We start from the raw sequence: 115,343 nt of genomic DNA, 5'->3' as shown, positions 1-115,343 counted from the left end.
ACTCAATATACAGTTGTTGTTCTTACTGTATATCTGGAAGTTATAGGCATCTATCGCCCAGGAGTTATCTATAATCACATCGGGTGCGGCACCCGGTTTCATCTTATAAGGGACCGCCTGCATGGAGTAGTTCATGTCTCCCTGAGCATAGCCATAGATACGGTTGTAAATCTCAATCCTCTTCAAAGCCTCCTTATCCGCCATTTGTGCATTATATCCGGGATCCGGATCGTTACCTTCGGGTAAGGTATCGGCAGAGCGGGTCAACAGTTTTTGATTGAAGGAAGCCACTCCCTTACCAATCATATTATCTTTGGCATACGGATCGGCAGAAGGAAAAATACGGTAATGCTGTACGTTATCATAGTTGATCGCATAATAACCTGCTTCCATATAGACTCCTATCAGTGAAAGCATCTCCTCCTTCTGTTCCGGAGTGGACTGAGTGGCAATCACATAAAAATCCCTTTTATAGAACTTCAACATACGGAACAGAGATATCGGATATTTACCGGAGATAACATCATCGATATTCAAAATGACCGTCATATAAATCTTCGGATTCTTGATGTCGGCATTAAGTTCCGTCTCAGGATCTTTCATCTTGTCATAGTCCACAATGGTCTTCTTCCCTATTTCCCAGGAAGAAGGAATGTTGTTGAACAAGCGGGATGTAATATCTTTCACTTCCGCATCGTTAGTTCCCATACGTATCAGGACCACGTCCTTCTTATCTGCCGCATAGTCCTCATCCGTCCCCGGAACATCATCAATGACATCCCTAACGCATCCCCCGAAAAGAATACTTGAGAACAGAAGTATCATATATATCATTTTTGTTTTCATCATAATCTTTTTTTAATGGTTCGTTTTACCAGTTATTATAGTCTATCCACACTGTAGTGGTTTTGTGTACATCCACAGTGGTATTGTAAGCTGTTCCGGCACTGCTCGGCAAAGAATGAATCACCGCCGCTCCCCAACTCGTAAACCAAGCTCCTCCACGCTGTAAGACCATTCCATCGGTTATCTCGATGGCTACAACACCGGCCGACGCACCGGTTGTCCGGGCAGTAATGGCGCATTGCTGCTCGTAATTGAGCAGATTCTGGTTAAACTGCAAGTCGTTGTCATAGTCACAGAAAGGATTATCCGTACCCGGAGTTCCCGCCACATGATCATAGAGAATATCATACCATGCAGGCGAAATCATAGTAACAGCATCGATCATCCCCTCTGCATTCATAGCCTTGCTACCCCGGAAAAGCGTTTCAGGATACCACTTCCAGCAATAACTCATCTCGGCATCGGTAATGGTACGAGTCACCTCACGGGTCATTTCCGCCAACTGATATGTAATGGACTTACCCCAACGATACTCACCCTTTAAAACCGGAGTCGCTCCCAAATCAAATCCCACGCTCTTTTCGTATGCATGCTCAATGGTACTCTCTGTCTCCGGCAAACCCGGCGCAAAGTCAATCAGTTTGAGATTCAACTGTGAACTTTGGTCGTCACGGATATTAATCTTCGTATAAGCATTGTTTCGCAATCCCCATATCAATGCCCAAAGTTCATACATCGGTGCATTATTCAAAGATACCAATGAATGGTCGAGCCTGTTGGAAAAACCATTTCCACCCGAACTATAAACAGCAAGCATATTATCTCCATTGGTCGGTGCGTAAATACGCAGATTATAAGCATCAATGGTCCATTCGCGATCAACCATCCCATCATACCTTTTATCATCCCGCGGGAGATACTCCCTGATATCAGCCGTATAGGGTAATAGCGTCTCATATCCGGTCATGTGATATTTATAATCACTGGTATATACATAATACCGATTGCTGATATAGATCTTCTTCATAGCATGCAAAGCCCGTTCGGTAACTTCCGGAGCCGAAGGATCATCCGTCGGTCCGGGAGAGCCCAACATGCTACGGGTGTGAGGATTGAGACCACCCGTTCCGCAAAGCTTCTTCAAAACATCCGGATCGTTTGCGTCATAATAGGCATAGCGCTGTTCACGCGGAAAGCTGACTTTATAATATCCCTTATCTACATAAAGCCCGAAAAGTTTAAGCATTTGCGCCTTCAAATCTTCACCCTTACCGTCTTTGGCAATTAAGATGACTCCCTGACGATTGTGACGGATGTCCTGTATCATCTCAGGACTGTAAGTACCTGCTATGAAATCGGCAACACTGCCTACAATTGTCAGATCGTTCAAAGAATCTTTTGCCATGGTTTCCAAGGTTTCCACCTTGTCTGTCCCCGGTAAATCATTAAAAGCCACCATCTTGTCATAGTGGTTCACGGTTTGCAGTTGATCTGCAACTTTCTTTGTTTCCGCACTCATTCCATTAAGCCAGATCAGATAGCTGCCCGACCTGGAAGCTACATCGACCTCATCCGTATTAGTACCGGTTGCAGCCGATAAGTCTTCTGCGCTGATCGGTTCATCCGTATCGCAGGAGTAAAATGCAAGCAAAACAAATAGAAAAATGAATAAAGTTTTCATATTCATATATGTTTAAAAGTGAGACAATATGCCACATTTACCGGCTGAAATGTGACGGGTTTAGTTACTTCGTCTATAAAAAGAGAACGTATAGCAAAAAGAATAGGTTCAACCCGATATCATTCGAGCTTAAAATACAGTCTATCAAATGGAAGCAATCTATGCCCGGAACCCCTATAAACACTGCAATGTAGAAAGTTATTAGAACTTTCTAATTATTTCATTTTAATAATCCTGACCGGACGGAAGATTTCTGTTGATTAACGACACGAAATAAAACGCCCAATACATTGATAGAAATCATCAGACAGAAAGTCATCCCATATTGAGTAAAGTTTTTTAGGAAGAGACCGGAATAAATCTCTCACTTAACGAAGTTTATCAGTCCTGCAGCTAAACTAATAATCCTCAGACGGGTTATACCAACAGTATTCACCTATTAATAATGTATCATGGACAATAGTATTTTAATCAATAACGTTCAAATTTTCGATGGAAGCAGCGAACAGACCGGCCGGGGAAATGTGCTGGTGGTAAACAGCCGGATTAAAACCGTTTCAGAAAGTCCGATCCCTACGGACGGAATTCCCAATGTTACCATTCTTGACGGAAAGGGAAAATTCCTGATACCCGGACTAATCGACGCACACTGGCATGCTTATATGTCATGCAATACGATGATGGATCTGCTTACTGCAGACACCGCTTATACGCAGTTCAAAGCCGGACAAGAAGCTCGAGCTACCCTACTCCGCGGCTTCACAACCATCCGGGATGCAGGTGGTCCGGTCTTCGGGCTTAAACGGGCCATCGACGAAGGAATCCTTTCCGGACCACGCATTTATCCCAGTGGCTCTCTTATCTCCCAGACAGGAGGGCATGGAGATTTCCGGGCGGTATATGACGAACCCCGTCCCTTTGACTGTTGCGGACTGACGCATACCGAAAAGATGGGAGCTGCCATTATCGCCGACGGAATAGACGCCGTGACCGTCGCCGCACGCAATAATCTCCGCCTGGGAGCCAGCCAGATTAAATTGATGACAGGCGGCGGGGTAGCTTCCTTGTATGATCGGTTGGAAGATACACAGTTCTTCGAGGAAGAGATTCATGCTGCCGTTAAAGCGGCGGAAGATGCAGGAACATACGTAATGGTGCATGTCTATGTGCCCAGAGCTATTCAACGAGCTATCCATGCAGGTGTAAAAAGCATTGAGCACGGCCATCTGATTGACGAACCCACCATGCAGCTGATCGCAGAGAAAGAGATATGGCTCAGTATGCAACCCTTCACTTTAGGAGATAATCAATTCCCGACAAAAGAACAACAGGAGAAGCATGCCTTGGTAGTTCAAGGTACGGACCAAACCTATCAACTGGCAAAGAAATACAACGTCAAGCTGGCATGGGGAACAGATTTACTGTTCAATCCTGCCAACACGAAGAATCAGAATCAGGGAATCCTTAAATTAAGACAATGGTTCAGTAACTTTGAAATTCTCAAGATGGTAACACATGATAATGCGGAATTGCTGGCTCTGTCCGGTGCACGAAATCCCTATCCCGGGAAATTGGGTGTTATAGAAGAAGATGCCTGGGCAGACTTAATTCTGGTAGATGGAGACGTACTGAAAGACATTACCCTATTGGGAGATCCGGAAAAGAATTTCATAATGATCATGAAAGGAGGAGAAATATACAAGAATAGAGTCTGACAACCCTGCTCTTCGCAAATGTCACTTTATAGAGACAGTTGATACATCATACGATAAGGGCCCTGAAAGATCATACTTCCAGAGCCCTTGCGGTTTCTACTCTTACTACTCAACCACCATGATACGGTCGTTCAGCCCCACTTTCGTATTCTCCTCCACAAAAATCTCTTTCACCACCCCATCGGCCACCGAACGAATTTCGTTTTCCATCTTCATGGCAACCAGTACGCACAGCGGATCACCCTTCTTCACTTCATCTCCCTTCCTGACGTAAGTTTTCAGGATAACGCCCGGCATGGGAGCTACAACTACCTGACGCCCTACGGCATCTGCTCCGCTACGGGCATTATGTATCTTCTCGAGTTCTCCTTTCAGCTCGATCTGATAAAGTTCCCCCTTATTCATAATGGTATAAGAGGAATGGGAAGTCGGAGATATCTGTACTCCGTGCGAATGATGATTGATGATAATGGAATAGATAGAGTCACCCCCTACGTTGTAGTCCACATCATACACTTTCCCGTTAACAGCCACTTTCTTCACCGGCCCGTCTTCCAGAATCTCCACTTTATACTCGCTGTCGGGCACATCCTGTATTTTGGCATAATAAGTTGCTAATATTGTTGTCATAAGCATTCTGAGTTTAATAGTTATTGGCAGTCATTTGCAACTTGCCGTAATATTTCCAAAGCGAATCTCCTACTACCGGAAGCGTAGTGGCGCGTGAAGCAGCCTCTTTCTCTTCTTCGTAATGTTTCAGCGCAGCAGCAATCACCGCTACTGTCGGATCGGTATTCTGCCTGCGTTTCAGGTCTTCCTTATCGAAGCGCGTATCGATAAAGGTAGTATCGTACTCTCCTTTCAGGAAAGCCGCATTCTTCAACACACGCTGATGGAAAGGAATCGTAGTCTTGATACCCAGAATCTTATATTCGCGCAACGCACGGGCCATGTTCGAAATAGCCGAATCACGATTACGTCCCCAACAACAGAGCTTTGCAATCATCGGATCATAATGCAGCGAAACCTCAAATCCCGCATAAGCCGCACTGTCCAAACGGACATTACGTCCTTCGGGAGCTTCACGAACGGTTATCACCCCGGGCGAAGGCATGAAGTTATTCTCGGGATCTTCGGCATAAATGCGACATTCAATGGCAGCTCCCCGGAACTCGACATCTTCTTGCCTGTAAGGCAGACGATTGCCGGCAGCTACCAGTATCATGTCGCGTACCAGATCGACCCCGGTACACTCTTCCGTCACCGGATGTTCCACCTGCAGGCGAGTATTCATTTCCAGAAAATAAAAATTCTGGTCTTTATCCATCATGAACTCCAGCGTTCCGGCACTGTAATAATTAATCCGCTTACAGGCCTCCACTGCAACCTTCAGCATCTTGGCACGTGTTTCGGGCTTCACAAAAGGAGAAGGCGATTCTTCAATTACTTTCTGATTGCGTCGCTGAATGGAACATTCCCGTTCATAAAGATGAATTACATTTCCATATTTATCTCCCAGTATCTGTACTTCGATGTGATGGGGATTCTCGATATATTTTTCAATATAAACAGCATCGTTGCCAAACGACGTTCCGGCTTCAGACTGTGAAAGGCGCAATGCCGTCTCCATTTCTTCTTCACTGCGTACCAGACGCATACCTTTTCCACCACCCCCGGCCAGTGCTTTCAGCATGATGGGATAGCCTACTTCGGCAGCCACCTTTTTGGCTTCGGCAATGCCTTTCATCGGATCTTCCGTGCCCGGTACGATCGGTAAACCGGCTTCACGCATAATCCGGCGGGCCTCAGTCTTGATACCCATTCGGGCAATAATATCGGCACTCGGACCAATAAAGATTACCCCTTCTTCCTCACAACGACGGGCGAAGTCCGCATTCTCAGACAGAAAGCCATATCCCGGATGGATGGCAGCTCCTGTCTTTTTGGCTATTTGCAGAATCTTTTCCGGTTTCAGATAAGACGTATCTTCCGGAGAATCGGAAATACAATAAGCCTCTTCGGCATAACGCACATGCAAGGCACCCCGATCTACCCGGGTGTAGATAGCCACTGTGGCAATATTCATTACCCGGCAGGTACGGAAAATACGCATGGCTATTTCGCCACGATTCGCAACTAATATCTTTTTTATCATACGATGTTCTCCTCTGCTTTAAAGTGGAAGATTTGAATGTTTCTTAGGCGGATTAGACTGCCGCTTGTTGGCAAGCATCTCAAAACTGCGTATCAGGCGCATACGGGTTATGGCCGGATCGATCACCTCGTCCACGTAGCCCAACTCGGCAGCCCGGTAGGGGTTGGCAAACTTGCTGCGATAGTCATCCTGCAACTCTTTACGCCTGGCTTCGGTGTCGGCAGCTTTGTCAATCTCTTTATGGAAAAGAATGTTCACCGCTCCATCGGGGCCCATCACGGCTATTTCGGCAGTGGGATAAGCCAGATTCACATCTCCCCTGATGTGCTTGGAACTCATTACATCATAAGCTCCGCCATAAGCTTTACGGGCAATCACCGTAACCTTCGGCACCGTAGCTTCACAATAGGCATAAAGCAACTTGGCACCGTTGCGGATGATGCCGCCATACTCCTGATCTACCCCCGGAAGGAATCCCGGTACATCTACCAGTGTGAGCAATGGAATATTGAACGCATCGCAGAAACGGACAAAACGGGCTGCCTTAACAGAGGCATTGATATCGAGCGTTCCGGCCAATGCCAACGGCTGATTGGCCACCACCCCTATCGTCTTCCCGTTCAGGCGAATATAACCGATAACGATGTTACGGGCAAACTCTTCCTGCAATTCAAAGAAACTGTTATCGTCCGCCACTGCACGGATCATCTCTTTCATATCATACGGCTGATTAGGATTGGTAGGCACCAGATCCGACAGTTCGGGCGTAAGCCTCGTCGGAGAATCGGTAGTAGCAACAAACGGAGGCTCTTCCATATTATTTCCGGGCAGATAAGAAATCAGTTCACGAATGTAATTGATGCATTCAATATCATTTTCGGCAGAGAGGTGTGCCACCCCCGACTTCATGGTATGGACATCCGCCCCTCCCAGATCTTCTTTGCTGACTTCTTCCTGTGTCACGCTCTTCACCACATCGGGACCGGTGATAAACATATAACCGGAATTTTTCACCATCAGGATAAAATCGGTCAATGCAGGCGAATAGACCGCCCCACCCGCACACGGACCCATGATGGCACTGATCTGAGGGATGACACCGGAAGCCAAAGAATTACGCAGGAATATCTCCGCATAACCGGCCAGCGAACGGACTCCCTCCTGAATACGGGCTCCTCCCGAATCGTTCAGCCCGATGATGGGTGCTCCCATCTGCATAGCCATATCCATCACCTTACAAATCTTCTTGGCATACGTTTCGGACAATGCACCGCCAAAAACGGTGAAGTCCTGAGCAAAAACATACACAAGCCGTTTGCCGATCATACCATATCCGGTTACAACTCCATCACCGGATATTTTCTGTTTCTCCATACCGAAATCCGTACAACGATGGGTCACCAGTTTATCGAGTTCAATAAACGATCCTTTCTCCAGAAGCAGGTCGATACGTTCACGTGCCGTCAATTTTCCGACAGAATGTTGTTTCTCGATACGGGCGTCTCCACCACCTTTTTCGGCTTGCCTGTTCAACTCTTCCAGGCGATTGATAAGCTCTTTCATAGGCTATTATTTTAAAGTATATGTAAAATTAGCATGTAAAAAAGAGAACAGATGTAATCCAAGTTACAATTGCTTGTTTATTTTCACCCTCTTTCCCGAAGAAAATGAAAAGTTTGGAATCCTGACTTTATTAAGATAACAATTATTTGCTTAAAAATGTTAGCGTGCATGTCCTATAACATTATTTTGAGTATGAGTCAACAAAGTCCCCCTCTCAGACGTTTAATCTCGCAAATAGTTTATGTAAAAACCTAGACCAAAATGAAAATGAGAACAATCAAACATTTTTTAGCAGCATGCTTCCTGCTTGTATTTGCCACAAGCATACATGCACAAGAGCAGGGAACAAAAACTTATCTTCCCAAGTTCGCCATCAAAACCAATGCCCTCTACTGGGCCACCAGTACTCCGAACCTGGGATTTGAAGTAGCCTTGGCGAAAAAACTCACTCTTGATGTATCGGGCAACTACAATCCCTGGAAATTTTCCAAAGACAGACAGATCAAGCACTGGCTGGTACAACCTGAACTCCGCTACTGGCTTTGCGAACGTTTCAACGGTAGTTTTTTCGGTCTCCATGGCCATTATGCCGATGTTAACATGAGCAATCTCGACATCTTCGGGTTGGGCAACTACCGCTATGACGGCAAGATCTATGGTGCAGGTATCTCTTACGGCTACCATTGGATACTGAAAAACCGCTGGAGTATGGAAGCCACTATCGGTGCAGGATATGCCCGCCTGGACTATGACAAATACGCATGTGGCAAGTGTGGTGAAAAGCTGGGGCACAACAACAAGAATTATTTCGGACCGACCAAAGTCGGACTCAGCATCATTTATACCATCAAGTAAACGTCCCGCATTCACCGGAACCAATTATAAAAAACTAAACCAACAGTAACAATGAAAAGAAAAATCATATACTTCCTCTTGGCCCTCGCAGTAGTAATGCCGGCCAGTGCCCAGAAATTTTTTAAAGATGCCATCAGTCTATCCGATGTTTCATTATGGCAACAGGGCAATTCGCTTTATGTAGACATGAAGATCGATATGAAAAATCTGACAGTCAGTCCCGAACGTATGCTCACACTTACTCCGCTCCTGACAGACGGACAGCACAACGTAGCGCTGGAAGAGATCATCATCAACGGCAAACGCCGTCAGAAGGCTTATTTGCGCGGATTAGCCATCAGCCGCGAACTACCTGCAGGAATCGTAATTCCTTATAATAAAAGAGAAGTGCTCAACTATGCCCAGGTGATCCCTTACGAACCCTGGATGGCAAATGCTTCATTGAATCTGGTAGAAAATCTATGCGGCTGCGGCAACAACGAAGAGATGCTTGCTCAGGAGCTGATAACAAACGACGTTTCTACCGAAGCGAAACGCCTGAGTGCCATGATACCGGTAGTTGCTTATATTCAGCCGACTGTGGAGGTGGTGAAAAACCGTAGCGAACAGTATGAAGCTCACCTCGACTTTCCTGTCAGCAAAGCTGTGATCCAGCCGGAATTCATGAATAACCACAAAGAGCTGATGAACATTCATGCTATGTTCGACAAGATTCAGAATGACAAGAACCTGACAGTAACAGGAATCAGTATCGAAGGATTCGCTTCACCGGAGGGTCCGTTGAAATTCAACGAACAACTGTCGCAGAAACGTGCCGAAGCTCTGAAGAATTATCTGACTACCAACGAAAAAGTTCCCGGCAAACTTTACAAAGTAACTTTTGGTGGTGAAAATTGGGACGGATTGGTACAAGCATTGGAAAAATCGTCCATGAAGGATAAAGATAAATTTATCAGTATCATCAAGAATACGACTGACGATGCGCGCCGCAAACAGGAAATCATGCGCGTGGACGGCGGTGCTCCTTATCGCACAATGCTGAAAGAGATTTATCCGGGACTCCGCAAAGTGAACTGCAAGATAGACTACACCGTAGCCAACTTCGATGTAGAACAAGGACGGGTGGTGATAAAAGTCAACCCGAAATATCTGAGTCTGAACGAGATGTATCAGGTAGCCAACAGTTATCCGAAAGGAAGCAACGATTTTGTGAATGTATTCGACATTGCCGTACGCATGTATCCGAACGATGAAGTAGCCAACCTGAATGCCGCAGCCGTATCACTGACCAAGAAAGATCTGGAAAACGCAATCAAATATATGGATAAAGCCAACCATCAAACAGCAGAATTCATCAACAACGTAGGTGTATACAACTTCCTCAATGGAGATGTACAACGCGCCATCGCTGCCTTCAACCAAGCTGCCCAGATGGGTAACGAGGCCGCTAAAGCCAACCTACAGCAACTGCAACAGATCTTGAATATGAAGAAAAAATAAATCCCCGGTATTGGGGTGTAGCCATCCGATAAAAAGGGTGTAGCTATCCGGACCAAAGGGTGTAGCCTTTCCATGCGGAGGGCTACACCTTTTTTTATTTAACGCTATACAGCAAAAAAATAATTATTTCATCCGTCAAAACAGGTTCCGGTTTTGTTATATCAATATCTTAACTTAAACATCAACTATTAAAAACAGACAATTATGACACTGATCCTTGCCATCGTTCCGGTATTGCTCTTGATTGTATTAATGGCATTTTTTAAAATGCCGGGTGACAAAAGTAGCGTCATCTCCCTGATAGTAACTATACTGATAGCTCTTTTCGGATTCCATTATGCGGTAGATAACTTGGTATTTTCATTCGTATACGGTGCACTGAAAGCGGTTTCTCCCATCCTGATTATCATCCTGATGGCTATCTTCAGCTACAATGTATTGCTGAAAACAGAGAAGATGGAGATTATCAAACAACAATTCTCTTCCATCTCTACCGATAAAAGTATCCAGGTACTGCTCCTTACCTGGGGTTTCGGAGGGTTACTTGAAGCCATGGCAGGTTTTGGTACAGCTGTTGCCATCCCCGCCGCTATCCTGATCAGCCTGGGATTCAAACCCATCTTTTCAGCCACCGTCAGCTTGATAGCCAATAGTGTGGCTACGGCTTTCGGTGCCATAGGTACACCGGTACTGGTACTTGCCAAAGAAACCAATCTGGATGTACAGGTGCTGAGTACGAACGTCGTACTGCAACTTTCTGTACTAATGTTCCTGATACCGTTGGTACTACTCTTCCTGACCGACCCAAAAATAAAATCATTACCCAAAAACCTATTTCTGGCACTGCTGGTAGGCGCTGTATCTTTAGGTAGCCAGTACGTTGCGGCCCGATATATGGGAGCCGAATCACCGGCTATCATCGGCAGCATCTTGTCTATCGTCGTTATCGTCATTTATGGCAAACTGACTGCCCCAAAAAAAGAGAAAGCGCAGCAGAACGCACTGAAAGGGAAAGATATCCTGAATGCCTGGAGCATCTATCTGCTCATTTTACTGTTGATCATACTCACCAGCCCGCTTTTTCCGGGCCTCCGAAGTACGCTCGAAAACAATTGGGTGACACGCATCAGCCTCCCCATCAATGACTCCACCGTGAATTATACCATCGCCTGGCTGACACATGCAGGAGTGTTGCTTTTTGTAGGCACATTTGTAGGCGGTCTGATACAGGGAGCTAAAGTGAAAGAACTGTTCATTGTATTATGGAACACTGTAAAGCAGTTGAGAAAAACATTCGTTACCGTTATCTGCCTCGTAGGTCTATCCACTATCATGGATACGGCAGGCATGATTTCCGTGATTGCCACTGCACTCGCCACAGCTACCGGAAGCCTCTACCCTCTCTTTGCTCCGGTTATCGGTTGTTTGGGTACCTTCATCACCGGAAGTGATACCTCCTCGAACATCCTTTTCGGAAAGCTGCAAGCCAGCGTAGCAGGGCATATCAATGTCAGTCCCGACTGGCTATCGGCCGCCAATACGGTAGGTGCGACAGGAGGTAAAATCATCTCTCCTCAAAGTATTGCTATCGCCACATCAGCAGGCAACCAGCAAGGTAAGGAGGGAGAGATCCTGAAAGCAGCCATTCCTTATGCACTGGCTTATGTAGTCATAACGGGAATCATTGTGTATATATTCAGTTAACCATTAACGATATTGATAAAAAAGGTGTGTCGCAACTCTTATTCACCGTAGAGTTATGACACACCTTTCGTCTATTATATTAATCTATCTGATTTTTCAGAAACAGTTCATATAAAATCAGTTGACTATGATTTCTTATTTCAGATTCGTATTTGCATTCGTTTCTTTTTCAGGAATAGAATACAAATAATATATACTATTGGGCACAAACTTCGTTCCATCGGGGAAGCTGGTGAACCAATGACCTTCCGGATGATATTTTTTATAAGTACCGTTCTGTTGCCAGCAATCATATTCTTTGGCAGCTTCATCTTCGGTCAAAGCGACACGTACCACAGGACGTTGTGTACGGAGAACATCAGTAATGCCAAATCCTTCACCCCAAAGTTCACGGCGACGTTCCATCAGAATTTCATCAATCACCTGCTCCTGTTTTTTTCCGGTAAGATCATAATCGGCCAGTCCGCGGGCGTTTCTCAAAGTATTGAGCGGTTTTACGGCTTCGCCCAATTGACCTTTACGCGCCAAGGCTTCGGCAGCTATCAAATACATTTCGGCAGAACGCATGATGACAATATCGCCCGTCTGGTCGGAACGGATGCGGAACTTGCGGTATCCCAGATAACCTTCACGCATCCACTGGAACAATTCCAGACGGATATCACCTTCGGTAAAGGTGTCCTTGAAATGCGGATCGGCCATAAAACTATTGTATGAATCGGGTTCTACCACATCCAGATAATAGAAGTTATAGCTGGCATCGGACTGGCTGACAGATTGCGGATGTCCCCAGATCCACTCGGTATTCGATATATCGTTGAAGCCCATATAGTTTTTGGCATCCGTCATCAGAGTGTAACCTTTGGCAGCTTCCAATGCGGCTTTGGCGGCTTCGTCCCACTGTCCGGTAAGCAGATAAGTACGGGCCAGAAGTCCGTTTACCACATCGGTGTTAGGTTTGTATTTCGACTTGTCATTCGGACGTACATAACCGTCAAGAAGTCCTTTGGCACGGTTGAGGTCATTGATGATCTGTGTATAGATCTCTTCGAGCGTTGCCTTTCCTTTAGGTTTGGTATTCGGATTGGTCGGTTCGGTATACAACGGTACACAAAGAGCATTCTTATCTTTCAGATAGGTGAACTGATAATGCTGTGCCAAATGAAGATAACAGAAAGCACGTACGGCAAGTGCCTGTCCCTGGGCATGCCGGAACTCAAGTGTATCATCATCTCCGGTAGCTTGAATAGAAATGGCCGTATTACAGTTGTCAATGGTCTTATACATCAGATACCAGGCGAAAGTGGTACGTCCGTCGGAAGGCATCACCACGTCATTGAACTGATAAGAAGAATTAAACCCATACATAGGGCGCGAAACCACGTCGTCGGCCATCATGTCGTCCAGGCACATCAAAGCACGATAGCCGATGTTGGCATAAGTGGTACCATATTCGAATAGATTGTACCACGCACCGTTAAAGATGCGTTCGGCATTCGAAGGTACAGGTACGAGGCCGGAATCTACGGCATCTGTCGGCTTATTGTCGAGGAAGTCGCTGCTGCAACTCCCCAGGAACAAAAGGAAGAAGAGAAGGAGAAAGGAAAACTTACCTTTAGGGATCTTATCTCCGGAGGTATCACTCACGGAAGCCTCTCTCCCACCCTCTGTCCGAAGAAGAGGAGAAGAAGAGATATGTCTGTTATTGTTAAATCGTATTGTTCTCATATCATCTGTTATTTTATACTTTACTATATCTGTTATATGTGATTTATGCATGATTAAACCGGGGCGGAGCATACGATTGCAACAGCCCTTTTCCGGGGATTAAAGCCTTAGAACGAAACATTGATTCCTCCGGAAATGGAACGCATGGCCGGATAACGGTAATACGTCAGTCCACTGATATCCTGTTCGGGGTCGAGTCCCTGATTCTTCGAAACGGTAAGCAGATTATCGGCCTGCACAAACAATTGCAGGCTGTTCAGGCTGATCTTCTTTATCATCGGTTGCGGGAAGTTATACGATAGTGTGATATTCTTCATCCGCAGGAACGAGTTATTAAACAGGTTACGCGTCGAATTTGCATTCCAACTGTTCGATACGGTTTTCAGTGCCGGTACATCAGTATATCGATTCTCCGGTGTCCAACGGTTCAGAATTTCTGTCGACCAGGCACGTCCGGTAGAACTTCCGTTATGCCATAGCATAGTTACGTCACGGTCCACGATATAATTTCCGATACTATAGGCAAAAATTGTCGATAGTTCAAAACCCTTATACGAGAAAGCGGTATTAAATCCCCCGTACACTTTGGGTAAGGATGATTTGCCGGTATAGTAATAATCCGCCTGGGCATAGTCATTGGTAGTCGTACGCCCGGTGATCTTGTTATTGGCATCCTTCACATTTTTGTACCACAACGGATCACCGTTTTCCGGATCAACTCCCGCCCATTTCTTCATGTAAAAATCATAAACAGAACGTCCCACAGCCAGTTTATGAACTCCGCTCACAGGCATATCTTTCAATGGAAGGTCGGTCACGACATTCTTATAATGTGTCAGGTTAAGCCCCAATCGCCACATAAAGTCCCGGGTATGGATTAAGGTACCTTTCAGATCGATTTCAACACCGGTATTCTTCAGTTCGCCTACATTCTCGTCTACTGAATTATAACCGAGCGAGGGGGCCAGCGGACGGGAATAGAGCAAATCTTTCGAACGCCGCTGGAAGAAATCGAATGAACCGGAGAATCGGTTGTTGAACAACGAGAAGTCTATGCCGGCATTGAAGTTCAGGTTGGTTTCCCATTTCAGTTTTGGTGTAGCCAGACGATCGGATACCAACGCATTCTCTCCATTATTGCTCACCACCGAATAAAGTCCGCTGCTGGCATAATACGTTCCCAGGTTATCGTTACCCTGCGCACCATAACTGACCTTCAAAGTCAGGGCAGAAAGCCAGTCGCTCGCAGCTACCATGAAATCTTCACGGTCGATACGCCAGGAAGCACCGACGGACCAGAAATTACCCCAACGGGTTTCGGGAGCAAAACGGGAAGACCCGTCCCGCCGATACGAACCCGAGAAGAAATATTTGCTTTGATAGTCATATTGGGCATTTAGGAAATATCCCACCAACGAGTAATCTACGCGGTATCCTGTCCCTCCGGTTACCAACGAACCGACAGCCAGTTCGGGAAAATCAGGCAATGCCATGTTCGAACGGGATGCTCGCAGCACATCGTAACGGTAGGAATAGGCTTCTTGTCCGGCCAGCAGATTGAAATGATGCTCTCCGAGGGTTTTGTCATAAGTCAGGATATTATTCCAGGTCCACGAGAAAGTACGGTCGTTTTCACGGCTCGATGAACCTCCGGTGTTAACAGCCGGCCCTATTTTAGGATTGGTATAGTCGAGTGAATTATAGTTGATCAGGTCAAAGTTGAAACTGGTCTTAAACTTCAGCCCTTCGATAAAGGTAACTTCAAGGAAAGTACGTCCTGAAAATTCATCTTTCATACGTTCCGACTTATCATTGGGCAATGTGGCCGGAAGGTTCCAGTTAGCCATCGAACCGGACGGACGGTAAGAACCGAAATCATACATCCGCTGTCCTTCGGAATCCAGTTTATAGGTTCCATCTTCGTTCATCTGATAGATGGGATAGAATCCGTTCATCAAACGGCCGGCATTGATGACATTACTTGTTTTCGTATCCGATGATACGGGATAATTCTGCAAAGAGTGGGCAAAACTCATGTTCACTCCTCCCCGAAGCCACTTGGTCATCTGGCTTGTCACGTTCGAACGGAGATTAAAGCGTTCATAACCGGACTCCAACGCAATACCTTTATCATTCAGGTATCCGGCAGAGAAGTAGTATTGATTGGTTTTGCCGCCTCCTGAAACATTCAGTCCCAGTTCCGTACGAAGTGCCTGCTGCTCCATGGCATCCTGCCAGTCGAAGTTCCAGAGCGGAACGGCCCCATCCGCCAATTTTCCATCCGTACCTACCGGCTGAGGATATTTAGAGCCATAAGGATTGGGGCCGGCCCCCATCAGTTTTCCTACCAAGTCTTTAGAAGCTTTGATAGCTGCTGTCTGAGGAGTATAATTCTTTGTATCCAGTGCATATTGGTTACGCAAAGCCTCCCAATAAAGTTCGAAATACTGATCGGTGCCGATCCGGTCGTAATCACGTACCGCACGATTGGAACCACCGAAGCTGGCTTTCACGTTCACTGTAGTCTTCGAATCGCTTTGTCCCTGCTTGGTGGTGATAATAATCACACCGTTGGCTCCGCGCGAACCGTACAAAGCAGCTGAGGCCGCATCTTTCAGAACGGTCATCGATGCGATATCTTCGGGGTTGATAGAGTTCACACTACCGTCATAGGGCACACCGTCCACTACATAGAGAGGTGCACTGGATGCATTGATGGATCCGATACCGCGAATACGGATTGTGGCATCGGTACCCGGCTGACCGCTTGCGGCACTTGCCTGCAGACCGGCTACGGTTCCTTCAAGGGCACGTGATACGCTCGAGGTTTGTAACTTCGCTATCTCGTCACCTTTAACGGTAGAGGCGGCACCGGTGAAACTATATTTCTTGGCAGTGGCATAGGCTACTACCATTACTTCTTCCAATTGCTTACTGTCGGGCACCAGCTCGACATTGATCACTGAGCGTCCTCCCACTTTATGTTCCACAGATTTCAGTCCGATAAAACTGAATACCAGCGTACCATCGGACGGAACATTGATGGAATACTTGCCGTCAATACCGGTAATAGTACCGACGCCGGTTCCTTTCACTAATACCGACACACCGGGCAACGGGTCTCCTTCGGACACAACAGTGCCCGAAACACGTATGTCATTCATTGTTCCGGCACGTAATGCAACAACCGAAACGACAAAGAGCAACGTAAATAATAGACGTAAATTGGTCTTCATACCTTAAGTTTAGTTATGTTTAAATTAGAATCTTTTGTTTAACACACAATCCGGCAGATTGTTGTTAAAAGCCTTGAAATTGTTATCTTATTCTTGAAGGTGTGTCAAAAGCCACCTACATTTTTTAATTAATTTTCACGGATCATTTCCTGCTGCAAAAGTAGAGTATGGGGATTGTTCTTGAAATCCCCTTTATAAGGGATTCTTATACCGTCTTTGTGGTAGAGGAGAGGGCCCTGCTTACAAACCGATGCTATCCCTTGGTCATTCCGTAGATTCTTTGTAGCTTTGCCGCCGTCCGATGACCCGATATCACCATACGGCTTATGAAAAAAGAAAGGTACATATCACATTCGTTTATCCGCTTCCGCCAGTGGAGCCGGAAGGCTTATGCCATATTTGCCACTCTGGGTTTGTGTGTCACCATCGGACAGTTGAGAAAGAACATCACCGAATGTGCGTTGTGCAAGCAGCAAACTCCGCATACGACCGGACTTGATCCGCAACGGGAAACAGAAGATTCCGTTCCGGAAGAAGATTGGGAGAACCTCACGTTATCTCCCGAACCATTGCTCTTGCTTCTTACTCAACTCCAATCATCCAAATATTCTTATGCCGGTGCCGCACAGTCAACTGTTGTGACATCCGCCTCACACATTACACCTAAAGAGGTTGCCTCCCATCCCGATGGGACCGGCAACCTCTTTTTTAATATCCCCACCCTATGACTATCGAAGAAATAAAAAACCAAGTATTACAAGGAACGGCTATCAGCCGAGAGCAGGCCGAATGGCTGGCGCTCTATCCCCGTAAAGAAGAGTTGTATGATGCCGCACACGACATCACCACCGCCTGCGCTTCGCAGGAGTTCGACATGTGTTCCATCATCAATGCCCGCTCAGGGCGGTGTCCGGAAAATTGTAAATGGTGCGCCCAGTCATCTCACTACAAGACCAAGGCCGATGTATACGATCTGGTGAGCGCGGATGAGTGCCTGCGACAAGCAAAATACAACGAAGCACAAGGGGTCAACCGCTTTTCATTGGTGACCAGTGGACGCAAACCTTCTCCCAAAAACATGAAAGAGCTCTGTGTAGCGGCCCGGCGGATGCGTCGTCATTCGTCTATCCGGTTGTGCGCTTCGCTCGGACTGTTGGACGAAGAAGAGTTGCAGGCATTGTATGATGCCGGAGTGACCCGGTACCACTGTAACCTCGAAACGGCTCCTTCCCACTTCGACTCGCTCTGTACCACGCATACACAGGAACAAAAGCTGAAAACCTTGCATGCCGCACGACGAGTAGGGATGGACCTCTGCTGCGGAGGCATCATCGGCATGGGCGAAACTGTGGAACAACGGATCGAATTTGCCTTCACACTCCGCGATCTCAACATCCAATCCATCCCGATCAACTTGCTGCAACCCATACCCGGCACTCCGCTCGAGCATCAGTCTCCTCTCAGTGAAGAAGAGATACTGACCACAGTGGCTCTTTTCCGGTTCATTAACCCTGCGGCTTACCTACGCTTTGCCGGAGGACGCTCGCAACTGACACCAGAGGCCGTCCGGAAATCCCTCTATATCGGCATCAACTCCGCCATCGTAGGCGATCTGCTGACAACACTCGGCTCCAAGGTATCGGACGACAAAGAGATGATTCTCTCGGAAGGATATCACTTTGCCGACTCACAATTTGACCGCGAACATTTGTGGCATCCGTATACTTCAACTTCGAATCCGCTCCCGGTATATAAGGTGAAACGGGCTGACGGTGCCACCATCACGCTGGAAAGCGGACAGACACTGATCGAAGGAATGTCATCGTGGTGGTGTGCGGTGCACGGATACAATCACCCGATATTAAACCAGGCTGTACAAGATCAACTCAGCCGGATGTCGCATGTCATGTTCGGCGGACTGACGCACGATCCGGCTATCGAACTGGGCAAACTGTTGCTTCCGCTGGTCCCGCCCTCTATGCAAAAGATATTCTATGCCGATTCCGGCTCCGTAGCTGTCGAAGTTGCACTGAAGATGGCCGTACAATACTGGTATGCAGCCGGAAAACCGGAGAAAAATAATTTCGTCACCATCCGTAACGGTTACCACGGAGATACCTGGAATGCCATGTCGGTATGCGATCCTGTAACGGGGATGCACAGTATCTTTGGTTCGGCACTTCCCATCCGCCACTTCCTCCCTGCTCCCTCCTCCCGGTTCGGAGATGAATGGAATCCGGAAGACATCCGTCCGTTGGAGTATCTGCTGGAGAAACATGCCGATGAACTGGCAGCTTTCATCCTCGAACCCATTGTACAAGGTGCGGGAGGCATGCGTTTCTACCATCCGGAATATTTAAAAGAAGCTGCGCGCCTCTGCCACCGGTATGGGGTACTGTTGATCTTCGATGAAATAGCAACCGGATTCGGACGTACCGGAAAACTCTTCGCCTGGGAACATGCCGGAGTAGAGCCGGACATCATGTGCATCGGCAAAGCATTGACAGGTGGATACATGACCTTATCGGCAGTACTGACCACCAATGAAGTGGCAGACTGCATCTCCAACCATGCACCGGGAGCATTCATGCACGGGCCTACGTTTATGGGAAACCCGTTAGCATGTGCCGTAGCCTGCGCATCGGTACGGTTACTTCTAACTTCCGGCTGGCAAGAAAACGTAAAACGAATAGAAGCTCAACTGAACCGTGAATTAGCTCCGGCACGTGAGCTCCCTCAGGTAGCGGACGTCCGTGTACTGGGTGCCATCGGAGTGATCGAGATGAAAGAACCGGTGAATATGGCATACCTGCAACGCCGTTTTGTGGAGGAAGGCATCTGGCTCCGTCCGTTTGGCAAACTGATCTATGTAATGCCTCCGTTTATCATTACGCCCGAACAGTTGACCAAACTCACGGAAGGGATGATAAGGATCATAAGTAACGGCCTTCCCGGTTCCCAAACGAAATAGAGGCGAATCAAACTTCACCACAGAGTAACAAGAGTCTCACAGAGTTTCAATCTCTTGTTTATAAGATATTAAGAGAAAATAATCTCTGTGAAACTCTGTGCTACTCTGTGGTGAATCAAACTCAAAAACATTACAAATATGAATAAAAACCAAGAAACGGAAAGAGGTGAACTCACCCGTTTCCTTGACGAGCTGCAACTCCTTAAAAAGAAAGATAACTTCCGCACCCTTCCTACCCTGGTACATCAGGGCAAAGAGGTAATCATCGGGGGAGAACGGATGCTAAACCTTTCGTCAAATGATTATCTGGGGTTGGCTAACGACAGTGGACTGTTAAAAGCTTTCTGGCAGACAGTGAAGCCGGAAGAAATTAAGTTCTCTTCCTCTTCTTCCCGCCTGCTTACCGGCAATTTTGCCGCATACGATGAACTGGAAGCTACCTTGTCTTCCTTATTTGGAACAGAAGCGGCACTGGTATTCAATTGCGGATATCATGCTAATACCGGAATCCTACCTGCCGTATGCGACACAAAAACACTGATTCTGGCCGACAAGTTGATACATGCCAGCCTAATAGACGGCATTCGGCTATCAGATGCCAAATGTATCCGCTACCGGCACAACGAATACAGCCAGTTGGAAAGACTAGTAGAGACTTACCACAAAGAATATGAACAGATTATTATCGTTACCGAAAGTATTTTCAGTATGGATGGTGACGAAGCAGACTTACCCCGGTTGGTCAAACTGAAACGCAAGTATCCGAACGTATTGCTTTACTTAGACGAAGCCCATGCTGTCGGTGTCCGGGGAACCGGCGGACTGGGATGTGCCGAAGCATACGGATGCATATCGGATATCGACTTTTTGGTGGGCACTTTCGGAAAGGCACTGGCTTCCTCTGGGGCATATATCGTGTGCAGGCAGGTGATACGGGACTATCTGATAAATAAAATGCGTCCCTTTATCTTCACCACTGCACTCCCGCCTGTCACCCTGCAATGGACCTCATTTGTACTGCGCCATCTGGCGGAATATCAGGAGAAGAGGGAACACCTGGCAGCCATCAGCAGCAACTTGCGGACCGGCCTCCAGGAGAAAGGATACTTTTCTGCCTCGGCCAGCCAAATCGTACCCATGATCGCGGGTGAAAGTTCTTCCGCCGTCCGTATGGCAGAAGAGCTGCAACGCAAAGGATTTTATGCGTTGCCTGTCCGTCCGCCTACGGTACCGGAAGGAACTTCCCGTATCCGTTTTTCATTAACGGCAGACGTAACGGAAGAAGAAGTGAAAAGAGTGATAGCAACAATACGGCCTGTATCATCAAAGTAATAAACTTATGAAACTGAAAAGACTATATCCACCCCAAAAATCTGTAAACTCCCTTCACTCTGAGACAGGAACCGGATGTGAAGTCGCCGGATGCCCTCCCCTCCGAAAAGAGGCTCTCCTCTTCTTTGCCGGATGGGGAATGGATGAAACTCCCTTCATGCACAATCTCCCCCCAAATAAAGATCTGATAATCTGCTATGATTACCGTTCTCTCGATTTTGACAGCACATTGCTCTCCACGTATGACGGGATCTATGTTGTTGCCTGGTCCATGGGGGTATGGGCAGCTTCCCAAGTGTTACCGGACAGCAACCTCCCCCTCAAGCAAAGCATTGCCATCAACGGGACACCTTTCCCTATCGATGATATGCGGGGAATTCCTCCCGCCATATTTGAAGGTACACTCAATAATCTCAATGAAGCGACCCTACAGAAGTTCCGCCGGCGAATGTGCGGATCGGGAAGTGCCTTTCAGGCTTTCCTGGAAATAGCTCCCCAACGACCGGTAGAAGAATTGAAAGAAGAACTGGTGGCCATCGGCAGACAATACAGCGAACTGCCCCCATCCACCTTTGTCTGGAATAAGGCAATCATCGGAGAATCCGATCATATCTTCCCACCGAAGAACCAGGAACAGGCCTGGCAAAAATATTGCAATGAAATTCAGCGATATGACGGAGCACATTATGACGAAAAGATATTGAAAGAAAATCTCGCTCCTGCTGCTGCTTCCTCCAAACTACTGATCGCCCAACGCTTCACGAAAGCAATCGGCACCTATCCGCACGAAGCCCGGGTACAACAACAAATCGCCCGGAAAATGTGCAGTTTGTTGCAGCAACACCTCCCTGCGCACTCCCTCCGCCGTGTTGTAGAGTTCGGCTGCGGGACGGGTACTTATTCGCGTCTGCTACTCCGTTCGTTCCGCCCGGAACACTTGCTGCTGAACGACCTTTGCGAAGAGATGCGCCATAGCTGCAGAGATATCCTGAACGAGCGGGTCTCCTTCTTGCCCGGAGATGCCGAAGCACTTGACTTCCCGCACGGAACGGAACTGATCACTTCCTGTTCCGTCCTGCAATGGTTCGAACATCCCGATGCTTTTTTCCGGAAATGTGAAAACATCCTGAATGCGCAGGGATACATTGCCTTCAGTACTTTCGGAAAAGAAAACATGAAGGAGATTCGCCAACTGACCGGACAGGGACTCGCCTACCGTTCGAGAGAAGAGCTGACTGCCTCGCTCTCGGCACTATACGACATTGTGCACACGGAGGAAGAAGTCATCTCACTGAATTTCAACAATCCGATGGAGGTGCTTTATCATCTGAAGCAGACCGGAGTAACAGGTACTTGTAACCAAAGCTGGACCCGGAGCAAACTGAACCTCTTCTGTCAGGAATACGAACGTCTGTTCAGTCCCGGCAAAGGTTCTGTTTCACTGACCTACCACCCCATCTATATAATAGCAAAAAAGAGATAAGAAAAACGACCTGCGGGTCTCAAACAAAAGAAGTATGAAAAAGAATGTGTATTTTATCAGCGGCATCGATACAGATGCAGGCAAGAGTTATGCCACAGGATTCCTGGCACGCGAACTGAACCGGAAAGGGCAACGCACCATTACTCAGAAATTTATCCAGACAGGCAATACAGGCCACTCGGAAGACATCGACCTGCACCGCCGCATCATGGGCATCGCCCCCACTGATGACGACCGGGAAGGACTGACCATGCCCGAAATCTTCTCTTACCCCTGTTCTCCACACCTCGCTTCACGCATAGACGGACGTCCCATCGACTTTGACAAAATAGAACGTGCTACAGAAGAGTTGAGCCGCCGTTACGACGTTGTCCTGCTCGAGGGAGCCGGAGGCCTGATGGTGCCGCTTACCGACGAATTGCTCACGATTGACTATATTGCGCAGAAGGAATACCCGCTGTTGTTTGTCACTTCCGGCAAACTGGGCAGTATCAACCACACATTGCTCAGCCTGGAAGCCATTAAAAACCGGGGGATCAAACTGGATACCGTTCTCTACAACCTCTACCCGACGGTAGAGGACCGGACGATACAGGAGGATACACAACTCTTCATCCAACGGTATCTGAAGAAAGATTTTCCGGAGACTAAATTCTGCATGGTACCGGAATTATAAAAAGTCTACAGGGAACATCAGAAACCACTATAGATGATACAGATTAGCGCAGATTAAGTGCCCTGTTTAAATTTTCCTTGAATAAATTTACAGGAATTTTATTGACCTGTTTTGAGTTTTTTCTCGGTCTATTTCCCCGTTTTTACCCGTCACATAGCCCGCTATGCTCCTTGCAAAAACCGGAAAACATCCCTGAAAACAAATCTCAAGCAAAATTAAAACAGGCTCTAAAAGAGTGAACGACCGATTGTCAGCACAAACTACCTGCGGTAATCTGTATAATCTATGGTGAAAAAGCCTCTTGAAACATCTTCTGAAACCGTTCTTTTAGCTGAACTTTTTACCTATGACAAGCGTTTATAACCATGACATTAGGTTTTAGACACATCAGGTTAAATAGAAGTTTTCAGTATGAGTTTCAACATTGTAAAAAACGACAAGAAGCGTGTCATCATCGTAGGTGGTGGCTTCGGCGGTCTTAAATTGGCCAACAAGCTAAAAAAGTCTGGTTTCCAGGTTGTTTTAGTCGATAAGAACAATTATCACCAGTTTCCTCCCCTTATTTATCAAGTCGCTTCAGCCGGACTTGAACCCAGTTCCATCTCTTTCCCGTTCCGGAAGATTTTTCAGAAACGAAAGGACTTTTACTTCCGTATGGCAGAAGTACGGGCCATCTTCCCCGAGAAAAAGATGATTCAGACTTCCATCGGTAAAGCAGAATACGACTACCTGGTACTGGCAGCCGGCACCACCTCCAACTTCTTCGGCAACGAGCACATTGAAGAAGAGGCCATGCCTATGAAAACCGTTTCGGAAGCCATGGGACTGAGAAATGCCCTACTGGCAAACTTTGAACGGTCGATCACTTGCAGTACGGAACGTGAACGGCAGGAGTTGCTCAATGTCGTTGTTGTAGGCGGAGGGGCCACCGGAGTGGAAATAGCCGGAGTGCTTTCGGAAATGAAGAAGTTCGTACTGCCCAACGATTATCCGGATATGCCCAGCAGCCTGATGCACATCTACCTGATTGAAGCGGGCGATCGTCTCCTGGCGGGAATGTCCGAAGATTCATCCCGCCATGCCGAACAGTTTCTGCGTGAAATGGGAGTCAACATCCTGCTGAACAAGCGGGTGACGGATTACAAAGATCATAAAGTGATGTTGGAAGACGGTACAGAGATAGCGACACGTACGTTTATCTGGGTGAGCGGCGTGGCAGCCATCACTTTCGGCAATATAGACGGAGAATTACTGGGACGCGGAAGAAGAATCAAAGTAGACGAATTCAACCGTGTACAGGGAACAGACACTATTTTTGCCATCGGGGACCAATGTATTCAGACTACGGACAAGAACTATCCTAACGGACACCCGCAACTGGCACAAGTGGCCATCCAACAAGGCGAACTGCTTGCCAAGAACCTGCAAAGACTACAGAAAGGCAAGCCGATGCAGCCGTTCCATTACCGGAACCTGGGATCGATGGCAACCGTAGGGCGCAATCGCGCCGTGGCAGAGTTCAGTAGTTTCAAAACCGCCGGATGGCTGGCTTGGGTGATGTGGCTGGTCGTCCATTTACGTTCGATCCTGGGAGTACGCAACAAAGCAAACGTCCTACTGAACTGGGTATGGAATTACTTTACTTACGACCAGTCTCTGCGCATGATTGTCTATGCAAAGAAGGCGAAAGAGGTGCGTGACCGGGAAGAACTGGAAGCGAAAACGCATTGGGGAGAAGAAACCCAGACGCAACAACCCAACGGCTAAAGTTCACCACAAAAGGCACTGAGGATGTCATAGTTCACCACTGATTACACGGATTTACAAGATAGATTTTTAATCTACTGATAACCAATAATATTTATCTGTATAATCTGTGGTGAACTATGGCACCCTCATGCACTCTGTGCCGAATGCGACTTATTTTATTCCGGAATCTTACTCATACCGCAATGACCGTGCCGGTTTGCCTACGATAATCTTCACCGTCTGGCAGGCTACCGTCACAAACGAAATCAACAGCATCAACACTACCGGAACTGCAAAGAACCATATCTTCAGATCGGTACGGAAAGCATAATGACTCAACCAGGCATTCATACTGAACCAGGCAACGGGCAACGCAATGATTACCGCTATCAGGATCAATTGGAAAAAGCCTTTACCCAGCTGATAGAACAGATTCCAACGGGTAGCTCCCAATACTTTCCGGATACCCATCTCCTTGGTACGGGTAGTGCAGGAGAACATCACCAATACCCACAATCCCAGACATGAGATGAAGATGGCCAGTCCGGTGAAACAACCGATCATGACACCAAACACCTCGTCCTGACGATACTGATGATCGAAGAATTGATCGAGAAAGAAGAAGTCATAGCTGGAATCCTCGAAATAGCGATGCCAGATCTCCTCCACCTGCGAAACCAATTCCTTCGGGTCGCCGGACTTCATCACAATGGAGATGTAGCGTTGCGGCAGCCAACCGATCTTATCTTTGTGGATCAGCATAATCGGGGTATAATTCTTGTTGAGTGCCTGCTGATGGTAGTCCTTCACCACTCCGATAATCTGCATCGAAGCATCGGTACATTCCACCTCTATCTCCTCGCCGAGAGCCTCTTCGTTAGAGGCGATTCCCAGGTTACGGACAGCAGACTCGTTGACCACCAACTTATTCACATCGTCTCCATAATCTTCGGAGAATCCGCGCCCTGCCACCAATTGCAGTCCATAAGCATCAATATAATCCGGGTCGCATACCAACATTTCATAAAGGCGATTCTGCTTCAAAGCATCACTCTTTCGCCTGTTAGACAAGAAGGTAGCCACCTCTTCGCCCGGCACGGCACCCGAGAAGGTAACTTTGTCTACCAAAGGCAGGCGGGCAATGGCCTTCTTCATGGCTTCGAGTTTCGTGTTCATGCCTTCGGTCCGTCCGGGAAATTTGACAACCAGAGTCTGGTCCGTCTTCACTCCCAGCGACTGATTGCGCATGAAGTTCAACTGCGCAAACACAATCAATGTGCCGCAGAGCAGAATCATAGATGCCGTGTACTGAACGACTACCAATACTTTGCGAGTGCCTTCGCCCGACTTGCTGTTCAGGAACTTTCCCTTCAGCAACGTAATCGGTTTCCGGTTGAGAAGCGCCAATGCAGGATAGTAACCGGAGAGGAAAATTCCCCCTACAAATACGATTAAAAGCAAAAGCCACCAGTATCCCGTCAGCCAAACGGAGAAAGTTACCGTACGGCTTACCAACTGATTGAAGTATGGCAAGATCAACTCGATCAGTCCCACTGCCAGTACCAATGCAACCAGGTTCATGACCAAGGCCTCAAACAAGAATTGAGATACAAGCTGCTTGCGGAAAGCTCCTATTACCCGGCGCACTCCTACCTCCTTGGCACGTTCCATCGAGCGGGCCACAGTCAGGTTGATATAATTGATCCAGGCAATAGCCAAAATGGCAATTGCAGCAAAGATCAGGGCGATCATGGCCGTACGGTTTCCCTTGATTTCGGCCTCGTAACCAACTTGCGGTTTAAGATGAATATCGGCAAGCGGTGTCAGTGACACACCCCATATTTTATTTTTCAGCGCCTCGTCCGTCTTATACTTCTCCGACATTGCCGGAAACGCCTTTTCTATCTCTTCCTTCCTTTCGGGCGAATCGAGCAGCACATAAGTATAAACCTCGTGCTTGTACCAATAGTCATGCAGATATTGCCCGAGTGACTTATAGGAAATCAGGAAATTATAATGGATATGCGAATTGGAAGGCATCTCTTTCATCACCCCTGTCACTTCGCAAACCACCTTGTCATACGGTCCCGTAAAGATAAGTATCTTTCCGATGGGGTCTTCGTCCTGAAAATACTTCCGGGCAATACGTTCGGTGATGACCACCTGGCGGGGCATGGAAAGGCAAGTGGCCTTATCTCCTTTCACCAGCTCGAAATCGAACAGGCGGAAGAAACCGGGATCGGCATAAGCTATCTGGTTTTCGCGCAAAGTCAGTTCACCGTACTTCACTATCTGCTCGGGCTGATACAAGGAAACCACCCGCGTATAGTCTTCAATTCCGGCCAGATTCTCTTTCATGGCCGAACCATAACCAAACGAACTGCTGGCCCAATAGTCGGTCTGTACTTCGCCTTCATAGAAAGTGCTTTCCACACGGAAAATGCGTTCGTACTTCTCGTGCATCTTGTCGAAACTGAACTCAAAAGTGACATAAGTCAATATCAGCAAGGCAGATGCCATGCCGACTGCCAATCCGAAAACATTGATGAAACTGAATCCTTTCCGTTTCATCAGGTTACGATAGGCACTATTCCAATAATTCCCTATCATACGCTCTCTGTATTAGTCCCGGAAGTTTCGTCCAGCGGACGGTTGATATTCTCGGCTACGATCTTCCCATCGAGCAGGCGGATAATCCGGTGGGCATAAGTCGCATCACGCTGCGAGTGAGTAACGATGATGATGGTAGTCCCCTGACGGTTCAGTTCCCGTAGTAGCTCCATCACTTCCACACCGTTTACCGAGTCGAGGTTTCCGGTCGGTTCATCGGCAAGCAACAATTTACAGTCCGTCACCACGGCACGGGCTATGGCGACGCGCTGTTGTTGTCCACCGGAAAGCTGTTGCGGAAAATGATTGGCACGGTGCAACAAATTTACTTTCTCAAGTACCTGTTTCACCTTTTCTTTCCGTATGGCAGGTTTCATGCCCAGATATACCAGAGGAAGCTCCACATTCTCGTATACGGTCAGTTCGTCAATCAGGTTGAAACTCTGGAAAATAAATCCCAGATTTCCCTTACGCAGAGCCGTCAGTTGGTTCTCGTTCATCTTATCCACCTGTTTGCCTTCGAAGAAGTAAGAGCCGGAAGTGGGTGAATCGAGTGTACCCAGGATATTCAGCAGAGTAGACTTGCCACACCCGGAAGGGCCCATGATAGCTACAAATTCTCCCCGCTCCACTTGCATAGTCACTTCATTCAACGCTTTGGTCTGCACCTCCTCGGTGGTGAAGAGCATAGACAGTTTTTCTGTTTTAATCATAATCGTTATATATTATATTAGTTATTCATATTTTAAAATGCGCATAGGTTTCTGGCGGATGGTACGCCATACCTGTTGGAGCACAGTGAGAAAGGCTATCAGCATCAGCAGTACAAAAGTGGCTGCATATATCCACCAGGACAGCGAAATGTGGAAAGCGTACGTTTCCAGCCAAGCATTCATCAGCACTGCCGATACAGGAATACCGATTGCAGATGCCAATACGGTAAGCAACAACAGTTCTTTGGTCAGGACAAAGAACAGGCTGGTTTTATTTGCGCCGAGCACTTTGCGGATACCCACCTCCTTCAAACGTGACAAGGTGGAAAACAGGGTTACAATCCACAATCCAAGGCAAGCAACAAATACGGCAAGCAATGAGGCGCTGGCAAATATCCAGCCAAAATTACGATCGGATTTGTATAGGAATTCATTAAAATCATTCAAAAAGAAATAAGAAAATAAAGAAGTCGGGAAGTATTCACGATACATCTGTTCAATTTCCGTCAAGACGCCGGCATCCCCCTTTCCTTTCAGACAGACAGAAATATAAGGCGTTGCAATAAAAGGAACACGCTCTTTCAAAAAGAAAATGATAGGCTTGTAAGCCACGGCAAGCGATTGCTGGTGGTAGTTCTCCACCACTCCTATTATCTCAAGCGGGTCACTAACCACTTCCATTTTAAGTTGTTGCCCCAACGCCGCTTCTGCCGATTCGTAGCCCAACAGCCTGACAGCTTCTTCGTTAAGCACCACCCGGTTAAGATCGCCACCATAATCTTCGGAAAAACTTCGTCCGCAAATCATACGAGGCATATAGGCAGACAAATAGTCGTAGTCTACAGAAAACATCTGTATCAATTTTACTTGTGAGGGATCGCTTCCATACGGCCGATTGGTAAAATAGTTGGCAACTTCCACACCGGGAACAGCTCCCGAAACTGTCACGTGACTTACATCCGCCCGTTGCTTCAAACGTTTGGTGAAACTCTCCATGCGCAGCGACAGTCCCTCGGTGAACGAAGGATATTTAATGACCAGAATGCGGGTATTCAGATCCGATTCGGCCTCACGCTGCATGTAACGGACCTGTTGAAACACAGTAAACGTACCTGCAATCAGAACAAAAGAAGCCAGGAACTGAACAACAATCAACGCCTTTCTGATCCGGTTGCCTCTCTTTCCGTGCAACAGTTTACCGCGCATAATCTCCGACGGACGGATAGTGACCATCAGCCAGGAAGGATAAAGCCCTACAACCAACGTACCGATGATAACCACTCCGGCTACAATCCCCCAAAAAGCGGGTTGCATAAGTATGTCTGTCCCGAAGTTTTGCCCTGCCCAGCGATAGACAAGGGGTAAGAGGAGTTCCAGCCAGCCGAAAGCTATCAACGTAGCCAGCAAGTTCATGAAACCGGACTCAAGAAGTCCCTGAATAATAATCTGACGGCGCGAAGCACCAAAAGCTTTACGGAGTCCGAACTCCCGTCCACGCTCCAAAAAGCGGGCTACGGTCAGGTTCAAGGCATTTGCCCAACCTATCAGCAGCAGAATGGCGGACATTACGAACAAAATAAGAACCGCCGTCCGGCTTCCTTTCACCTCTTTCTCGTATGCTTTTTGCGGAGTAAGGTGAATATCTTTCAACGAGATCAGTTCTACAGCCCAGGTTTTATGTTTCAGTGCATCAGTCTTGTACTTGTCGGATATGTCACGGAAAGCCTGTTCAATTTCTCCCGGAGTCTTTCCGGGCATCAGGCGGACGTAAGTATATACACCGTGAATGTACCAGATGTCCTGCCGTTCCTTGGGAATCGTATTGTAGGAAAGCAGGAAATCGTAATGCAGGTGCGAACGGACAGGCATATCGGCAATAATGCCCGTTACTTCAAAGTTTTGCTGTGATGAAGAGGTACTGAAGGTCAGTATCTTGCCTATCGGGTCTTCTTCACCAAAATAGCGGCTTGCAGCGCTTTCAGTCAGTACCACCGTATTAGGGCGTACCAGTTGCCCGGTCTTTTCTCCTTTAACTATAGGGAAGTTGAATATTTCGAAAAAGGCAGGCTCGGTATAGCAGTAATGTTCCTCGGCAAATCTCCTGTCGAAGTAATTCACCACCTGCTCGCGATCCTGAGCCGTAACACGGACGTACTTCTCAATTCCCGCTATTTCCCTGTTCATGGCAGGAGCATGCCCATAAGCCGTAGTCGCCCAATTATCCGTCAGCATCTCGCCCTCATACAGTCTGCTTTCAACACGATACACACGGTCGGTATCATGAAATGAATCATAACTTAACTCCGACCAGACATAAAGCATAATAAGAAGTGCCGCTGCAATGCAGACCGACAACCCTGTTATGTTTATCAGCGTCAGAGACTTTTTAACCCGCTGGCTTCGTATCACTTGCGAAATGTAGTTCATAGTATTCGGTTCTTATTTCAATATAAGTTTCTCGTTATCCCCAAACAATTCATATCCGGATACAATCACCCGGTCGCCCGGTTTCAATCCCTCAGTCACTTCATAATATTGCGGATTCTGCCGTCCGATCCGGATGGGACGGCGCGTGGCAAATTTACCACTTTCGTCAACAACATACATCCAGCGGCCCCCGGTTATTTGAAAGAATCCTCCACGAGGTACAAGAATGGCCTGGGCAGGATCTCCCAACTGAAGATTGATGTGATACGTCTGCCCGGCACGGATGTTTTCGGGACGTCCGGCAGTAAACTGAAGGTCGGTACGGAATTGTCCCTCTTTTACTTCCGGATAGGGTTTGGTCACTTCAAGTTTATAGTTGCCTCCGTCACGGGTGAAATCCGCCGGAAGTCCGGGAACCACCCGTTCCACATAATGCTCATCGATCTGTGCCTGCACTTTCAGATCGGGTGTAATGATCTGTCCGATATGCTCGCCGGCAGCAATGGACTGGCCGATCTGGGCATCGAGATTGCCCACCTGTCCATCGATGGGAGCTTTTACCTTCAGGTTTTCCACCCGCTCGCGTACCAGGGCGAGGCTGCGCTTCATATTACGGATGTTTTCATCGAGACTATGAACCTGACTCTCCCTGAAAAAATTGTCCTGACGGATGCGTTCGTCAATGACTTCCAGTTGTGCCCTTGCCGCTTCGTACTCTTCGGCAGCCAGCCGAAACTCCTCTTCCGCTATCAGCTGCTCTTTGATAAGGCGGCTGTATTGCTCGTAACGCCGTTGTTTCACTGCCAGTTCCTTATTCAGGCCGATGCGTTCCTGTTTCAGCCGCAGATGTTCCTGCTCCATGCTGATGCGGGTATTGCGCAACTCGTTCTCCTGATAGGCCAGATCGGCTTCGCTCTGCATGATTCCGATGTTCAGGAGCGGATTGCTGAGACGAAGAATCACATCGCCTGCCTTGACGATGGCTCCTTCTTCTTTCAGGCGCTCTTCCACACGGCCTCCTTCTATCGCATCCATATAAATGATGCGGTTGGGCATCACTTGTCCGATAACCCGGATGTAATCACTGAACTCTCCCCGGGTAACTGTAGCAATGGTCAGCCGGTCTTTTTCCACATTCATAGAAGAGGAAGTGTCTCTGAAAATAAAGTAAAAAACAAGTCCCACCAATACCACGGCTCCGGCGACGGCATAATAATGCTTCCGCTTCATTCCGGGCTTGCGTTCGATCATTGTATCCATAGATAATTATTGCTTTATATATAATTCACGTTTGTTTATAAGGTCATATCATCGGGCCGTAGAGAAACGGTGTACGAGTTGTACAACTGGTACATGACGAGTTGAGCAACTGGTATACGACGAGTTGTACAACTCGTCCATCACTCTTCACCGGGCAACGTACAGAAGCTCCCCGTGCGATAATAGGTTTCCATCTTCAAAGTCATATCTACCTGCAAGCGTACCCGCGCCAACTCGGCTTTGGAGGAGATGAAGCGATTGCGGGCCTCCATCAACTGAAAGACGGAGATAAGCCCCTCTTCCCATTTCCGTTCGGATTCTTTCAGTACCAGCTCTTCGGCTCTGAACTGCTGCAACACTTGCCGGAATTCATCATAACCGGAACGGAGAGAAAGAACCGTTTGCTCCACCTCCGTATAGAGTTGTTGCTTTTGCAGTTCTTCCTCGTTCCGGAGGCGGAATATATTCAACTTGTGTTTGCGCAGGGTGGTCAGTCGTTCCAGCCCGCTCAGCAGAGGGATGGAAATACCGATACCGATATACTTGCCTAAATTGTCGTTCAACTGTTTGGTAGAAAAACCATCGAGGTAACGGGAAGCCATTGAAAAGCGGGCAAAGACGGTTGGCGAAAATTTACCTCCTGCCATGGCATACTCCTTACGGGCTGCACGTTGCCTGAGTTCCATCATCCGCATCGAAGGCATCGCCACCAGAGATTGCGTATAGAGTTCTTCCGTTTGTGGCAGCGGATAGGCCGAAAGAAGTTCGTAGTTGATAGTATCTTGTACGGCCAGCGTATCCTCGGCATGCAGATTCAATAGCTGCTTCAAGCGGAGCAATGCCAGACGACAACCATTCTGACGGGCCTGATAGCGGTAAATATCACCTTCGCGACGGGCTTTGACTTCCTGCAAATCAGAAACCGACTTCAATCCCAACTCGACGAAGGCCTCGGTCTGTTTGAGATAACGCTCGCTAAGGCGGCTCTGCTCTAAAGCCAGATCGAGCATCCGCTCTTCAAGCAGAAGTTTATAATAGGCATCCGTCACCTGACAGGCCAGTTCGTTACGGCGTTCTTTCAAAGCCCACTCACTCCGGTTGCGGTTCATCTTCTCAAAACGTACCCGATTGATACGGGTGAAACCCTCAAAGAGCGAAAGGGTCATGTCCAGCCCGACGGTTCCTTCATCAAAGGTATCGTTGGTATATCCGTTGGTATTCGGGTCGATGGAACGCCCGAAGTTACGTCCGGCTTCGGCCGATACACTGACACGGGGCAGGAAACTCGCCACAGAAGAGATGTAATCCATCCGGGCTTCTTTGATATCTATCCCGCTATTCCGTAAAGACGGATTCTGTTTCCATGCAATACGGATACATTCGTCGAGCGACCTCTCTGCTTGTGCAAACAAGAGAGTTGAAAAAAGAAGAAAGGTACAAAATGATATAAAATGTTTCATGTCAATCTAATATGCAAACGCTGTGCCAAAAGTAACAATCAACTTATAATCAGATAGATACAATTCAACCATATACAATAGTGTCCAATATCTGGACGCCACCGTGTACAGATATTGGACACTTGACGATTGTTTCCCACTGGAATACTTTCTGATACTTCTCCGGCATAAATTCTCAATCCGAAAACGTCTAAATATTGGACACTCTCTTGCAGGGAGTTACAAAAACAAATATCTTTACCACGAACTTAAAAAAGGAAGCGAATCAAAAGGAGATGCTATGAACACAGGAACCATTCTGATTGTAGACGATAACAAAGGAGTATTGGCCTCACTCGAACTTCTGCTCGAAAACTACTTCAGCAAGATACTGACAGCTTCGAATCCAAATCAGATCACCGCCCTGCTGACAACGCACCGCATCGATGTAGTCATCCTGGACATGAACTTCTCGGCGGGTATCAACAATGGCAACGAGGGACTTTACTGGTTGGGGCACATCCGGCAGATGGCTCCCACCCTACCCGTAGTGATGCTGACAGCTTACGGAGATGTGGAACTTGCCGTTAAAGCACTTAAAAACGGTGCAGCCGACTTCCTGCTGAAACCATGGGACAACCAGACCCTGATCGACAAGGTGACGGAAGCCTACCGTAGCCGCAAAGCTCCGGAACATACTGCAAAAGTTGACAGGGCTGAGGGATTCGAAATGCTGGTGGGGCGTTCGCCTGCCATGTTGCAACTGATGAAAGTGGTATCGAAAGTGGCACGCACGGACGCCAACATCCTGATAACGGGAGAAAACGGAACAGGCAAAGAAATACTGGCACGGGAGATACACCGCCTCTCACCTCGTGGCGCACGTCCGATGCTGAACGTAGATATGGGGGCCATCAGCGAGTCGCTGTTCGAAAGTGAACTGTTCGGACACGAACGGGGAGCTTTCACCGATGCCCACGAAAGCCGTCCCGGAAAGTTCGAAGCGGCCAACGGCAGTTCACTGTTCATGGACGAACTGGGCAACCTCCCTCTCCCACTCCAAACCAAGCTCCTCACCGTATTGCAAAGCCGGAATGTGACTCGTCTGGGCAGTAACAAAGTGATTCCGGTCGATATCCGCCTGATTTCGGCAACGAACAAAGATATACCGGAAATGGTGAAGCAGGGCATGTTTCGCGAAGACCTGTTCTACCGCATCAACACCATTCATCTGGAACTGCCTCCCCTACGTGAACGGGGAGATGATATCCTACTCTTTATCGACTGCTTCTTACGTAAATTCACCTCTAAATATCAACGGCAGGAAATACGGATACACGAGCAGACTGTCGAAAAATTACGCAGTTATCATTGGCCGGGCAATATAAGGGAGTTGCAGCACACCATCGAAAAAGCGGTCATCTTGTGTGAAGGCAGCGTAATCCGCCCCAAAGATATCTTGGTGAAACAGACCTGGCAACCGCAGGCAACCGCCACTGTCCCCAATCTGGAAGAGGTGGAGCGGAGGGCCATCGAAACTGCCATCCTGCAAAACAACGGTAACCTGACTGCCGCAGCCGAACAATTGGGAGTGAGCCGGCAAACATTATACAATAAACTCAAACGATTCAAACTCTGACCCTAATGATATTCAGTCAACGCATCTATTTCATCATACTGTTTCACGTATTGCTGATACTGGTCACAGCAGGCACCGGACTATGGTTGGTCGTGTCACATACGGGATACATCATCGGCGGTATACTGCTGCTCTGTTCGCTGTTCCAGATCGGTGCATTGACCCGGCAGTTGAATACGTTTAACCGGAAAATCAGACTGTTCTTCGACGCCGTGCAGGATAAGGATAATATGCTCTACTTTCCGGAGGCAAATGTCGGCAAAGAGCAGGCACAGCTGAACCGCTCCCTCAACCGGCTTAACGACCTCCTTGCCCGCACCAAAGGCGAAAGTCACAAACAAGAACATTTCTATCAATCACTGCTCGAGGAGGTGCCTAGCGGCGTGCTTGCCTGGGACGACTCAGGTAGAATCATTATTGCCAACAGTGCCGCTTTCTCGCTGCTGAAATGCAACCGTCTCTATACCGAAACCCAATTGGCACAACTGCTGAATGCAACCGGTATCCGCAAGAGTCTCAGCATATCGGAGAAAAAGATGATTCTGGACGGCGAAACCATCACCATCTTGTCCATCAAAGACATCGGCGACGAATTGAGCGATAAGGAGAACGAATCATGGAGCAAACTGACGCATGTGCTGACGCATGAAATCATGAATACCATCGCACCGATCCTTTCACTCTCACAAACCTTGTCCGAACGTCCGGATATCAACGAAAAATCGGCCCGCGGACTACGGATTATACAGGCTCAGAGCGAACGGCTGATGGAGTTTACGGAGTCATTCCGGCATCTGTCCTATCTCCCCCATCCGGAAAAAAGGCGCTTCGCATTGACCGAGATGCTCCGCAATCTTGAAGAATTGCTGCAAAGCGACTTTCGGGAACGCGGCATCCGGTTCATGCTGCAATGCGTGCCGGACCCGATAGAAACAGATGGTGATCCCAATCAACTGTCACAAGTCTTTCTTAATCTGCTGAAAAATGCGATGCAGGCACTCGAGGGACAGGCGGACGGAAGAATCATTCTCCGTGTACGGCGGGCAGACCGTCTGCAGGTCGAGATAGAAGACAATGGCCCCGGCATACCGGAAGAGATACGGGAACAGATCTTCATTCCGTTCTTCACAACGAAAACGGAAGGAAGCGGAATCGGGCTCAGTCTTTGCAAACAGATCATCCGGCAACATGACGGACACTTATCCATCCGGGAAAGCCGTCCGGGACAAACTATTTTCAGTCTCGATCTGCCTTAGGAGCGAAACATTTTAATTGGTGTAATGTTATAAATAGAGAGGAATCTCTATTCTCCTTTTTATTTATTATGAAAGAAAAATATTGGAAATATTCTCTGATTATTATCATTATCGGACTGGGCATTATCTTGTTCCGGCAAATCACTCCCTTCCTCGGCGGATTACTGGGGGCACTCACTATCTACATCCTTGTACGCAAACAGATGATCTATCTCGGTGCACGAATGAAACGAAGCTTCGCAGCACTGCTGATCACAGGAGAAGCCATTCTGTGCTTCCTGGTTCCCATCTCGCTGATTGTATGGATGCTGGTCAATAAATTGCAGGATATCAACCTGGATCCCCAGGCCATCATTACCCCTGTCGAAGAGTTAGCGGGAATCATTAAAGCAAAAACAGGATATGATGTGCTGGGCAGTGACACACTTTCATTCATCGTCTCCCTGCTTCCCAAGATAGGGCAGGCAGTGATGGGAGGCATCAGCAGTTTTGCCGTCAACCTGTTTGTATTGGTCTTCGTACTGTACTTCATGTTGATAGGAGGAACTAAAATGGAAGCCTACATCGACGACATCCTGCCTTTCAACGAAAAGAATACCCGGGAGGTAACCCATGAAATCAATATGATTGTCCGTTCCAATGCCATTGGCATTCCCTTGCTTGCAGTCATTCAGGGAGGGGTAGCCCTGATCGGTTATTTCATCTTCGGAGCACCGAATGCCTGGCTGATAGGAGTGCTGACCTGCTTCGCCACAATCATCCCGATGGTGGGGACAGCCTTGGTATGGTTTCCGGTAGCCGCCTATCTTGCACTGACCGGCGAGTGGGCAAACGCCATCGGACTGGCGGCTTACGGTGGAATTGTCGTCTCGCAATGTGATAACCTGATACGGTTTATCCTCCAGAAGAAAATGGCAGACACCCATCCGCTAATAACCATCTTCGGCGTAGTCATCGGATTATCCTTGTTCGGATTCATGGGAGTCATCTTCGGACCGCTTGTGCTGTCGCTGTTCTTGTTGTTTGTCGATATGTTTAAAAAAGAATATCTGGACAATAAGAAATAAGAGGGATACAAATCGACGAATCTCTGAAAAAATTATGTACTTTTGTGACATAAAAATCTTGTAAGAGTAAATGGAAGCATTCACATTCAATACAACTGAACTGATACTACTGTCGGCTACAGGTGTTCTTTTAATCATTCAACTTATCTACTATCTCGGACTGTACAACCGTATACACACCCACAACCTCGCTGTCGGAAAAGACGAAGTACACTTCGGACGGGAACTGCCTCCCCTATCTGTGGTGATCTGTGCACGAAACGAATCGGAAAACCTACGCCGCAACCTGCCCACGATCTTGAAACAGGATTATCCGGACTTTGAAGTAATCGTCATTAATGATGGCTCCACAGACGAAAGCGAAGACTTGCTATCGGCATTGGAGGAAGAATATCCCAACCTGTATCACAGTTTTACTCCGGACAGTGCCCGGTACATCAGCCGGAAAAAACTGGCATTGACACTGGGAATCAAAGCCAGCAAACACGACTGGCTGGTATTCACAGAAGCCGATTGTGCTCCGGTCAGCAACCAATGGCTCCGGCGAATGGCGCGTAATTTCACATCGAGTACAGACATCGTACTGGGATATAGCGGCTACGAACGAGGAAAAGGCTGGCTGCACAAGCGGGCATCTTTCGACTCGCTTTTCACCTCGCTCCGCTATCTGGGATTTGCCCTGGCAGGTAAACCGTATATGGGTATCGGACGCAATCTGGCCTACCGGAAGGAGTTGTTCTTCAAAGTCAAGGGATTCTCTACCCATCTGAATATGCAGCGCGGAGAAGACGATCTGTTCATCAACCAGGTTGCCAATGAAAACAACACCCGGGTAGAGACCTCACCGGATGCCGTGATACGGATGCAACCCGTGGAACGCTATAAGGACTGGAAAGAAGAAAAGGTGAGCTACATGGCAACTTCCCGGTTCTATAAAGGCTCGCAACGCTGGCTCCTGGGATTGGAAACCGGTACGCGACTGCTGTTTTATGCCGCTTGCCTGGTGGGGATTGTATTCGGTATCCTCAGCTTCCACTGGTTGGTTGTCGGGTTATCCCTGTTACTGTGGTTCGTCCGCTATTCGGTACAAGCCTACGTCATCAACAAAACAGCCGGTGAGATGGGTGACAACCGTTCTTACTACTTTACGCTGCCGGTTTTTGACATAATCCGTCCGTTACAGACCTTGAAGTTGAAGCTTTACCGCCTCTATCGCGGAAAAGGTGATTTCATGCGCAGATAACCCCATTACTCGTATCGCATGGAGTCGGCCGGATTAATTTTGGTTATCAGGTAAGAAGGTCCGACCAACATCAGTACAGAAGTCAATAAGGTGCCGGCATTGATCAGGAGGAAAAGCCAGATATTCATAGAGACCGGCACCATACTTACATAGTAGGTTTCGGGGTCGAGCTTGAACAGTCCGAACTGTGACTGCAAAATACAGAAAACGATACCGATTGCATTGCCCCACAACATCCCCTTGCCAATCAGGAAGACAGAAAACCACAGGAATACTTTACGGATAGTGAAATCATTTGCTCCCAATGCCTTCAAGATGCCGATCATCTGTGTACGTTCAAGGATGATGATCAGTAACCCGGAAATCATGGTGAAACCGGCTACGCCGACCATCAGAATCAGAATCACCCATACATTCAGGTCGAGCAGATCGAGCCAGGCAAATATCTGGGGATTCATCTGCTCTATGCTTTGAACATAATAAGTACCTCCGTAGATATCTTGCTTATTATCCGTATCGGTAGCAATCCGATAGGTGATATCTTCCAGCTTATCATAATCACGCACCTGCAATTCCGCCCCGCTCACCTGACCGGGAGCCCAGTTATTCAAACGGTTCACCAGATACAGATCGGTCAGCAGAAAGAGATTATCATATTCGGAAAAGTTTGTCTGATAGATGCCTTTCACCGTCAGCCGGCGGGCACGCACGTCTTTCTGAATGAAGTAGGTATAGATTTTATCTCCCAACTTCAATTTCAGCCTGTCGGCTATTGCTTTCGATATCACTACCTGATTGGTAGAGGCCGTATCACTGAAAGCCGGGATCTCTCCTTCTATCAGATGATCACGGAAAAAGGCGGGATCAAACTCCGGGCCGACTCCCTTGAGCACCATCCCCTGAAAAGCATCGTCCGTCTTAATCATTCCCGGCTTCGTGGAGTACCGCTGCACATGCTTTACCTCGGGAAGGGCAGAAAGTGCGACCATCATACTGTCATTCACCACAACCGGGTGAGTCTCGTAAGAACCTACCGCATCGAAATTACTGATCTGGATATGCGAACCGAATCCGATTACTTTATTGCGTACTTCACTCTTGAATCCAATCACAACGGATACGGCAATGATCATCACCGCCAGACCGATGGCAATACCAATCATGGCAATCACAACGGCAGGACGGGAAACTTGTTTTCCACCATCCGTATCACGATAAATCCGACGGGCAAGAAAATAAGAAAGCCTCAATTTCCCCTTCGCTCCGGAAGAGGAAACTGAATTGCTTTGATTATGTGGATGAGTGAACGACATGTACAGGTATTATTCTGTTCTTCCCGGATAAGCCTCCAATGCCTTTTGCAAAACAAAGAGTGCACGGGTCAAGTCCTCTTTCTTGAGCACATAGGCAATGCGGACTTCATTTTTTCCGGAACCCGGAGTAGTATAAAAACCGGAAGCAGGAGCCATAAACACAGTCTGCCCTTCGTACTCGAACTCAGACAGACACCATGCACAAAACTTATCCGAATCATCGACCGGTAGTTTGGCTACTGTATAGAAAGCACCCATAGGAATAGGAGAATACACACCCGGTATACGGTTCAGTCCGTCAATCAGGCATTTACGGCGCTCTACGTATTCATCATAGGTTTCACGCGAGTATTCTTCGGGAGCATCTAACGAAGCCTCAGCAGCAATCTGCCCGATCAAAGGGGGACTCAGACGTGCCTGACAGAACTTCATTACAGCATCACGCACCTCTTTGTTCTTCGTGATCAGGGCACCGATACGGATACCACATTCGGAATAACGCTTGGATACGGAGTCTATCAGCACTACATTATTTTCAATTCCTTCCAGATGGCAGGCCGAAATATAAGGTGAACCGGTATAGATAAACTCACGGTAGACTTCGTCGGAGAAAAGGAAAAGATCGTATTTCTTCACCAGATCACGAATCTGGTTCATCTCACGGCGGGTATACAGGTAACCGGTCGGATTGTTCGGATTACAAATCAAGATCCCCTTGGTACGCTCGTTAATCAGTTCTTCGAACTTCTCTACTTTCGGAAGTGAAAACCCTTCTTCGATTGTCGTGGCAATGGTACGTATCTTAGCTCCCGCCGAAATGGCAAAAGCCATATAGTTGGCGTATGCCGGCTCGGGAACTATGATTTCATCTCCCGGATTGAGGCACGACATGAATGAGAAAAGCACCGCCTCGGAGCCACCGGTAGTAATGATAATATCATCTGCCGTCAGGTTGATATTGAACTTTTCGTAATATCCTACTAATTTCTCGCGATAGCTACGATAACCGGCACTGGGGCTGTACTCGAGCACCTTGCGGTCGATGTTGCGTATCGCGTCAATCGCGGCCTGAGGAGTGGGCAGGTCTGGCTGTCCGATATTCAGGTGAAATACATGGATTCCCCGCTGTTTGGCAGCATCTGCCAGGGGAGCCAGCTTTCTGATAGGAGATGCAGGCATCTCTGTTCCGCGAATCGATATGGTTGGCATAATCTTTAATTATATAATGGTCAATTAATAAATATGAGCGGCAAATGTACATAATAAATCGGACACAAAGACATAAAAACTTTAAAAACCTTATCAAGGTTAAAAACGTTATGATAATCTCAACGGAAAACGATACATTTGTATAACTACAAACCTAAAACGATAACATAATGACCATAAACCTAATCACATTTGCATCGATTCTGCATAAGCAGGTAACTATACGTAGTTCGCACGAAGCCGTACTTAGTGAACTGGAAAAATATTTCACCGTGAAGTTTGTCGATTACCGGGACATCCACCAGTTGACAAAAGATGATTTCAGCATCATCTTCATAGCTACCGGAGGGGTAGAAAGATTGGTCATGCAATGCTTTGAATCGCTCCCCCGCCCTGCCATTATTCTGGCCGACGGAATGCAAAACTCCTTGGCGGCGGCGCTTGAAATCTCTTCCTGGTTGCGCGGCCGGGGCATGAAGAGTGAGATCCTCCACGGGGACTTTATGAGTATCGTCCAGAGAATACAGGTACTATATACCAATTTCAAGGCGCAGCGTTCGTTGGTAGGACTCCGCATCGGGGTGATCGGCACTCCCTCTTCCTGGTTGATTGCAAGCAATGTGGACTACCTGCTCGCAAAACGACGTTGGGGGATCGAGTATCTGGACATCCCGTTGGAACGGATTTATGATGTATATGACCGGATTAAGGATAACGAAGTCGGCGCTTCGTGTGCCGCTGTGGCTTCACAGGCACTGGCTTGCCGCGAAGGCACTCCCGAAGATATGATTAAAGCCATGCGTCTCTATCGGGCCATTAAGCGAATCTGTAAAGAAGAAAAACTAAGTGCAGTGACAGTGAGCTGCTTCAAACTGATAGAGCGTACAGGCACTACAGGCTGTCTTGCCCTTGCCATGTTGAACGACGAAGGGATCATTGCCGGATGTGAAGGCGACTTACAATCCGTATTTACATTATTAGTGGCTAAAGCACTGACCGGGAAAGTGGGTTTCATGGCAAATCCTTCGATGATAAACGCCCGTAACAACGAAATTATATTGGCCCATTGCACAATCGGAATGAAACAGACCGAACGTTACATCATTCGTAATCACTTTGAAACAGAAAGCGGCATCGGTATTCAAGGACTGCTACCGGAAGGAGATGTCACCATTGTGAAATGTGGTGGCGAATGCCTGGACGAATATTACCTGTCTACCGGAACTCTGACCGAAAACACCAATTACATCAATATGTGCCGTACACAAGTACGTGTAAAGATGAATACACCGGCCGACTATTTCCTGAAAAACCCACTGGGTAATCACCATATCCTGTTACAAGGCAATTATGAAAACTCCCTGAATGAATTCCTAATGGCAAACTCTTGTAAACGTACAGAATAGCCACACAGAGACTGAACGGGTCAGAAACTTTTTCTGATTCGTTCGGCCCTATTAATATATACAATGAAAAACACACTCGATATATGAAAAGAATCTCCCTGTTCGTGCTATTTATCTGCACGATCTTTTCCTGCCTTTCTGCACAAACCGACAAAGAGAATGAACGTATCAAGCAGAACTACATCCGGTCTATAATCGGGATGGATGAAGAGAAACAACCCTATTTACAATTATTGTCGAAGATTCCTCCCGAAAAAGAGGTTTCCGACCAGAACGTTATCGAACTACAACAACTTTATCCCATCCGACAGGAGGAGATACATCGCCTGATCAGCACGATCCGGGGAGACGGTTCATGGCCGGATATTAATTACGCTGACACAAAACGCTCGGGATGGGAACCGAAACAACATGCCGAACGAATACTGAAACTGACCAAATACTATGCCCGTGAACAAGAGAACGTATCTGCACAGGAGATTTCCGCAGTAGTCAGCATCATCCATCAGGCTATGAAGTACTGGTTCGTCCAAAAGCCGGTCTGCAAAAACTGGTGGTACAATCAGATAGGTATTCCCCGCACCTTGGGTCCGGCCTTCCTCCTTTTCGAAACCGAAATGACGGAGAAAGAAAAACAAGAGGCCATCCGGGTGATGGAACAATCACAGTTTGGCATGACCGGACAAAATAAAGTATGGCTGGCAGGCAACGTACTGATCCGGGGATTACTTCTGAACGATACCGAACTGATAAAGGAAGCACGGGAAAATATATGCTCGGAAATCGTACTGGGACAGAAAGAGGGGATTCAACCGGACTGGAGTTTTCATCAGCACGGTCCCCAGCAACAGTTCGGCAATTACGGACTCTCTTTTCTCTGTAATATGAGTTTTTACTCCGAACTATTTGCCGGTACGCCGCTGGCATTCGACCGTCGGCAGCAGGATATTCTCGTATCTCTGCTCCTGAAAGGGTACCAATGGATTGTATGGAGAGGGTACTGGGATGTGAACGGACTGAACCGACAACTCTTCCATAGTGCTGACATTCATAAATCATTCAATTTACTTTTCGCAGCCTGTTCTTTGATGAAAGGAAGCAATGATCAACAAGCGCGGGAGATAAAAGAGTTGATTGCACGCAACTTCCTCCATCCGGATACGAACAATGAGTTTACCGGAAACAAGTTCTTCGGAGATTCGGACCTCACCATCCACCGCACCCCCCATTGGATGGCATCCGTACGCATGGCATCCGACAGGGTGATCGGGACGGAGCTGGTAAATGAAGATAACCTGAAAGGCTATTATATGGCAGACGGAGCTATCTATACATACATTCGTGGTGATGAATACCACAATATTTTTCCTTTCTGGGACTGGCGGCGGATACCCGGTATTACAACCTACGAAAGTGACGCTCCTATTCCAACAGAAAGCGGAGCGGATTCACGCAATCAAACCAATCTCGTAGGCGGAACAACGGATGGGAAACATGGAATCACAGCCATGCACCTGAACCGTAACGGACTGTCTGCAAACAAAGTATGGATATTTACCGATGAATTTATCCTGTGCCTGGGCAGCAATATCCACACAGACAGCACAGCCACACTGATCACCTCCATCGACCAGCGTTTTAAGAAAGGAGAAGTATGGTCGGAAGGAAACCGCCGGTATTTTCATGATAACACCGGATATATCCTCCTGCAAGACGAACTTTGTCCGGTACAAACAGAAAAGAAGAAAGGACAATGGCATGACTTTATGGGAATGTATGCTCCAAAAATGCTGGAAAGTAATATCTTCTCTATTTACATAAAACATTCGCCCGGAGCCCCTGCCAGCTATCGGTACCTACTTCTTCCGGGCTCTACTCAGGAGAAGACAGCCACATTCGATACTTCGAGGATACAGATCTTGCGAAATGATGAAGAGGCACAGGTGGCTTTTACCGGTGGAATGTATTACATTGCCGCCTGGCAGACTGCAACCATCAGACTGTCCGGCAATAAAGAGATATGTATAAAAACACCGGGAACCTATCTGTATCGTGCAGACGGAGCCCCGGTGTCCCAAGCTGTTTTCCCGAAAAAAGGCATACAATAAAGCCTTCTTACAGTCTATTTTTTATTTTCCGGTAATTCGTAATAACGCACCCAGTCTACCTCCATCTGTACGGGAAGTTCAGTGTCGTCTATCTCGCCTGCCCATCCTCCGAGTATCTGGTTGAGCAAGAGGAAGAACGGAACGTCAAAAGGCCATTGCACAGAACCTTCTTCTTGAATACGGGGATAACTGAAGGTCAGGGAATCGTTGATAAACATATCTATTTTGTCCGGTGTCCATTCCATGCCGAACACATTAAATTCATGCGGATTATAGGACGCAGTGGTGTAATAATCCGGATCTGTTTTATGCCCTAATACCTTAATATATTCCGTATGCATGGTGTGGTAGACAAATGTATCCTTATTCAGCTGCTCCATAATATCGATCTCTCCACATTTAGGCCATGCCCCGTATGTGGTCGAATCGGTTGGTTTTAACCAGATGGCAGGCCAGGAACCTTTAGCACTGCCCAATTTGGCACATACTTCAAAGCGCCCGTACAAAAAATCTTTTTTGCCCAAAGTCTCCACACAGCCGGCCATATAGCGGATCGTGTCATTCGGATCGTTATTGGGCAAAGCACGCAAGACGAGCTTGCCGTCTTTTACAAAGGTGACAAAGTTATTATCCCGACAGAAAGGGTGCCAGGGAGAGAATACCCATTTTTCGGGATCGGGTGCACCGTCTTTATCGAACTCGTCCTGCCAGGTAAGTTTCCAGTCTATATCACTTTTATAAAGTTTACGGACAGGAGTGTCTTTACAAGAGGACAATGATATGCCGGCAAATACAAAGAAAGCAAACGGCAAAGCTAACAATAAGTTTTTGTGTTTCATGATATATTGGTTTAAAGTGGCATCTCTATCCATTTCCCCCCGTGCCATTCGGTCACTGTTTCAAAGCCTGCTTTCTGCAACGCGGCTAATGCCTCGGGACGTCCGCTATTGATCCGTTCGGGATAATGCGAATCACTGTTCACCTGTACACGAACTCCCAACTCCTTCAGCAACGGGAAATACCGTTCGTTCGGGAAGAAAGTATTCAAATGATGCAAAGCTTTTGTATTGATCTCTACAATATATCCTTTGGCTGCAACAGCGGAGAAATAGTCGTGTATCAATGCATCGTACCAAGACTCGTCCAACAGACCGGGGCGGTAACAGGCTGCATTGTGATGCATCTTATCGGCGTGTCCCAGAATATCAAAGCCTCCCAGTTCGACCATTCGTAGCAGACGGTCATAATACAGATGAATCACACGGTCGAGGTCACCGCCGAAATGCTGATCGACGATATCCCGGAACACCTCTGCACATACATCGATATCCACTACTTCATCCCGGTCATTGTAAAGCAGATGTACCGAACCGATACGGTAGTCGAGCGGCAACTCTTGGAAACGCCGGACGGAAGGATTACTGTCTTCGTTCAGGTAATCTATTTCCAGCCCGACAGCCAGTTCGATTTCCGAAGCATATTTCTCTTTCATCCGGGTAAATTCATCCAGATAGTCGTCCATACGATCCCATTCCATCGTCCAATGAGTCGGAAACGGCAGAGGGGCATGCGAAGAAATACCATAGGACGTAAATCCCCGGCTGATGGCAAAACGGATAAAATCCTCCATGCCGGCACGGCCGTCACAATAGAGGGTATGACTATGATAATTGGTCAGGTTCATGATTCTATTTCGCTAAGTTCAAGCCAACGCATGGTTTTCTCGTCTATCAGATCGTTTACCTCGGGCAATCGCTTCGATTTTTCCGTCAGTTCGTCTACCGAAAGCGTACCACTGCAGAGCAGTTCTTCTATCTGTAGTTTCTCTGTTTCCAGCTCGGCTATTTCCTTTTCCAGTTGTTCGAATTCCCGTTTCTCTTTGAAACTCATCTTGCGCTTCTCGTTCAGGCGGACACGGGCTGTTTTTTCTTCCTGTGGTTTCTCCGCCTCCTTTTCCTTTTGGGATTTGGCTTCTTTCCAGTCACGATAATCGCTGTAATTACCGGGAAAGTCACGAATATCTCCCTGTCCGTTGAATACCAACAGGTGGTCGACCACTTTATCCATAAAGTAGCGGTCGTGCGAAACGACAATGACACATCCCTTGAAGTTCTGCAAATATTCCTCCAACACATTCAAGGTAATAATATCGAGATCATTCGTCGGCTCGTCAAGTACCAGGAAGTTCGGGTTACGCATCAGCACGGTACAGAGATAAAGTCGACGGCGTTCTCCCCCACTCAATTTGTATACATAACTATGTTGAGTTTCGGGAGTAAATAAGAAGTGTTGCAGAAACTGGGAAGCCGTTAGCTTCTTGCCGTTACCCAACTCAATGACCTCGGCGATATCCTGCACAACGTCAATGACTTTCATCTGCTCGTCAAACTGTAATCCGTCCTGCGAATAGTATCCGAAACGTACGGTCTCTCCAATATCCAGTGTACCACTGTCAGGCTGCACCTGTCCCATCAATATTTTTATAAAAGTAGACTTCCCCGTACCGTTATTCCCCACAATTCCCATCTTTTCATAACGGGCGAAGATGTAAGAGAAATCTTCCAATATCTTCAGGTCACCAAAGCTCTTATAGAGATGATCAGCCTCGAATATCTTGCTGCCAATATAAGAAGCTTTCACTTCCAGCTTCACATTGTCATTGTTAAATCGTTGTTTGGCAACTTTCTCCAGTTCATAAAAAGCATCTTCGCGATACCGGGCTTTGTGTCCGCGTGCCTGAGGCATACGACGCATCCAGTCCAACTCGGTACGATATAAATTGTTCGCACGCTCTATCTCGACCGATTTCGCTTCGATGCGTTCCTGGCGTTTCTCCAGATAATAACTGTAATTTCCTTTGTATTGATAAACCTGGCGGTTGTCTATCTCGATGATTTCGGAACAGACACGGTCGAGAAAGTAACGGTCATGCGTCACCATCAGCAGACTGAGGTTCGTACGGCGAAGATACTCTTCCAGCCATTCGGTCATGTTGAGATCCAGATGGTTGGTAGGCTCGTCCAAAATCAGCAAATCCGGTTCGGTAATCAAAGCATTGGCCAAAGCTACCCTCTTAAGCTGTCCTCCGGAGAGATGCTTCACCTGTTGGTCAAAGTTCCGTATCTTGAGTTGCGAAAGTATCTGTTTAGCCTTCTGTTCATACTCCCAGGCCTTTTCATGGTCCATACGTACCAGCAGGTCATCCAGTCCCGGATGTCCTTCGGTTTCCATGCACCGTTCGTACTCCTTTATCAACTCCACGGTACTGTTACCATGGTGAAAGCAGGCTTCCAACACGGTCAATTCTTCAGGATATTGCGGATCTTGTTCCAAATAATCAACCCGGAGGTCACGGCGGAACACAATATTGCCGCTATCATATCCCTCCTTTCCGGAGAGTATATTTAATAAGGTGGTTTTACCCGTACCGTTTTTAGCGATCAAGCCGATACGCTGGCCTTCGGCAATACCGAAGGAAATATTTTCGAAAAGAACCAAATCGCCAAAAGATTTGGTAAGATTATCTACTTGTAAATAAGGGGTCATAATAATCGAATGTGATAATAGGTGGTTAGTGTATCAGCGCCTGCTTATATGCCTCTGCCACTTCGCAGGTTTCTCCGGCTCTCACCCGGCTCCACAGCAATTTCATCGGATCAATCAACTGTTCCGAACCTTCATACCGCAACACCGGCACTTCACGGTTACCGTCAACCAGCGTCATCCATTCCATACCCTCCACTTCATTAGCCAGAATCGTACAGATGGCGATACCGAACGCCAGCCAGGGTTCTTTTTTCTTAGGAGAGAGAACGCCACTGTCAATCACATCCTGTATCTTTTGCAGGTCTTCTTCCAGTCCCTGAAAGTCTTTTTTCAATTGCGTTTTCACCGTATCTGTCACCCACTCGTAGGCTTCGTTCACCTGATAAATCTCAGAAAGGCGAATAGGAATGATTTCCGCAGGATACTTTTGCCCGTCTTTACGGATCTCAAGGCTGGATATAATCTTTTCCGCCTCATCCACATGTTCTCCTTTCGGTACGGTAAACGAACATTCGAAAGCAACATTGTCAATGCCTGTCACCCAGAGATGGCTGGTGTAATAGATACCTTCTTCCTCAAACATCTCCTTGCTGTAGGCACATTCCAGATGTCCCACCTTCACCAGGGAGGCCGAAGGGTTTTCTTTCAGTTCCTGACGGACGGAATCCTTTCCATAATTCATACCGCCAGGTGCGGCAGCATCTTCTTTATAGGCTGATATACGGAAATTACCCGTCCAATGTTCGGGATTATAAAAAAGGAAGGAGCCTTCGCCGTCTTCAAATTCGCTCCAGTCTGACGGATATATCATTGAGAACCATGTCCCCGGGGAGATAAATTTCTTGCCTTGTATCATATTGCTTTCTGAATGTTGATAACCTTACAAAAGTAACAATCCCATCGCTGATATGCAAAAAATAGCATAAAAAAACAGCCGATTCTCACGAACCGGCTGTTCCAATCATCATCTATGAATGAAGACAGCTTTTTAGCGTCCTCAATATTTTCTGAATTCCAACCGGGCATAGTCCGACTGAAGAACCAATTTGTTACTGTTCAGCTTCTCTACGGCAAAGTCCTGTACCCGGCCATCCATGCCGAAAACTTTCATCTGTTCCGCCGTAGCGTCGAGTACTTGTATGTGCATGGAGTCGTTCTCGTAGACATATTTTCCATAGAACTCACTATTACCCAACTTCCTCAAGTGGATGATATCCATCTGAAAACTGAAATAAGTGTCCAGTGGAGTATCGATATTACCATCTTTATATTCTATACGTTGCATCTGCCACATTCCATCCAGATAGCGATGCCCGAATTTCTTTCCACACGACGTGAAACCCATCAGGACGACAAACAACAATAGGATTCCTTTTTTCATTTCTTCTTACCAATTAAACCTGTTTTACGAATGGTGAGCATACCTCCCCAACTTTCTCCTAACATATTGCCACCGTCTACCGCACCGGCCAGCGTGAAACTCCATCCCCGAATCTGTTCGGGTTTATAAGTCACTTCTAACAACCCGTTCTGGTTTCTTCTGATATTCCGGTACGGACTACCGTAAGTTCCCCAATGCTTAGCAACACTTACCAGAATGCGGTAATCTATCTCTGAGGTAGGACTGCCATTCAAACCGATATGGAATCCTTTCACACGGTTACTCTCAAAAGCCAGGTTTCCATCCTTATTATATATAGGTGAGGTAACCAACGGATTACCAATACCCTGTCCCCAATGTTCCCAACCGGCATACTGCGAATTATTATAATAATTATCAGCTCCGGTAAACGAATGATCAATGGCCGGAGTAGCAAAGTAATGGAAAGCTCCCGATTGGTGTTTCGTATACAAAAACTCTCCGACAATCGTTTTCACAAAAGGATTCTCCGGCAACGTCACCTCTAATCCGGCCAGACAATCTCTCCACATACCATAAGTCAGTGTCATTCCCGAGCGGTCTTCAAAAAAGTGCTCCCAGTAAGCCTTTATTTTCCAGGTCGGAAAATGATATCCCACAGCGGCACTGTAACTTCCGACGTGATTTCCCAGAATATTGATCTGGTCGCTCTCCGAAGCTCCACTGTCTCCGTTGCTTGGAAAGAAAATACGGAAAAAGTCTTTCCAACTGTCCGGTGTACGCAATACCGTCCCGTCCGGATAATAGCAATCGCCTCCAAACTGAGCTGCCATCTCGATACCCAATTCCACCGAAACAGGTGACTTCTGCAAATTCTCCACCTTCAGGAAAGCTGCTTTCGAATGAAACAGAGTCTCTTTCGTATATTTAGAACGCCCGGCAGTGAAACGCTCTTGGAACTTTTCATCCGTAAACATCCCATAAGCCACGTGTCCCTTGATATGCAACCAGTTTTTGGTCCACGGAAAAGGAATATACTCGGGTATAGAAACCCGAACTTGCGGAATAGGACGGGCATTGGTAGAAAAAGTCATACTACCGGAGCTCAACTGATCATTTTTCATTTCGTTGCCACGCTCCTTACTGCCGACACTTATTTCCATCCCCCGATAACGCAAATCCACATAAGCCTGTTGGATGAAGAATTTAGAAGTGAAGCGACTTGCACCCACCATTTCCAACCCAAAGGCATAAGAGAACTTTTTATCCTTCTCCAAATCCCGAAAGATACCTGCATCCAAATAAGCATTGTTTTTTCGAATAGACGAAAGCCCGTGCTTATTTGCCACGAGCCAAAAAGGCGTGTTGTGCCCACCACTTACGGTTGCACTGGTTTCAATCTTATAGTTTAGGCCTTTGTCAAATTGCGCCTGCACAGCCGCAGGAGCCATCAGCATCAAACAGCTGAATATGAAATAGTTTCTTCGTTTCATTCTAACGTGTGTTTGGAATACATCCAAATATTGAACGGCAAAAGTACAACAAAGACATGAAACTAATCTATATATTAGAGTTTTATTAGGATTATTTAGCTACGAACCGTACGAATCGTTTTTTAAGTAAGTCCCCGCCTTCGTTTTACTTTGGCGTCTCCAGATCACTTTCCTATCGGCTGTATCTTCCGGCGTACATCTTTCGAAATCTCCAGGAACATATAGTTCAGCTTGCCGGAATGAATGCCTTTCTCGTTTTCCTTATACTTCTTATTGGCATATTGTTTCGACTTCTCAAAGGTGAGCAGGGACATTTGATTCTGTGACTTGCCTACCATAGTGGAGTCCAGTTGTTCATCAGGGAAGAAGTCGTCCAGATCGACATCACCTATCATCGTTGTTTCCAGAAAATTCATATCCTTATGTGAATTGTCGGTGTAGTATCCCACAAACATGTGACCGGGAGTACGTACCAGAATCGGTTCGATATTGATGGCACGGAGCAAGGAAGCAAACAGGACACTGCCGTCCACACAGTTGATCTGTGATGACTCCAATGCGTCATCAAACGTACGTACACGCTGAGAATAAACCACATTGCTGGACAGACTGGTGTTGGACACCGAACTGTAACGGAATTTACGTTTCTGCAAAACATTCCATAATGCATATACCTGTTTATCCACAGCTCCGGGAGCCGGATTCTGATAGCCCAGGAAGCGATTGACTATCCGTGTGTTCAATGCTTCGCGAAGCAACTGGTCGATCATCGGATTCTCTTCGTTGACATATGCGGCAAAGAAAATCCCCGTATCGTGAAATTTTGTGCCATTAGTCACATACCCCAACAGACACTCGTTGACACTCCGTACAGAAAAAGTGCGTACACGCTGTCCCAGATCTTCCCCATTCATCTCTACCGTAACGGCCACACTGATGGGTTCCGCCTGGTTATTGTTTTTCAACGCTTCGTAGTTCCAAATGATATCGGGATAAATGGTATATTCCGTACGAGGCTTATTGAGCACGAACTCCGACACCGAACGTGAAAAGAATGGTGTTTCCGCAACATCGATCCGCACACGGCTATAAGCCGAACGTGATTTTACTTTTATGGCAATGCACGACTTGGGGTTACCCAGATATATGGAGTCGGCCGGTTGAATGACCTGGGCATCGGTCGTAGCCACCGAGAGAATGGCAGAAGGAAAAATATTTCCTCCCAGCTCGTCAGTTATCTCAAAGCCGGAAGTTGCGGAAGAGAACTTGAACACAGACACTCCTATAGCTATAAAGAACAAAGCGACAACCGTCCAAAGCACCTCACGTTTGCGTTGCTTGAAATCTATCTTAATCATTTTGATATTTCAATTTATTGACATAACAAAGATACAACATTTTTGTTGATAAAGTGTCTCCCGAACCTCGGGATTGTTGGTTTGAAAGCAAAGCCCCGTTGGTTTTAAACCCAAAGGGCATTGGTTTAAAAGGTAGGTCCGGTCGGTTTAGAACCAACGGAATCATGCCTACAGAGGGTTGCAGACGGGATGGAAATGTAATCGAATCGTAATACGTGTTTCATCCCCTCGTAACAAAAAGCCTCCATCTTTGCAAAAGAAAAGAAATAAAGTTTAACTTTGTAGTATTACATTAACAAAGAATACAATGAACGATTACCGTATTTTAGTGGTCGACGATGAAGAAGACCTCTGTGAGATTCTGAAGTTCAATCTTGAGAACGAAGGGTATGAAGTAGATACTGCCAACTCTGCGGAAGAGGCCCTGAAAATGAATATCAGCAGCTATCACCTGCTGTTATTGGATGTCATGATGGGGGAAATTTCCGGATTCAAAATGGCCAATCTGCTGAAAAAGGATAAAAAGACAGCGCAGGTTCCCATTATATTCATCACTGCCAAAGATACGGAAAATGACACCGTCACCGGATTCAACCTGGGAGCGGACGACTATATTTCAAAGCCCTTCTCCCTGCGTGAGGTCATTGCCCGTGTAAAGGCCGTGCTCCGGCGTACTGCTACCTCCGATACGGAAAAAGCACCCGAACAACTTTGCTACCAGTCTCTGGTGATCGATATTACCAAAAAGAAAGTAAGCATCGACGGCGAAGAAGTACCCCTGACCAAGAAAGAGTTCGAAATCCTCTTCCTGCTGTTACAAAACAAGGGACGCGTCTTCTCGCGCGAAGATATTCTGAGCCGGATCTGGAGCGACGAAGTCTATGTACTGGACCGCACCATAGACGTCAACATCACCCGGTTACGGAAAAAGATCGGTACCTACGGTAAACGTATCGTCACCCGCCTGGGATACGGTTATTGCTTCGAAACGGAATAGAGGCGAATCGGACCTCACCACAGAGTAGCACAGAGTTCCACAAAGATTATTTTCTCTTAATATCCTATAAACAAGAGATTAAAACCCTGTGAGACTCCTGTTACTCTGTGGTGAATCAAAACTCAAAAACATTACATATATGAACCTACCTGTCACCCAAAAGCACTTTCTCTCTTTCAGCCGGAAGTTATTCCTTTCGGTCATTTCCCTGTTCCTGGTGTTTGCCGCCTGCTTCATGGCCTATCAGTATCAGAGGGAGAAAGAGTATAAAGTAGAGTTACTGAATATACAGTTACAGGATTGCAATAATCTGCTGTACGAGAAGTTGTACGATCACCCACAGGATATGACTGAGGTGATCTCCGATTACCTGCAACATAACGTATTGAAAGATTTGCGCATCACTGTAGTAAACCTCGATGGGAAAGTGCTTTTCGACAGTCAGGAACAGAATGTGGAGCAGTTGGGCAATCATCTCGACCGGGAAGAGGTACAAAAGGCCTTGTACAATGGGGTCGGCTTCGATGTACGCCGCACCTCCGAAACAACCGGAGTCCCCTACTTCTACTCCGCCACCTTATATAAGGACTACATCATCCGCTCGGCTCTGCCCTACAGTGTCAGCCTGATCAATAACCTGAAAGCGGACCCGCATTACATCTGGTTCACCGTTATCGTCACCCTGTTGCTGATGATCATCTTCTATAAGTTTACCAACAAGCTGGGCACTTCCATCAGCCAGCTCCGCGAATTCGCTATGCGTGCCGACCGCAATGAACCTATCGAAATGGCGATGCAGTCGGCCTTCCCCCACAATGAACTGGGTGAGATTTCGCAACACATCATTCAGATATACAAACGTCTCCACGAAACGAAAGAGGCACTCTACATCGAGAGGGAGAAGCTGATCACACACCTGCAGATTTCGCATGAAGGGCTGGGAGTATTCAATAAAGACAAAAAAGAGATCCTGGTCAACAACTTGTTTACCCAATACAGCAATCTGATATCGGACTCAAACCTGGAAACGGCAGAAGAGGTATTCAATATCAGCGAGCTCAAAGAGATAACGGACTTCATCAACAAAGCTCCCAAACGTCCCGTCGGCAAGGAGGAGAAACGAATGTCCATCACTATCAATAAAAACGGGAAAACTTTTATCGTGGAGTGCATCATCTTCCAGGATATGAGCTTTGAGATCAGCATCAACGACGTCACTCAGGAAGAAGAGCAGATCCGCCTGAAACGGCAACTGACACAAAACATCGCGCATGAATTGAAAACTCCGGTCAGCAGTATCCAGGGTTACCTGGAGACCATTGTCAACAACGAAAACCTCCCGAAGGAAAAGATGAATGTGTTCCTTGAACGCTGTTATGCACAGAGTAACCGCCTGAGCCGATTATTGCGTGACATCTCCGTACTGACGCGTATGGACGAGGCCGCCAACATGATCGACATGGAAAAGATGGACATCAGTGTCCTGGTGACCAACATCGTGAACGAGGTATCCCTGGAACTGGAAGAGAAACACATCACGGTGGTCAATTCACTGAAGAAAGAGATTCAGATACGGGGCAACTACTCGCTGCTCTACTCCATCTTCCGCAACCTGATGGACAATGCCATCGCTTACGCCGGAAACAATATCCAAATCCACATCAACTGTTTCCGCGAAGACGAGAAGTTCTACTACTTCAGCTTTGCCGACACAGGCGTCGGAGTGTCGCCCGAACACCTGAACCGTCTTTTCGAACGCTTTTACCGAGTGGACAAAGGGCGCTCTCGCAAACTGGGAGGCACGGGGTTAGGACTGGCCATTGTCAAGAATGCCGTTATCCTCCACGGCGGAAACATATCGGCCAAAAACAACCAGGGAGGCGGTCTGGAGTTTGTATTCACCCTGGCTAAGGAGAGGTAGAGCCATCACCAGACCTTCTTTTTAAACCACCTGGTATCCAGATTCCCCAGTCCGGAATTTCCGGTAAGGTTGTCAAGAGCCACCTGTACGGCCTCCTTTTCAGCAGTATGACGTCCGGACAGGGTGTCACTGCTTAGCCAGAAAGCCTTGAGGAAGCGGAGCCGCGCATCTACCTCTTTCTTCCGGGCTTTTCCGGCAAACGGGGCAAGCGGATAGGCACGCACCCAATCTTTATTCCGGTTGTCCATCACCAGGCTTTCCAACTGTGCTATCGTATACTTTCCCACAAGAGCATCCGTATACTTCCGGAAACGGCTATATACACCGGAAGATTCCGTAACAGCCTTGGAAGCCGCGAAAACTTTTTCGTAACGTTCGCGTCCCAGTGCATTGTAGGCTTTCCAAAACCATGCCGTATCCACCACTCCCACCGAGATCTCCAAAGGTGACAAGAGTGTATAAGGCGTGATTCTTGCCTCATCCACATCATCATAACACTCCCTTGTGTAAGCATAAAACAAATTTGCCGCACAGGTCAGGCCTTTCCATCCGATAGCCTCTTCTACCATCTCCAGCCAACGGGGAGAATACACGGCCATCTCCACCAGGCGCTTCGGAGTGATACCCGCCCGTTCGACGAGCATCTTCAACCAGTCCGGCGTATCTGTCGGCGAAGGAGCGCAATGTAACATCAGATGACAGAACATACCTGTACGGCTTTCTCCGGTATCGTAGTACCATTTATCGAGCCGTATGAATTTCTCCTTACCCATCAGACTCAACAAGCGGATCATTAGTTCGGCTCCGGTCACCCCGTCCAGCTTCCGAGCCAACGAAGTGACATCGGTACAGGCTTCTCCCCTTTCCAGCTCGATGTCGAGGATACGTTCCGTTACTTTTTCCAATACTTTCTTGAAACGGCTGAAATCATAATCCCGGCAATCGGTATACAGCCGTTTCTCCTTTTGGTCTTTCTTATAGAAAAAGTCCACAGCCTCTTCTATCAACACAGGCGACAGGGGACGATCCATCAGTTCGACCATCAGTGTATCTTCGGACAGAAGCCCCATCTGACAGGCTCTCCCGAAGTCGACAGCACGAATAGGGAACTCAAGCGGATAGGGCTCTTCCTTATAGGATAAGAAATTACACAAACGATAGAGTTCGTAACGTATCTTGAAATCGGCCGTAAATTCATCATCGGTCAGTAAACGTTTCGGGTGCTTCAGCCAGCAGTCTATCCAATAACAATGAACAAGCACGACACGATGATCACTGGTGGAACCAAACCACTCGCGCACGCTATACAGGAAGGTGATATTCCGGGGAGTAAGCAAGGGCAAAAGATGGAGCAGGATGTAATGTGAAAACTTCAGATACACCTCCTGGTCCCGATAGTCCCACTCCAAAGCCCAGAGAATTTCACTCAGGGCATAGGGATGTTCCAGATGTTCCAATGCCTGTTCGTACTCCACCAAAGGTATTTTTCCGTATAATTTATCGAGTAACGTCCCGAAACCTTTACGCCAGACACTAGTCCGTGAATGGGATGCCATCAGGCACATTTCCAGTAGAAGCGAATAATCCTTCACTTCCGTCTCATAAAAATGTATCCATACATCGGCAAACGGATAGCGCCCTATCGCCGTTGGTGAATCCGAGTCGTGTTTCGCACTTTCAAATTGATCCCTGAACCGGTGTACCTCCCCCCAAGGATCACTATAAGTCAGATCACCATGAATGGCGATCTGATATTGTAGTTTGTCAAAAAGCTCTAATACTTTTCCTGACTGTATTCCCCTAAAGATTGCCTCTGTAGTAGGTTGTCCTTTTTTATTCTCCATGTTCAATTTGCTTGTTGTGTGTCTGACGTTTTCATGACTAAGTACAAATATAGAATAAAAATACTATCTTTGTCCCATATCAAAACAAAAGATTATGATGAACAATGTAAAATACCTTTCATTTGCCTTGATACTGGCATTCAGTGCCTGTAAAAGCGGTTCCGCCTCTAGTCAGGAGCCTTCCGAAAAGCAAGATACGGTTAAAATTTTCAATTTACCCCAGATACCTGTAGTACTGAATACCGTAGAACAACGTACGGACTATATGGTAAAACACTATTGGGATCGTTTCGACTTCTCGGACACCACCTACATCAATCAGGCCGAAGTGCCCGAACAGGCTTGGGTAGACTATTGTGACCTGTTGGAACATGTGCCCTTGCCTGTGGCACAAACTGCCATGAAAGAAACTTTCAACCGGGCGGAGAAGAACCGGAAGATGCTTCATTTCTTTGAGGAACTGGCCGATAAATATCTGTACGATCCCAACTCGCCTATGCGCAACGAAGAATTCTATATCCCGGTACTGGAAGCCCTGATTGCCTCTCCCGCACTGGACGAAACGGCGAAGATACGTCCGCAGGCACGGTTGGAGCTGGCACAGAAGAACCGGTTAGGCACTAAGGCACTCAACTTCACCTACACATTGGATTCGGGCGTCAAGGGTACGCTTTATCAGTTCCCTGCGGAATACACACTGCTGTTTATCAACAATCCGGGTTGCCATGCGTGCGCGGAGATGATAGAGGGGTTAAAGGCTTCTCCGGTCATCAACGGATTCACAGCCGCCAAGAAACTGAAAGTCCTGTCCATCTATCCGGATGAAGAATTGGATGAATGGAAAAAGCACCGCAACGACTTTGCGAAAGAATGGACCAACGGATATGATAAAGAACTGGTCATCAAAAACAAAAACCTGTATGACCTGAGAGCCATTCCCACTCTTTATTTACTGGATAAGAACAAAACCGTATTGCTGAAAGACGCCACCCTGCAAAAGGTAGAGCAGTATCTGGCAGAACGCGGCTGAACAAGCATACCGAAGCGGGGCATTTCACTCCAAAGACATACGGAAGGTCGGGTTATCATTTTGACAGAATGATAATCCGACCTCTCTATTTTCCGTTCTTTCGGGCCGATACACGGCAAGGTTCTGAAAAACGCTCCCTATTCGATTGCCCGTTCATCCATTCGACAGTAATTACCTCCTTTTATCCACCGGAAGAAAGCTACCTGGAAATGTTCCGTCCATAAAGCAGTTTTTTAGAGACAAACCCGCTCTTTCCGACACTCCCCGAACGATCATATCCGGTAAGCAACCGGAACAAAACCCGGAGCTATAAGTCCCGGTTTTCATGACAATATATGTAATGGAGCATAACATATAGAGATATTTGAAAAAGAAGTAAACCTTTTTGGAAAATGCTTACTTCTTTCGGAGCAAATGTACCCGTCTTTTGGAGTGAACGCCTGCTTCTTTTCTGCAAAAGCCCGGCTCTTCACCACTCAAAACCCGGCTTTCGGGGCAGAAAAGCCGGGCTTTCCTCCGTTTTTTCTTCCGGTTCACCGGTTTTAGAGAAAGAGTGTGTCAGCCCAAAGAGCGATTATCCGTCATTCTGACATCATTATCGCCCGGGGTCAAGACAAATGACACCGACTGTTTACGTTATTCCGATCACCTGCCCGATGCTGTTCCGTCCGCTCTGCGATGCACAAAGAATAATCACAAATTAGTATGCTATTTCTAATATTCTTTTTATCTTTGCAGTGCATTGGTTTGTATTCTCCGTGTTCCGGGGATGCAATTAAAAGGGAATCAGGTGCAAATCCTGAACAGTCCCGCTGCTGTAAGTTTCACATCAGATTGTTGTAAGCAACCACCACTTGCCACTGGGAAACGTTTCCTGGGAAGGCGCTTATCAACAGAAACGAGTCAGAAGACCTGCCTGTGCATCTTTTTCATTGCTTTCGAGGAAAAAGCGTTGAGTCTAATGAGCCGGAACTATTCCATCCGTCATTTTATTCATCACTCTGATTCAGAGAAAGTAAGTTATGATAATAAACTCTGCCAAGTTTATTTAGTGTGTCCGGCCGAAGTGAGTTCGTCCGGACATTTTAACAACAAAAAACAAAGATGAATATACTCAGATTACCTAAGCTATTATACTCCTGTGTTGCTTTCTGTTGCTGCCAGGCTCTTACCGTTTCGCTTTCCGCCCAGCAGCAGAAAGTAGATACTGCCCGTACTTATTCAATCCCCGAAGTAACCGTTGCCGAAGCATACCACACCCGCGAAGTGAGAGCCATGGCTCCCACTCAGGTGTTCTCTAAAGAAGAACTCAAAAGCCTCAACGTATTGCAAGTGTCGGATGCCGTGAAACACTTTGCCGGAGTTACGGTGAAAGACTACGGCGGCATCGGCGGACTGAAAACCGTTTCATTGCGGAGTCTCGGAGCCGAGCATACCGCCGTGGGATATGACGGAATAACGATCAGCGACTGCCAGACGGGGCAAATAGACATCGGACGTTTCTCACTGGACAATGTAGACCGCCTGTCACTCAGCAACGGACAAAGCGACAACATCTTTCAGCCCGCAAGGTTTTTCGCTTCCGCCGGGATACTGAACATACAGACACTGACACCGCAATTCAAAGACAACCGGCGTACCAACCTGAGTGCCTCGTTCAAAACGGGTTCGTGGGGACTGGTCAATCCGTCTCTCCTGCTCGAACAGAAACTGAGCCGTAAATGGGTGCTCTCCGCCAACGGCGAATGGATGTCGGCCGATGGTCATTATCCTTTCACATTGCATTATGGCGAGGACAATGACCTGACCTCCCGTGAGAAACGGAAAAACACGGAAGTGAAAAACCTCCGTGCCGAAGCGGGATTGTTCGGCAACTTCTCGGATACGGAACAATGGCGGCTAAAGGCCTATTACTATCAGTCGTCCCGCGGACTGCCCAATGCCACGACTTACTATTACGACTACTCTTCACAGCATCTCTGGGATAAGAATGTCTTCGTGCAAAGCCAATACAAAAAAGAATTCAGCCGCCAATGGGTCTTCCAGACTTCGGCCAAATGGAACTGGAGCTACCAACGTTATCTCGACCCCGACTATAAAGGTTCGGAAGGCAAAACGGAGAACAGTTATTACCAGCAAGAGTATTACCTCTCGGCTTCGGCGCTCTACCGGGTGCTCAGCAACCTCTCTTTTTCGCTTTCGACAGACGCGAGCATCAACCGGCTGAACGCGAACCTGAAAGATTTCGCATATCCTACCCGTTATTCGTGGCTGACGGCTTTTGCCGGAAAATACGTTAACGACTGGTTGACGGCATCCGCCTCGGTACTGGCAACGGTCATCAACGAAGAGGTGCGCCAAGGCAGCGCCGCAGCCAACCGGCGGAAACTCTCTCCGTACGTCAGCGCGTCGTTCAAGCCCTTTGCCAGCGAAGAGTTCCGCATCCGCCTGTTCTATAAAGACATCTTCCGGTTGCCCAGCTTCAACGACCTGTACTACGGGCAGGTGGGCAACACGAACCTGAAACCGGAAAGCACCACACAATACAACCTGGGACTGACGTACAGCCGATCGATCAATGAACTGATCCCCTACGTATCCGTCACGGCAGATGCTTATTATAATAAGGTGAAAGACAAAATCATCGCCATCCCCACCAAGAACCTCTTTATATGGAGCATGGTGAACCTCGGCAAAGTGGACATCAAGGGAATAGACATTGCCGGAAACATCAGCCTGCAACCCTGGGAGAAACTACGGGTGAACCTTTCGGGGAACTACACTTATCAGCGTGCACTGGATATGACCGAACCGGGAGGGAAAACCTACAAGCAACAAATCGCCTATACTCCCCGTGTATCCGGATCGGGACAAGCCGGCATCGAGACTCCGTGGGTGAACCTCTCCTACTCGTTCCTCTTTTCGGGCAAGCGCTATATGCTGGGACAGAACCTTCGCGAAAACCGGCTGGACAGTTACAGCGACCACAGTGTATCCGTCAGCCGCGATCTGCGTATCCGTAACGTAAACACATCCCTGACAGTGGAAGTGCTGAACTTACTGGACAAGAATTACGAGATAGTGAAGAACTTCCCCATGCCGGGACGCTCGGTGAGAGTGACGATGAAAGTAAGATACTAAAGATACTCCAGACATTGAATCAGTAATTATCAAAAGAATCAGCAATATGAAAACAACTTCATTCAATAACGGCAGAAGCAATTCCTCTTCCCTCTTTCGGAGAGGTATCGGAGGCGTGTCCTTCTTTTTCCTCCTCTTCCTGCTTCTCTTCGCCTCGTGCGATGACCTGGAAGACACGGATACCCCTTCGGGTGGCGACGACGGTATGCCCGCCGAAACCGGAACAGCCGAACTCTACATCCTCAGCGAAGGACTCTTCAACCTGAACAACAGCTCGCTGGCTTTGTATTCCTTCAAGAACAATCAGCTGAACACCGACTACTTCCGCAGCATCAACCGACGCGGCCTGGGGGATACCGCCAATGACATGGGCATTTATGGAAGCAAACTCTATATCGTGGTCAATGTATCGAGCCAGATAGAAGTGGTCGACCTGCAAAGCGGCAAGTCTGTCAAGCAGATACCCATGCTGTCAGAAAACGGAAGTTCCCGGCAACCCCGCAACATCGCTTTCGACGGAGGCAAGGCATACGTGTGTTCCTTCGACGGAACAGTGGCGCGAATAGATACTGCCTCTCTTTCCATCGACGCACTGACCCGGGCGGGCAGAAACCCTGACGGCATCTGCGTGCAGAACGGAAAGCTGTATGTTTCCAATTCCGGAGGACTGGACTGGGAAGGCATCGGGGTAGACCGCACGGTCTCTGTGATCGACATCCCTTCTTTCACTGAAATCAAGAAGATAGAAGTAGGTCCCAATCCAGGAGATATACAGGCCGGGCCGGATGGCAGCGTCTATGTAGCCACGCACGGCGAAAACATAGAGGCGGGTGACTATCACTTCGTACAAATAGACGGTCATACCGATCAAGTGGTACGGACTTTCGACGAAAAGGTGTTGAGCTTCACCATTCACGACAACATGGCCTATCTGTATAACTACGACTACCGCACCCAAGATTCTCAAATCAAAGTCTTCAATCTGAAAGCCGGAAAGACAGAGCGGGAAAACTTCATCACAGACGACACCACGATACGCACTCCTTACAGCATCAGTGTCAACCCTTACAGTGGAAACGTCTACATCACCGACGCTTACGACTATAAGGTGAAAGGAGATGTGTTATGCTTTAGTCCGCAGGGACAACTTATATTTAAGCTGCCCAATGTGGGAATCAACTCCAATACCGTCCTGTTCCGGAACAAAGCCTCCCAAGGCAATCCCGATGAAAATCTCGCAGACCCGGAAGCAGGCGCTTTCGCCAATAAAGTATTGGAGTATAATCCGGCGCCATCACAATATATGAATACCTCTTATACTGCTTACGAAGAGGGATTCACCGGTATTCAAGTGTTGGCACGCGCCACCAAACTGCTGCAGGACCGCACCACCTGTCTCTTCACGCTCGGAGGATTCGGAGGTAACATTACCGTGGGATTCGACCATACCATCCCCAACGTCCCCGGTGAATATGACTTCAAGATATACGGCAACGCCTACTATGATATGTATGGCACTCTGCTGGATAAACCCGGAGGAAACTCCGAACCGGGAATCGTGCTTGTATCCAAAGACACGAATGGCAACGGATTGCCGGATGATGAGTGGTACGAATTGGCAGGAAGCGAATATAACTCGCCTGCCACCATCCGCAACTACGAAATCACTTACTACCGTCCCACTCCGGCAGACGGGGATGTGAAGTGGAAAGACAATCAAGGCAAAGAGGGATACATCTACCGGAACACGTATCACACCCAGGGTTCTTATTATCCGGCATGGATGCCGGCTGAAATCACATTCCGCGGAAGCCGCCTGGCGGACAACTCCATCAACGAGCCGCGTCCGGGCATGCCCGAGCATTGGGTAGGCTACTGTTATGCCTGGGGATATGCCGACAACCATCCGAACAATACGGAATATTCTCAATTCAAGATAGACTGGGCGGTAGATAAAGACGGAAAACCGGTTCATCTGGACGGCATCGACTTCGTGAAGATTTATACAGCGGTCAACCAGAACTGCGGTTGGCTGGGTGAAGCCTCTACGGAGATACAGGCGGTGGAAGATTTACACTACAAGAAATAATTATCTCACTTATTTATATATTTAATTTTTGTAACATGAAAAAAATAAATGCTTTAATTACTAAAATGTGCTTTATTGCACTTTGTGCTTTGCCAATAATCATCTCTTCATGTAATGACGATGATGATAAATATTATTATCCTACGAATTTCGAAAATCTGAGTCTTCCCAATGACACTATCATTGCTAAAGGTGAAGATTTAACTTTAAAGCCTACCCTAAACCTAATTAACCCTAAAATCTATTCTTGGAAAATAGATGGCAAAGAGGTATCCAATGAGGTTAACTACACTTTCAGCACTTCGGTTGGAGGAAAACACGAGATCATTTTCGAAGCACAAGACTCTAAAGGGAACACGGATAAAGCCCAAATAACAGTAGATGTTTTCGCATATTACGGTGGTTTCTATGTGATTAACGAAGGATGGGCAGGTCACGATCCAGCCTCCGTAAATTATTATAAAGATGGAAAATGGAACTTTAACATTGTTGAATCACTTGGCCAAACAGGAACTGTTGGAGTCATTCAAGATTCATACATGTATATCGTAGCTAAAGATGCTCCATATCTAACCCAAATCGAGCTGGCTAACTTCAACATCACCAAACAATTAAGTACAGAAATAGAAGAACAATTAGACTACGGACAAGCAAACAGTTTCTGTACAATTAATGAAACTACAGGTATATTGACCGCAAGCAGAGGTGCCTATAAAATTAATTTAAATCCATTATCTATCGGCAATATGCTCCCACAACTCAATAGCGAGTCAGCCAACGGAAATGGCTGTAAAGACATCTTAAAGTCAGGCGATTATGTATTCGTAAATAATATGGATACAATAAAGATCTACAAATCTTCCGACCTCTCTTTCGTAAAAAAACTAACCGCTTTAATGAAAACGGGATTCGCGCAGACAAAAGATGGAAATATCTGGGCCGCCAACGGCCAATCGTTAATAAAAATCGATCCTAAAACGTTAGACGAAACCACTGTTGAGCTACCTGATAATATAAATGTGTTTTATAATCAATGGGCATATACTCCTACAGGATTATGTGCATCTACAACAGAAAATGCATTGTATATAGTTAATACTACTGTCGTGCCAGGTGCTTATGGCGATAGTTACTATGGAAAAAACATCTACAAATACAACACGGAAAGCAAAATTGCTCAAGAATTTTTCAAAGCCCCTTCCAAAATACAATCAATATATGGTGCAGGCATACAAGTGAATCCTCAAAATGGAGATGTCTATCTTATTTACACTGAGGATGGCTATGGTACGCATTATTTAAATACTAATATTTATGTGGCTGATGGTCAATCCGGAACACAAAAGCAAATAATTGACTATACAGGTAAATATTGGTTTCCTTCAAGCATAGTTTTTAAATAATTAATACAAATATGGGGTTGTATCAACGTTTTGACACAACCCCTTTTATTTTTTAATACTGCACCGGTGGTGTACTCCAGCTACCGGACAGCGTCAGGTTATCGGTTCCAAGCAAAGGAAGATTCACCGGAACGGTAACCGTTATATTGCCAATCAATAATCTAACGGTTCCATTCAACACAGGACCGAGCACAGGAATTCCTCCCAAGATACCATCCAGGTTAGCAATATTCTTCAACTGTACAGAGAGTGTCAGCGAATGGTTTCCGTCGCTCTGCTGTGCATACGATTTCAGCCCCAGGCTGACAAACGAATAGTTCGAACGATATCGGTAATTCGTATTGACTGTTGCCTGTATCGGATCTGTGATATTCACAAACACTCCGTTCAGTAACAACGGACCGTCAATCACGTCATCCACCAATAGTCCGGAGATCAGTCCGGGTTTGGCAACATGAATCTCCCGCACATCATATAGGCCATGAAAACCTCTGATCAGAATATCTTTCTCACTATTTGTCGTACCGGGTGTAGGTGTGAATCCATACCGGAAACGATGATTGCCCGTATAGAAATCCTTTACATTCAGGTCTAAGTCCATAGTCTTCGGGAAATTGTTTATAGTCACTAAAGCATAAGCAGCATCACTGCCCCGCCAGGGATTCAGTAAATCGCCCAACGCTCCCAATGCACCGTTCTGCGTGGCATTACCGGAAAGAGTCAGCCCTATCTGATTGACCAGCCCTTGCAAAAGTTGTGCATACAGTGCATCCACGACCGGTTCTACCAATGCTGCCACCACCAGATTGACTGCGGCATCGAGTCCGCCAACAACGTCATAGACAAGATTACCAACCGGCCCCAAGTTCATTGCCGTTTTCAGTAACCCGGGCAAAATGCCTTGTACCGTCGTCCGGATTATATTCTTATACCCTACTTGCGTCACAATATTATTGGTCAGAGAATTCAAAGCGGTTTGTGCATCCACAAACACTCTTCGCAAATTCAGCATACTGATAATACGCTGCAACAGTACATAAGGTTGAGCAGAGGTATCCGAGAAAGATACATTGGCCAGATAAAATTCCGAAGTGTCGGTAAACTCGGCACCGGGTAACACGATCCGGGCATTCGCACGCGTTGTCCGGTAGTTCGTCAGCACATCCGCATAGTTGGTTCCTCCGCCCGAAACGGGAATCGGAAACTGTGTTTTCTCTACATTGGCCAGAAATACAGCTGTATATTGTCCTTTCGGAAGCGTATCTTTCAAGGCCGCCATCGGCCAGGAAGGAGCGGCATCCGTAGTATTCAGCACCACCTTTTCTTTCACAAACTCACCTGTCGACTTATAAATGACGTAACGCAGGTGGCGAACCCGTGAATCAGTCCCGGTGACGGGTGTACGGGTATCGCCTCCTCCGTATCCGGCTGAGAAGGTTACTTCAAAATATCCGTCGGGCAAGTCCGAAGGCTTACCTTCCGGAGGAAGTTGCCCGGGAACTTCACCGGGCACTTCGACCAGTTCTTTCTCACATCCCGTCAGGAAGAGAGAAATAAAAAGGCTCATCATTATTATCACTTTCGTTTTCATCTCCGGTTCTTTTTGCTTTCAGTTTCTATTGAAGGCCATCCCAGGCATTGTCATCCAGATTGATGTTTCCTGCCAAAGTGAAACCTATATTGATATTCGCATAACTTCCGGTCACTTTCACCCAATGATTAGGAGTAAAGATAATCCGGTTTCCCGAAACCACACCCGGAGTATCCGGCAGTTTCACCGTATAACGTTCGGTGAAGATTCCATAGGACACATCCAGATAGAACAGAGTCTTTCTACTATCCGGAATAGCCAGTAGAAACTGGTTGAAGCTGACTTTTCCCGAAACCGGTGCCTGAGTAGCCAACGTCTTCGTACCGCCGTCACCGGCTGTTTGCCATGTCAGTGCCGTCCCATCCGTTGCACGGGTAGCCGTCACAAGTTGCTCGGCTATCAATGTCATAGAGTTGACATACGCAGGAACATTGGTCACTTCAAGTGTAAAACCGCTAACCAGCCTTTTCAGCGTACCCGTCACATAGTTGATCTGTGAAGGTTTAAAAATGGGACCAACCAACGTTGTACCCCGGTAACCGTTTCCGAAACACGAGAAGAACTCCGGAACTACCGTCGGATTGACCGGTTGCAAATACAAATTAGCCAACGTAGCCGGATTACCTGTCGAACCGATATTAAACCGCTTCGTTGCACCTCCGCCACTGGCAAAATCATAATCACTCCGATTATATCCGATCACCAACAACTGATAGGTAGAGGCTGCTGAAAGAGTAAGCATCGTGACTACTGCCGGAAACGAATTGACATCCAATTGTCGGGCTGCGCTATATTCCGGAACGAAATTAGCTGCATCGTTGGACGATGCCTCATCCGTTTTCCGAAACGGCAGAATCAGTATCCTGTTGACAGAAAGAGCTGCATCTCCCGGCGCACGACTCATGACCCCGTCCCGCTTTATTTCAAAACGGACCGAAACCCCTTCTTCCAAGGGGAGTTCGGCAACATCATCTGTTGAGCAGCTGCCCAACAAGAGCGTTGCCAGAAATCCCGTCAGAAGGATAGTTATATAGCCTGCCTTTCTCATAGCCATACCATGATTCTGTTTTTGAGTTACTTTTACTGAATTACCAAGTTATGTATCAATTCCCATGCCGGACTGATAGTGATCACAATATTCTGATCGGTCAGCAAATCTACCGGAGCATCATCGTCACCCGGGTTACCCGGTGTTCCGCCATCCACACTGCCCGTAGCACCTTTCACACCCAATGAATAAAAATGATTGGCCATCAGATTGAACTGTGTTGCTCCCGAACTGTTAGTATCACTCACAGTCCACTCCTTGATAGCTACACCACTTGCGTCATAAAGTCCCAAAGTCATGCTCACGCCACTAACCGGTATATAGAAAGAACCTCCCAATTGCGAATTAGGTACTTTTACCACTCCCTGACCAGAAAGATCGTTACCTACATACACACCGTTGGAAACAGCCTGCCCGGAAAGATCCATGTCTATTATATTATAAGGAGTAGGCGCTGTATTGATCCCCACACCATTAGTCAGGTTCACCTGTTGGTTGGAGTTGCTGACCTTCAGACGCAGATACTTCACGGTACTTCCGTTTAGCACTTGAGGAACATTCTTGAAGTATCCCAGCACACCGGCCACCTTACGGGTCATCTCAATGCTGACACGAGTTCCTCCCTGGGCCATCACTTCCGCATCGGCCGAACCCGCAAAGATTTCCGATTCATCGCCCGAGTTCACAATAGAAGCAAGCATATCCGTATAATTGGTATTGCCGGAAGTGGGTGTAGTCACAGAGAAGCGGTCAGTTGCATCACGTCCTACGGCCAGAAACTTATATACGCCGACAGGAAGTTTATCCGCATCGGGAACAGCGAAACGTTTAAAGGTAGTACCATCGGTCCAGCCGGTGATATCATAAGTCTTTTGATGCAGATAGGTCGAGCCGTTCTGCACAAAAGCATAAACACTGACACGAGTGACATGCTGTGTGGCCTCCTGGCTATACACCGGCATCCGGGTTCCAATTCCGTCTGTCAGACCATTAACCGCAGACAGCTCAAATGTAATTGCAGCATTTTCAGGATTCACTTCGGGTGAAGAATCATCTTCGCTGGAACAAGCAGCAAACACAAATAAGCTTGCTGCCACCAGAAACATTAATTTTTTCATAATAGCAAAGTTTAGTTTAATAAATAGATAAGAGAAAAAGTGATCAGAAAATATCCAGGCGATGTATCGTGATCCATTCTCCACGGATGAACATCTTGATTTCCCAGATTCCTTCTGATGTATTGTAGTCTATAGAAACAGCAGTTATTTCATTACGCCGCATATCCATCTCCATCACCGGCAATTTCAGATATGGAGTTTCTGATGCACGTGTACCACCGGTATAGAAAGTCAAAGTTAATTTGGAATGTCCCTCTGCCGAAGTAGGAGCAAGCAATGTCTCCAGGACACTGGTGAACGGCACATTTTTGTCAACTTGAGTGCTTCCGGAATAGTTGAGGCCGGCATCCGTCGACTGATAAACATGACTTACATTCTGTTCAATGCGTGTTATCTCAGACGGGAAATTTGAACAGAGCAGTAACAACTTTCCCTTCGTGCGTTCCAGTGTCAATTCTTCTGTCTGATAATCGGGAGAGAAATGCAAGTCCCCGCTTGTCACATAAATATCCGTATGTTCCTTCCCATCCTGATGCAAGATACCGGCGGGATAGTCCGTGGTCAGATTTCCCCATACGGCCAATTTGTAGTCACCGTCGGGTACGCCCGGAAAAGTAAGGGTGTATTCCTTTTCTTCACCTTCCGTAGAGACGACCGCCGACTCTCTGATCAATGCTCCGGTAGATGCATCGTACAAGGCGTAATAGAGAGTTCCCGCATAAGTCCGGAAAGGCAGATTTTCGTCTACCTGGCTCAACTGTGGAAACTGCGATATATTCAAATAGTTCTTGTCCTTAACAGATACCCTAACCGAGTAAGGTTGTTCTACCGGACATTCGTCTCCGCAAGAGGAAGCAAGTACCATGCCAACTACCATGCAGAAGATCTGTATTACTCTTCTATTCATAATCTCTAAAGTTTAAATATAAAACAATTCGTTCAATCACTCAGAAATCAGTATCCTAAAACCGAGATACTTTCCCTATGGTAGTTTTGTAAGCGAGGCACCGTTGCTCCGCATAAGTCAAATATCAACAGAAAGATTATGCATTTGTTTTGCCATGAATCATTATTATCTGTTAAAGTTATATCCCGTCATCCAATTGTTTAAATGATTCATAAATAAACAAGAGGAGAAAACAAAGTTTATCCTCTAAATGTTGTAGAATAAAACAAGATTTAAAAGTAAGAAGATTATAACTGAAAATTATGAACTGATAGATAATGAAGAAAAACATCAATATGAATTTCATGTTGAAGGTTATGTTCCCCGGATAGAATACATAAAATCCTTAAATGGCGAGATCTATCTGACACATACCGAAGTACCGGCCGCCTTGGGAGGACACGGAATAGGTTCACAACTTGCAGAGAAAGTTCTCACTGACATTGAACGGCAGGGATTGCGCCTGGTTCCTCTCTGTCCGTTCGTTGCGGGATATATACATAAGCATCCGGAATGGAAGCGTATTGTACTTCGTGGTATTCACATTCAATAATATAAAAACAGTTATGGGAAAACAAATAGAATACAGCAATGGCGAACTGACCATTGTATGGCAACCGGAACTCTGCCGGCATGCCGGAATCTGCGTAAAGACACTGCCTAACGTATATCACCCGAAAGAACGTCCGTGGATAAAGATGGAGAATGCTACCACGGAAGAACTGATTGCCCAAATCAAAATGTGTCCGTCGGGAGCGTTGAGTTATAAACTAAAGAAATAAGATAAATCGCCGGAAACATCTTTCAAACGATATTCCCGGCGACTTTTATATTTCCTCTCCGTCCACAAACTGCGGTTATAAGATTTAGTCTGCTCTCCTGATCACTCTAAACTCACATTGATCAGTCCCTAAAAGTCCTGTTCCATCTACTCCCTCTGCCACTCCAATAAAACCGGTATTAATGTCGGAGCAATAAAAAGAAACGGTAGCCTCACCTTTTTCGTCAGTCACTACGGACGGAGCCCATAGCAATGTATTGCGGGCATCAGGTACAGGCAACTGCATATCTATTTCATCCGGTTGGTAAAACTCACGCTTACCGTAATACCCTTTCACTCGCCACATATTATTCATACGGAGCAGTTCCTCTTCGGTAAATTCAGTAGCATGATAAACCACGGAATGTGCATCGACCACACTAAAATAGACTCCCCCACCTTTTGAGTCCCCATAATATTTATACTTGGCTATCCTATAAGTTTCTCCGTCAACCGGTTGTTTCCTTCCCTTAGCCGGACATCCACCTTCTCCCACCAGTGCATGATGTCCCTGATAATCCGGATTATAATTCAATAAAAGCCCACACGAAGTACAAACATAGACACTATTCAGATTCATTTGAGCCAAACTATCCAGACGTCCCATAAGCTTATCTCTGAACGGCTTACGAGCCTTGCGGGCAATGACCACTTCATCCAGCAGAATGGTACTGTCACCACTCACGACCGGTGCATCGTAAATCTCCTCTTTGGGTCTCTGTGTACAATTTATCAGCGAGCAGTCAAAAGACTTCTTTCTCCGTATGCTATCGATGGCAGGGAAGTAATCCTGAATCTCCAATTCAGGTTTAAACTCTTTCGACAACATGGGTTTCAGATACACATACCCGCCACGAAGTGTCTTCATCAAATCAGTATCGACCGTAAAACGCCCCAAGGAATCCGTCATCAGATAGGTGGAATTTCCTTCGGCGCCCGAAACCTGAATAAGTTGTTTAGCACCTCCCGTTCCTTTACTTTTCTTCTTACTGCCCAAGGTCTGAATTCCCGTTACATCATCCCTCAAAAACATCTCGCCATGACGGACCGCTCCGTTAAGTTCCCAGACGTATCGCCTCCACCCCTGAGTCAGCAACAACAGATCCATTGCCTGCATACGATCAGCATTCTTCTCGTCAAAGTAATAAGCCGGCCGGCAGACAGCACCACGTATCTGTGATGACAAATAACAATAAGCCAGCATGTTCACCCGGTCATCCGGATTGCTGTATGCTTTGTCAAACACACTGATACCCAAATCGGCTTTCACAGGCTGTCCATTATCATCTGTCACTTTTACTTTCAATGTAGCTTTTTCCCGAAGAACATAGCTCTCTTTCTCCGTTACAATATCAATATGAAGCTTCTTTTCCGGATGCACATATACCAACCTTTCCGCCACAGGCTGCATAGCCGCATTGAACAAGGTAAACTCCGCTATGCCCTGATAAGGAAACTCCGAAAGAGGTATCTTCATTTTCAAACGATCTTTCAGCAACCCTTTTGCCACACAGCAGACGGTTCCTCGTATCTGTCCCACCAGATATACCTCCTGATCGGACAATCCTTCCGTTTGGGAAATAAGGAATTCAAGCTGTTTCCCGTCCCGCCCGGATAACCGGAGCCCCATCCCCTGCCGATAGATTTCAGGTAAAGCATAACTATACCCGTTCGCCAGCTCTATCCGGTATTCTTTGCCGGAGGAAGGAGTAAAAGGTATGACTCCCATCCCATCGTGGCTACTTTTAAAAGACAAAACAGGAATTTCATCCTGATACAATGTTCCTTCCACATCGACCGGACATCCTCCGCTGCCCGTCGCTTTAAACGCCAAACGGAACGGTAAACCTGAAACCAGATTTCCTCCTTCGGGAAAAAGATTGAACCGGAACTCACCCGGCTTCTCTCGATGCTCCGGCAAAGAATCAAGAGCGATATTCCTGACTATCCTGATTTTACGTTCCGGAGATATTCCGGTCGTATCATTATAATATGAGTGGCGGGTATAGGTTCCCAACCGATAATTGCCCTCCGATAATTTTGTATCTATATATACATGGCCCTCAGCAATCCCCTTCTCTATGGGATACTTTTCGGCCCAAACCACACTATCCTTATCATTAAGCATCTGCAAGTAGAGCGTTTCGCTTTGTTCCGACAGCGCGAACGATTTGGCATCCAATTGATAGGCCTTAAACCATAAATCTTCTCCCGTTTCATATATATCTTTGCCGGTCTGCAAATAGATGAGTTCAGAGGGATGCCCGGACAAACGTTGACTGACAGACATAAACAAAGTATCTATGCTGTTTTGAGCAACGGTTGTCATACCACCCCCAATAACGATCGCCAATAATAGGATACGCTTTATCATTGCATTTTCTTCATAATATCACATTCATTCACGGAATACGCAGATGTCACTTGCCACGTCATCACAAAGTCCGGATGCAGCAAATAGCGGATCATGAACTTCTTCTTATGTTCCGTACGGTATTCTTCCGCCGGAAACTCCCCGTGTTCACATACCTGGAACGGCATGATGCGAAGATGCTCCCTAAAATCGACCTCTGAAGTATCCATACACTTAAACATCACTTCTTTTGCTGACCAATGTAAAAGTAAAGACCAGGTATCTTCTCCCTGATATTCAGAAATCAACTCGTCCGGACGCATATATTTATGAGCGACCTTGTGCACCCGCTGCCCGTATTGCTCGATATCGATTCCCACTTCGGACACGGGACTCAGTATAACTGCGACATAGCCGCGAGTGTGAGAAATGCTGATGAAATAAGAAGAATCCGCCAAATGGGGTTTGCCACTGGGAGCATATTCAATTGTCTTTTCCTCCCCCAGCAACTGATATAGCAATACACGTACGGAAAGCCATTCCAATTTACGATGAGGTGAAGAAAAGAGCGTCAACTGTTGCTCATATCTTTCCGGATCGGGCAACAGTGCCAAAAGTTCTTCCGGGGACTCTTCTGTTTTCCAGATTCCCCACTGATAAGCAATTTCTTTATATTCCCGTAACAAAGCCATGGCAAAAGCTGATATCAGGAAGCTTCTTCCTCTGTGGAAGGCTCGTTAACGGTAAACTTCACTTTCAGGATTCTCCGGCTATCCATAGCCAGCACTTCAAATTCGTATCGATGATAGAGAACCTTCTCATGGAGTGCCGGAAATTCTCCCTTTATCTCGAGCAACAGTCCGGCCAGTGTATCGGCATCTCCATCTACTTTGTCAAAATCATCTTCGTCGACCTTCGTAATCTTATAAAAATCGGTCAACTGCGTTTTAGCCTCAAACACCCAGGTATGATCGTTAATCACCGTATAGGTACGCTCTTCATCATCATATTCATCATGAATCTCCCCAACGATCTCTTCAATGATATCCTCCATTGTCACAATTCCCGATGTACCCCCGAATTCATCCACAACAATGGCAATATGAATCTTATTTGCCTGAAAATCACGTAAAAGATCATCGATCATTTTAGTTTCCGGCACAAAATACGCCGGACGGATCAGTGACTGCCAACGGAAATTGTCACCCTTATTAAGGTGGGGCAACAAATCCTTGATATAAAGTACCCCCTTGATATTATCACGTGTGCCCGAATAGATGGGGATACGGGAATATGCATTGTCGATAATACATTGAATTACATCTTTAAAAGGAGTACGTATATCAAGATCGACCACGTCGAGGCGGGAAGTCATAACCTCCTTGGCTGTTTCGCCACCAAAACGAATGATGCCTTCCAGTATATTATTTTCTTCCGTAAGTTCGGCCTTGTCGGTCAGTTCAAGGGCATGAGAAAGTTCGTCAACCGATATATTGTGATTCTTTTTGGCAAAATGTTTATTCAAGAAAGCCGTAGAATGTACTAACACAGCAGAGATAGGAGCAAATACTTTACGCAACACATAGATGACCGGAGCGGAGAAACGGCAGAAAGCCAATGTCTTCTGGGCCGAATAGATCTTAGGCATAATCTCTCCGAAAAGCAACAAGAGGAAAGTCAGGATAACAGTCAGTATCAAAAACTCTGCAAGAGGCGAATGAAAGACAAAGACATTCATGAAGAAGAAGTTACAGAGCATGATAATGGTAACATTCACAAAGTTGTTTGTGATAAGAATGGTTGCCAACAAACGTTCGGAGTCTGCGAGCAGATTGCTGATTTTCCCATCAGAAGGATGATTGCCTTCTTCTATATCATTCAGATCGGAAGGCGAAAGTGAGAAGAAAGCGATTTCGGATGCCGAAGCAAAGCCCGAGGCGAGCAGGAGCAAACCTGCCAGAATAATGGCTATTATTGCCGATAATGAAGGTGTGTTTACGGATATTCCGTTAAAAATTTCTGCCAATTGGCATAAATAAGCGTCTGGGTCCAAAATATTGGTTTTAAGTTAATAATAAGTAGCTACATGCAAATCATGTGCCACAAGTTGTCAGCTAAAAGTTATCACTACAAGTTAAGGTTAGATGCCGGATGGCAATTCTAACTCTTAACTTGTAGCCATTAACCATTAAAACGGCAGGTCATCCGCCGAATTATCTTGCGAAGACACCGGTTGCTGCGGTTGTTGCGATTGAGGTCTCACGGGAGCAGCAGCCTGCTGCTGTGCCGGAGCATACGATCCCGAACCGGTACCTTTCGGAGTGAGCATTTCCATATTATCCACAAAAATCTCGGTAACATAGCGTTTAGCCCCATTCTGGTCATCATAAGAACGGGTTCTTATTTTCCCCTCCACATAGAGCTTATCACCTTTATGTACATACTTTTCGGCAGTTTCTGCCAGTCCACGCCAAAGGACAAGATTGTGCCATTCGGTCCGTTCGGGCACTTGTGTACCATTCGACAAAGTATATGCGCGGTCGGTCGTAGCCAAAGGAAAACTGGCTACAGCAATACCTGTATCCAAATATCTCACTTCAGGGTCTTTTCCGACATTTCCTATCAATATCACTTTATTTACTGACATATTCTCAGAATTTTATGTTTCTAAATACCGAATTTCGTTGCCAAAATTAAATAGAATAACAATAGAATGCAAGAATTGTTACAACTTTTATAAAGCTCTATAAGTTTTATTGCGCACTTTTCTCAAAATGGTTTGCAATTCAAAAAGCTTGGCTGGATTCTTCTCTGCAAGATTCTCCTGTTCATAATCTTTAGTCATGTCATACAATTGCGGAATGCTCAGATTACCCGTTTCTATTTTAGGTGCCCAGGTTATCATGTGAGGACCGTCGTTAGGTTCAATGTATTTCCAGTCCTTGGTACGTACTGACAGTGTGTGGTTAGAGGCTTGCTCAATCACCCAAGGACGGTCGGTAGAATCCGTTCCCAGCCAGTTGCCCAGACGGTCAAAACTATCGGGAGCCGCTCCTTTGGGAACCCTTGCATCAACCAAGGAAGCTAAAGAGGCCAGCCAGTCGATTTGTGAAACCAATACATCCGACACCTGCGGCTGAGTAATTTTCTTAGGCCAGCGCACAATGGCGGGAATACGGGTTCCACCTTCGAAAGCACTATATTTGTTGCCACGCAGCGGACCTGCCGGACTGTGCCCGTTGAGCAGCTCCTCTGCACGATCCTGATAACCATCATCCACAACAGGACCGTTATCACTGGAAAGAATAATCAATGTGTTTTCAGAAAGCCCCAGCTTGTCAAGTGTTTCCAGGATTTGCCCTACACTCCAGTCGAACTGTACAATGGCATCTCCGCGCAACCCCATCGGATTCTTACCACGGAAACGCTCGTGTGGAAAGCGTGGAACGTGCACATCGTTCGTTGCAAAATACATAAAAAACGGTTCATCCTTATGTTCGCGAATAAAGTTGATGGCATGTGTAGTGATCGAGTCGGCAATATTTTCATCTTTCCATAAAGCCTTGCCTCCCCCTTTCATATAACCGATGCGGCCGATTCCGTTTACGATAGCCATATCATGTCCATGACTGTGTTTCTGGTTATACAACAGCTCCGGATGATCTTTCCCTAAAGGTTCTCCTTCAAAAGGTTTGCGGTAGCTGACTTCGATAGGGGCACTCGGGTCATAGTTTGCCACTTTTCCGTTTTCAATAAATACACAGGGCACACGGTCGGCAGTAGCAGCCATAATGTATGAATAGTCAAATCCCAAATCCCCCAATGCAGCGGGAAGTGGAGCATTCCAGTCTTGCTCTCCGCTTTTATCTCCCAGTCCCAAATGCCATTTACCGAGAGCAGCAGTCACATAACCGGAATTTTTAAACATATCGGCCATCGTGTAATCTTCCGGACGGATAATCATTCCGGCATTTCCGGCTGCTACATCCGTTCCCGGACGACGCCAGGCATATTCTCCCGTAAGCATGGAGTAACGTGAAGGAGTACTGGTAGCCGCAGTAGCATGCGCATTAGTAAAGCGAATACCTTCGGATGCCAAACGGTTAACATTAGGAGTTTGTACATTTTTAGCTCCATAACATTCCAGATCGCCATATCCCAAATCATCTGCATAGATAAACACCACATTCGGCAGTTGTCGGTCATTCACCTTCTGTTTGTTTTTTCCTCCTTTTTGTCCACTTGCGGCCATCAGGCAAGCTACGGGAGAAAGACAGGCTAATAGTAAGTAAGGTCGTTTCATAATTTTAGATATTTATAATTCAACAAAATATATTCAGTTTCTATTTCAATCGATGTATTTCTCTATAAAGGCATGCACCAATTTTGAGACGGCATATTGTTCCAGCTCTTCAGCCTTTATTTTTTGATAAGCAGTAAACGAATGACTATCTTCCGGAAGATCTACTATATAAAAATTGGCATAAATCACCCGGTGGGAAAGCACGTGTTTCACGTCCCGGCAAACCGAACGGACTACCGGAAGTTCCTTGGGGGCAAACAATGCCTTTAACTCGGGCAGTGCCAAAAATTCCTCCTCCGAAACAGCAACCGGAGTTTCAATCAACGGAAGCTCGAACAGATTTCTCCAAATATCATTTCCCGTCCTTTTATTTATGAAAGTATGCACGCCCATGCGTACATATATATAATTGAAATAACGATTGGTCGTTTTTATTTTGTGCTGCTTGACCGGAAGCTCCGCCACTGTCCCCTTTGCCAGCGCCGCACAACTGTCAGCCAATGGACAAAACATGCAGTTGGGAGTTTGAGGAGAACATTGGATCGCTCCGAAGTCCATAATAGCCTGATTGTATAATGCGGGGTTCTTTCTATCCAGCAATTCATCCGCCACAGCCGCAAACAATTTTTTCCCTTCTGTAGAATCAATCGGAGTATCGATGCCCAGATAACGCGACAGCACTCGATATACATTTCCATCGACCACCGCATAAGGCATGTTATATGCAAAAGAACAAATGGCAGCGGCTGTATACTCCCCTACCCCTTTGAGGGCGCGCACCTCAGGATAAGTTTTCGGAAACACCCCATTCATGCTCTTGGCGGCGGCATGCAAATTACGGGCACGCGAATAATAGCCCAGTCCCTGCCAATACTTCATCACTTCGTCTTCATCCGCCTCGGCCAAAGTGGCAACATCGGGAAAACGTTTCATAAAGCGGACGAAATAATCGTACCCCTGCACCACACGCGTTTGCTGAAGAATGATTTCCGATATCCATATTACATACGGATCTGCCGAATCCCTCCAGGGAAGTTCACGTTTATATTCCTTGTACCAATTCTCTATTGCATTGCTGAAATTCCGGTTCATGCTTTTTGGACGGATTCTACTTTTTGTTAACTTTATCCTTGCACAAAAGTAGTCATTTTCGTTTAATTACGAACTAAGAAAGCTTAATGAAGCGACTTTTTTAGAAAATTGTTCGGGATATATTTTTTTGGGAGACTAAAAAGCTATATATTTGCAGTCCAAAAAATTAGAAAGAACATAGTAATAATATTTTTTTTAAGGAAAAATGACTAAAGCAGATATTGTAAACGAAATTGCAAAGAACACCGGTGTTGACAAAGTAACAGTACTTACAACAGTTGAGGCATTTATGGATGCAGTGAAAGATTCTTTGTCTAAGGACGAGAATGTTTACCTCCGTGGATTTGGTAGCTTCGTCGTAAAGAAAAGAGCTCAAAAAACCGCTCGTAATATTTCTAAGAATACGACTATCATCATTCCGGAACACAACATTCCGGCGTTCAAACCAGCTAAGACATTCACCCTTTCGGTAAAGAAATAATAAACAAGAGTATTAACCCATAAAATTTTGAAGCTATGCCAAGCGGAAAGAAGAAAAAAAGACATAAAATGTCTACGCACAAGCGTAAAAAAAGACTAAGAAAGAACAGACATAAAAGCAAAAAGTAATTTTTAGTCTGAATCTGGACAGAAATAAAGAACAAACTTGTGAAGCTATGTCTTTCGAGTTTGTTCTTTGTTTAAATGCCCGATTGAATGAACAAACCCATTGAGTTATTCGTTCATTTTTTACAAAATTAAATAATATAGGAAATAGAGGTGACAAGCGAACTAGTAGTAGACGTACAGCCCAAAGAAGTATCCATCGCCCTACTTGAGGACAAGAGTCTGGTGGAACTTCAAAGCGAAGGAAGAAATATTTCTTTTTCGGTGGGCAATATGTATTTAGGCCGTGTCAAGAAATTGATGCCCGGACTGAATGCTTGCTTCGTGGATGTCGGTTATGAGAAAGATGCTTTCCTTCATTATTTAGACCTGGGTCCTCAATTTAACTCACTCGAAAAGTACGTAAAGCAGACTTTAAGCGACAAAAAAAAGCTTAATCCCATTTCGAAAGCAACCCTGCTTCCCGACCTTGACAAGGATGGCACTGTAGCCAATACATTAAAGGTAGGACAAGAAGTAGTGGTGCAAATCGTAAAGGAACCTATCTCTACCAAGGGACCACGCCTGACTTCCGAAATCTCGTTTGCAGGAAGATATCTGGTACTGATTCCTTTTAATGATAAGGTTTCCGTTTCTCAAAAAATTAAATCGAGCGAAGAACGTGCGCGCCTGAAACAGTTACTGATGAGTATCAAACCGAAAAACTTCGGAGTGATCGTACGCACAGTGGCAGAAGGCAAACGTGTTGCCGAACTCGACGGAGAGCTTAAAGTATTGCTGAAGCACTGGGAAGAAAGTATCACCAAGGTACAAAAGGCTACAAAGTTTCCTACACTGATTTATGAGGAAACCAGCCGTGCCGTAGCCTTGTTACGCGACCTTTTCAATCCCTCGTTCGAAAATATCTACGTCAACAACGAAGCGGTATTCAACGAAATCAGGGATTATGTGACACTGATTGCCCCCGAACGGGCAGGCATTGTCAAATTATACAAAGGTCAGCTTCCCATTTATGACAATTTTGGTATCACCAAACAGATTAAATCGTCTTTTGGTAAAACAGTATCCTACAAGAGTGGTGCCTACCTGATTATTGAGCACACTGAGGCGCTTCACGTAGTAGACGTGAACAGCGGTAACCGCACCAAGAATGCCAACGGACAGGAAGGTAATGCACTCGAAGTTAACCTGGGAGCTGCCGATGAGTTGGCACGCCAGTTAAGACTAAGGGATATGGGTGGTATCATTGTGGTGGATTTCATCGACATGAATGAAGCCGAAAATCGTCAGAAGCTTTACGAACGTATGTGTGCCAATATGCAAAAAGACAGGGCGCGTCACAACATTCTGCCCTTAAGCAAATTCGGACTGATGCAAATTACACGCCAACGGGTTCGCCCGGCCATGGACGTGAACACTACAGAAACCTGTCCGACTTGCTTTGGTAAAGGCACCATCAAATCGTCCATCCTCTTTACGGACACACTGGAGAGTAAAATTGATTATCTGGTCAATAAACTGAAGATAAAGAAATTCTCACTGCACATCCACCCGTATGTGGCTGCTTATTTGAATCAGGGACTTATGTCGCTGAAACGCAAATGGCAGATGAAATACGGATTTGGTATTAAAATTATTCCGAGTCAGAAACTCGCTTTTCTTGAATACGTATTCTACGATTCACATGGAGAAGAGATTGATATGAAGGAAGAATTTGAGATTAAATAAAAAGAAAGGCGGCTTGCAATCAAGTCGCCTTTCTTTTTATTTCCCACCACCGACTAACTCAAAACTGGTGCAGTTGAAAGAATCTCTTCATGAACAACAGATATAATATACTCAACAGCAATATGCTTCCTGCCAAATATACATATCCGTACTCCCGTAATACCAGGTATCCCGCCACAACTACGCCCTGCACCACCATATAGGTCAATGATACCGCGACATGAGGTATCTTCAGTTCATTAGCCATTATCTGATACAAATGTTTCCGGTGAGGCAAACCAATATTTTCATGCAACATCAATCGATGGACAATAGTCAGCACACTATCTACTCCATATACTGCCAGAAGCACAATCCAACTAAAATCTTCCGTATCGATTATCAGCTTACCGATTAAAAACAGAATAATAAAAGCAATACTGACCGACCCCACATCACCGGCAAAGCATTTTGCCCTCTTACGGAAATTAAAGAAATTAAAAACCAGCACCGCACACAGCATGGTATAAATCAAACCCGGTTCAACGAACGAAACAACCCAATGATTGATAAACGCCAAAGATCCAAGTACAACCAGCGAATATCCCCCCGTGATGCCATTAATTCCATCCATAAAATTATAGGCATTGATAATCCCCGTACATGCGATCAAAGCCACAACTACAGTCCACCAGGGAAGAGTAAACAACTCCCACTGATAGAACATCAAGCCCATCGCCGTAAAATGAAAAACAAGACGAAGTCCTTGTGATATGGAGCGGATATCATCTACAAAGCTGATCACCGTCACCAGAGTGAGAGCCAACATAAACCAAGGGTACTCAAACTGATTTGTCAGAAAATAAGCCAATGCACCCAAGTAGAAGATAATTCCTCCACCCCGCAGTGTAATCCGGGTATGCGAACTCCGTTCATTCGGTTTGTCGATAATATTATATTTATCGGCAATATGAAAATAAAAAAGTTCTGCCAGAAATAGCAGAACTAAGATTATCAGATAGTACATAAACTATTCGTTCTTTTTAATGAAATAAAACAAGAATTGAAGTCCTAAAAAGGCGAAAAAAATCCCTATTAGAATTCCTATAATCCAAAGAAAAATTTCCATTTAGAGCACCTCCTTATTCTATCCGAAAATTTTTCAGAACATTCATAGGCTTCCATCCAAGCTCCCGCATTGCCTTTTCATTACTAAAAGTCAAAGAGTGCGTGATCTTACGAAGTTTTAAACTGTTTATTGGAGCCTTTTCCCCGAAACAATCACCAAAAACGGCCATACTCTTAGCAAACCAATAAGGAATAGACAAAGGTAACTTCTTATTCAATTGTTTGCATATCACCATCTCCAGTTCACGAAAACTCGGCTGGTAACTGTCACAAACATTATATATCCCTCCCTTTTCAATCAATAGAGGAACAAGATTAGCTATATCCTGAACCATCAAAACGCTCTTTTGAGCTTTTCCTCCGGCAATACTCAAATACTTACCACTCTTAATCCCATGGATCATTGCTCCCAGATTTCCCGGAGGATTAGGACCGGCAATTAAAGAAGGACGAAGTATACTTAATTTCACATTATGCATGGCACACCATTCTTCCAGATATTTCTCCGCCTTGATCTTACTCAGAGCATAAGGAGTTGTTCCATTCAAAGGATATTCTTCCGTGATATTCTCACCCGAATCACAACCATAAACAGCAACAGTACTAATAAAAATGAATGACTTCGGAATGCCACTTTGTTCCAAAGCAGTACACAAATTCTTAGTCCCTTGAAGGTTCACATCAAAAAAAAGTCGTTTCTCTGCCTCCGTCTTAGGCAGAGAGTGTGCTTTTCCTGCAACATGCAATATAACATCATATTTTCCGGCCAACTTAGGAATCTCTGCTGCTAAATTCACTATATAATCATCCTGAGAAGTTAGTCCTATAGTTTCTACTGAATACTTTTTCTTCAATAATGGAAGTACATTATACCCCAAGAAGCCAGAAGCACCTGTAAAAAGAAGATTCATTCTATCTATCATTACTTTCTAATATATTGTTGCTTCACTGTTATATTTATTATACTTCTTTCTTTATCAAAGAACCAACCCCATTTATTTAAATAATAAATAGCAGCCTTTACATGTATCCACAATAAACGTAAACTTTTATGAGATCCTTTCTCAAAATGGTGAGTTATAGTTACTTGAGGATAATACATCGTTTTGTATTTCCGATAAATACGCCTATTCAGATCTGTATCTTCTCCATACATAAAAATACCTTCATCAAACACTCCAATTCCTTCTATCACAGATTTCCGAAGAAACATAAAACAGCCTGATAAATAAGGAATATTCATTTCTCTATCATAATCTGCAAACTTCATTTCAAAATTATAGTCAATTCTGTTTTTGATGCTTTTAATAGGAAGAAACATACGAACTATCCAATCTTTTGGCGTAGGAAGAAGCTTACATAAATATTGCAATTCCCCATTAGGATAAATAACCTTAGGCATTACATTTCCCACATCCAGCTTACCCTCCATGTAATCATATAACTTCTCCAAAGTCCCTTCCTCAAATGATATATCTGGGTTTAGTATTAAATGATATTTTCCCATCTTTTCAGGATCTCTCAATATAACATTATGTCCGGCTCCAAAGCCATTATTCGAGTTCATAAAAATATACTCTACCCGAGGATCATAAGAAATATCTTTTAAATAATCTGTGGGAGAATTATCAATAATATATAACCGTACTTCCAACTTTGTATTCAAAAAGCTATTGATAGCTTTCAATAAAACAGAATCAGGATTCTTATATGTAACAATAGTAGCAGTTATTTCATACATCTCATTCCAAGTTTTAACAGGTGTTTTGCAATAGAAAAAAGAAAAAAGAGAGGCAGACAAGGGAAAAGCCACCAACGAAGCTTACAAGCATGAAAGTATAATTTCATTTCTCCTTTCCTCATAGCCCATTGATTACCACTTAGCCCCCCCTTAGATAGCTGTGGTCTCCCTAAGGATGTCAATGGTAAATCAATATAATATATATTCATTTTATTTGCTATTCTAAGACAAAGGTCATGATCCTCAGTATATCTCATAGTTTCATTAAATCTCTCTCCGATACATTTACAAACAGCCAAACAAGAAGTATTAAAATAGTTACGAATTAAAAAATGTCTAAACTTCAAAATTTTACATTTTGGCATGATTTTTTTTTCTTCAGGCAAGCTATTCTCAGTGTATTTATGAGCAATACAAGAAACATCCTTATAACCATGCTTCAATTCGTTCAAAACTTCTAATTTGGACGGATGCCACACATCATCAGCATCCAAAAAAGCAATAAAATCTCCGGTTGCCTTGTCCCACCCTAAATTTCGAGCAACAGAAACTCCACTATTCTTTGGTAAAGAATATATTTTCACGATATTATTCCCTTGATAATTTTCAATTAAGACATCTAACGTGTTATCTTTACTGCAATCATTTACAATGATAATTTCCCATGGCAAAGTAGTTTGCTTCAAACAAGAATCAACTGCTCTTGTCACTGTATTACTCCCATTATACACGGGAATAACTACAGAAAATTTTAAAATATCCGACATTGATAAATTAACGTTCTATACGTTTTAATGAAAAGTTAGTTCCTAAGTAATAGTGAAGAAATAGTTGAAATAAAAAAACAAGATTAATATTGAAATCCACAAAAACAGATAAAATGAGATTATGTGTAAGAACAACGGTCATAAACATCCATTTAGCATTGCTCTCCTTTCTAAATTTCAGATAAACATAAAAAACAAAACACCCATAAAGAAAATAAAATACTAACGCTCCTAAATAGCCAAAAGCACTGAGATACTGAGGGTGCATAGTCATCACATTCAAATTATCATTAACCAAATCTGTAGCGACTCCTATATTGTTAGGTAACAGTTTTTCTCTTATAAAAGATGGAAATAAATTTCCAAAAGCAATCAACGGTAAGAAGTTTAAATCAGGATATAAATATAAATTATGATTCAAATTATTCAAAGGACTAGTTACATAGACATATACCCATATAAAGCCACTGGGTAGAAAAGATGGATAGTCATCTGAAATACCAGCTATGTTTTCCATAGCATCTTTTCCAGAGCGTAAATCTCCCAATAAACCAAATAACACTATGACAATGATACCAATAGCTACAGATCGAAATATTTTTGTAATTTGAATCTTATTGCAATACAAATAAATAAGCCCCATTTGTAATATCATGCTCATCAGAACTTGTCTTGTTAACAACAAAATAGGCCAGCATAAACATAAAAAATAAAATATCAAATATTTCTTCTTTTTATGTACCATATATTTATAAAAAATAATATTCGATATTGTTATAATTATTGCATTGAGTAATCCATGCAGACTAGGAATTCCCCATTCTGTATAAAAGGATTCAACTCCAGCAAAAGATAATATAGGCAATGAACGAAAAACAAGAATTTCAACAAAAGAAAACAATATCCAACATTTTAAAAGTTTTTTCAGTTTAACATCTAACTTTCCGGATAATATTAAGGAGTACTCTTTTCTGTTTTTTAGATAAAAGGATAAAAAAAACGGTAAAGAAAAAACAGTGATAGATAATAATATGAAAATACCTGTTTCTTGTTTCAAATTTTCCAAAACCAAAGCATAATGGTGACTATAAAGCCACAGAACCATTACCCAAACAGAAGAAAAGAAAAACGCCGGATTTTTCATTAAAAATTCGATTCCATTTTCGATTTCATACGTGACATTTTATTAAATAGTTCAATAGGGAGAGCACTGATTAGCAATTTCTTAACAAAATATTTAATTACCTGATAAATATTACAAAGAGGCGATAATAACAAATCCATAAAAGTGCCTTTCCGGTAAGAAATGAGTAATTTTTCCAGACTAGTTTTAATAACATCATGACTAACTCCACCCAATAAAACCTTTGCTATTACTATATTAGCATGAATATACTGTCCCCTCTTTATGAAATCAAATATAATATCATGATCTGCCGTCAGTTTATAACGCACATCAAAATAAGGATGCAATTTTCTACGTATGAATACCGTCTGATGACAAACTGAATTCAAATTTATATTAATGCCTGAGACCCTTTGTTTAAAGATAAAATTCCGCTTACCCGAGAATAAATTTACATCTCCATATATAAGTTCAGTTTCTTCATCTTTCATGTAAATAGCTATTTCAGAAAGAACATGATTATTATAGAAGCAATCTCCACTATTCATAAAAATGACCCAATCCCCCTTAGCAACCGACAGTGCCTTATTCATAGCATCAAATATTCCCTTATCAGATTCACTGACCCAATATGAAATAGCATTTTCATATTTTCTGATTACTTCAACAGTTCCATCTGTACTTCCCCCGTCAATAACAATATATTCAAAATCAGCTGTGTCCTGCTCAACAACACTTAATATTGTTTTCTCAATAAGATTAACCGCATTATAAGATATGGTTACGATAGAAATCAAAGGTAAAAAATATTCCATACAATATTAAAATTTACCAATAACAAGCACCTTCCACTTTTTTTGCTACTACAGGCGTTTCATCTTCAGAAGGTCTAATCCAATATTCATTCATCAAAGATTTATATTCATCCCGCATATCCCATCTCTTTCCACGAATTCCAAACAATAATTGCAGTCCTCCTCCTAGATGAATTGCTTTCTTACCTGTTCTTTTCACATGAGCAGCCAATGGAAAACCGTAAGCTCCACAACCTATTAAGCAAATATCATAATCTACTTTATCTATTTCTTTTTTCATATATTCCAAAGCTTCAAACCAATCATTATAATTAGAATTTCCACCTAAAGATTGCACTGCTTTCAATACTTTCAAATTGAAAACAGGAAGAATGGAGTCATTACGAAATAATTTTTCACGTTTGTAGTGATATTGTTGCCATATACTATCTGCAAATGGGTGAACAACAAGCACATTCTTTCCAGTAAGAATCCTTGTCCATGGTTTATCTGCCCACCACGGCTCCAACAGACTTAAACCAACCTTATAAGTATTACGAAGTTCCTTTTGAAAATAAAGTTCTTCTGCTCTCCAAGAGCCTAATATATCTACCAGAGCACAATCTTCAATCATCATTTTGGCAAACTTAGTTAGAGAAGCTTCAGAAATAGGAAAGAATCCACTATATATCATCATGTTATTTTTCACATAAGATTCCCACCACCAAGCAGGTGTCCTATGTTTTATAAAAGATAGATAAGAATTTCGATATTGGCTAACCCCTAAATAATTCGCCATAGCATTTAACTCTGTACCTCCTAAACGAGCTATCATACAAGGGTTATCATTCGATAATAAGTTAAAAATTCGCTCGGAAACAATATCTGGATTAGTCTCATAACTCAAGCAATGCTCACCAAAATTATTTCTACACTTTGTATAGAGCTTACGGATAGTTTTCAGTAATAGAATTGAGTACTTATTCATTATTTTTTCATTTTTTTCAAATAAAGTCTTAACAACACATAGTAATATCCTTTCAACGAAACATATAGACGTTCAAATTCCACCTCCTTTCTTAACCCTAATTTATTTACACATATTTCTTGCGGATGCATTAGTGGAAGAATAGATTTGCCAGAATAGTTTTTTTCTCTATAATCAACCGTTACAGTATGCGTGGCATTTTCTCCTAAGCCAAGATTTTGTATCATATTTATATTAGGTACAATAGAATAAATTCTATTCATATATAGAATTATGGAAAGTTGATAATCCCATGTATCTATAAGATTATATTTCATCATTTTATAAACTAAACTCCAATACCTTCTAACTTTCTTTTCATCATAATATTCATTTACTATTTTCTCAAATTTAGAAAAAGGTATATTTCTTATATCAAACTGATATAACTTCCACGTTCTTCTCCAAGTAGCCCATCCCCACACATGATTAATAGGCGAAAAAAAATAAGAATCGTCACTTACTCTATCTCCATAAAGATTATTACGCCCAGAAATAAACCCAACCTGCTCAGTATCCCTGTATTTCTCTAATAGCTCCTCACAATAAGAAAAGAAATCGGAATGAGGCAATACATCATCTTCTAATATAATACCTTCTTCCTCCTGATCAAAAAACCAGGTAATAGCTTCACTAACGGCTTTTCCACAACCCAAATTTTCATTACGGAACAATGTTTTGACTTCACAATTCCAATCTATTTGTTTAATTACAGAACGAGTTTTTTCACATTTTTCATTTTCATCTGTTCTATTCTTACGAGGACCATCCGCAGCTACATACAGACGAGGAGGACGGGCTTGCCGAATTGTTTCAAATACACGAACAGTAGTATCTGGACGATTAAAGACTAAAAAAAGTACAGCAGTTTTCATGACAATTCACGATATTTTAATTCTTTTCTACTAAGTACAATCCCCTTATTCCACAAAAACAAACATAAACGACTTTTGAGACTCATATTAAATGGATATATTGGGAATTTATCATTCCAAGATGTTCTTTTCAAATATTCAAAAAAGAAAGATTTCAAAGGATGATCGCATGTTTTGAGCCAAGGTTTATTAGGAGATGAAAAATGAAGAATAGTAGGATCGCACAATGCTCCTTCTATTTCAAACAAGTACTCTTCTCGTAAAGCTAATTCCTTTGTATAAAATGCATCTAACATATTATATTTAAAAGGTAAAATTTTAGTCGTTTGAATCAAAACACTATTTAAAGCATCTTGATCCCAAAACATTAAACGCTCAGGATATTGCTCTATAAACTTTAACAACTTATTAGAAATATGAAATTCACGCCAATATGCCAAATTAACCAATAGAACGCCTGCATTAAAATACCCTTGTCGAATATCGTATTTCAAGCGATTATAAGTTCGAATATCATCTGTGCCTCCATCGTACACAGCTCCTAATGAATGGGTTGAAATATCTGTATCCCATAAACGTTTGATATTCTTGCAAACAACTAAATCACAATCTAGATACAAAACTTTATTTAAACTCTTAGGCAAAATATCCGGCATCAGAATTCTAAAATAAGTGGCTAAGCTAACATGATCTCCTTCACGTAGAGGACATTTATTCAAAAGATACTCATCTACATTATAAAATATTATTTTTTGTCTATACTTATCCACTATTTTTTTTAACATTTCTCGATTGAAGATCGATAAGTTAGTTGTCAATATATGAAATAGAATTACTTCATTTACATTATTCACACAAACAGAAGTTATAGTTACTCCACATTGAGCGACATAACTATTATCTATACAATGCACTATATCCATAATTACTAAATTCCAGATTTAATTATACATACAAGTTTTCCCCTCTCCACCATATATTTAAATAATCTTCGTACTATCTTCTTATTATTTATAAGACATTCAACACTCTCAAAAACTTGATTCAATGCTGATAGTAAAACTTGTTCAATATACCTTTTAACATTATATACTGCCATAGCCAATGTACTCATACTTCACAATCTATTTCTTTTTACAATAGATAAAACAAGTTTAAATTCTCTTATACGGAAAAAACAACTAAATATAAAATATGAAATAGGCCCAATAAGAATACCTATAAAAAGCTGAATCCATGGATTAGTAAATAAATGCATAAAAATATAAGTACATCCTCCCATGCCTAAAGATAACATTAAGAGAGGAAGTACCGACTTTATCTGTTGAAAATACCCTGTCAATACAACTTTCTTTGCAAAGTATATTATAATAATGACATCTAAAAGATTATACAATAAAACGCCTAAGCAAAGTATTTTTATTCCAAATGGAATTGTTGTCACTAAAATTCCTATAGCCAATATTTTTTTTATGATCTCAGCTTTCAAAAAATAATCAGCACGCCCTTTTACGTTTAATATTTGATTATTAATAACCATCATGGGATACCACATATAGGCAATACAAAGAATAGAAAGCAAATCTGACATGGGCAACCATTTCTCTGTCAATAATACAAGAACCAAGGGTTTTGCCAATACTGACAGGCCAACCATTAATGGAAAAATGATGTAACAAGATATACGAAGATACTGAATAAAAGATCTATTTAATTGTTCATCATCACCTTGCATTTCACATTGCACCGGGTAAATAACCCTAGTAATAATGCCCACAATATTTATTGAAGGAAACTGTGCTAAAGAATAAGCACGATTATAATATCCAACATCTGTAGCCGAATATTTCCGACCAATAACCAAGCTATATAAATTAATATAAACAGTATGCAATAAACCAGATAAAAGAAGTTTTGATCCAAATGAAAACAAAGTTTTAAAAGAATTCCACGAGAATACAAATGATGGCATCCATTTAGTGCAAATCCACAGCAACAACGTATCTAATAAATTATTTAATAATGCTTGTATCACCAATGCCCATACGCCAAATCCTTTATATGCCAATACAACTCCTACTACTCCACTAAACAGGACTGCAAGCAACGAGGCTTTAGCTTGTGTTTTAAAGTCAAGTTTCACAGTAAGCTTCGCACGCTGAACGATAGAAAATCCTGATATTATTAAATTTAGTCCAATCCATTTTGTAATAACCTCCAACTGCGATTCTTCATAGAAATCTGCAATAAGTGGAGCAGTTAAAAACAGAATGCCATAAACAATAACAGCTATAGCAAGATTGAAATAAAACGCTGTAGAATAATCTATATCCGTCCTATCTTTTTTCTGAATCAATGCACTCGAAAAACCACTATCTATAAAAGTCTGTGCTATAGCGAGGAATATCCCCAACATAGCTATCAATCCATATTCAGAAGGAGAAACCAAACGGGCAATAATAATACCAAGAATAAACTGAACACCTTGAACAGAGAATCGTTCTACAGCGCTCCACACCATACCTTTAACGGCTTGATGTTTTAAAGACTCACTCATCTATTTTCTGCTCAAAATATGCAATCGTTTTCTTCAGTCCTTCTTCAAGCTTTATTTGAGGTTCCCACCCTGCCAGCTTTTCTTTTGCCAGACTTATATCCGGTTTGCGCTGTTTAGGATCATCACTTGGCAACGGACAAAAAACAATTTTAGATTTTGAATTAGTTAAGTCTATTACTTTTTGAGCTAATTCAAGCATCGTAAATTCACTTGGATTACCTGTATTGACCGGACCGATAAAACTATCATTCGTAGCCATCATCCGGGTCATTGCTTCAATCAAATCATCCACATATTGAAAACTACGGGTCTGGCTACCATTACCGTAAATTGTAATATCCTGATTCCTTAAAGCCTGAACAATAAAGTTAGACACCACACGCCCGTCATTCGGGTTCATTCGAGGACCATAGGTATTAAAAATACGAATAATCTTTATACGTACCCCATTCTGACGATGATAATCCATGAATAAGGTTTCCGAAGCACGTTTACCTTCATCATAGCAAGAGCGGATGCCGATAGGATTCACATTTCCCCAATAAGCCTCAACCTGTGGATGAATGGAAGGATCGCCATAAACTTCACTTGTAGAAGCTTGAAGAATCTTAGCCCTCGTACGTTTAGCCAATCCTAACATATTCATGGCACCATAAATAGAAGTCTTCATGGTCTTAATCGGGTTATATTGATAGTGGGGAGGAGAAGCCGGACAAGCCAAATTATAAATTTCATCCACTTCCGCATAATAAGGAGTAGTCACGTCATGGCGGACTAACTCAAAATTATGATTATCCAGAAGATGACGAATATTGTCTTTACTCCCTGTAAAATAATTATCTAAACAGATAACATCATTACCCTCATTGAGCAAACGCTCACAAAGATGGGAACCTATGAATCCGGCACCACCCGTTACTAAAATTCGTTTCATCAAAGTTTTTTATTTTTGTCCGATACGAGAATATGTAAAACCTAACTCTTTCAACTCTTCACCATCATAAATGTTACGACCATCCACTACAACAAAATTCTTCATCGCTTTACGGATGATTGCCCAACTTGGCATGCGGAACTGTTTCCACTCCGTCATCAAGGCAATGGCATCAGCATCTATCACAGCCTCATACATGTCTTTGCAATAAATTACCTGCTTGCCGATACGGCGTTCCGTTTCTTCCATTGCAACCGGATCAAAAACTTTCACGATAGCACCAGCCTGCAACAGTTTTTCAATAACAACTAACGCCGGGGCCTCACGCATATCATCAGTTTCAGGCTTAAACGACAATCCCCACATAGCAACAGTTTTGTCCTGCAGGTTTCCTCCAAAAGCATTCAGCAATTTATCAAAGACAATGCTTTTTTGCTTTTCATTCACTGCCTCAACCGCTTCAATCACCTGCATATGGTAACCATTCTGAATACCGGTATGAACCAATGCTTTTACGTCTTTCGGAAAGCAAGATCCCCCATAGCCGCATCCGGCATAGAGGAAACGACTTCCAATACGGGAATCCGCCCCCATGCCCTTGCGAACATTGTCAACATTAGCGCCAACACGTTCACAAAGGTTAGCTATATCATTCATGAAACTGATACGTGTGGCAAGCATAGCATTGGCAGCATATTTTGTCATTTCAGCAGAAGCAACATCCATCATCAGGATAGGATAACCGTTCAAGGTAAACGGACGGTAAAGTCTCTCCATTATTTTTTTTGCCTTTGCACTTTCAACACCGACTACTACCCGATCGGGCGCCATAAAATCTTTAATGGCAGCTCCTTCTTTCAAAAATTCGGGATTGGATGCCACGTCAAATTCGATGTTCACACCCCGCCTGTCAAGCTCCTCCTGAATAACCCCACGAACTTTCTTTGCCGTACCTACAGGAACAGTACTCTTTGTAACCAAAACAATATGTTTTGTTATATTGCGCCCTACTGTACGGGCCACTTCCAAAACATACTTCAAATCGGCACTGCCATCTTCATCCGGCGGAGTACCTACCGCACTGAAAATAATTTCCACTTCATCCAGGCAAGTAGTTAAATCGGTGGTAAAATGGAGCCGTCCGGCTTTGACATTGCGCTCCACCAATTCATCCAACCCCGGTTCATAGATAGGCATAACACCATCCTGAAGTTTCTGGATTTTTTTTTCATCTACATCCACGCAAGTAACATTGATACCCATTTCGGAAAAGCAAGTTCCTGATACAAGCCCAACATAGCCTGTACCTACTATTGCAATATTCATAAGCTATAATAAATAATGATTATTCGGTTATTTTAAAAAGTTTGCGAAGGCTGTATTGTAATGCTTCATTCACCAAATAAACAGCTTCACATTTCATATTGGTTGCACCTTCATCTGAAACAACAGCCGTATACATAGGATAAGAATTACCTTTACTCTGATTGTTCTGCCAATGAAAAGCACGAATATTTAACGGATTATCCCACAGTTCCTCCGGTACATTCTGCAACTTTAGACGCGAAACAGGATAAATATGATCCAATTCCCATCCAAAGAGGCTATTGCGATTATTAAAATCAGCATAGGCAATCCAAGCTCCACAGGCATCTTTACGAATGCGAGCAGGATTATACTCTTCCACAATCTGAGCAGACTGCCAAGCTATGTCTTTTAACTCATTTAAAAACATATTAATTGTCAATGTCCGCCTTAGAGCATATCTTGTTTATCATAATAATCAAATAACCAGGCGGCATCTTTTAAGGCTGAATGGCAAGAATCCTTCTCTGACAAAATGACTTCCTCCATTGGTATTTTCCAATCAATACCTAAATCAGGATCGTTCCAAGCAATAGCTCCTTCACACTGAGGAGCATAAAAATTATCGCATTTATATTGAAAAACCACTTCTTCACTTAAAACAGAAAAGCCATGAGCAAAGCCACGGGGAATAAAAAACTGACGATGATTATCCTCTGTCAATTCAACCGAAACATGTTTTCCAAATGTGGGAGAGCCTTTGCGGATATCGACAGCTACATCAAGAACAGAGCCTTTCACAACCCGGACCAACTTACTTTGTGCAAAAGGTGGTTTCTGAAAATGCAGACCACGAATCACTCCATAACTCGACTTAGATTCATTATCCTGGACAAACATCGTTTTACAAACTTTCTCTATAAACACATTTTGATTAAAAGATTCAAAGAAATAACCGCGTTCATCACGAAACAAACGAGGTTCAATAATCACAAGGCCCTTTATATCAGTTTCTATTATATTCATTATTGGTCTGCAGCTAATTCATCAATTACTTTCAAAAGGTACTGCCCATATTGGTTTTTCGACATAGGCTGAGCCAATTTCTTCATTTTATCAGAATTAATCCACCCTTGACGAAGTGCAATGCCTTCCAGACATGCTATTTTCAACCCTTGGCGCTTTTCAATAACCTCGATAAATGTACTTGCTTCGGACAAAGAATCATGAGTGCCTGTATCCAACCAGGCGAAACCCCGCCCTAAAAGCTGGACCTTCAGTTCCCGATCGGACAGAAACCATTGATTGACCGTCGTGATTTCCAATTCTCCACGAGGGGAAGGCTGAATACTCTTGGCTACTTCCACCACCTTATTGGGATAAAAATAAAGACCCACAACGGCATAATTGGACTTAGGGACCTCAGGTTTCTCTTCGATACTGAGAACATTCCCAGCCTTGTCAAACTCCGCTACACCATAGCGTTCGGGATCGCTTACCCAATAACCAAAAACAGTTGCTTTGTTCTCCGATTCGGCTGTATGGACTGCTTCACGCAGCATACGGGTAAAACTTTGCCCATAAAAGATATTATCGCCAAGAACCAGGCATACAGAATCATTGCCTATAAACTTCTCACCAATAATAAATGCCTGTGCCAAGCCGTCGGGAGAAGGTTGCTCGGCGTACTCAAAACGTACTCCAAAGTCAGAACCGTCACCCAGCAAACGTTGAAAGCCGGGTAAGTCATAAGGAGTGGAGATAATCAATATTTCACGAATCCCTGCCAACATAAGTACAGAGATAGGATAATAGATCATCGGCTTATCAAATATCGGAAGCAACTGCTTACTGACTCCTTTGGTGATCGGATATAAGCGAGTGCCCGAACCACCGGCCAAGACAATACCTTTCATCAATATACTTATTAAATTACTATACAAACATATCACTCCACCTCACTCCAAGGATACGGATTCTCTTGCACATCCTTCAGGCGTTCTACCACCTCACGCTCCTCTTCCGACAACTTTCTGTCCTGCCACGTATCGATGATAGCTTGAGCTTCCCGGGCCAATTCCTCGTCGAAAACCTCTCCGTAACAATAAACTAACAGTTGAACTTTCAACAGAGAAGCAGGCAGATGTTCCAGTACATCCCAGCAACGATCCAGAATATGCTGAATACGTTCCTCCTTGTCACCGTTATTATAGAGAGTCGCATTATATCCCATCAGGAGCGACAGGCACAACCGGGCCTCTTCTTCATGACTATTGCCACGCTTGTCGTACAAGGCATTAGCCTGAGAAAAAACATCACGATTCAGACGGGTGAATTGATCACTGTAGATCGGCCGACCGTCCATGCCTAAGTAGCAAAGTTCATGGGCAGAAGCATAAAGGGCGGAGATTTCGGATTCTAAATAGTTCATATCTTTTTATGTTATTTTTCGATGACAGGTTCGACCAATGAAGGATGGACAAAAGTGGTGGCGACAGCCATGACTCCTTCAATGGTGACTACGACACGACGGTCATTGCGGACACGGACAAACTCGCCCTCCACCCCCTCGAAAAGCCCCCCGGTGATACGCACACGGGTACCCTTGCGGATGTTCAACTCGGAAGGTTCGAAATAAAGCAGGGATTCATCATAATTCGCAGAGACCGCCATGAAATTACGCATTTGAGAATCAGGAACGATGATGGGACGATGGTATTCACGGTCCATAATGTAACGGATAGGAAGCGTGGTGCCCTTGCTCTCTTTGATGGCATCGATACAACTACGCGAGGAACGGACAAAAACCAGATTATGAACTGCGGGAACAAGCTTACGAACCCGACGCTCGTTTTTAATGGTATATTCGTAGTGCATGGGGATGAAATTCTCGATCCCCTCCGAATTGAGGTACTCCTGCAAAGCCAGTTCACGCCCGTAAGTGATACGCAAGGCATACCAGTTCAAAGCGGAAGAAGACAGGAGGGATTGAGAACGCTCCATCGAAGATTCGATAGATGCGGATGTTGTCATGTCGTTCACGTCAGGATGTTCTTTGGGGACACCGGAGTAGCGAAGCATACCTCCCGGTCAAGTTATGTAATGCGGATTTTAATGAAAAATTCAGTGCATCCATGTTATTTAATGACCCTCCACTATCACAGAAGGAGAGGCAGAAAATAGTTATTTATTATAATAGCCTTTAAACGAGGGTATTGAAAACAAAAAGTGTTTCAATAGACGTTCGTTTAAAAACACATGATTTTTGTATATAAATCAGAAGAGAACAGAAAACAAAATCAGACAGATAATAAACTGTTTTTTGTTAATTCATAAATACCTGTGGTTTAAGATATTGGGATAACAATCAAAAGAGAAAAATCATTTTTTTTATTAAACATTTTGTAGTTCTAAAAATACCCCCTATCTTTGCGTTCAATTAAACGAACGTCTATTGAAACACTCACTTTTTCAATTAATATCATACTATATACCAAATAGTTATCTAATCAGAAGCGTTCATTTTCTCTTTAATTCCATCTTTACTTGCCTACCGATAGATTCCTTTCTACCTTTGCAACAAATTAACAACATTTAGTTATTAACAAAATAAAAGAAATTATGGACAAAGAAAAAGGATTATTTCAGATTGTGGACAAAAGTGTAAAAAAACGCTATTAACAAAGCGCAACAATCTAATACAGAAATAGTTAAAGAAACAAGAGGCAGAAAGAAAGGAATACCGATACGTGGAATAATTTCGCATAAAGGAGAACTTATCAAAGCGTTGATAGAATCCTACATAGAAGATGCGAACATACAAAATATCAATACATGTCAGGCTTCACTCGCACGCTACATCAATGAAAAAAGACTAATCGGAAATATTAAAAACGGAGTATTTAAACCATTATCCATCAGTTCAATATTAGTCTATATCAGCAGCATTTGGGAAGAAGTGGAAAAGAATAGACAGCACAAACCCGCCATCCACAAAAATACGCACAATGAATTATGATAATCCGCCTTACATGAAACGTCCCCTATCTTCGTGGCGATAACATTTTATCAACTTAAAAAATATACGTATGAAACGGAAAAAAAGACCGGCATCACAAAGTGAAGCCATGAAACTGAGATGGAAGAGACGGATTGTCTTTGAGAAAGGATATACCGTACAATGTGCCGAATGGATGGCGGAACGCCTGGAAGCGTTGACCGACCACCTGCAATACGGGCACGCAGCCATCGCTTATCAGAAGCAGAACGGAGACTTCAGGTTGGTGAAAGCGACACTGATCTACTATGAAGCGGAATTCCACAAGAAGTATGATCCCACACAAATTGAAGGTGCAGTAGTCTACTGGAATGTGGACGAACAGCGATGGACGACATTCCAGGTGGAGAACTTCATGGAGTGGCGACCGATCGTATAGGGCGCCACCACAGATTACACGGATTTTCACAGATGAATGATTTCTATTTTAAGGAATCAAGTGAAAACGTCTTTGGGAATCCGGAGTAATTTGTGGTGAATATATTAATGTATTATTGAAAGTACAAACAACTAATCTAAAAAAAACAAATATGGCAACAATATATGACGGGATCAACTATTTCCCGGTGGGCGTAAACTTCATGGAAGAGAACGCAATGGAAGTGATAGAAGCTAAATACGGAATAAAGGGCCCGGCAATCGTACTGAAACTGCTGTGTAAAATATACAAGGAGGGATACTTCATCCGTTGGGATGAAGAACAGTGCCTGATTTTTGCCAACAAGGCAGGAAGGGAGGTACAGGTCGCTGAGGTGCAGGGGATCATTGAGATCCTCTTTATCAAAGGGATAATGGACAGAAACAGTTATCTGGAAAACGGAATACTGACTTCGGAAAACATACAGAAGGTATGGATGGAGGCGACAAAGCGGAGAAAGAGAGAGTTGTCGGAACTCCCCTACCTGATGGTGAAAACGGAAAAGGAAAACGATAAACCGGAAAAGGAAAGCGGCAAACCGGACAATGCATCCACACAACAGGAAATTGAACGACCCAAACCGCTTAAAGAAGGAAAAGTAGCTGTCGGCACAGGAGATGTAGCCGTTAGCCCGGGAAATGTAGTACACGATGTAGCCGTTAACGCAAAAAATGCATGCAATTTCGGACAAAGTAAAGTAAAGAAAAGTAGAGCAAAGGAAAATAAAGAATTCCCCCCCTCAGCTCCCCCCGAGGGGAAGGAGGAAGAAAGGAAGGAGGATTCTGCTTCTCTCCCGATACCGGGATACGCTTTCAATACGATGACGCACAATTATCCGGGACTGACGGATACGCTCCAAAGATTGGGGATCAACGAGGTAAGCGAGGTAAATGGCATTCTCAGGCTGTCGGACTATGGAAGAAAGGGAACGACGGTGTGGCGGCTGATTGCCAACACTTGCTGGAGTGACATAGGGGCAAAAGGAAGATATCTGATAGCGGCACTGAACAAGGCGAAAAGAAGATAGCAGGGAGTATGAGTCCCCGATTTGTAGTTGACAAAAAAGCAAGTATATCGGTTTTAGTCTACAGAGATCTTCAGTGAGCCTAAGAAGTAAAGATCAAACTTAATAAGCTGAAATACAAACTATTAAAAGTTCAAAACATCTGTCAGTAAAAGCTTTGTTTTAACACAAAGTTAAAGTTTATTCTTTAGATGCAAATAACAAGTGTTTTAAATGCAAAAGACTTGTTATTTGCACACAAGAATAAAAATGGCTGAGAAGGGGAGTTAACAATGTTAATTGTTACGATATTATTCTCACCTAAGGATATACCCTTGTTGCAAAAACATTTTCCACACCTCCAACAAATACCTACAATTAGGTATTTTTTATCTTGCCCAACATTTTCTGTAAGATTAAGAACTTAAATTAAGTTGCATTATAATATATTTGCGGCAAATACATTAGATAATTTATGACCTAACCTAAACATTATGAAGTATTTTGTATCACTCTTTCTCAGTCTATTTTTTTTAGTTTTTATGTCCTGTGGCAATGAAGACAATGCTTGGGATAATAATATCCCTATTATTACTCTTAATGAACAATCTGATTCCTCAGGACTATTAAAGAGCCAAATAACTGACATCATTAATTACTCCAAAATCAATTTTGATGAAAACTTTAATAATACAGAACTTTATAAGAACTTGATTTTAAGCCCTAAATGGGAAAATGTTTCTATGGTTCTTCAGAAACAAGACACACTCCATTTATGTGTTCCTCTGCTAGCACAGGATAATCCTGAACACAATTCCTATTATTTATGCGAATCAGTAGTTGAAAACGCTTTCTGACTCTGTTTATTAAAACATTATCAATCAGCCAGTTAGCTTATTTGTCTATTTCTTAATCTCCTTAAAAATCAGTATATTAGAAGAATAAAACTACTCATTATTCTAATTATGATTCCCAAGGAGAAAGAGCTAAAACTTATAAAAATATATATGTATATCTGCGATGTTATCGGTTTTCACTGAAGTTCAACTGCCGAAGATTCAGTAACAATGCAAATCCTGTCTTCACTGATGAGGAACTGCTTACTGTATATCTGTTCTGTGGAGTATATCAACACTACTTCAACATCAAAGATATATATACATCCACTAAAGAATATTTCAAATATTTTAAAACAACCTCTTAATTATGAGAATGAAAAGTATTTCTATTTATTTTTTTACTATCGTCTGTACTGCACTTTGGGGATCATGTAAAGATGAAACTTATCCTTTTATTGAGCAAGGATCGCAACAAACAGTCTTTAAAGAATTGAATCGTTTTGAGAGATTAACTTTTAAATCATCGCAAGATTTACTTTCTGCAATACAAATGGGGGAAAAGAGTACGAGTAAAATAAATCAAACACGAAGTATTACTTTTGAGAGTTTATTATCACCATGCAACAAACTTACCCGTGCGACTGGTGAGAGTTATTATGAAGCTCTTGGCTACGATACGCTAGTGCCTAACAAAGCTTTCGCTGCACTTTTGAATCCCTTGGGAGAACTACAAGTCAATGATACTATTTATAAGATAAATCATAATGGTACCTACTTTTTTCCTAAAGAAAAAGAAACCCAATTTCGTAATGTATACAAGATGGATTCTTTGGGAATTCTGGTCGGTGATAAATTATATAAGTTATCTGATGGAATTTACCGTTACAAAACATTTCCTGATAGTATCTTAGAGGAAGAAATATATTTGCCTGATGATAGTTGGAATACTGAGGATATTTCGACTAGAGCGTCCGTTTCCGAGCCTAATTATAATAGTTTTCCCAAATTTAATGCAGATAGGCATACATGGTTAGGAGGGATTAGACAAGGACTCTTTGGCAACGATAAATACTACAGCGTAAAATTCAATAAGAAAAGACGAGTACGGGGAAGATTATATGCATATCATTATGTTGTATATTCTGAGTCAGGTGTTACCGGAATGATGCAGAAGAAGAATTTTATTGGATGGACCAAAACTAAGGCTGATGAATTACGTATCGGATGGAAAAATATCATATTGGTCACTAAGATTGATGATCCTTCGCTTAAGGGAATTCCCAAACAATCTATCCCGATCGTTGGTGGCATTACACCGGCTCAAATATCTTCAATCGGAAAAGGTAATCTTCTTGACCTGTATGTTGCTGAGGTAGAGATGAAAGATATTCTTAATGTCGTGGGAGAAGGCCTCAAAATTTTCCTAAAAAGGGGTAATTCTGCCATAGGTTCAGGGCGTAAACCCACCGTTCATGCCGTATCCTTAGCCACTAGATCACAAGTATATTTGATTATTTTAAATGACGTAAGAAAAACTTATGATGAAAAATCCATAACTCATGTGTTCTCTAGTAAATTTAATATCTATGTGACAATAAATCCAGAAAAACTTCCATCAAATATTATAAGTTGGGCTAAAGCAGTTTCTAAAACATTAAGTCAGAATAGTTTTAAAATGAGAGGAGGGGAAGCCATTATTTGTGGACGTTTAGGTAATGACTGGAGAGGCATGAAAATTGTGAAGGAAGCAAAATGACTATGAGTGTAAGAAGACTGATTATATTTTGTATATTTGTCACATGTAGTCATATTACCGTCCATTCCAGAGATTTTATTAAGGGATCTTTTTCTATTGGATTGGATGGTTTGTTTGGAGATTTTGATTCTAATCAGAAGTTAGGCGGTGGAATATTACATGGAGGATATGATTTCTTTTTTCATCGAATATCTTTTTTGAGTGTAGAACCTAAGATAGGAGTTGGATATTTTGGCGGTAATAAGACAAGTACACTTAGTACTGCTGTCGTTGCAAATTACGGTATAACTTGTTTTACAACTAGTATATCACCCAAAGTATACTGTTCGCTCAATCCAGATAATAATATACTTCTTTCTTTAGAGAATGAATTCTCATTATTAAATGGGTTTGCAAACATTAAAGATCAAAACTCTATTCACGTAAGGAGAAATAGTAAATTTTTTCAATTTTATTATACAGTAAAAATAGGCTTAACTTTAAAAACGCCAAAAGGGTGTAAATTTACCGTGTGGGTTGGTGGAAGTACACTTAGATTAGATAATATTCTAAACGGCAATATTCCATCGGGAGAAAAATATTACTCAAAAGAAACACTTCCCTATGCTGCAGGTATAAACTTTTATATATAAATTTAAACAATACAAGAAATGAAAAAAAGATTTTTAACATTAAGTATAATTCTATTCCTATTAGGTATACTCCCTATATCTTCTTTTGCTCAATCTAAAATAAACATATTCTTAGATTATCATTACCAGTTTGGGTTATTTGAGAAAGCAGGATATAGCATTTCGAGGAAAGATAGTAAGATGTATGGTAACTCTTTACATTTATCTGCATTGTATAATTTTACTCAGCAGTTGTCCGCGGGTGTAGGAGTAGGAGCTGACAGATATGAAAATCCAGGCTATAATACGTTTCCTTTGTTCGCTAGTTTACATTATGCGCCTTTTAAAAAACATACTGATTTATATGCCTTTACTAATATAGGATATGCGGTAATAGGTAAACAAGAGACTTATACAGGTATGATGTGGGATTTAGGAATAGGTTATAAAAAGATGTTTCGTTCACATTTTGGACTTAATTTCCAGTTTGGATATAATCTAAAACAATTCCGAAATATTAATTCATATGTAACCAGTGATATAATGCAGCGTGAGAATAGTACTAGAAACTCCTTGTCTTTAGGCATTGGAGTGATTTTCTAAAAATGATTTCAAAAGTCTTTATGGTAATAAAAGATACATGAGGTATTTTACTCTTATTATCATAGGGAAATTGTCTAAAATCTGAGATAGCTTTGATAGCTCCAACTGGATCTATCAAAACTATCCCGGATTAAGTATAATAACAATTATTCTCTTCCAATAAAAATTTAAACAGGAACTTACTTATATCCAAAATGATTTCTTATATTTGAATTTGATGTCGGTAATAAACACAATCCGAAGATTCACATTGGCAACCATGAAACTTTGCGGAGCAACACGCCACATAAATCCAGCCTTTTCATTTACATGTATCATAACCCTCAATTTAAAAAACCAACATTGCAGCGGGAGGAATATTCAATACCCGACAAAGCAAACGGGCTATTTTTTAAGTCAGTAGATTAGTTGATACCAAATCGCCTAATCTACTGATTTCAATTTACCAAGTGATAACCTTGTCAATGATAGCCTGTTGTTCGGAACTGCTCCTTCGCAGATAGATACGGGTGGTTTCTATACTTTCATGTCCCATCAGGTCAGCAAGCAGAGAAATATCGTTGAACTTCTCCAAAAAGTTTTTGGCAAACCGATGCCTGAACGAGTGGGGATAAATGACTTTTTCATTCATACCGTACTTGTTAGCATAGTTTTTAAGTTGTTGCGATATACCACGAGTAGTGATTCTTTCGCCATATCTATTCAGAAAGAGATAACCGGAGGTTCGTTTGTGCTCTTCCAACCAAACAATGGTTTCTTCTTTAAGCAACTTAGGGATATAAATTCGTCTAATTTTACCTCCTTTCGCATAAATATCGTAGTAGCCTAAATAAATGTGCTCTACTTTTAGCTGGATAAGTTCACTTACTCTCGCTCCAGTAGCAGCTAAGAAGCGGACAACGAAATACCACGTCAGGTTATCTTCCTTTTTCAACTTTTTCTTTAGAAAGATATAATCCGCATTGGTGATTACATTTTCCAAGTAAGAACGCTGTTGCACCTTAACGGATTTAAGGCGAAGTTTCTGCTTACCCATATATTCAAGGTACTTGTTGATTGCCTGAATCCTGAGATTAACAGTCTTGGGCTTGTAAGTCTCAATTAGATACGTTTTATAAATCAAGAGGTTGCGTTTGTTCAATTCTTTATGCCTCTTGTTGTACTCCTTTACGGCATACAGATATGCTGCAACCGTATTTTTCGCCATATTCGCTTGGACGAGTAGCGTTTCAAATGTTTCTTCTGTCATATAGTAATTATATTTAGAGGGAACGACATTGTTCCATTAATAACTTACTATAAATTCATTGAATTCCTATTATGAGAAGATTATTGCTACAGGTGAGGTTAAGTGCATTGATGAGGAGATTCCGTTTGAGATTCCAAAGGGATGGGAATGGTGTAGATTACGTCAGATTACTTCGTTATTAGGAGACGGTATTCATGGAACACCTGAATATGACCCAAATGGCGAATACTACTTTGTTAATGGTAATAATCTTCAAGATAAGAAAATAGTTATAAAACCAGATACAAAAAAAGTAAGTAGGGAAGAATATCTCAAATACAAGAAAAATCTGAATAAGCATACAGTACTCGTCTCTATAAATGGAACTTTAGGTAATATCGGTTTTTATAATGATGAACCCATTATGCTTGGAAAGAGTGCTTGTTATTTCAATTTAATAGTAGAGGATCTAAAGGAATACGTCTATATATTACTTCAATCGCCATTCTTTATGGAGTATACACTTAAAGCAGCAACTGGAACCACCATAAAAAATGTATCTTTAATGGCAATGAACAACTTGCTAATTCCACTGCCTCCACTTTGTGAACAGAATAGAATTGTTGATAGAATGACGATACTCGACACAAAGGTTAAACAGTATCAAAAACAAGAAACGTGTTTGAGAGAACTTAATAATAACATATATTCGATTCTTAAAAAGAGTATTCTTCAGGATGCTATTCAGGGCAAACTTGTGCCCCAAATAGCAGAAGAAGGAACTGCCGAAGAGTTGCTTGCCGAAATTCACAAGGAGAAAGAACGCCTTGTAAAAGAAGGTAAGCTAAAGAAATCTGCGCTCACTGATTCCATTATCTTCAAAGGTGATGATAACAAGTATTATGAGAGGATAGGCGGCAAAGATATTTGTATTGACGATGAAATCCTCTTTGAGATTCCAGATTCTTGGGTATGGTGCAGGCTTGGCTTTTTATTCAATCATAATACAGGTAAAGCCCTAAATGCCTCTAACAAGGAAGGTAGCATGCTTCCATATATAACAACTTCGAATCTCTATTGGGGGCAATTTGATTTATCTAGCGTAAGACAGATGTATTTCAAAGATTCTGAAATAGAAAAGTGCTCGGTGAGCAATGGTGACCTGTTGGTATGTGAAGGTGGAGATATCGGTCGAGCTGCTATATGGCCTTATGATACGCCAATGTGTATTCAAAACCATATTCATAAACTACGCTCATACAATCAGCTAGATACCCTCTTCTATTACTACATATTTCAGGCATATAAGTATAATGGTTATATAGGAGGTAAGGGCATTGGCATACAAGGGCTTTCATCCAAAGCCCTGCATAATATGTTGGTGCCGCTACCTCCTATAAATGAACAAATTCGGATTACTTCAAAAATTAGTTCTCTATTTCAGTTCATCTAATAAACGCACTATTTTATTATTAATCCTCTTCTGCTCAAGTTTGGGTGGAAGAGGTAATAATGTTTTCAATAATGTATCCCTTGAGATGCCAGGAATCATACTGTTAGCTTGCCTTTCTATAGATGATACATTGGCATAAAGGAACCATCTAATATAATCCAAGTCACCAACAATGCCAGTTAATGCCATTATTTGGCGAGCTATGTGAATACTACCGATTCTATTAAAAGCCATTTCACCAATAGTACCTTTACAAGTTATTAGTAGATCATTAAAATGAGATACTGTCATAGGTGATTCAGTCCATCTATTGATTAATAAATTGCCATTATTGTGGCGCGCAAATTTGTGCGCCACTTTTTTAGGTAATTTAGTATATCCCACTCCAGCATCGAAGATGCTTCACTTTCCTTAACTCTTTTTACGTGCCTATATCCGTGTTTTGGTTGCTAAAAATTGTTTTCCTGTTTTGCATGCGATAGCTTGTTCCTCCGAGCCTGATAATCTCGCAGCAGTAGAGCAGCCTGTCAAGCAAGGCGGCTGTGACCGCTTCATCCTCCAATGTTTCCAGCCAACGGGTGAGTGCCTTGTTTGCCGTGATGATGAGTGATGTCCTTTCCTGGAAGTCATTGACCAGTTTGAACAGCAACACGGCTTCTTCTCTTTTCAAAGGGAACAGTGTGGCATCGTCTATGGCCAGCAGCCGGGCCTTCATGATCCGCTTGTATGTTTTCATCGCATGTGCGGAGACCTCTTTCGTTTTCAGGCATGTGAGCAGCTCCTCCAGTGTCATCAGATATGCTTCGTATCCCGCTTTTACGGCTTCATACACGAGTCCGGCGGCTATAAAGGTCTTGCCGGTTCCGGAAGGGCCTACCAGGAGAAGATTGTATGCCTGGTTCACCCATACCAGCTCACGCAGTTCGCGCAGCCTCCTGTTATCCATTCCTTCCGCCCTGTCATAGTCGTACAGGTCCAGATCGTATTTGGCGGGGAGTCCGGAGAGTTTCAACCGTGTCAGGTAGCTTTTCCTTTCTCTGCCCTGGATTTCCCTGGCAAGACAATTCGCCAGGAACTCCGAATAGGTCAGTTGCTTCTCCTGTGCTTCATGAAGTATCACACCCACATGTTCTGCCAAGTTCGGTAGTTTCAGGTGCCGTGCATATTCAACCAGCTCCTTTTTATGTTTTATCATAGCCATGGAAGATTTCATTGTAAGACTGTATCAGCCCGGTTTGTCGCGGCGGGCAACTGTCCGTCCTGTCTGTTTCAGTTTCTTTATTCCGTCTCCTGTGCACGTGTTCACACAGGCTTTTAACGGAATCGCCATTGTAGATGCCCTTATCAAGACATATGTGCACTGCCTCTATCAAGATATCCTTGTCATAGCCCGGCATCATGTGCAGAACCACTTCCAGATTATCCTTGTAATAGCGTTCTTTCTTTCTCTTGAGGTTCTCCATCCACAAGGCGACCTCCCGGTTTCCGGATACATAAACAAGGATACGTTCGGCCAGCTTCTGTGCCCCAATACTCTTGGGCCTTCTGTGTCTTTCGTCATAAATCGTTTTTCCTTTTCGGGTACAGAGGGGATGTCTGGCGACGATTTTTCCCGTCTCCTTGCTGTACAGTTCCACATACCCCTCAGTTTCCTGCAACCAGACCCTTGTCTGCCCGCTCCGGTAAGTGCCGCATGGCAGGCTGTAATAATTCCCCCTATACTGGACCGTGTTGTCCTTACGCACGTGATACTCCTTCATCTGCTCCTGTGGTGGCTGCGGTAGACCATAATAAGGTTTCAGGTATCCTTTCTCCACAGCGAACTCCTCAGAGGGGACCAGGCGGGTGGTCCCGTGCACTTTTCCATTACCCGTCCTTTCAAGCCATTTCCGGGCTTCCTCATTCAGCCCGGGGATATCCTGTAAAACACGGGCCACCAGAAAATTCTCTTTCACATACTTCACCACATTCTCCACTTTCCCCTTCGACTCAGGGTCTGACCTGCGACAAAATACCGGCTGGAAATGCTGCTCTTTTATGAATGACTGAAATTTCCCGGTCAGTATCAAATCTCCCAGGTTCTCGCGTGCTATAAGCACCCTGTCCTGGTCATAGATAATCTTTTCAGGCCTGCCCCCGAAATACTGAAAGGCCAGTTCATGGGCATAAATCGCAAGCTCCGTATCAAAAGGACGACGGCTGAAATGGATAAACTTATAGCGGGAACGCGTCAGTACGATGGCGAAGAAGTAAACCTTCGTGCTTCCGCCATTCTTCACAGGTATCCACTTCTCCCCGAAATCCGCCTGGGCATATTCCCCGTAGGGGGTCTCAGGCAACTTTTCGTAATCACGCCGTATCCGGACCTCAGATTTTTTCCCGATACCGTACTTTCTGCGTATCCTGTCCACAAAATTGAATACGGTCTTGTCACATACCCGAGGAAAATCCGGATAGCATTCCTTGAGCCAGTCATGCATACGGGCGGCCGATATGTACGGGTATTCTTCCAGTGTACCCCGTACATACTCCTCGTACTTTCCCAACTTGAGTTCATACTCCCGGTGGGAGTTCTGCTTTCTGAAAAGCTCTTCCCGGCTTGTCCGCAGATATCTCCGCACAGTGCTCCGGTCCACGCCCAGATATTTTCCGATCTGTGTCTTGTTCAGTCCTTTCGACTGAAGTTCTCTTACCTTGTACCACATATACAGTTTGTCTTTTAAATTTTGGCTCTTTGTTTCCATTCCGGTGTCTGTCTCTTTGTTGAGCCGGCAAAGATAGACATTCCCGCAAGGCAGAAAAATCATGCCCCTGTAAAAGTGAGACATACGACTTTCCGTTTTTCCACTGGTAAAGTTACAATCTACAATGCGATGAAAAGATGAAATCTGTCAAGACGTATGAGAAGTATGTGACCGTGTATAATCATCTGAAAGATTTTCTTTACCAACGGTTACATTTGAAAGATATTGCGCTGAAGGAACTGACATTGGCGTTTATCAAAGACTTTGATATGTATCTACGGACCGACAGGCATTGTTGTAATAATACGGTATGGATTTATACGGCTCCCCTGCGGACGATGGTAAACGTGGCTATTGATAATGGATGGCCCACACGTGATCCTTTCCGGAAATATGAGATTGAAAAGGAGGAAACGGCACGCACTTTTCTTAATAAAGATGAAATCGCACGTCTTTTGGATACTCTCATGAAAAATGTCAAGCAAGAACTTATAAGGGATTTATTTTTATTTTGTACATTTACGGGCTTGGCTTTCGCAGATCTGTATAATCTTTCGGAAGAAAACCTGCGGACGTATTTCGATGCTCGTCTGTGGATAAACATTCCACGACAAAAGACAAACGTGGTTTCCAATATCCGTTTGCTGGATATTCCGCACCGACTGATCAACAAGTACCGTGACCTTGCGACGGACGGGAAAGTATTTCCTGTTCCAAGCTATCAGGTATGCTTGTATAACATTCAACATCCAATAGCGAAACGGTGTGGGACAACCAAGCATCTGACGTGGCATGTGAGGAGACATAGAAAATTTTATTTCTCGCTAAAATTCAATAGCTTACAAAATATCTCGGCTTAATAGGTAACTATTTGGAAACCAGCAAAATTCTGTATTTCACTTCGTTTTGCAGTAATTCAAAAGAACGCTTCTTTCAATCGCAAAGATAGTATTTTTCTTCGTTGTAGCCAACACTTCTATCCCCCAAAGCTATAAAAACAACATAAAATAACGCGAGTTATGAGTCAAACGGTTCAAATATTTGCATCCACACATAACGTAATCACCTCAGACATAGTTGGAAATCAAAATAAATTTGTAACTTTGCCTCAAAAATTAGCAAAGATATGCCAGATTTACAAAGCCAATTAAATGAGCAGAAGCGCAAAGTCGACTTCAATACATACGACATGAGCCTAAAAGAACTCGTGTCGATGATTTCAGACGGCATTATTAATATATCACCAGACTATCAACGTCAATTTCGCTGGGGTGACGACCGTCAATCTCGGCTTGTAGAATCTTTGTTTTTAGGGATTCCTGTTCCGTCATTGTTTATGGCTACTAATTCTGATGGAACATGGGAAGTGATAGATGGGGTACAGCGTCTAAGTACCGTGGTTAATTTTGTTTCAGATATTGATACACCAGAACGAGAAAAAATAGGTAAAGCAACTCCGCTGACATTGATTGACCTTGAAAAATTGACCAGTTTCGTCGGAAAGAAGTTCAAGGATTTGTCCTTAACTCTACAGAGAGAATTTCTTTTAAAGCCCATTAAGGTTATTACACTTAGCGATAAGAGTGACAAATTAGTCCGTTTTGATTTATTTGAACGTCTTAATACAGGAGGCATTAAGCTTACAGATCAAGAAATACGTAATTGCATTTTCAAGGGTGATTTTATCAATTTCATTAAAGAATTATCTCAAAAACCAGATTTCGTCAATACTGTAAAATTAAATAGCCAACAGAAGACAGATGGAACTGCTGAAGAGTTTGTGCTTAGATTTTTTGCATGTATATATGACAAGGACGCATTTGAGCATAGTGTGAAAGATTTCTTAAATAAATATGCAGAGAAAGCTTCTCGCCAATTTAATTACCGAGAAGCAGAGCAAATTTTTACAGAAACTTTCGCTCAACTAAAGCGCTTACCACATGGCCTTGTAAAGGCTGCTGGCAAGAACTCAACATCTGTAGTATTGTTTGAGGCCGTAGCAGTTGGTGCCGCAGAGACCATCTCAAAAGGCTCTCATGAATTAAATATTGAGACATTTTATGATTGGGTTTCTTGTCCTGAATTTAGTAGGCTAATAACTGGAGCAACGAACTCCAAACCAAAGTTTGTAAATAGAATCAAATTTTGTTTCGATAAGTTTTCTTCTGTTCGATAATGTTTTTAGATATAGACAAAGAGACTACAGACAGACTTTCTGAAGCTAAATGGTATCTTGATAACATTGCAGAATCTCACAGTACTCCACAGGAGATTTTCAAAGAGAAATTATATAAAGGTTCTTTCTTTGTGAATCTATATGGAGCTATTGAGTATACTGTATGTAATTTGGTGTCGAGGGTTATTGACAAAATCAATGAAGACCAATACGTTCAAGTTACTCATCTGAAACCTTCTCTTCTTTCATTGCTTTTACATAGCGAATGTGATGCTCTATATCAAGCTTCAGATAAAAAATGGATAAAACGGCTGCTCTTATTCAATCGCATTAAGGACGAGGAAAAAAGCAATATTATAAACACATTAATGCCAGCACAATCTGGAAATTTGAAAAGACAGCAAATAGAACAGATTTGCGAAGTATTTGGGGCAGAGTTCCCTGCGATAAACAATCCTGATGTCGGGCACAAATTAAGCACGATAGCAGATAACAGGAATGCGATAGCACATGGCCGCAAAACAGCCTGTGAAGTAGGTAGTCAATATACGAAAGACCTACTCAACGGATATTATATTGCGATTCAAGAGTATTGTTTATATCTAAACCAGCAATTCCACAAATACATTGAAAACAAGCACTATATAAAACTTGAAAAAAGGTAATCTTAACACAACTTTTACAGAGAACTTTTTCGTTATGGAGTGCATTCTGGAGCTACATTTATTAGTGAAGAGGGCGGAAAATAGTATGGTTACCTTCAAAAGTTTTGTGTCTAACTTTTGAGGTGTAGTTCACTTTATGCCCCACACACATTTGTATATAGCCAAATTCAGCAAACTACCGGCTATGGTTGCTGAAATTTATACTTCAATCCATATTCTTCCAGTTTGTTGTACAGCGTCGTACGTCCTATCCCGAGCAGTTCGGCGGCAACCTTGCGGTTACCGTTCGCCTGCTTCAACGCGCGTAAGACACGCTCCTTGTCTTCCGCATCGCTGCGCAGGGCGAAGCTGACAGGTGAGGTCGCCCTCGTCACGGCAAGTTCCAGATGCTCTTTCGTGACAAGACCCGTCTGTGCCTGCAACACCGCGCCCATGATTTTCTGACGAAGCTCGCGGACATTGCCCGGCCACGCATGGGTCAGCAATGTCTTGCGGGCTTCCCCGTCAAAGCCGATGACATCGCATTCCAGTTCCCGGTTCGCAATTTCACGGAAGAACTCAGCCAGCGGCATGACGTCCTCCTGACAATCGCGCAACGGCGGGACGGTTATCTCGAAGTCATGCAGACGGTACAACAAGTCCTGCCGGAAACGCTTTTCATGGACCGCCTTCTCCAGATCCTCGTTGGTGGCGGCGATGATGCGGACATTGAAACTCCGGTCAGACTTGTCGCCAACGGGACGGAACCGCCGTTCCTGTATGGCTCGCAGAAGCATCTGCTGGGTTTCCGGTGCGAGGTTGCCCACCTCGTCTAAGAACAGCGTACCGCCTTCCGCCTCGTGGAAATAGCCTTTCTTGGTGCTGTCCGCACCCGTGAACGCCCCTCTGACGTGTCCGAAGAAAGCCGACGGCGCAAGCTCTTTGGTGAGCGAACCGCAGTCCACAGCCACAAACGGCTTTCCTGCCCGCTTGCTCTTGTCGTGTAGCAGGTGGGCGATATGCTCCTTGCCTGTGCCGTTCTCCCCGAAAATCAGTACACTCATGTCAGTAGGAGCCACCAGCCTTATCCGCTTCATGATGTCTTTGAACGCAGAGCCGTCACGGGAGAACACCGGCATACGGTTTCGTCCGATATTCCGTTCTTTTAATATGGTACGGAGCAGAGGGACGAGTTTGTCCTCCACAAGCTGCTTGGGTATGTAGTCCAGCGAGCCGAGTTTCATGCTTTCAACCGCCGTATGCACTTCGGCATAGTCGGTCATGATAATGAACGGCTGCATCATACCTTCCTTGCGCATCCAGCGCAGCAGGTCGATACCGTTGCCGTCGGGCAGGCGCAGGTCGGAAACCACGATGTCCCCGTCTGCGGCCTGTTGCAGATATTTCTTCGCAGTCGAGAGGTGGAAAGCCTGCACGGTGCGGAATCCCTCGCGTACCAGCAGATTACAGACGAACTCGCAATACACGATGTTGTCCTCCACCACGATGATTTTTGTCTTATCCATTTTCGTATTTTCTCCTTTCTTCTTTTGCCAGCCGGATGATTTCCGAACCCTTATCCAGCACAGCTTTTACAGCATTGCCAATTGTTTTATCGTCAGGTGTGCCATCGCAATGAAGCAATTTGTATAGTTCCCTTAACGGTTGGTCGGCACGGAGTATCTCCCATGAACTTCGCAGGTGGTGTGTCAAGGCATCCAGTTCCTGAAGGTCTTTCTTTAGACCCGCTTCCCTGATTGCCTGCATTTCCTTTTCGGTTTCCGTTATCAGTTTATCCAGCATGACGGCTTCATTGCCTTTTTCCATCAACGAGGTATAACCGATTATTGCGGTTAAAGGTGTGCGCAGTTCATGGGTGATGGTATGCACGGCTTTCTTGCGAGAGGCTATCAGAGCCTCGTTTTGCTCTACCGACTGTTGCAACTGTCCTATTAAATCAGTCGTTTTCTGTTTGTACCGTTTGATTCGGTTGGCATTACGGTGTATGATGATATATGAGATTACCAGCAGGAGGAGGACGAATCCTGTCAGGCTACCTATCTGCATAAACGACTGTTCCCCCATGGCGGTTATCTCGGCTTCCCGTTTTTGCAGATCGGCTTGCACCTTTTTATCCATCTGGTGTATAAATCCGTGCAGTTGCCGGTTAAGTTCCGCATTTCGTACCGCAAGGCTGTCGGTGTGTTCCGACAGACGGCGGCTTTGTGTTTGTTGCTCGGTTATCATGTCCCGGTCGAGGGAACGGAGCATTGTTGTGGTCACGGTTGGCTTTGGCTTTTCTTTCTTGCCGAATATGCCGAGAAATCCTTTCCGCTTCGGTTTTTGCGGTTGTTCCTGCACACTTTTCTGTACGATTATGGGTACTTGACGAGTGATCTTATCATTGATGGCTTGTTGCTGCTCAAATACCTGCACGATTTGACGCATTTGTCGTTCCTTATCTTCGAGAAGATGGCGTACACTGTCTATGCGCTCTGTCGGATAAATCGTTTTGAAACGGCATAGCATACTGTCTATTGCCATGCGTTGATAATGGTAATGTTCCAAATCTGCATCTTCCCACTCCAATACAGTCTCGCCCGATAAAGATAGCTCAATAAGAAAAACAAATATTTCGTGCGATTCTTGGCGAAAAGTATCTATATGACGATTTTGAACTTCCAATTTCTCTAAATCGCACCATTCTTTATACCAAATATACATTATGCCGATAACCAATAATGCCATCAGCAAATAGCCGAGTGAAATTAGATTCTTGATTGATTTCATACTGCCTATAATTTATCCCAACGTCCATCTTTCAGATAAGGCAAAAACTCCCGTATCTTATCTACCGACCAGTCCCACCATTTCAAATCCTGCATCTGTTCTATTATATCAGGACTGAACCGCTTTCGTATCTCCTTTGCGGGGATACCACCTACAATGGTATAGGGCGGAACATCTTTCGTCACAACCGCCCTTGTACCAACAATAGCACCGTCACCGATATGGACACCAGCCATAATAACGGCTTCATAGCCTATCCATACATCATTGCCTATTACGATGTCGCCTTTGTTGTCCCAAGCGGAAGCCACATTTGCCTTATCCAATTCCCAATCTTCATAAAACAGCGGGAACGTGTAAGTCGATAGTGATTTCAGGGTATGATTGGCGCAGTTGAACAGAAATTTTGCACCGCAAGCAATAGAACAGAACTTTCCAATTATCAGCCGTTCATGGTTAATGGGATAGTGATACAACACATTGTTTTGCTCAAACAGACACGGGTCTGAAACAAAATCATTGTAAATGGTATAGTCGCCTATTTCGATAGACGGGTCTTTTACGACAGCATTCAAATAAACGGTTTGCGTGTCACCTTTACGGGGATATATCTTGTTCATCATAAATTTCAGTTCTTAGTATTGTTTATATTTAAGATAAATGACGGATTGTGTACCAAGCAGTATCACATATAAGTATTCCACTGCCCAATATGCCGCTAACGTGACATTACAATAACCTAATCCCCATAAGCAGAACAGATAAGCAATAGTAGTTATCACCTGAAAAATGAATACCGTCCGTGTCGCTCCCGTTCCTGTTGTAGCATTCAGATAGACGTAACCGGGTAGTGCAAAGAAGTAATTCAATAGCATGACAAGAAAAGGCGGCCATGCAAGCTGTATGATAGCGGGATTTTCCGTATAAGCCCCTATAATGTGCTGGTGAAAGAACAACGCAAAAGTAATCAGTGGAATGCCTGTCGCATATCCTAAACGGATAATCTTATGGCAAAGCGGAAATACTTTTTTCTTTTCACCTGCTCCAATCAGGTTACTCACCAAAGAACCGGTGACACCTGCCAACGCATTGACGATAACGGAAAACAGTGCGGAAACACTTCTTACAATGTTCGATACTGCCAATTCCTTTTCTCCCAAACGTTCGATAGCCACGAAGAACAGAAACCAAATGGCTACACTTGTAAAGAACTGGAGCATACTCCATACCGAGATAGAAAATACCTCTTTCAATATAGTTATATCAATATGCCAGTATAAACCATACGCTTTTTTATCAATGTGCCGAAACATATATGCAGCCAATACAGCCAGCGAACACATTTCGGCAGATGAAGATGCGATAGTGATGGCGGAACTTCCTATATATTCTGGATTACAGAGCGTTCCTTATTGTTTTATCGGTTGTTTTCTGCCACTGCCGGCACGCAGGATCCTTCCGGTCTTTATGATGGCTTTCGGAGTAACATACACTGAAGTCTCTTTCCACCGGACGTTCCGGAGCGTATGGTAGCCGGCCCCGATCCGGTCCGCACTCAAATGGTCATAAATGGCGGCAATACTGCCGAAAAAATAGTCTTTTTTCTCAAAAACGAGATGTACATATACCACTTTAGTCATAGTCAGTTGTTTTTTACGAATATATGCAAATAATCAATATATGTCTATGTCTTGCGGCAAGAACATGCAAATAGTAATTATTTGCACATGGAAGTATTATTTACTGAAAACTTGCTTTTACTTTATAAGTATTTATGCTGTTGAAATAAAAACATAAACAGGTGTTTTAAGTATTATATAAAGTCTGCTCAAACAAAAAAGAAAAACCCCGTCTTCCCTTGAAAGGAAAAACGGGGAGGTGTAATAATAAAGGAAATAGCCTGCGTTACATCTCTTTGGCGTATCCTGTCCGAATCAAATCGGCAAGGAAATTCTCCGGTGTATCAGTGGCAATCCTCACACCGGCCTGAATCACGTAACGTTCGGCAAAATTGCACATGTACTGTTCGTCGGTACAGTTGGAATCCATCCAACTGCCCGTGCGAAGTTCATGTACAAACTCTTTAGCATCGGAGGCGGTTATACGCTCGTCCCCCG

The 115,343-nt window shown here is 44.2% G+C and carries 93 protein-coding genes, 3 pseudogenes and 1 riboswitch (2 of these 97 cut by a window edge); of the genes and pseudogenes, 36 read left to right on the top strand and 60 right to left on the bottom strand.

All coding sequences use genetic code 11. The annotated features are described in order from the left end of the window. Positions 1-849 carry the 5' portion of a hypothetical protein gene (locus tag BF9343_RS07505; RefSeq protein WP_005786457.1) on the bottom strand. It extends 744 nt beyond the left edge of the window, so 849 of the gene's 1,593 nt are visible here — the first part of the coding sequence; the start codon lies at positions 847-849; its stop codon lies off the left edge, out of view. A gap of 22 nt (positions 850-871) precedes the next feature. After that, positions 872-2,527, bottom strand: a complete 1,656-nt coding sequence (locus tag BF9343_RS07500) for a hypothetical protein (RefSeq protein ID WP_041926315.1) — start codon at positions 2,525-2,527, stop codon at positions 872-874. Between the two features lie 452 nt (positions 2,528-2,979). On the opposite strand from BF9343_RS07500, the gene BF9343_RS07490 reads away from it, so the two are divergent. Beyond that, entirely contained in the window at positions 2,980-4,242 is a 1,263-nt protein-coding gene (locus BF9343_RS07490) for a metal-dependent hydrolase family protein (protein WP_010992608.1), read from the top strand. A gap of 105 nt (positions 4,243-4,347) precedes the next feature. Here BF9343_RS07490 and BF9343_RS07485 read toward each other — a convergent pair whose 3' ends face one another. The 3 genes from BF9343_RS07485 to BF9343_RS07475 are packed head-to-tail and all read right to left on the bottom strand — an operon-like array spanning position 4,348 to position 7,960. Next, positions 4,348-4,872: a biotin/lipoyl-containing protein gene (locus tag BF9343_RS07485; protein ID WP_005786452.1), complete on the bottom strand. Its 525-nt coding sequence runs from the start codon at positions 4,870-4,872 to the stop codon at positions 4,348-4,350. A 13-nt stretch (positions 4,873-4,885) separates the two neighbouring features. Beyond that, complete coding sequence (accC, locus tag BF9343_RS07480) at positions 4,886-6,397, bottom strand: acetyl-CoA carboxylase biotin carboxylase subunit (RefSeq protein WP_010992607.1); 1,512 nt, start codon at positions 6,395-6,397, stop codon at positions 4,886-4,888. 18 nt (positions 6,398-6,415) lie between these two features. Next, positions 6,416-7,960, bottom strand: coding sequence for an acyl-CoA carboxylase subunit beta (locus BF9343_RS07475; protein ID WP_010992606.1), 1,545 nt, complete (start codon positions 7,958-7,960; stop codon positions 6,416-6,418). Between the two features lie 267 nt (positions 7,961-8,227). On the opposite strand from BF9343_RS07475, the gene BF9343_RS07470 reads away from it, so the two are divergent. The 3 genes from BF9343_RS07470 to BF9343_RS07460 all read left to right on the top strand — a co-directional run bounded on the left by BF9343_RS07470 (position 8,228) and on the right by BF9343_RS07460 (position 12,019). After that, positions 8,228-8,815: a DUF3575 domain-containing protein gene (locus BF9343_RS07470; RefSeq protein ID WP_008768285.1), complete on the top strand. Its 588-nt coding sequence runs from the start codon at positions 8,228-8,230 to the stop codon at positions 8,813-8,815. A gap of 51 nt (positions 8,816-8,866) precedes the next feature. Next, positions 8,867-10,315: a DUF3868 domain-containing protein gene (locus BF9343_RS07465; RefSeq protein WP_010992605.1), complete on the top strand. Its 1,449-nt coding sequence runs from the start codon at positions 8,867-8,869 to the stop codon at positions 10,313-10,315. 204 nt (positions 10,316-10,519) lie between these two features. Continuing rightward, on the top strand, positions 10,520-12,019 hold the full coding sequence (locus BF9343_RS07460; protein WP_010992604.1) for an L-lactate permease: 1,500 nt from the start codon (positions 10,520-10,522) through the stop codon (positions 12,017-12,019). Positions 12,020-12,154: 135 nt separating this feature from the next. Here the strand turns inward: BF9343_RS07460 and BF9343_RS07455 are convergent, their stop codons facing one another. Continuing rightward, positions 12,155-13,747: a RagB/SusD family nutrient uptake outer membrane protein gene (locus BF9343_RS07455; RefSeq protein ID WP_041926195.1), complete on the bottom strand. Its 1,593-nt coding sequence runs from the start codon at positions 13,745-13,747 to the stop codon at positions 12,155-12,157. Between the two features lie 107 nt (positions 13,748-13,854). Next, entirely contained in the window at positions 13,855-16,983 is a 3,129-nt protein-coding gene (locus tag BF9343_RS07450) for a SusC/RagA family TonB-linked outer membrane protein (protein WP_008768281.1), read from the bottom strand. Between the two features lie 326 nt (positions 16,984-17,309). Here BF9343_RS07450 and BF9343_RS07445 point away from each other — a divergent pair, with 326 nt between their 5' ends. From BF9343_RS07445 to BF9343_RS07420, 6 genes are all read left to right on the top strand, one after another. Further along, positions 17,310-17,711 carry a hypothetical protein gene (locus BF9343_RS07445; RefSeq protein ID WP_009291979.1) on the top strand — a complete coding sequence of 134 codons (402 nt, stop codon included), beginning with the start codon at positions 17,310-17,312 and terminating at the stop codon, positions 17,709-17,711. Further along, positions 17,708-19,954 carry an adenosylmethionine--8-amino-7-oxononanoate transaminase gene (gene bioA / locus BF9343_RS07440; protein ID WP_010992602.1) on the top strand — a complete coding sequence of 749 codons (2,247 nt, stop codon included), beginning with the start codon at positions 17,708-17,710 and terminating at the stop codon, positions 19,952-19,954. Before BF9343_RS07445 ends, bioA begins: the two co-directional genes overlap by 4 nt. A 138-nt stretch (positions 19,955-20,092) precedes the next feature. Then, positions 20,093-21,286 carry an 8-amino-7-oxononanoate synthase gene (locus tag BF9343_RS07435; RefSeq protein WP_010992601.1) on the top strand — a complete coding sequence of 398 codons (1,194 nt, stop codon included), beginning with the start codon at positions 20,093-20,095 and terminating at the stop codon, positions 21,284-21,286. A 7-nt stretch (positions 21,287-21,293) separates the two neighbouring features. Further along, on the top strand, positions 21,294-22,769 hold the full coding sequence (gene bioC, locus BF9343_RS07430) for a malonyl-ACP O-methyltransferase BioC (protein WP_010992600.1): 1,476 nt from the start codon (positions 21,294-21,296) through the stop codon (positions 22,767-22,769). A gap of 34 nt (positions 22,770-22,803) precedes the next feature. Next, the gene (bioD, locus tag BF9343_RS07425; protein ID WP_005786421.1) at positions 22,804-23,445 is read left to right on the top strand and encodes a dethiobiotin synthase; all 642 of its coding nucleotides are present in this window, start codon (positions 22,804-22,806) and stop codon (positions 23,443-23,445) included. 411 nt (positions 23,446-23,856) lie between these two features. Next, positions 23,857-25,212: an NAD(P)/FAD-dependent oxidoreductase gene (locus tag BF9343_RS07420; protein ID WP_010992598.1), complete on the top strand. Its 1,356-nt coding sequence runs from the start codon at positions 23,857-23,859 to the stop codon at positions 25,210-25,212. A 171-nt stretch (positions 25,213-25,383) separates the two neighbouring features. On the opposite strand, the gene BF9343_RS07415 is transcribed toward BF9343_RS07420, so the two are convergent. From BF9343_RS07415 to BF9343_RS07395, 5 genes are all read right to left on the bottom strand, one after another. Next, positions 25,384-27,804 (bottom strand): ABC transporter permease, encoded by a 2,421-nt coding sequence (locus BF9343_RS07415; protein WP_010992597.1) that lies wholly within the window; start codon positions 27,802-27,804, stop codon positions 25,384-25,386. Beyond that, the gene (locus BF9343_RS07410; protein WP_005795152.1) at positions 27,801-28,517 is read right to left on the bottom strand and encodes an ABC transporter ATP-binding protein; all 717 of its coding nucleotides are present in this window, start codon (positions 28,515-28,517) and stop codon (positions 27,801-27,803) included. Before BF9343_RS07410 ends, BF9343_RS07415 begins: the two co-directional genes overlap by 4 nt. Positions 28,518-28,538: 21 nt before the next feature. Next, complete coding sequence (locus BF9343_RS07405) at positions 28,539-30,944, bottom strand: ABC transporter permease (RefSeq protein WP_005800665.1); 2,406 nt, start codon at positions 30,942-30,944, stop codon at positions 28,539-28,541. A gap of 12 nt (positions 30,945-30,956) precedes the next feature. After that, positions 30,957-32,204 carry an efflux RND transporter periplasmic adaptor subunit gene (locus BF9343_RS07400; RefSeq protein ID WP_008659313.1) on the bottom strand — a complete coding sequence of 416 codons (1,248 nt, stop codon included), beginning with the start codon at positions 32,202-32,204 and terminating at the stop codon, positions 30,957-30,959. Positions 32,205-32,344: 140 nt separating this feature from the next. Beyond that, the gene (locus BF9343_RS07395) at positions 32,345-33,664 is read right to left on the bottom strand and encodes a TolC family protein (protein ID WP_005786410.1); all 1,320 of its coding nucleotides are present in this window, start codon (positions 33,662-33,664) and stop codon (positions 32,345-32,347) included. 280 nt (positions 33,665-33,944) lie between these two features. Here BF9343_RS07395 and BF9343_RS07390 point away from each other — a divergent pair, with 280 nt between their 5' ends. The 4 genes from BF9343_RS07390 to BF9343_RS07375 all read left to right on the top strand — a co-directional run bounded on the left by BF9343_RS07390 (position 33,945) and on the right by BF9343_RS07375 (position 38,848). Beyond that, complete coding sequence (locus BF9343_RS07390; RefSeq protein WP_010992596.1) at positions 33,945-35,282, top strand: sigma-54-dependent transcriptional regulator; 1,338 nt, start codon at positions 33,945-33,947, stop codon at positions 35,280-35,282. 5 nt (positions 35,283-35,287) lie between these two features. Next, positions 35,288-36,538 (top strand): sensor histidine kinase, encoded by a 1,251-nt coding sequence (locus BF9343_RS07385; protein WP_010992595.1) that lies wholly within the window; start codon positions 35,288-35,290, stop codon positions 36,536-36,538. Positions 36,539-36,606: 68 nt separating this feature from the next. Beyond that, positions 36,607-37,605: an AI-2E family transporter gene (locus BF9343_RS07380; RefSeq protein ID WP_005786407.1), complete on the top strand. Its 999-nt coding sequence runs from the start codon at positions 36,607-36,609 to the stop codon at positions 37,603-37,605. A gap of 70 nt (positions 37,606-37,675) precedes the next feature. Beyond that, positions 37,676-38,848 (top strand): glycosyltransferase family 2 protein, encoded by a 1,173-nt coding sequence (locus BF9343_RS07375; protein ID WP_010992594.1) that lies wholly within the window; start codon positions 37,676-37,678, stop codon positions 38,846-38,848. 5 nt (positions 38,849-38,853) lie between these two features. On the opposite strand, the gene BF9343_RS07370 is transcribed toward BF9343_RS07375, so the two are convergent. Both BF9343_RS07370 and BF9343_RS07365 read right to left on the bottom strand, forming a co-directional pair. Then, positions 38,854-40,098, bottom strand: a complete 1,245-nt coding sequence (locus BF9343_RS07370) for an ABC transporter permease (RefSeq protein WP_008768269.1) — start codon at positions 40,096-40,098, stop codon at positions 38,854-38,856. 72 nt (positions 40,099-40,170) lie between these two features. After that, entirely contained in the window at positions 40,171-41,370 is a 1,200-nt protein-coding gene (locus BF9343_RS07365) for a pyridoxal phosphate-dependent aminotransferase (protein ID WP_005776370.1), read from the bottom strand. 170 nt (positions 41,371-41,540) lie between these two features. Between BF9343_RS07365 and BF9343_RS07360 the strand changes: the two genes are divergently transcribed. Both BF9343_RS07360 and BF9343_RS07355 read left to right on the top strand, forming a co-directional pair. Then, positions 41,541-42,776: a fucose isomerase gene (locus BF9343_RS07360; protein WP_005795164.1), complete on the top strand. Its 1,236-nt coding sequence runs from the start codon at positions 41,541-41,543 to the stop codon at positions 42,774-42,776. 83 nt (positions 42,777-42,859) lie between these two features. Continuing rightward, positions 42,860-44,884 (top strand): polysaccharide lyase 8 family protein, encoded by a 2,025-nt coding sequence (locus BF9343_RS07355; RefSeq protein ID WP_010992593.1) that lies wholly within the window; start codon positions 42,860-42,862, stop codon positions 44,882-44,884. 14 nt (positions 44,885-44,898) lie between these two features. Here BF9343_RS07355 and BF9343_RS07350 read toward each other — a convergent pair whose 3' ends face one another. The 7 genes from BF9343_RS07350 to BF9343_RS07320 form a co-directional block, all read right to left on the bottom strand. Further along, complete coding sequence (locus BF9343_RS07350) at positions 44,899-45,723, bottom strand: glycoside hydrolase family 16 protein (RefSeq protein ID WP_005786402.1); 825 nt, start codon at positions 45,721-45,723, stop codon at positions 44,899-44,901. A gap of 11 nt (positions 45,724-45,734) precedes the next feature. Then, positions 45,735-46,568 carry a histidinol-phosphatase gene (locus tag BF9343_RS07345; protein WP_005786401.1) on the bottom strand — a complete coding sequence of 278 codons (834 nt, stop codon included), beginning with the start codon at positions 46,566-46,568 and terminating at the stop codon, positions 45,735-45,737. After that, the gene (locus BF9343_RS07340) at positions 46,565-48,430 is read right to left on the bottom strand and encodes an ABC-F family ATP-binding cassette domain-containing protein (protein ID WP_010992592.1); all 1,866 of its coding nucleotides are present in this window, start codon (positions 48,428-48,430) and stop codon (positions 46,565-46,567) included. Before BF9343_RS07340 ends, BF9343_RS07345 begins: the two co-directional genes overlap by 4 nt. A gap of 25 nt (positions 48,431-48,455) precedes the next feature. Continuing rightward, positions 48,456-49,286, bottom strand: a complete 831-nt coding sequence (locus BF9343_RS07335) for a DUF3805 domain-containing protein (RefSeq protein ID WP_010992591.1) — start codon at positions 49,284-49,286, stop codon at positions 48,456-48,458. A gap of 141 nt (positions 49,287-49,427) precedes the next feature. Then, positions 49,428-49,811: a lipocalin-like domain-containing protein gene (locus BF9343_RS07330; protein ID WP_005786398.1), complete on the bottom strand. Its 384-nt coding sequence runs from the start codon at positions 49,809-49,811 to the stop codon at positions 49,428-49,430. Further along, positions 49,808-51,283 carry a capsule assembly Wzi family protein gene (locus BF9343_RS07325; RefSeq protein WP_005786397.1) on the bottom strand — a complete coding sequence of 492 codons (1,476 nt, stop codon included), beginning with the start codon at positions 51,281-51,283 and terminating at the stop codon, positions 49,808-49,810. Before BF9343_RS07325 ends, BF9343_RS07330 begins: the two co-directional genes overlap by 4 nt. A 164-nt stretch (positions 51,284-51,447) precedes the next feature. After that, positions 51,448-52,641, bottom strand: coding sequence for a hypothetical protein (locus BF9343_RS07320; RefSeq protein WP_005786395.1), 1,194 nt, complete (start codon positions 52,639-52,641; stop codon positions 51,448-51,450). Positions 52,642-52,948: 307 nt separating this feature from the next. On the opposite strand from BF9343_RS07320, the gene BF9343_RS07315 reads away from it, so the two are divergent. Both BF9343_RS07315 and BF9343_RS07310 read left to right on the top strand, forming a co-directional pair. Continuing rightward, a complete protein-coding gene (locus BF9343_RS07315) occupies positions 52,949-53,638 on the top strand; it encodes a response regulator transcription factor (RefSeq protein WP_005786394.1) in 690 nt (229 codons plus the stop codon). Between the two features lie 139 nt (positions 53,639-53,777). After that, complete coding sequence (locus BF9343_RS07310; RefSeq protein WP_041926194.1) at positions 53,778-55,559, top strand: sensor histidine kinase; 1,782 nt, start codon at positions 53,778-53,780, stop codon at positions 55,557-55,559. A 5-nt stretch (positions 55,560-55,564) separates the two neighbouring features. On the opposite strand, the gene BF9343_RS07305 is transcribed toward BF9343_RS07310, so the two are convergent. After that, positions 55,565-57,403 carry a DUF5724 domain-containing protein gene (locus BF9343_RS07305; protein ID WP_010992587.1) on the bottom strand — a complete coding sequence of 613 codons (1,839 nt, stop codon included), beginning with the start codon at positions 57,401-57,403 and terminating at the stop codon, positions 55,565-55,567. A 94-nt stretch (positions 57,404-57,497) separates the two neighbouring features. On the opposite strand from BF9343_RS07305, the gene BF9343_RS07300 reads away from it, so the two are divergent. From BF9343_RS07300 to BF9343_RS07280, 4 genes are all read left to right on the top strand, one after another. Next, a complete protein-coding gene (locus BF9343_RS07300) occupies positions 57,498-58,433 on the top strand; it encodes a DUF5106 domain-containing protein (protein ID WP_010992586.1) in 936 nt (311 codons plus the stop codon). 726 nt (positions 58,434-59,159) lie between these two features. Continuing rightward, positions 59,160-59,367: riboswitch (cobalamin riboswitch) on the top strand. Positions 59,368-59,537: 170 nt separating this feature from the next. Beyond that, positions 59,538-61,574, top strand: a complete 2,037-nt coding sequence (locus tag BF9343_RS07290) for a TonB-dependent receptor plug domain-containing protein (protein WP_010992584.1) — start codon at positions 59,538-59,540, stop codon at positions 61,572-61,574. A gap of 46 nt (positions 61,575-61,620) precedes the next feature. After that, the gene (locus BF9343_RS07285; protein WP_010992583.1) at positions 61,621-63,663 is read left to right on the top strand and encodes a DUF5074 domain-containing protein; all 2,043 of its coding nucleotides are present in this window, start codon (positions 61,621-61,623) and stop codon (positions 63,661-63,663) included. A gap of 35 nt (positions 63,664-63,698) precedes the next feature. After that, the gene (locus BF9343_RS07280; protein WP_010992582.1) at positions 63,699-65,066 is read left to right on the top strand and encodes a DUF5074 domain-containing protein; all 1,368 of its coding nucleotides are present in this window, start codon (positions 63,699-63,701) and stop codon (positions 65,064-65,066) included. Between the two features lie 52 nt (positions 65,067-65,118). Here BF9343_RS07280 and BF9343_RS07275 read toward each other — a convergent pair whose 3' ends face one another. The 4 genes from BF9343_RS07275 to BF9343_RS07260 are packed head-to-tail and all read right to left on the bottom strand — an operon-like array spanning position 65,119 to position 69,730. Further along, complete coding sequence (locus tag BF9343_RS07275) at positions 65,119-66,657, bottom strand: FimB/Mfa2 family fimbrial subunit (RefSeq protein WP_009291965.1); 1,539 nt, start codon at positions 66,655-66,657, stop codon at positions 65,119-65,121. A 25-nt stretch (positions 66,658-66,682) separates the two neighbouring features. Further along, the gene (locus BF9343_RS07270) at positions 66,683-67,711 is read right to left on the bottom strand and encodes a hypothetical protein (protein ID WP_010992580.1); all 1,029 of its coding nucleotides are present in this window, start codon (positions 67,709-67,711) and stop codon (positions 66,683-66,685) included. 26 nt (positions 67,712-67,737) lie between these two features. Next, a complete protein-coding gene (locus BF9343_RS07265; RefSeq protein ID WP_005795183.1) occupies positions 67,738-68,823 on the bottom strand; it encodes a FimB/Mfa2 family fimbrial subunit in 1,086 nt (361 codons plus the stop codon). Between the two features lie 43 nt (positions 68,824-68,866). Further along, on the bottom strand, positions 68,867-69,730 hold the full coding sequence (locus BF9343_RS07260; protein ID WP_005786370.1) for a FimB/Mfa2 family fimbrial subunit: 864 nt from the start codon (positions 69,728-69,730) through the stop codon (positions 68,867-68,869). Between the two features lie 289 nt (positions 69,731-70,019). Here BF9343_RS07260 and BF9343_RS22330 point away from each other — a divergent pair, with 289 nt between their 5' ends. Continuing rightward, positions 70,020-70,322, top strand: a complete 303-nt coding sequence (locus tag BF9343_RS22330) for a GNAT family N-acetyltransferase (protein WP_005786368.1) — start codon at positions 70,020-70,022, stop codon at positions 70,320-70,322. Between the two features lie 13 nt (positions 70,323-70,335). Continuing rightward, positions 70,336-70,551, top strand: coding sequence for a (4Fe-4S)-binding protein (locus BF9343_RS07255; protein ID WP_005786366.1), 216 nt, complete (start codon positions 70,336-70,338; stop codon positions 70,549-70,551). An 84-nt stretch (positions 70,552-70,635) separates the two neighbouring features. Here the strand turns inward: BF9343_RS07255 and BF9343_RS07250 are convergent, their stop codons facing one another. The 6 genes from BF9343_RS07250 to mutY all read right to left on the bottom strand — a co-directional run bounded on the left by BF9343_RS07250 (position 70,636) and on the right by mutY (position 78,337). Beyond that, positions 70,636-72,963: a hypothetical protein gene (locus tag BF9343_RS07250; RefSeq protein ID WP_041926192.1), complete on the bottom strand. Its 2,328-nt coding sequence runs from the start codon at positions 72,961-72,963 to the stop codon at positions 70,636-70,638. After that, entirely contained in the window at positions 72,960-73,634 is a 675-nt protein-coding gene (locus BF9343_RS07245) for a 4'-phosphopantetheinyl transferase family protein (RefSeq protein ID WP_010992577.1), read from the bottom strand. The genes BF9343_RS07250 and BF9343_RS07245 overlap by 4 nt, the downstream gene beginning before the upstream one ends. A gap of 14 nt (positions 73,635-73,648) precedes the next feature. After that, positions 73,649-74,995 (bottom strand): gliding motility-associated protein GldE, encoded by a 1,347-nt coding sequence (locus BF9343_RS07240; RefSeq protein ID WP_005795192.1) that lies wholly within the window; start codon positions 74,993-74,995, stop codon positions 73,649-73,651. 135 nt (positions 74,996-75,130) lie between these two features. Continuing rightward, positions 75,131-75,589, bottom strand: a complete 459-nt coding sequence (locus BF9343_RS07235) for a single-stranded DNA-binding protein (RefSeq protein ID WP_005795194.1) — start codon at positions 75,587-75,589, stop codon at positions 75,131-75,133. Between the two features lie 87 nt (positions 75,590-75,676). Next, entirely contained in the window at positions 75,677-77,245 is a 1,569-nt protein-coding gene (locus BF9343_RS07230; protein ID WP_010992575.1) for a sulfatase family protein, read from the bottom strand. 45 nt (positions 77,246-77,290) lie between these two features. Further along, positions 77,291-78,337 carry an A/G-specific adenine glycosylase gene (gene mutY, locus BF9343_RS07225; protein WP_009291960.1) on the bottom strand — a complete coding sequence of 349 codons (1,047 nt, stop codon included), beginning with the start codon at positions 78,335-78,337 and terminating at the stop codon, positions 77,291-77,293. A gap of 205 nt (positions 78,338-78,542) precedes the next feature. On the opposite strand from mutY, the gene BF9343_RS07220 reads away from it, so the two are divergent. Together BF9343_RS07220 and BF9343_RS07215 are read left to right on the top strand one after the other, a co-directional pair. Continuing rightward, a complete protein-coding gene (locus BF9343_RS07220; protein WP_005776335.1) occupies positions 78,543-78,818 on the top strand; it encodes an HU family DNA-binding protein in 276 nt (91 codons plus the stop codon). Between the two features lie 278 nt (positions 78,819-79,096). Continuing rightward, positions 79,097-80,671, top strand: a complete 1,575-nt coding sequence (locus BF9343_RS07215; RefSeq protein ID WP_005786352.1) for an Rne/Rng family ribonuclease — start codon at positions 79,097-79,099, stop codon at positions 80,669-80,671. Between the two features lie 58 nt (positions 80,672-80,729). Here BF9343_RS07215 and BF9343_RS07210 read toward each other — a convergent pair whose 3' ends face one another. From BF9343_RS07210 to upfY, 17 genes are all read right to left on the bottom strand, one after another. After that, positions 80,730-81,677 (bottom strand): MraY family glycosyltransferase, encoded by a 948-nt coding sequence (locus BF9343_RS07210; protein WP_010992573.1) that lies wholly within the window; start codon positions 81,675-81,677, stop codon positions 80,730-80,732. A 115-nt stretch (positions 81,678-81,792) separates the two neighbouring features. Then, positions 81,793-82,689: an NAD-dependent epimerase/dehydratase family protein gene (locus BF9343_RS07205; RefSeq protein ID WP_032575302.1), complete on the bottom strand. Its 897-nt coding sequence runs from the start codon at positions 82,687-82,689 to the stop codon at positions 81,793-81,795. A gap of 11 nt (positions 82,690-82,700) precedes the next feature. Further along, positions 82,701-83,519 carry a glycosyltransferase family 2 protein gene (locus BF9343_RS07200; protein ID WP_010992571.1) on the bottom strand — a complete coding sequence of 273 codons (819 nt, stop codon included), beginning with the start codon at positions 83,517-83,519 and terminating at the stop codon, positions 82,701-82,703. Then, entirely contained in the window at positions 83,507-84,286 is a 780-nt protein-coding gene (locus BF9343_RS07195) for a glycosyltransferase family 2 protein (protein WP_010992570.1), read from the bottom strand. Before BF9343_RS07195 ends, BF9343_RS07200 begins: the two co-directional genes overlap by 13 nt. A gap of 7 nt (positions 84,287-84,293) precedes the next feature. Then, positions 84,294-85,430 (bottom strand): O-antigen polymerase, encoded by a 1,137-nt coding sequence (locus tag BF9343_RS07190; protein ID WP_010992569.1) that lies wholly within the window; start codon positions 85,428-85,430, stop codon positions 84,294-84,296. Next, positions 85,430-86,227 (bottom strand): glycosyltransferase family 2 protein, encoded by a 798-nt coding sequence (locus BF9343_RS07185; protein WP_010992568.1) that lies wholly within the window; start codon positions 86,225-86,227, stop codon positions 85,430-85,432. The genes BF9343_RS07190 and BF9343_RS07185 overlap by 1 nt, the downstream gene beginning before the upstream one ends. 13 nt (positions 86,228-86,240) lie before the next feature. Continuing rightward, complete coding sequence (locus BF9343_RS07180) at positions 86,241-87,194, bottom strand: hypothetical protein (RefSeq protein ID WP_010992567.1); 954 nt, start codon at positions 87,192-87,194, stop codon at positions 86,241-86,243. After that, positions 87,194-88,108 (bottom strand): hypothetical protein, encoded by a 915-nt coding sequence (locus BF9343_RS07175; protein WP_010992566.1) that lies wholly within the window; start codon positions 88,106-88,108, stop codon positions 87,194-87,196. Before BF9343_RS07175 ends, BF9343_RS07180 begins: the two co-directional genes overlap by 1 nt. Then, the gene (locus BF9343_RS07170) at positions 88,105-89,031 is read right to left on the bottom strand and encodes a glycosyltransferase family 8 protein (RefSeq protein WP_010992565.1); all 927 of its coding nucleotides are present in this window, start codon (positions 89,029-89,031) and stop codon (positions 88,105-88,107) included. Before BF9343_RS07170 ends, BF9343_RS07175 begins: the two co-directional genes overlap by 4 nt. A gap of 194 nt (positions 89,032-89,225) precedes the next feature. Next, positions 89,226-90,665, bottom strand: coding sequence for a lipopolysaccharide biosynthesis protein (locus tag BF9343_RS07160; protein WP_010992564.1), 1,440 nt, complete (start codon positions 90,663-90,665; stop codon positions 89,226-89,228). Next, positions 90,658-91,599: a UDP-glucuronic acid decarboxylase family protein gene (locus BF9343_RS07155; protein ID WP_041926191.1), complete on the bottom strand. Its 942-nt coding sequence runs from the start codon at positions 91,597-91,599 to the stop codon at positions 90,658-90,660. The genes BF9343_RS07160 and BF9343_RS07155 overlap by 8 nt, the downstream gene beginning before the upstream one ends. 9 nt (positions 91,600-91,608) lie before the next feature. Next, on the bottom strand, positions 91,609-92,925 hold the full coding sequence (locus tag BF9343_RS07150) for a UDP-glucose dehydrogenase family protein (RefSeq protein ID WP_010992562.1): 1,317 nt from the start codon (positions 92,923-92,925) through the stop codon (positions 91,609-91,611). Between the two features lie 19 nt (positions 92,926-92,944). Further along, entirely contained in the window at positions 92,945-93,334 is a 390-nt protein-coding gene (locus BF9343_RS07145; RefSeq protein WP_008659260.1) for a hypothetical protein, read from the bottom strand. Positions 93,335-93,354: 20 nt separating this feature from the next. Further along, positions 93,355-93,930, bottom strand: a complete 576-nt coding sequence (gene rfbC / locus BF9343_RS07140; RefSeq protein WP_010992561.1) for a dTDP-4-dehydrorhamnose 3,5-epimerase — start codon at positions 93,928-93,930, stop codon at positions 93,355-93,357. Further along, positions 93,930-94,820 (bottom strand): glucose-1-phosphate thymidylyltransferase RfbA, encoded by an 891-nt coding sequence (gene rfbA / locus BF9343_RS07135; RefSeq protein ID WP_010992560.1) that lies wholly within the window; start codon positions 94,818-94,820, stop codon positions 93,930-93,932. The genes rfbC and rfbA overlap by 1 nt, the downstream gene beginning before the upstream one ends. Positions 94,821-94,852: 32 nt before the next feature. After that, positions 94,853-95,335, bottom strand: coding sequence for a UpxZ family transcription anti-terminator antagonist (locus BF9343_RS07130; RefSeq protein ID WP_010992559.1), 483 nt, complete (start codon positions 95,333-95,335; stop codon positions 94,853-94,855). 11 nt (positions 95,336-95,346) lie between these two features. Further along, the gene (upfY, locus tag BF9343_RS07125; protein ID WP_077687899.1) at positions 95,347-95,907 is read right to left on the bottom strand and encodes a capsular polysaccharide transcription antiterminator UpfY; all 561 of its coding nucleotides are present in this window, start codon (positions 95,905-95,907) and stop codon (positions 95,347-95,349) included. Positions 95,908-96,992: 1,085 nt separating this feature from the next. Here upfY and BF9343_RS07120 point away from each other — a divergent pair. From BF9343_RS07120 to BF9343_RS07095, 6 genes are all read left to right on the top strand, one after another. Further along, the gene (locus tag BF9343_RS07120; RefSeq protein ID WP_010992556.1) at positions 96,993-97,340 is read left to right on the top strand and encodes an SH3 beta-barrel fold-containing protein; all 348 of its coding nucleotides are present in this window, start codon (positions 96,993-96,995) and stop codon (positions 97,338-97,340) included. A gap of 151 nt (positions 97,341-97,491) precedes the next feature. Beyond that, positions 97,492-98,406 carry a DUF4373 domain-containing protein gene (locus BF9343_RS07115; protein ID WP_041926190.1) on the top strand — a complete coding sequence of 305 codons (915 nt, stop codon included), beginning with the start codon at positions 97,492-97,494 and terminating at the stop codon, positions 98,404-98,406. A gap of 470 nt (positions 98,407-98,876) precedes the next feature. Further along, positions 98,877-99,239: a hypothetical protein gene (locus tag BF9343_RS07110; RefSeq protein ID WP_010992554.1), complete on the top strand. Its 363-nt coding sequence runs from the start codon at positions 98,877-98,879 to the stop codon at positions 99,237-99,239. 349 nt (positions 99,240-99,588) lie between these two features. Further along, positions 99,589-100,977 (top strand): hypothetical protein, encoded by a 1,389-nt coding sequence (locus BF9343_RS07105; protein ID WP_224223173.1) that lies wholly within the window; start codon positions 99,589-99,591, stop codon positions 100,975-100,977. A 2-nt stretch (positions 100,978-100,979) separates the two neighbouring features. Next, positions 100,980-101,609 (top strand): hypothetical protein, encoded by a 630-nt coding sequence (locus BF9343_RS07100; RefSeq protein WP_224223174.1) that lies wholly within the window; start codon positions 100,980-100,982, stop codon positions 101,607-101,609. An 18-nt stretch (positions 101,610-101,627) separates the two neighbouring features. Continuing rightward, complete coding sequence (locus BF9343_RS07095) at positions 101,628-102,191, top strand: hypothetical protein (protein WP_010992550.1); 564 nt, start codon at positions 101,628-101,630, stop codon at positions 102,189-102,191. Positions 102,192-102,374: 183 nt separating this feature from the next. Here the strand turns inward: BF9343_RS07095 and BF9343_RS24100 are convergent, their stop codons facing one another. Then, positions 102,375-102,509, bottom strand: a complete 135-nt coding sequence (locus tag BF9343_RS24100) for a hypothetical protein (RefSeq protein ID WP_010992549.1) — start codon at positions 102,507-102,509, stop codon at positions 102,375-102,377. A 124-nt stretch (positions 102,510-102,633) separates the two neighbouring features. Further along, positions 102,634-103,440, bottom strand: coding sequence for a tyrosine-type recombinase/integrase (locus tag BF9343_RS07090; protein WP_010992548.1), 807 nt, complete (start codon positions 103,438-103,440; stop codon positions 102,634-102,636). 49 nt (positions 103,441-103,489) lie between these two features. Between BF9343_RS07090 and BF9343_RS23905 the strand changes: the two genes are divergently transcribed. Beyond that, positions 103,490-104,872, top strand: a complete 1,383-nt coding sequence (locus tag BF9343_RS23905) for a restriction endonuclease subunit S (protein WP_407637911.1) — start codon at positions 103,490-103,492, stop codon at positions 104,870-104,872. On the opposite strand, the gene BF9343_RS07080 is transcribed toward BF9343_RS23905, so the two are convergent. The 3 genes and pseudogenes from BF9343_RS07080 to istA all read right to left on the bottom strand — a co-directional run bounded on the left by BF9343_RS07080 (position 104,855) and on the right by istA (position 107,801). Further along, positions 104,855-105,256, bottom strand: coding sequence for a restriction endonuclease subunit S (locus tag BF9343_RS07080; RefSeq protein ID WP_010992546.1), 402 nt, complete (start codon positions 105,254-105,256; stop codon positions 104,855-104,857). The two genes, BF9343_RS23905 and BF9343_RS07080, sit on opposite strands and share 18 nt — an antisense overlap. A 37-nt stretch (positions 105,257-105,293) precedes the next feature. After that, positions 105,294-106,085 carry an IS21-like element ISBf1 family helper ATPase IstB gene (gene istB, locus BF9343_RS07075; protein ID WP_010992545.1) on the bottom strand — a complete coding sequence of 264 codons (792 nt, stop codon included), beginning with the start codon at positions 106,083-106,085 and terminating at the stop codon, positions 105,294-105,296. Further along, positions 106,054-107,801 (bottom strand): annotated as a pseudogene (istA, locus tag BF9343_RS07070) (IS21-like element ISBf1 family transposase). The gene istB and the pseudogene istA overlap by 32 nt, the downstream one beginning before the upstream one ends. Here istA and BF9343_RS07065 point away from each other — a divergent pair. The 3 genes and pseudogenes from BF9343_RS07065 to BF9343_RS07055 all read left to right on the top strand — a co-directional run. After that, a pseudogene (locus BF9343_RS07065) lies at positions 107,769-108,422 on the top strand (site-specific integrase); the annotation flags it as partial. The pseudogenes istA and BF9343_RS07065 sit on opposite strands and share 33 nt — an antisense overlap. Positions 108,423-108,742: 320 nt before the next feature. Beyond that, positions 108,743-109,792, top strand: a complete 1,050-nt coding sequence (locus BF9343_RS07060; RefSeq protein ID WP_032573668.1) for a DUF262 domain-containing protein — start codon at positions 108,743-108,745, stop codon at positions 109,790-109,792. Continuing rightward, positions 109,792-110,457 carry an MAE_28990/MAE_18760 family HEPN-like nuclease gene (locus BF9343_RS07055; RefSeq protein WP_010992541.1) on the top strand — a complete coding sequence of 222 codons (666 nt, stop codon included), beginning with the start codon at positions 109,792-109,794 and terminating at the stop codon, positions 110,455-110,457. Before BF9343_RS07060 ends, BF9343_RS07055 begins: the two co-directional genes overlap by 1 nt. A gap of 182 nt (positions 110,458-110,639) precedes the next feature. On the opposite strand, the gene BF9343_RS07050 is transcribed toward BF9343_RS07055, so the two are convergent. From BF9343_RS07050 to BF9343_RS07025, 6 genes and pseudogenes are all read right to left on the bottom strand, one after another. Next, the gene (locus BF9343_RS07050; RefSeq protein WP_010992540.1) at positions 110,640-111,962 is read right to left on the bottom strand and encodes a sigma-54-dependent transcriptional regulator; all 1,323 of its coding nucleotides are present in this window, start codon (positions 111,960-111,962) and stop codon (positions 110,640-110,642) included. Then, positions 111,955-113,226: a histidine kinase dimerization/phospho-acceptor domain-containing protein gene (locus tag BF9343_RS07045; protein ID WP_010992539.1), complete on the bottom strand. Its 1,272-nt coding sequence runs from the start codon at positions 113,224-113,226 to the stop codon at positions 111,955-111,957. Before BF9343_RS07045 ends, BF9343_RS07050 begins: the two co-directional genes overlap by 8 nt. Positions 113,227-113,231: 5 nt before the next feature. After that, positions 113,232-113,849, bottom strand: coding sequence for a CatB-related O-acetyltransferase (locus BF9343_RS07040; protein ID WP_010992538.1), 618 nt, complete (start codon positions 113,847-113,849; stop codon positions 113,232-113,234). A gap of 12 nt (positions 113,850-113,861) precedes the next feature. Then, a pseudogene (locus BF9343_RS07035) lies at positions 113,862-114,602 on the bottom strand (MATE family efflux transporter); the annotation flags it as partial. Positions 114,603-114,635: 33 nt separating this feature from the next. Beyond that, complete coding sequence (locus BF9343_RS07030; protein ID WP_010992536.1) at positions 114,636-114,866, bottom strand: hypothetical protein; 231 nt, start codon at positions 114,864-114,866, stop codon at positions 114,636-114,638. A 265-nt stretch (positions 114,867-115,131) separates the two neighbouring features. Then, positions 115,132-115,343 carry the 3' portion of a hypothetical protein gene (locus tag BF9343_RS07025; protein ID WP_009292199.1) on the bottom strand. The gene runs 34 nt beyond the window's last position, so the window shows 212 of its 246 coding nt (coding positions 35-246); the start codon falls outside the window, past its right edge; the stop codon is at positions 115,132-115,134.

Origin of the sequence: Bacteroides fragilis NCTC 9343, assembly GCF_000025985.1 — a bacterium.
Classification (GTDB): domain Bacteria; phylum Bacteroidota; class Bacteroidia; order Bacteroidales; family Bacteroidaceae; genus Bacteroides; species Bacteroides fragilis.
Note: the sequence above shows the minus strand (reverse complement) of the source record. Positions and strands in the feature narration are given on the sequence as shown.

Coding starts and splice junctions, on each gene's coding strand:
- BF9343_RS07500 (WP_041926315.1), bottom strand. CDS start 2,527: ATGAAAACTTTATTCATTTTTCTATTTGTTTTGCTTGCATTTTACTCC.
- BF9343_RS07490 (WP_010992608.1), top strand. CDS start 2,980: ATGGACAATAGTATTTTAATCAATAACGTTCAAATTTTCGATGGAAGC.
- BF9343_RS07485 (WP_005786452.1), bottom strand. CDS start 4,872: ATGACAACAATATTAGCAACTTATTATGCCAAAATACAGGATGTGCCC.
- accC (WP_010992607.1), bottom strand. CDS start 6,397: ATGATAAAAAAGATATTAGTTGCGAATCGTGGCGAAATAGCCATGCGT.
- BF9343_RS07475 (WP_010992606.1), bottom strand. CDS start 7,960: ATGAAAGAGCTTATCAATCGCCTGGAAGAGTTGAACAGGCAAGCCGAA.
- BF9343_RS07470 (WP_008768285.1), top strand. CDS start 8,228: ATGAGAACAATCAAACATTTTTTAGCAGCATGCTTCCTGCTTGTATTT.
- BF9343_RS07465 (WP_010992605.1), top strand. CDS start 8,867: ATGAAAAGAAAAATCATATACTTCCTCTTGGCCCTCGCAGTAGTAATG.
- BF9343_RS07460 (WP_010992604.1), top strand. CDS start 10,520: ATGACACTGATCCTTGCCATCGTTCCGGTATTGCTCTTGATTGTATTA.
- BF9343_RS07455 (WP_041926195.1), bottom strand. CDS start 13,747: ATGAGAACAATACGATTTAACAATAACAGACATATCTCTTCTTCTCCT.
- BF9343_RS07450 (WP_008768281.1), bottom strand. CDS start 16,983: ATGAAGACCAATTTACGTCTATTATTTACGTTGCTCTTTGTCGTTTCG.
- BF9343_RS07445 (WP_009291979.1), top strand. CDS start 17,310: ATGAAAAAAGAAAGGTACATATCACATTCGTTTATCCGCTTCCGCCAG.
- bioA (WP_010992602.1), top strand. CDS start 17,708: ATGACTATCGAAGAAATAAAAAACCAAGTATTACAAGGAACGGCTATC.
- BF9343_RS07435 (WP_010992601.1), top strand. CDS start 20,093: ATGAATAAAAACCAAGAAACGGAAAGAGGTGAACTCACCCGTTTCCTT.
- bioC (WP_010992600.1), top strand. CDS start 21,294: ATGAAACTGAAAAGACTATATCCACCCCAAAAATCTGTAAACTCCCTT.
- bioD (WP_005786421.1), top strand. CDS start 22,804: ATGAAAAAGAATGTGTATTTTATCAGCGGCATCGATACAGATGCAGGC.
- BF9343_RS07420 (WP_010992598.1), top strand. CDS start 23,857: ATGAGTTTCAACATTGTAAAAAACGACAAGAAGCGTGTCATCATCGTA.
- BF9343_RS07415 (WP_010992597.1), bottom strand. CDS start 27,804: ATGATAGGGAATTATTGGAATAGTGCCTATCGTAACCTGATGAAACGG.
- BF9343_RS07410 (WP_005795152.1), bottom strand. CDS start 28,517: ATGATTAAAACAGAAAAACTGTCTATGCTCTTCACCACCGAGGAGGTG.
- BF9343_RS07405 (WP_005800665.1), bottom strand. CDS start 30,944: ATGAACTACATTTCGCAAGTGATACGAAGCCAGCGGGTTAAAAAGTCT.
- BF9343_RS07400 (WP_008659313.1), bottom strand. CDS start 32,204: ATGGATACAATGATCGAACGCAAGCCCGGAATGAAGCGGAAGCATTAT.
- BF9343_RS07395 (WP_005786410.1), bottom strand. CDS start 33,664: ATGAAACATTTTATATCATTTTGTACCTTTCTTCTTTTTTCAACTCTC.
- BF9343_RS07390 (WP_010992596.1), top strand. CDS start 33,945: ATGAACACAGGAACCATTCTGATTGTAGACGATAACAAAGGAGTATTG.
- BF9343_RS07385 (WP_010992595.1), top strand. CDS start 35,288: ATGATATTCAGTCAACGCATCTATTTCATCATACTGTTTCACGTATTG.
- BF9343_RS07380 (WP_005786407.1), top strand. CDS start 36,607: ATGAAAGAAAAATATTGGAAATATTCTCTGATTATTATCATTATCGGA.
- BF9343_RS07375 (WP_010992594.1), top strand. CDS start 37,676: ATGGAAGCATTCACATTCAATACAACTGAACTGATACTACTGTCGGCT.
- BF9343_RS07365 (WP_005776370.1), bottom strand. CDS start 41,370: ATGCCAACCATATCGATTCGCGGAACAGAGATGCCTGCATCTCCTATC.
- BF9343_RS07360 (WP_005795164.1), top strand. CDS start 41,541: ATGACCATAAACCTAATCACATTTGCATCGATTCTGCATAAGCAGGTA.
- BF9343_RS07355 (WP_010992593.1), top strand. CDS start 42,860: ATGAAAAGAATCTCCCTGTTCGTGCTATTTATCTGCACGATCTTTTCC.
- BF9343_RS07350 (WP_005786402.1), bottom strand. CDS start 45,723: ATGAAACACAAAAACTTATTGTTAGCTTTGCCGTTTGCTTTCTTTGTA.
- BF9343_RS07345 (WP_005786401.1), bottom strand. CDS start 46,568: ATGAACCTGACCAATTATCATAGTCATACCCTCTATTGTGACGGCCGT.
- BF9343_RS07340 (WP_010992592.1), bottom strand. CDS start 48,430: ATGACCCCTTATTTACAAGTAGATAATCTTACCAAATCTTTTGGCGAT.
- BF9343_RS07335 (WP_010992591.1), bottom strand. CDS start 49,286: ATGATACAAGGCAAGAAATTTATCTCCCCGGGGACATGGTTCTCAATG.
- BF9343_RS07330 (WP_005786398.1), bottom strand. CDS start 49,811: ATGAAAAAAGGAATCCTATTGTTGTTTGTCGTCCTGATGGGTTTCACG.
- BF9343_RS07325 (WP_005786397.1), bottom strand. CDS start 51,283: ATGAAACGAAGAAACTATTTCATATTCAGCTGTTTGATGCTGATGGCT.
- BF9343_RS07320 (WP_005786395.1), bottom strand. CDS start 52,641: ATGATTAAGATAGATTTCAAGCAACGCAAACGTGAGGTGCTTTGGACG.
- BF9343_RS07315 (WP_005786394.1), top strand. CDS start 52,949: ATGAACGATTACCGTATTTTAGTGGTCGACGATGAAGAAGACCTCTGT.
- BF9343_RS07310 (WP_041926194.1), top strand. CDS start 53,778: ATGAACCTACCTGTCACCCAAAAGCACTTTCTCTCTTTCAGCCGGAAG.
- BF9343_RS07305 (WP_010992587.1), bottom strand. CDS start 57,403: ATGGAGAATAAAAAAGGACAACCTACTACAGAGGCAATCTTTAGGGGA.
- BF9343_RS07300 (WP_010992586.1), top strand. CDS start 57,498: ATGATGAACAATGTAAAATACCTTTCATTTGCCTTGATACTGGCATTC.
- BF9343_RS07290 (WP_010992584.1), top strand. CDS start 59,538: ATGAATATACTCAGATTACCTAAGCTATTATACTCCTGTGTTGCTTTC.
- BF9343_RS07285 (WP_010992583.1), top strand. CDS start 61,621: ATGAAAACAACTTCATTCAATAACGGCAGAAGCAATTCCTCTTCCCTC.
- BF9343_RS07280 (WP_010992582.1), top strand. CDS start 63,699: ATGAAAAAAATAAATGCTTTAATTACTAAAATGTGCTTTATTGCACTT.
- BF9343_RS07275 (WP_009291965.1), bottom strand. CDS start 66,657: ATGAAAACGAAAGTGATAATAATGATGAGCCTTTTTATTTCTCTCTTC.
- BF9343_RS07270 (WP_010992580.1), bottom strand. CDS start 67,711: ATGGCTATGAGAAAGGCAGGCTATATAACTATCCTTCTGACGGGATTT.
- BF9343_RS07265 (WP_005795183.1), bottom strand. CDS start 68,823: ATGAAAAAATTAATGTTTCTGGTGGCAGCAAGCTTATTTGTGTTTGCT.
- BF9343_RS07260 (WP_005786370.1), bottom strand. CDS start 69,730: ATGAATAGAAGAGTAATACAGATCTTCTGCATGGTAGTTGGCATGGTA.
- BF9343_RS07255 (WP_005786366.1), top strand. CDS start 70,336: ATGGGAAAACAAATAGAATACAGCAATGGCGAACTGACCATTGTATGG.
- BF9343_RS07250 (WP_041926192.1), bottom strand. CDS start 72,963: ATGATAAAGCGTATCCTATTATTGGCGATCGTTATTGGGGGTGGTATG.
- BF9343_RS07245 (WP_010992577.1), bottom strand. CDS start 73,634: ATGGCTTTGTTACGGGAATATAAAGAAATTGCTTATCAGTGGGGAATC.
- BF9343_RS07235 (WP_005795194.1), bottom strand. CDS start 75,589: ATGTCAGTAAATAAAGTGATATTGATAGGAAATGTCGGAAAAGACCCT.
- BF9343_RS07230 (WP_010992575.1), bottom strand. CDS start 77,245: ATGAAACGACCTTACTTACTATTAGCCTGTCTTTCTCCCGTAGCTTGC.
- mutY (WP_009291960.1), bottom strand. CDS start 78,337: ATGAACCGGAATTTCAGCAATGCAATAGAGAATTGGTACAAGGAATAT.
- BF9343_RS07220 (WP_005776335.1), top strand. CDS start 78,543: ATGACTAAAGCAGATATTGTAAACGAAATTGCAAAGAACACCGGTGTT.
- BF9343_RS07210 (WP_010992573.1), bottom strand. CDS start 81,677: ATGTACTATCTGATAATCTTAGTTCTGCTATTTCTGGCAGAACTTTTT.
- BF9343_RS07205 (WP_032575302.1), bottom strand. CDS start 82,689: ATGAATCTTCTTTTTACAGGTGCTTCTGGCTTCTTGGGGTATAATGTA.
- BF9343_RS07200 (WP_010992571.1), bottom strand. CDS start 83,519: ATGTATGAAATAACTGCTACTATTGTTACATATAAGAATCCTGATTCT.
- BF9343_RS07195 (WP_010992570.1), bottom strand. CDS start 84,286: ATGTCGGATATTTTAAAATTTTCTGTAGTTATTCCCGTGTATAATGGG.
- BF9343_RS07190 (WP_010992569.1), bottom strand. CDS start 85,430: ATGAAAAATCCGGCGTTTTTCTTTTCTTCTGTTTGGGTAATGGTTCTG.
- BF9343_RS07185 (WP_010992568.1), bottom strand. CDS start 86,227: ATGGAATATTTTTTACCTTTGATTTCTATCGTAACCATATCTTATAAT.
- BF9343_RS07180 (WP_010992567.1), bottom strand. CDS start 87,194: ATGAATAAGTACTCAATTCTATTACTGAAAACTATCCGTAAGCTCTAT.
- BF9343_RS07175 (WP_010992566.1), bottom strand. CDS start 88,108: ATGAAAACTGCTGTACTTTTTTTAGTCTTTAATCGTCCAGATACTACT.
- BF9343_RS07170 (WP_010992565.1), bottom strand. CDS start 89,031: ATGGATATAGTGCATTGTATAGATAATAGTTATGTCGCTCAATGTGGA.
- BF9343_RS07160 (WP_010992564.1), bottom strand. CDS start 90,665: ATGAGTGAGTCTTTAAAACATCAAGCCGTTAAAGGTATGGTGTGGAGC.
- BF9343_RS07155 (WP_041926191.1), bottom strand. CDS start 91,599: ATGAAACGAATTTTAGTAACGGGTGGTGCCGGATTCATAGGTTCCCAT.
- BF9343_RS07150 (WP_010992562.1), bottom strand. CDS start 92,925: ATGAATATTGCAATAGTAGGTACAGGCTATGTTGGGCTTGTATCAGGA.
- BF9343_RS07145 (WP_008659260.1), bottom strand. CDS start 93,334: ATGTTTTTAAATGAGTTAAAAGACATAGCTTGGCAGTCTGCTCAGATT.
- rfbC (WP_010992561.1), bottom strand. CDS start 93,930: ATGAATATAATAGAAACTGATATAAAGGGCCTTGTGATTATTGAACCT.
- rfbA (WP_010992560.1), bottom strand. CDS start 94,820: ATGAAAGGTATTGTCTTGGCCGGTGGTTCGGGCACTCGCTTATATCCG.
- BF9343_RS07130 (WP_010992559.1), bottom strand. CDS start 95,335: ATGAACTATTTAGAATCCGAAATCTCCGCCCTTTATGCTTCTGCCCAT.
- upfY (WP_077687899.1), bottom strand. CDS start 95,907: ATGGAGCGTTCTCAATCCCTCCTGTCTTCTTCCGCTTTGAACTGGTAT.
- BF9343_RS07120 (WP_010992556.1), top strand. CDS start 96,993: ATGAAACGGAAAAAAAGACCGGCATCACAAAGTGAAGCCATGAAACTG.
- BF9343_RS07115 (WP_041926190.1), top strand. CDS start 97,492: ATGGCAACAATATATGACGGGATCAACTATTTCCCGGTGGGCGTAAAC.
- BF9343_RS07110 (WP_010992554.1), top strand. CDS start 98,877: ATGAAGTATTTTGTATCACTCTTTCTCAGTCTATTTTTTTTAGTTTTT.
- BF9343_RS07105 (WP_224223173.1), top strand. CDS start 99,589: ATGAGAATGAAAAGTATTTCTATTTATTTTTTTACTATCGTCTGTACT.
- BF9343_RS07100 (WP_224223174.1), top strand. CDS start 100,980: ATGAGTGTAAGAAGACTGATTATATTTTGTATATTTGTCACATGTAGT.
- BF9343_RS07095 (WP_010992550.1), top strand. CDS start 101,628: ATGAAAAAAAGATTTTTAACATTAAGTATAATTCTATTCCTATTAGGT.
- BF9343_RS24100 (WP_010992549.1), bottom strand. CDS start 102,509: ATGATACATGTAAATGAAAAGGCTGGATTTATGTGGCGTGTTGCTCCG.
- BF9343_RS07090 (WP_010992548.1), bottom strand. CDS start 103,440: ATGACAGAAGAAACATTTGAAACGCTACTCGTCCAAGCGAATATGGCG.
- istB (WP_010992545.1), bottom strand. CDS start 106,085: ATGAAATCTTCCATGGCTATGATAAAACATAAAAAGGAGCTGGTTGAA.
- BF9343_RS07060 (WP_032573668.1), top strand. CDS start 108,743: ATGCCAGATTTACAAAGCCAATTAAATGAGCAGAAGCGCAAAGTCGAC.
- BF9343_RS07055 (WP_010992541.1), top strand. CDS start 109,792: ATGTTTTTAGATATAGACAAAGAGACTACAGACAGACTTTCTGAAGCT.
- BF9343_RS07050 (WP_010992540.1), bottom strand. CDS start 111,962: ATGGATAAGACAAAAATCATCGTGGTGGAGGACAACATCGTGTATTGC.
- BF9343_RS07045 (WP_010992539.1), bottom strand. CDS start 113,226: ATGAAATCAATCAAGAATCTAATTTCACTCGGCTATTTGCTGATGGCA.
- BF9343_RS07040 (WP_010992538.1), bottom strand. CDS start 113,849: ATGATGAACAAGATATATCCCCGTAAAGGTGACACGCAAACCGTTTAT.
- BF9343_RS07030 (WP_010992536.1), bottom strand. CDS start 114,866: ATGACTAAAGTGGTATATGTACATCTCGTTTTTGAGAAAAAAGACTAT.